This is a genomic window from Pseudomonas sp. Z1-12 (assembly GCF_051132015.1).
Classification (GTDB): Bacteria; Pseudomonadota; Gammaproteobacteria; order Pseudomonadales; family Pseudomonadaceae; genus Aquipseudomonas; species Aquipseudomonas zanjanensis.
The window spans coordinates 6,533,413-6,648,755 of the sequence record NZ_CP071647.1 but is presented as its reverse complement, the minus strand read 5'-3'; the positions used below and the strand labels follow the sequence as shown (position 1 = coordinate 6,648,755).

Sequence of the window (115,343 nt, the reverse complement as noted above, 5' to 3'; positions counted from 1 at the left end):
GCTGATGGATAGGGTTTTTGCGAATCGCAGAACCCCTGCGATTGTCCTCAACAATCTTTACCGCTTCGACTTTACCGCCAATCGTGCGGAACACAGCCTGTTGAGCTTCGCGGAATATGTGGATCGTTATATGGAAATACCGGATTGGGCTTGGCAGTATAAAAAGAAATAGCTGTAGTGAATGACGGCCGTCGCGATTGCGCTCGCGATAGCCGTCTTCATAGAGTCAACGGCACGCCGCCAAGCTTCGGACCTGCCCGCCTTCGCGCTGATTCTCTTCACTCAACCATCGTTCAAATGCCGCGCCAACCGCCGGCCATTCCGAATCGAGCATCGAATACCACGCCGTGTCGCGGTTCTGGCCCTTGACGACCATGTGCTGGCGGAACACGCCTTCAAACGTGAAGCCCAGTCGCTCGGCGGCATATTTGGAGCGGGCGTTGCCGTTGTTGCATTTCCATTCGAGGCGCCGGTAGCCGAGGGCAAACGACTCCTTGGCCAGCAGATAAACCGCCTCGGTACTTTTCGGCGAGCGCTGCATTGGCGCGCCGAAGGTGACGTGGCCGATCTCGATGCGGCCGTGGGCCGGAACGATGGACATCAGGCTCAGGATACCTTGTACCTCGCCGCTGGCACGGTCGATCACGCTGAAAAAATACGGGTCGATGTTGGAGGCGTGGTTGTTCAGCCAGGCATTGAAGGCACCCCGGTCCTTGAACGGGCCGTAGGGCAAATAATCCCAGAGTTTCGGATCGGCGCCGGGGCCTTCGAGGGCTTGCCAAAGACCCTCGGCATGACGCGCCGGGTCGAGTTTTTCCAGGCGAATGAATCGCCCTTCGAGCAAGCGCGTAAATGGCGCCGAGACACCTTTCCAACCGGTCAGCGAGGTCGACATGCTGTGCTCCTTACAGGGCTTTGCGAAATTGAATGAAACCTGGGCGTTCGGCAATGCGTTCGTAGAGTTGGATCGCCGTCGCGTTGGTCTCGTGGGTCAGCCAGTGGACTTTGCAGCAACCGTCGGCCTTGGCGGTGGCATAGACGAATTCGATCAATTGCCGACCGACACCGGTGCCCCGACTTTGCTCGGTCACCAGCAAATCTTGCAGGTAACAGGAATTCTCAATGCTCCAGTTCGAGCGGTGATAAATGAAATGCACCAGGCCCACCGCCGTGTCGCCGTGCCAGGCGAGGGCGCAGTGGGTCGGTTCGCGATCGTCGAGCAGGCGCTGCCAAGTGCTCTGGGTCACCGCCTCCGGCAGTTCGGTGTTGTAGAACCGCAGGTAGGCCTGCCATAGCGGCAGCCAGGCCGCGTGATCTTCGGCGGTGACGAGGCGGATCTCGGTGTGGCTCATGTTCACTCCTTGGCGGATGCGTCGGGTATCAGGCGTGCAAGCGCCTGGTCTTGCGAGTCGGTGCTGGCGGCCAGACCATTGCGCACCCCGGCGACATCTTCGGGGCTGCGGTTCTGGCTGAGCTTGCGTTTACCTTCCAGGCGTTGGATGGGCAGCGAAAAGCCAACGATGGCCTTGAGCATCGCATCGACGTACTCGGTCGGTGCGTCATCGAGTTTCCACGGCTGGGCGCGGCCGGTTTCGTGTCGATCGGTGAGGGCGCTGACCAGTTCGCGCAGGCGAGGGGCGTCGCTGAAAACGTCGGCGGTGCCATAGGCGTGTACGGCCAGGTAATTCCAGGTCGGCACCACTTTGCCGTGTTCGGCCTTGCTGGGGTACAGGCTCGGGCTGACATAGGCGTCGGCGCCGGCGAATATCACCAGGGCCTCGGCACCGGCCTCCAGGTCGCGCCATTGCGGATTGGCCCGGGCCATATGCCCGTGCAGGGTTCCGTGGGGGCCCTGTCGCGTATCCAACAGCAGCGGCAAGTGGCTCGCCTGCAAACCGTGTTCACCATGAGTGACCAGCACGGCCAAGCGGCACTCGTTCATCATTTGCTGTAGCTGGGGGAGATCTTGGACGGCAAAGGCTTTTGGGTTGTACATGGAGATTTTCCTTGGCGAATGCCAGCATCCTAGGCAGGCTATTGGTCTGTTGTAAGAGCCACTCCAGACCAATTCGATAGGTCCATTCGAGACTGCGATGAATACCAACGCGCTGCCCCTGTCGTTCAACCCCGCCGGAATCGAACTGGATCGCCGCCAAGGCCTCAGTCGGCAGCTGTACCAGGCATTGCGGGCTCGCGTCCTCGATGGGCGCCTGACAAGCGGCACACGCCTGCCGGCCAGCCGCGACCTGGCGGCGGCCTTGTCGATCTCGCGCAACAGCGTGGTGCGTGCGTATGACCAGCTCTACGCTGAGGGTTTCATCGAAGGGCGAGTTGGTGACGGGACTTATGTGGCGAATCTGTCCTCGACGGCATTGCCCTTGAAAAAATTATCCACAAAACCATCCACAGGTTTTTCAACAGGCTTACCCACAGGGTTATCCACAGAATGGCTCGATTTACCTGTCGGTCCATCCAGTAAAGTTATCCACAGTGACGCTTTGCACCGTGTCGAGAAACATCATTTGCCCCAGCCGCCAGCGGGACCTCCCCGGGCATTCCGGGTGGGCGTGCCGGCCTTTGACCTGTTCCCGTTCGAGGTTTGGGCCAAGCTGAATGGGGCTTTCTGGCGCAAGCCCGATTTGCAGCAACTGTGTTATGGCGATTCCCAAGGCGATGGGCGGCTGCGACGCCTGATCGCCGCTTACCTGCGCAGTTCGAGGGGGCTGCACTGCACGGCTGAGCAAATTGTGATCACCAGCGGCGCGCAGCAGGGCATTAGCCTTTGTGCACAGCTGCTGGTGGACCCAGGTGACGTGGTGGCGGTGGAAAACCCTGGCTATCGCGCTGCCGGGCATGCGTTCGCGGTGGCCGGAGGCGACGTCAAGGGCGTGCCAGTGGACAGCGATGGGTTGGATTGCGCAGCGCTCGCGACGTTGAGCCATTGTCGGCTGGTGTATGTCACGCCATCCCACCAATACCCGACCGGGGTGGTGATGAGCCTTGCGCGGCGCCTGGAGTTGCTGGCCTGGGCCGAACGCAACGACGGCTGGATCGTCGAGGATGATTACGACGGCGAATACCGCTACAGCGGCGCGCCGCTGGCGCCCTTGGCTGCGCTGGATCGCCAGGGGCGGGTACTTTACGTCGGCACCTTCGGCAAGGTGGCGTTCCCGGCCCTGCGCCTGGGTTACCTGGTGCTGCCGCCGGGCCTGGTGGACGCCTTCGCCCGACGGCGCGCCGTGGATGTGCGTCATTCCGAAGTCAGCACCCAGGCCGTGATGGCCGAGTTCATGGCCGCCGGGCATTTCCAGCGGCATATCCGGCGCATGCGTCGAGCGGCCCTGGCTCGGCGGGATGCGTTGCTGGCGGGTTGGCCGAAGGCTGTGGCGGGTGTCGGTGCGATGCCCACGGTCGTCGCTGGGCTGCATGTCACGGTCCCCGTGGACAGCGTCGAGCGTGAACGTGAACTGATTGCCCAGGCCACCGGCGTAGGCGTGGAGATCAACGGCCTGAGTGGCTATTGGTTGCCTACCACGCCTGCGCAAGTGCGCGCTGGGCTGGTGCTGGGGTTTGCGGCAGTCCCGCCGGCGGCGATCGGCACCGCGCTGGCGAGCCTGGCAAAGGCCTGGGATGTCTGACGGCCCGCGGCCGGGGCATCAATCGCAGGCCAGGTTCGGCTTCAGGGCCGTTTCTTTGGAAAGAACACCTGTATGGCCTGATCCACGGCAATTTCGCTGCGGTAATGATCAATCAACTGACGCTGGTTCAGTACATCCAAGGGAATGTCTGCCAGGCCTGACTGGACTTGTTCCGGGGTCCTCAGGTGTGCCGAAAGAAACTTGAGGTCGAACCCCCAAAAGGTGGTGTAGTGAAAGTCCGCGAACCATAGCGGCTTGCCGCTTTGCTTGTCCTGGATTTCATACCGGTCGAGATACCGCTTTCCCGCCGGGGTCTTGATGCGTTTTCGGTTGATTCGTTTAGTGACGCGAATGAGGTTTCGTTCGTTTAGCCAAGTGACGCCGCTCATGTTGGGCGGGCTTTGTTTGATGAGCCCCAGTACGGTCGCGTGTTCCTCGGCGCGTAGCGCCGTCGCTTCGCGCTTGAGCTGCAGTCGCAAGGATTCGGCCGAGCTCCGTTCTTCTTGCGCAAGTGTGACTGTTTCGTTCCTGGCCCGGTCGAGCGCCTTTCCGATTGCACTGGCGACTGTATCGAACCGGTTTGCATGGGCGCCCACGATTAATGAAATACCGGACGGTGTACGGTCGGGCTGCTGCAAGTCATTTTTAACTTGTGATCTGAAAGCAGAGAGTCCTTTGATCAGGGCTTTGCCTTTCTTGACACTGGTTTTCAGGGCGGGGACCGCCGGGGATTCGTTGGACTCGATATGGGGGACCCATTCACCGGTTTCCTTACGGTGGAATAAAGCGATCATTTCACCGGATAACGGATTCCTCACCTCGACCCAGCCCGTTTCTTCATACGAGCTGGACAGGCGAGCCACGCCGCTGACGACTCCCCAGAAGCGGCCTCGGATGAATTTCCTCCTGGAGCGGGGGCGTTCCTCGTACAGGGTCAGCGATTGTCGTTTATTGCTTCGCTCGTCGAGGGCCTTGGCCAAATGACGCAACGCGCGTTCTTTGGCAGCCGTTATTCGATCGCGCAGGCGCTTGAGTTGTTGAGTGTTGGCACTGTCCTGATATTCGCTCCCCATGTAGTCCAGGTGCTCCTGGATGGCCGTGAACTGTTCCGTCAGGCTGCCGAGTGCGTCGATTTGTTCGTCCAGCCGGATCTTGGTTGTTTCATCGAGCGCCTCGCGCAAGGTTTGGAAGGCCACCATCGCATTGTCGACCAGTCGGTCAATCTCCAGCCAACCTTCGGGCATTGTTTCAATGCTGTCGAGGGTCAGGCAGAGGTGGCGATACATTTCCAATTGAAGGAGTCGTAGATCGTCGCTTGTGTAGGACGGCATTTTTTTACGGTTTTCGCGCACAAATTCAAAGCCTCCGAGCCCGAGTTTCTTGAGCTTGGAAAAGCGTGTTTCCATATACTCCAGGCGCTCAATCATGTTGTCGCCGAGCTCAATCATGCTGTTGGCTGCATCGACGTGTCGTTGCTCACGCATTTGGAAGCGCGGGGTGACCATGTCCTTTGCCTGCTCCATGACAGGCAGAAATCGTTCCCGCAATATGTCCATGTCCGCGAATGTGAAATTTATTTGCGCGTTCAAGTAACCGAGGCTTACGCGGGAAGCATCCGGCCTCGCCTGGAAGACCGGCCATTGCATCAAGGCGTTCAACGCCTGTTCATAGTTTTGCTGCTGCGTTTGCAGGGACGCCCTATAAGCTTCGGCAAAAATTTCCCTGGTATCGGCCGATGCCCGCTCCATGTTTTGAGCACCGATATTCAGCGCCCACTCGTTATACGTTCTGCTTTCTTCAAATTTCTTGAGTTCGGCGAGCAATTCGAGGTTGCGGCGTTGTGCCGCGACGACGACTTCCTGCCTGACGCCTTTCGATCCGCTGCCCCTTAATCGCAAGCGGCTATCGACTTGCCACTGGCCACGCTCATCCCGCAGCAAAGGAGGGCCGGAGCGTGTGTCCTTGATGATGCTGACCGGCTCGTCCTTGACGCTGACTTCGAAGTATTGGCTAGCCAGCTTTGCGTACCACTTCCCATTTTTCGAATAGAGGCCTTTGTGCACGCCTTCGCTCTGGGGTTGTCCGAGGTTGTCGGGTGCATCGATGCTGAAGCTGGCGAGAAGCCCAGCGTGACTGCCGGATTTGCCCATCAAGGCGCCGCTGGTATGGATAACCTCGTAGTGCTCTTGTGACAGTTCTTTTTGAACGAGTGGCGACAGTGTCTCGATGCTGAGTTTGGGTAAGGGTGCCGGCACATGTTGTTTCGGGGCCACTTCAGGCGCTTCTGTTGGTCGTTCGCGGCTGCCGGCTTTGGAACGATCGATAGCAATATTGACCACGCCTAACGCTACGTTTAACAGTAAATCAACCACGATCTCCCACTTGGCCTGGTCCTTGCGCTCTCCATCGTCCTGCGCTATTCGGTCCACGTCCTCCAGGATTTGCCAGAGCCAGGTCGCGGTGTTCGCCGTGGTGCCGAGATAGGGCAACGCCAGATTGAAAATCAGCCAACCCGTCTGTTTGAACGACTCCCAACGGCTCTCGCTATTGGAAACCGACTGTTTATCGGCGAGTGTCACCAGGGCGTTGGCGTTGGCCTTAAACAGCAGCGGCAAGAAATCGGGTCCCAGGGATTCGTCGCTTAAAGTGATCGGCCCTGCGTTGGCTAACAATGTGATGGGGTTCGCCACGAACTCCACGACGGCCCAGGGCGAAGGCAGGGCGCCCGGAAACACCAGCCGGCTGTAAGTGTCCCGTACGCCATCGGGCAGCCACGCCAGCACCGATTGGCGCAACGTAGCCGACTGCCTGATGGCATAGAGCAGGTTGCTGAACGAGGGAAACTGGCACAACTGCGGTTCGAGCAAAGGGCGGTATAGCAGGCAGGGCCCGGCGCCGGGTGTCTGCGGGCCGATCACGAACATGTTGGCCACGATGTCCTCGGAAATACCGAGCTGCAACTCTGGCACGAACGCCAGTTTTCGCAGGACGATAGTTTGTCCGTCAACCTTGCGGTCGGCTTCAAGCGGCTCCATCAACGCCGCGACGTAACGACAGCCGCGATCATCGATATCGCCCAGCCCCTTCAATTTACTTTCCAGCGCAAGCAGGGGCAGTTGCAGGCGTAGCTGTGAACTGTACAGGCGCTCTCGACGGGACGATTCGGTTGGATCGTCGAGCAGTTTTCGTTTAATCAGCTCTGGATAGACGCGGCCGATATCGACCTGAGTGATAAGGCTCTCGAAGTAGTCCACCGTCGCCCATTCGGGAAGCTCCGTCCCGTCCAAGGACTTCACGGTTTTGTTGCCCTGTGGAAGCGCAATCAGGTTTTGCAAGGCGAGGTCGACCAGGTTGAACTCAGTTGTGTCGAACTTGAACGGAACGACAAAGGTCCCCCAGACCACCGGGCTTGTTATTTCGATGACAATTTTTTCCGGCTTCAGAGCCGAACCATCGCTGTGGTCGGATTGCATCTGGGTTTTCAAGGCATTAGACGCGTAGTCCTTGATCGAAGGGATGTCGTCCAGGTAGGTTTTGCCGGCGTGAGAACTGGCCAGCGCCGACAGGTTTTTCATGTATTGAGCGAACAACGTCTGGTCGGCGACTGGTGCGTTGCGTAACCAATCGGGTATCTGCTGCTTGAACCACGCCTCGCCAGGCCCGACCGTCATGCCACTGATGGGTATTTCGGGCTCAGTGGCGACAGCGTCCGATTCCGGGCGAGGGTTTCCGAGCACCTTGACCTGCACACCAATCAGTCCACACGCCTTGCTGTCAAAAATATTTGCGCACGGTTCATAGAGCCGCCAGCGTATCGCGGTGGTGGGGTGAGAGAGCGACAGATGATCGGCAATGGACTGGCCCAATGCGTCACGTGTCTCGAACTTCTCATAATCGCTGTACAACGAGTGCGTAAGGATGACCTCCTTGTCATCGATCTGGCCGATCAGGACGACCAGTGAGTTTTCGTTCAAGCGAGTGACCCGATTGTCAGCGACTGCATCGACGTCGACCAGGTACGCGTGGCTTTGGAATTTATCCTTGCGGTCTTGCGGGTCGGGGTACAGGTAAAGTTGCCTGGCCATGGCACATTCGTCCGCCGTCCAGCCCTTGATTTGCCGCACGTCCCAGAATTTTCGCAAGGTATTGGACAGTTCATGCCAGCGGGCACCGTAATGAGCGAATGGCATGTTCCAGTACGCCAGTTGTTGTTCCTGGTTGGCCTTCAACATTGCGGGCGCCAGCTCATTGATCAACCTTCCGATTTGCTCGATGCGCACCGGCAAGTGCACTTCGGGTTCGGTAATCGGCAGCCGGGTCAGGAAGTGCAAACCTTCAATCAATAAGCTCGGATGTTCCCGGTCTATCTGATCGGCCAATAAGTTGCTGAGTGATTCATAACGGGTTGGCAGCGCTACGATTTCGCCGTCGACGATGTCCCAGGCCGGTTCGGCGAGGACGGTTGTGTAGGGGTCCAGGTCCAAGGACGGGTAAAGGTCCTTGAGCGCACCTTGCAGGAGTCCGGCGGCCACTTCCGGGTAGGTGGGGCCTGCAAGCATTTGGTTGAGCAATGCGGCCTTGATGCTTGTCTCTGAGGTAGGGTCTGTGTCGGACGTGGGGTCTGTGTCGGTCGAGTCGAGTGTCATTTGCGTGTCCCTCCTTGAACATGAAAAAAAACCGAAGCCGAACGCTTCGGTTTTTTCATGCTACGGAGGCACGGACTGGGGCAGGTGGTAACTATGTATAGGTCGACGTATGACCTTGGCGCCGATACGGCGCGGTCACTGGCCGGATTTGATTCGTGTCCAGGCCCGCGTGCGTGCGCGTTCGGCGTCCCTCGGCAACGGTTGCAGCGTGTACAGCGAGGCCATGGCCGCTTCAGTCGGGTACAGATTGGGGTTGCCGCGGATCGCCGGGTCGACCAGGTCGGTCGCGTCCTTGTTCGGGTTCGGATAACCGACAAAATCACTCACCGGCGCGATCACCTGGGGTTGCAGCAAATAGTTGATGAAGGTGTAGGCGTCGCCCGGGTTCTTCGCCCCTTTGGGGATGGCGAGCATGTCGAACCAGATCGGCGCGCCTTCCTTGGGCAGGCGCATGTCCACGGTCACGCCATTCTTGGCTTCCTTGGCGCGGTTGGCGGCCTGGGAAAAACTTCCGGAATAACCGACGGCCACGCAGATGTCACCGTTGGCGATATCCGCCATGTACTTGGACGAATGGAAGTACGTGATGTAAGGCCGGATCTTCAGCAGCAGCGCTTCAGCCTTGGCGTAGTCCGCCGGCTTCTTGCTGTTGGGGTCCAGGCCCAGGTGCTGCAAGGCCAGGGGCAGTATTTCCGACGGCGAATCAAGCAAGGCCACGCCGCACTGCTTGAGCTTGCTGATGTTCTCTTCCTTGAAGATCAGGTCCCAACTGTCCACTGGCGCGTTGGCGCCCAGGGCGGCCTTGACCTTGTCCGGGTTGAAGCCGATCAGAATGGTGCCGTACATGTAGGGTACGGCGAACTTGTTGCCCGGGTCGTTGGCTTCGATCAGCTTCATCAGCTTGGGGTCGAGGTGGTTCCAGTTCGGCAGCTTGCTGCGGTCCAGGGGCTGGAACACCCCGGCTTCGATCTGCTTGGCCAGGAACACGTTGGACGGCACCACCACGTCATAGCCTGAGTTGCCCGTCAGCAGCTTGGCCTCCAGGGCCTCGTTGGTGTCGAAGATGTCGTAGACCAGCTTGACCTGGCTGTTCTGCGCCTTGAAATCCTCCAGGGCCTTGGGCGTGATGTAGTCGAACCAGTTGTAGACGCGCAAGGTGCGCTCCTCGGCCTGGGCAGCGCCGCAAAGCAGCGCGGCGCACACGGCTGGGGCCATTAAACGCTTGAGTCTGTTCATGCTGTTGTTCCTCATGGGGCGCTTTGGAAACCTTCAAGAACGTTCACGGCATTGATGCCGATTTCTGCCACCGCGTAACCGCCTTCCATCACGAACAGCGTCGGCTTGTCGAGCGCCGCGATGCGCTTGCCCATCGCCAGGTAGTCCGGGCTGTCGAGCTTGAATTGCGAAATGGGGTCGTCCTTGAACGTGTCCACGCCCAGGGACACGACGATGACATCGGCGTCGTAGCCGCGGATTTGCCCACAGGCCTGCTCCAGCGCCGCGCTCCAAGTGTCCCAGCCTGAACCGGCTGGCAAAGGGTAGTTGAAATTGAAACCCTCACCTTCGCCCTCGCCACGCTCGTCGGCATAACCCAGGAAAAACGGAAACTCCGCCTCCGGATGGCCGTGGATCGACGCGAACAACACGTCGCTGCGCTCATAAAAAATCGATTGGGTGCCGTTGCCGTGGTGGTAATCCACATCCAGGATCGCGACCTTCTTGTGGCCGTGGTCGAGAAAGGCCTGGGCGGCAATGGCGGCGTTGTTGAGGTAGCAATAACCCCCCATCAAGTCGCCAGCGGCGTGGTGCCCCGGTGGACGGCACAAGGCAAAGGCACTGCGCGCCCCACGCTGGATGTCTGCCTGGGCGGTAAGGGCCACTTGCGCGGCGCTGTAGGCCGCCTGCCAAGTGCCGGCGGTGATCGGCGCGCCGGCGTCGAAACTGTAATAACCCAATTGGCCGTGCAGGCTGGTGGGGATGACCGTGCGAAAGGTCCGCGCCGGCCAGGTGAAGGGCAACAAATCGCCGTCGCGGTTGTACTTGGCCCAGCGGTCCCAGGCGCCTTTGAAAAATTCCAGGTACGCCGCGCTGTGGATACGCTGGATCGGCCCCAAGCCAAAATCCTGCGGCGCTTCCACCGGCCCGAGCCCCTGCGTCTTGACCCGCTCCAACACATGATCGGCCCGGGACGGCATCTCGAAACAAGGCATCAATTGGCCGTCCATCAACTCGCAGCGGCCGTGGTGCAAGTGGTGATCGTCTGAGTAGATCGTCAGCATTTTGTTGTTCTCCGCAAGGCTGGTCGGTGTGAACACAGTCTTGCGGTGTGGGGCGTTTCAGAGAACGGCAGGAGAGGCCAAAAGGGGATCGAAATGGCCAAAAGGTTTGACCGTAAATCGCCCCTTGTTGGCGCGGGTGTGCGCGGGGTTGGGGCACAAGGTCCCCTGTGGGAGCGAGCCTGCTCGCGAAGGCGGCGGCACGTTACACGTGATCTGAAGGCATACACGGTCCGTGGCGAGGGAGCTTGCTCCCGCTCGGCGGCGCAGCCGTCGTAAACCGGCCGACGTGGTATTTGCGAAGAAATGCGTCAGCCAGTTTTGGGGCGGCTTCGCCACCCAGCGGGAGCAAGCTCCCTCGCCACGGGGTTGGTGGTGTAGCGGTTAGCGCGGGTCGACGTTATCCAGCGCTCGGTTCGCCAGCAATGAACTCATCTCGATCAGTTGCTGGATGCCGAGGGCGATGTGGCGGCGGGGGCCTTCGAGGTCGAAGGCCAGGTTGCTGATCATCGCGTCGGCGGATGCCAGGTTTTCGCTGAGATTGGCGAGCAGGCATTCGTTGTCGGCGTTTTTTGACACGGTGAAGAGCTGGTCCGGTTTGGATGCATCTTCGGATTTTTCCGGTTTCGGTAGCAGGTAGTGATCCAAGACGCGTTTGGTGGTTTCGTCGTGCTTTTTGTTTTTGCGATCGGAATGGGTAGACGTTGAGTCAGTTTCTGGAGGATTTGGAGTAATTTTGAACATCGTTGCGTTACCTCTAATGAGTAGGCCGCAACCATCTCGCTACTAAACGAAAGGAGGCAGCTGTGCGCAAGTTAGTAGACCGGTAGAGGTAACGGAACCCGGCGCGCCCGAAGGCGCCATGCGCACAGCCACCATCGAGTGCAGGCAATGCCTGACTGATGAGACTCATGCAACCGTTACTACTTCCGGGCTACTAAACCCGACCACTGATGGGCAGTGGCAGGGAAACGATAGAACCCATGGGCAAGGCGCACAAGCGGGCGGATTCTGGCGTAGTTGTAGGCAATGGCGCAAGGATTCGTAGCTGGGTGGAAGCGTTGCGGCGGGAGAATAAACAAGCCTTGGTAATGCCCAGGAATCGGCGCGAGGGAGCTTGCTCTTGCTCGGTGGCGCAGCGGTTTTTCTGTAGGAATGTGCCCGCCTTTTTGGGGCTGCTGCGCAGCCCAGCGGGAGCAAGCTCCTTCGCCACAGGTTCAGCGCCGTTGACCAACCCGAGGTGATCACAGAATGAGCGCCCACCGCCAATCCCCTGTGGGAGCGAGCTTGCTCGCGATGGCGCCAGCACATGCACACCCGATCTAAAGGCACGCACCGCCTGTGGCGAGGGAGCTTGCTCCCGCTCGGCGGCGCAGCCGTCGTATTGGCCGCCATGCCGGTCAGATAATGAAATCGAGATCCAGCGTACACGGTTCACCAATCGCATACCCATGAACACCACGGATCAGTTCCCTTTCGTCATCCAGAGCCGGCGCCATCGCCAGTGGCTCGGCCACCCTGTTCTCCGGATGCGCCTGCCAGCGAGCCAGGTTTTGTGCCAATTGCTCAGGTTGTTCCGACAAACTCCCATAGACATCTTTTTCACTGACCGACGCGGTGCGCAGCGTGGCCAGGCGCGCGCGCGTGTTGTGCATCTTTTCGACCTCACGGATGAGCGCAATGTTGACGGACCTTTCGCTTCGTCCATTGGGCGCGCCCCGTCCCGCCAGGTAGCGCTCTTCATCGCGCAACTGTTGGGTAATCCGTGTCAGTGCCTGATCGATCCACTCATATTCGCGTTTTGTCGCCAGCGTGCTTCCGCGGGTTTGCGCTTCCTGCCAGCGCCGCAGGGTCGCCCAGCAAGCGGGAATGTAGCTGGGGACCATGAAGTGATTACCGGTCTGGATGAGTTGGGCCAGCAATGCCGGACGGTTCGGCAAGCCATGTTTATGCTCGAGGGCCACCTCGCAGGCGGCGTGTTGGGTGATGGTGTCGCACTGGGGCATCCACAGGATTGAAGACCGCTCCTTGCGATCGAACTCCACCGGCAGGAAGTGCCGCAAGATGCCGTGGTGCTCGTAGGGCTCGCCCGTCAGGTTAGTGATGCCCGCCACGAACACGGAAAGGCCGACCGGTACGTTGGCGAACGTAAGGGCCAACCCCGTGCCATAAACACCGCTCTTGGTATTCATCCAACTGCCGGGCACGCTGGGTATCGGGTCGTTGTGATTGACCATTCGATAATGCACCAGGGGGGCGGCGTTTTTTGTGAAAGTGGCGTCGGCGGCGCGGGGTGCGCCGTAGGTGTAGAGCTGGAGGGTGTAACCTTCCGGTCTGCGCCGCAGCATTTCTGCCAGTAGTAACGCCACCGCACCTCCCAGGCTATGACCACAGATCAGCAGTTTTTGCCCTGCGTAGAACCTGTCCAGATAGCTCGTCACGAAGGCCGCAGTTTTTTTGGCGGCGCCATAGAACCCTCGATGCACCTGGCCGACACCTTCTTCAAACGGCACCTGGAGCGCATCGGCGTCGCGCAGGAAATCGGCGGTTTGCTGGGTGCCACGCACGGCTATCAGGATCAGTTCGTCGTTATGGGTGATGTAGGCCTGGGTGTCGGTGCTTTCTTGCTTGTCGGTGTCATCGAGAAAATGGACTTTGGCGGGATGTTCCTGATGTACACCCAATTCCGGATCGTTGGCCGCGTAGAGGGCCGGGTCGAACGGCACGATCTCCAGGCGTTTGGAGTAGGGCACGTCTTCATAAAGCGGGTAATAGGGTTCTGTCTGCTCCGGATAGAACTCCCCGAGTTCTTCGAACTTGGCCAACGCATCCGCGAACCAATTGCCCACGCTTGGTTGCTTGGTGAAGCTCAGCGGCGTTGTTATCGGAGCCTTGTCAGGTGTTTGCCCGAAGGGGCAGTAGGTCAAGGTCGACATGAGCGCCAATTGATACAAGTTGAGCGCGCAGAATTCAGGGGCGGTGGACAGCATGGGGCGCAAGGCACGCAACGGGCGAACTTCCAGCACAGTGTGTTTTTGCGGCATCAGCGCTACGCCGAGCCTACCATGTTCACCCATCAGGCGTGCCGGCCCCGAAGGGGCTGGGTAATGGCGGTACACCTCGGGGGGCAAATGCGCGACATGCTTGACCAGGTGCCGTACTTCCACTTGGAAGTAATCGTCTGCACAGGCTTGTGCGGGATTTTCCCGGGTGCGTGTGGCGTTTGGGTTCAGGTAGCGGGTTTGCTCGGCGCGGACTTGTAGTTCGGTGATTTGGAGGGGGTAGTGAGTTCTACGTTGAAGCTCGATATAAAACTTTTCCTGCCCTTGATACGGTTGTTCAAAGGCAAGGGCAAGCGGCCCTGCGTAGTGGTTGATGACCTTGCCGATGCCCATGGCATCCAGGTTGCCTGAGTATTGTTGTCCTTCCGAATCGGTCGCCATATAGGCCAGTCCCGCATAGGGCTCGCCAGAGCCCAATTCATCGACGAGCTGAAAACTGGTCCATCTACCCCCGACAGGACAGGCCAAATTGCGACTGCTTAGCCTCGACTCCAATTCCTTTTGAAACGACGTCATACGCGATCTCCTTATTCCGTACAACCGGGGTAAATAGTGCATTTGCGCCCATCGGGCATCTGAAAACCGCTGAAGTCTTTGTAATTACCGAAACAAAATGCGTATGGATCTTCGAAGTCCTCGCCCATGCAGCGTTTCCAGCCGTTGGGCACCTTCACCCAGGTATCACCCATGTAGGGCTTCTCTTCGCGGGCCAACTTGATCTTCATCCTCACGGTTTTACCCGGCAGTTGATCAAGGGTGTACGCCGAGAAAGGACGTCCACGCCCAAGCTCGCCTTGTAGGTTGGTTTTTTTGCAGTCAAGAATTTTTCTGAGAATGCGGGGCTTGCCTGAGGTGCGGAACAACCATTGGCATTGGCCGTAAAAAGTGCTTTCACCCGCTTCGCTGAACGTGCCTTTGTATTGCGCTTCCAGCTCATCGCGAATCACGACGTTGGCTGAATCTTGACTGATATCGCTCCAGTCCTTGCCATAGGCGGAGTTGATTTCGAGCTCAATGCGGCTGATCACCAGCGGGCAACCCATACGGGTTCGGCGAATAACGATTTCGGAATCGGGTTTGTATGCCTTACGCCACTCCCTGTTGAATACCGGCGCTTTGTTATACCGGGTCTCGACGGCGCAGGTTTCGCTTGGGGCGGGCACGTAGTACACCGCTGCTTGGTAGGCAAAGCCAGGCGGCAAATCCGCTGTAAAAATAAAGGTGTTCAGTTGTCTGTCGGCACAACCTGTCGTGAGCGCCAGGTAGCCGCTCAAACCCGCCATTCGCAGGGTATGTTTCATCGCGACGTATCTCCTTGCCAGGACGCCGTCATCAGGAGTATCCGTTGAAAATGCTCGTCGGGGCTCTCGGCTGGACGTACTTGCCAATACGGCGCCAGCGCCTGGGTGGGTGCTTGCAGGCGCTGGGTCAGTAAAAACTCCAACTGCTCGGGCGCCTGCCACTGCCAGGCCTCGGCCTGGTCGAGCGTGGCACGCAACCACGCCTCCGGGTTTTGTTGCTCGGCCAGTGTTGCGAAGGCCTGGACATGCTCGGCCAACAGGAAGCGACGGGCATTGAGGAGCCGAACCTGCATCGCTTGCTGCGGGGTAACGGGCACCTGCAGCCAAAGAGGCGAATCAGGCACCGGATAGGTTCCTGGCGTCGGGTTATGCGTGCTTGACCAATGATTGCCCTGCCAATAGCAGACACTGATCGCTGGTCCGAGGTAGGCGGGATAGTCTTCAACGGACAGGTGCTTGAGCGCCCGGGACAGTACACGGTTGTCATGGAAGCGGTACAACGCCTGATGGGGGCGCTCTCCGATGATCAGCCGTTCCCGCCAGTGCTCCACCAGTGTAGGCAGCTCCCCTTTGGGAAGGCTGGCAAACCATCCCCAGTGGCTGTCCGGTCGGTCGAGCAATTCATTGATGTGTTCGTCGCCGGGCCGATCGAAGGTGAAGACAAAGGGGCCGGCGTCAGCGAGGTCAGCAACCAGCGTTTGGCCGTACACGCTCAAGTATTGGTCGGGACGACTGTTCTTGAGCAATGTCTGGCGCGTGGGGTGCTCATGTTCTGAGTCCAGGACGAGGCACAGAGCGTGGCCGAGGCGTTGCTGTTCGATCAACCATTGATGGGGAGTGAGCGAGTCATGCGCCGGCGACTTCCATTAGGCAGAGACCCTCGCGGCAGGCCTCGCAGATTGGACAAAAGTCCAATCCCGCTGCTTTGCTGGCTGTTATCAGCGCGCGTTGAGTGGGAGCGAGTACTGGGGCTGGAGCCGCCAAGGGATCGGTCAAGCCGGGTCTGAATGATGAGGCAGTGGCGCCGGCCATGGGGGCGCCGCCGAGTTGGATTTCACTGCTGCTGTAGATACCACTGTGGTCGATCACGATGTGCTGGCTCCCGGCTTTCAAACTGAGGGTTGCGCCTGCTTCAAGGACCACATGAGCGCCTGCTTTGATATGAATTTGCTGCCCGGCCTCGATGGCCAGTGTCTGATCGACACGGGTGTGGCGGTTGGCGACGCGCAGGTAGTCATTGCCTTCGACCTGGACCGTGCGGTCGGCGGCCGTGGTCCGATGCTCTTCGCCGTGCAGGACAGTGATGCTGTTGCCCTTGATGGTTTCCCGTCGCTCGTTGCCAATCTCCAATCGGCTGTCGTTTTCGATTTTTTGTTCCATGTCACGCTGAGCTCGCAAATAGATCAGTTCCTGACCTGCGCGATCTTCCAGATGCAGCTCGTTGAAGCCCTTGCCGTCCGGTGAGCTGCGAGAGCGAAACACAGTACGGGTCTTGTGTGCAGGCAACGGGTAGGGCGAGGCATTGGCGCTATTGGTCAGGCATCCAATGATCAACGGCTTGTCGGGATCGCCCTCCATGAAGGCCACCAATACCTCCATGCCAACCCGCGGAATCGTGGCGCCCCCGTAGCTGTTACCCGCCCAGTTGGAGGCCACTCGCAACCAACAACTGCTGCCGTCGTCGACGTGTCCCGCACGATCCCAAAAGAACCTGACCTTGACCCGTCCATACCGGTCGCAGTGGATATCTTCGCCCTGGGGGCCGGTGACGATTGCGGTCTGACTGCCGGATATACGTGGCTTCTTATAGACCCGCTGCGAACGGAAGATCGCGTCCCAAGGCGTGGCAACGAAGCGATTGCGATAGCCCTGATTGAAGCGGTCTTCAGCCTCGCCAGCGTTACTGGGGGTGATTTCCTCCAGCACTTGCGGCTGTTTGCCTTCGTGATGCACTTCGGTCAGGAGCCATAGATCATTCCATTCCAGGCGAGGGTGCTCACTCAATGTCAGGAAGTGCCCCGTCCTCAATGCTGGCTGATCACTCTTTCCTTCGGCCTGGCGGTAGTCGGCGCGATGGCGTTCCAGGGCTCTCTGGCTCAATAATTTGCCGCGTTTTTGCTGGGTAAAGTCGCCCGGATAATCATAGGCCTCCAGGTCTGGCTGAACGTTTTCGACGCCGGGCTGACAGCTGCTCTCCAACAGGAATGTCGCCTTCTCGAAATCGTAATCACGGCGCGTGACGCGGCTCGTCCGGGTCTCCAGTCGCAGGCCAAATCGATGGATGACCGGCTCGTCGTCAACCATGCCGCTGCCGTGTTTATAAACAGTGCGCTGCTCAAGCCGAGGGAATACGGTCTGGTTATCACCGAATACCAGGTAATGGTCCGATTCACTGTACTGGAAGTGATAATGCAGGCCTTCTTCGTGACACAGGCGCTCGATGAAGTTCAAGTCGGATTCGTGATACTGCACACAGTATTCACGAGGCAAATAACTCGCACTTAACTGGAAGCGATGGGCATCGGTGAGAATGCCGTGCTCCTTGAGGATCGATGTAATGATCTGCGGAACACTGGCGTGTTGGAAAATTCGCTGATTGATGCGGTGCCCCAAGTAAGCCAGGCGTGGCGCTAATCTTATTGTGTAATGAGTCAGCCTTTTACCTGAATCGCCTTGCGCAGCACGATAAATTACCCCATGAACACCGCTTCCATGTTTATCAAATGCTAAAAAGGCCTGTTTGTTTAATAAATGTTCCAGGTTTATATCCCTTCGTTCGCTGACAAGTTCAATGTCGAATGAATAGGGGGCGCTGATGGCTTCTGAACCTTCGAAGGCCAGGACTTGGAAGTCGTGCGTGAGGTCACGGATCGTGAGGCGGAAGTTGGACAGATCAAAGGTGGGTAACATGGCGAACGTCCTTGGGTTGTGGCTTTAGCTCCTGATTCCATTGAAGCAGACTTGACGGACGATCGCGTAGGCACCGGTAAAAAAGGAAAGGGATGTAGGAATTTTCTTCATGGATAAAAGAGATTGCGACAGAAATAATTTGAAGCGTTTTGTCATTTTTTGAAAGGTAAATTCCATCATTTCCAATAATGGCTCGACGTGGGAAGTTTCCCATTTGGTTTTGTTTCTTTAAAAAAAGGAAAGCTCCTACTTTTTTATTCTGAAAACCTTGGCATTCTTCGCGGCGTTCGGCAGGTAAGAGAGCGGTGAGTGTTTGGGGCGAGGCGCCTGGATTGTATTTGGCGAAATCTCCTACAAACGAGGCTGAATATTTACCTTGAATAACCATGCCGTCCAAACAACCCACGCCACACACCGAACTTTCAGGGGGGTAAATGTCGTATTCCGAAAAACTGTCCGTCCATTATTTGATGCTCGCCAAGACTCCCGTTTCCAAGGACAGTTTTGCGGGTGCGGACGTGCGTTTTTCAAATGAATACGAAGCCTTGGAAGGCGAGGTGGGCAAAGCCCAGTCGATGCACGAAAGTGGTCAGGTCGACTGGTTGAAGGTCCTTGAGGGAAGCGAAGTGCTGTTGCGGACCCAGTCGAAGGATCTACGGGTAGTGGCTTGGCTGGTTTGGGCGCTGTATCAGCGAGAGTCGTTCCAAGGGCTGCTGGCGGGTCTCGGTCTTTTGCAGCACTTATGCAAGCACCATTGGCTGGACATCCACCCGCTCAAGAATCGAACCCGTGCCGCGAGCATCAATTGGTTGTTGCCTCGCCTGGAGCAAGCGTTCGGCGATGACATTGCGATCAAGGAGCAGTTGCCGATGTTCCGTCATCTCGCGGAACAAATGGAAAGTCTCGACGCTGCTTGCACCACCCAATTGGGTGACGACGCACCTCTGCTGCTGCCGCTGTGTCGGCGCCTCGACACCATGATCCAGCGAGCCACCGAAAACCGGCCGCAGCCTGGTGCCATTGGAGCGGTTGTGGCTCAGGTAAAACAGGTTGCCACCCAACTGCTCACGCCCGGCTCTCCGATCGAAAACGAAAAAGAAGCCCACAAGGCCCTGCGCGCCCAGCAGGAAGGTGCGCGTCCGTTATGCGCCTGGTGGCTCAAACAAAAAGCGACTGACGCTCGTGCCCTGCGCCTGAATCGCACCATGCTCTGGCTGGCCATCGATGTATTGCCCGAGCGCAATGCCGAGCAGGTCACCCAGCTGCGCGGCCTGCCGGCGGACAAACTCAAGGCTTATCAAGACCGCCTCCAGCAGGGTGATTACGCAGACCTGCTTGTGGAGATCGAGGCGAGCCTGGCGACGGCACCGTTCTGGTTCGATGGCCAGAGGCTTGCCTGGGAATGCCTGCAAGGGTTGAACGCTGAGTTGGCCATGCGTGAAGTGGAAGTCCATTTCGCGTTATTCATCCAGCGCCTGCCGGGCATTATCGAATTGCGCTGGCATGACGGTACGCCGTTCGCCGATCCGGCCACCCGGGGTTGGATCGCTGCCCAGGTCAAGCCTCACCTGCAGAGTCCCGGCGCGGCACCCACGGCCGATGTCGCCGACAACCTTGCGCCTTGGGAGCGGGCGCTGGAGGAGGCCGAGGCGATCCTGCGCAACGACGGTCTCAAACCCGCCGTTAAGTTGCTCAGGCAAGGCATGCAAAGCGCCAATGGGGCGCGTGAGCGATTCTTTTGGCAGCTCGCGTTGGCTCGTGTGTGCTTTTCGGCCAGGAAATACGAACTCGCCAAAGTCCAGTTGGAGGCCCTCGATCAGGCGCTACGAAACGCAGGCCTGAATACCTGGGAGCCGCTCTTGGAGCTGCAGGTGCTGCACCTGTTGCATAGCTGCTGCGACTTGTTGCCACAAAACCACTCTGTACGTGAGTGCAAGGAAGAGACCCATCGCAGGTTATGTCACCTCGATCTGGAACGGGTCATTGAATAGACCTCCGGGTCCCAAAATGAAAGAAGGAGAAAATCATGGCCAAAGAAGGCTCGGTCGCCCCTAAGGAACGTATCAACGTTACCTTCAAGCCTGCCACCGGCGGTGCTCAGGAAGACATTGAACTGCCGTTGAAACTGTTGGCGATCGGTGATTACACCCACCGCTTGGATGAACGCAAGGTCGAGGATCGCAAGCCGATCGGCATCGACAAAATGACCTTCGACGAAGTGTTGGCCAAGCAAGAGCTGAGCCTGACCCTGAGCGTACCGAATCGTCTCCAGGCAGAGAGCGGCGCTGAGGAGCTGCCTGTACAGCTGCGCTTGAACTCGATGAAAGACTTCAATCCGGCGAGCCTGGTCGAGCAAGTACCGGAACTCGGCAAGCTGATGGCGCTGCGCGAGGCGCTGGTGGCACTCAAAGGGCCGTTGGGCAACGCGCCGGCGTTTCGTAAAGCCATCGAAGGCGTACTCGCCAATGACGACTCCCGCCGCCGCGTATTGGATGAGCTGGGCCTGGACACCACAGCGAAGAACGCTTGATTTCTTTCAGCCAAGGAAGCCGAAACATGAGTACCCATGCAGTACAGCAGCAGAGCCAGGACAACGCGGACTACAGCATTCTTGAAAGCATCATCGCCCAGACCCGTCTGACTCCGGACGATGAAGCCTACGACATTGCCAGGCGCGGTGTGTCTGCGTTCATCGAAGAGCTGCTCAAGCCGCAAAACAGCGGCGAGCCGGTCAAGAAGGCCATGGTTGACCGAATGATCGCCGAGATCGACGCCAAGCTCAGTCGCCAGGTGGACGAAATCCTCCACCACCCGCAATTCCAGGCGTTGGAATCGGCGTGGCGTGGTTTGCAGTTGCTGGTGGACCGCACCAACTTTCGCGAAAACATCAAGATAGAAATGCTCAACGTGTCCAAGGGCGACTTGCTGGACGACTTCGAGGATTCGCCGGAGGTCATGCAGTCGGGCCTGTACAAGCACATCTACACCGCAGAGTACGGCCAGTTCGGTGGGCAACCGGTGGGCGCGGTCATCGCCAACTACTACATGTCCCCAAGCTCGCCGGACGTGAAATTGATGCAGTACGTGTCCAGTGTCGCCTGCATGTCCCATGCGCCATTCATTGCTGCGGCCGGTCCGAAATTCTTTGGCCTGGAGAGTTTCACGGGACTGCCGGACCTCAAGGATCTGAAAGATCATTTCGAAGGTCCGCAATTCGCCAAGTGGCAGAGCTTTCGTCAATCGGAAGACGCTCGCTATTTCGGCCTGACCGTCCCGCGTTTCCTGTTGCGCAACCCATACGATCCGCAAGAGAACCCGGTCAAGTCGTTCGTCTACAAGGAAACCGTTGCCAACAGCCACGAGCACTACCTGTGGGGCAACACGGCGTACGCATTCGGCACGAGGCTGACCGACAGCTTCGCTAAATTCCGCTGGTGCCCGAATATCGTCGGCCCACAAAGTGGTGGCGCGGTCGAAGACCTGCCATTGCACCACTTCGAAAGCATGGGCGAAATCGAAACCAAGATCCCGACTGAAGTACTGGTGTCCGATCGTCGCGAATACGAATTGGCCGAGGAGGGCTTCATCTCCCTGACCATGCGCAAAGGCAGTGACAATGCCGCGTTCTTCTCCGCCAGCTCCGTACAGAAATCAAAATTCTTCGGTAACAGTGCCGAGGACAAACACGCAGAGCTGAACTACAAGCTCGGCACCCAGTTGCCTTACATGATGATCGTCAATCGCCTGGCTCATTATTTGAAGGTTCTGCAGCGCGAGCAATTGGGGTCCTGGAAAGAACGCACGGACCTGGAGCGTGAGCTCAATAACTGGATCCGCCAGTACGTGGCCGACCAGGAGAACCCAAGTGCTGAAGTCCGTGGCCGTCGTCCGCTGCGTGCCGCGAAGATTGTGGTCAGTGACGTGGAAGGTGAACCGGGCTGGTACCGCGTCGGCCTCAACGTAAGGCCGCACTTTAAGTACATGGGCGCCGATTTCACGCTGTCACTGGTCGGCAAACTGGACAAGGCGTAAGCACCCATGACTTACGGCAGTCTTTTCGAACGACTGGCTGGTGATTCTGAAAAGCGCAGGGGTTTGAGCCGCGAGGTTTGCGTTGTCACATCCGTTGCTGCGCATCTGGCCAAGATGCTCAGTACGCGGGCAGGTAGCGTGCAGACACTCGTGGATTATGGGCTGCCGGACCTCAATGACATGCGCTTTAGCCTGCACGACGTGGGGAGCCAAGCCCGCAAGGCAATCGAGACCTTCATCAAGGCCTACGAACCACGTTTGCGCGATGTCTGTGTCGTTTTAATGCCGAGCAACGCCGATCAACTTCGCCTGTCCTTGCGCATCGACGCGTTACTGGATGTGGATGGGACCAGGCGACAGGTCAGTTTTTCCGCGCGCCTGGACGGCAGCGGTCAGGTCAAGGTCAGACAAGGATAGCCACTGATGTCGTTCAATCATTACTACCAGAGCGAACTGACGGCGCTCCGCCAGTTGGGTCGATGTTTCGCCGAGCGCAACCCGGCATTGGCACCCTTTCTCGGGCAGGCCGGACGGGATCCGGATGTAGAGCGGCTATTGGAGGGGTTTGCATTCCTGACCGGGCGGCTGCGCCAGAAGCTCGACGACCAGTTGCCGGAGCTGAGTCATTCGCTGATGCAACTGTTGTGGCCGAACTACATGCGGCCATTGCCAGCCTTCGGCATTTTGCAGTTCGATCCGCTGCAGCGATCTGGGCCCGCGTTTCGGGTCGAGCGCGATACGCCGGTCGAAAGCAAGCCGGTCCAGCAGGTGAGTTGTCGTTTCCTTACCTGTTACCCCACCGACGTCCTCGCGCTTGATCTGACCCAGCTGAGTTATTCGGTAAAAGGGGAGGGCTCGCTGTTGAGCTTGCATCTTCAGATGCGTTGCGACGGTCATTTGGGCGAGCTGCAACTGAGCCGCTTACGCCTGCATTTGACTGGCGAACGCTACATCAGCCAGATGCTCTATCTCAGCCTGCTGCGTAATCTTGAAGGTATCGAGCTGATCCCGTTGGACGGTACCGGCGAGGCCCTACGGACGGCAGATGGCAGCCCGACGACGTTCAGGCTTCCCGCTGACCGGGTACAGCCGGTCGGGTTTGCCGAGGAGGAAGCGCTGGTCCCGTACCCGCTGAATACCTTTCGTGGCTATCGCTACCTGCAAGAATATTTCGCTTTCCAGGACAAGTTCCTGTTCGTCGATATCAATGGCCTGGACGTGATCAACACCTTGCCGCATGGCAACATCGAGCAGATGCGAGGCCTGGAGCTGCGCTTCGATATTGGCAAAAGTGGTATCCAGCGAATGCGCCCGACGCTGGATAACATAAAGCTGTACTGCACGCCGATCGTCAATCTGTTCAAGCATGACGCCCAACCGATCCGCCTGGACAGCAAACAAGATGAGTACCTGCTGTTGCCAGCTGATTACGACCAGGAGCACTGCGGCGTGTTTTCGGTCGAAAGCGTCACCGGCTGGAGTCCCGGAGGCCTGGGTTATCAGGCCTATGTGCCGTTCGAATCCTTCGAGCACGATTCAAGCTTCGATGTGCCCCACAGCCGGCCCTATTACAGCGTTCGCCAGCGGCCTTCCTTGATGCACGACGGTCTGGACACCTGCCTGGGCTTTGGGGTCCGGCACGCTCACCCTCATGAAACCCTGTCGATCGAATTGATGTGCACCAACCGGAACCTGCCGCGCCAGCTCAAGCCCGGGGACATCGATCAACCCAGCGAAAAAAGCCCCGAGGCGCTGAGTTTCCGCAACATCGGTCCGGTCACGCCAAGTTTCGCGCCGCCACTCAACCGCGACTTCCTCTGGAAGTTGATCAGCAACATGTCACTCAACTATCTGTCGCTGGCCGACGTCAATGCGCTCAAGGTGATTCTCGAAACCTACGATTTTCCGCGTTACCACGACGAACAGGCAGAGAAAGTCAGCAAGCGTTTGCTCAATGGACTCAAGTCAATCCGGCACGAGGCTGTCGACCGCTTGCACCGGGGCTTGCCAGTGCGTGGCCTGCGCACTGAACTGACCATCGACCCGCTGGGTTACATCGGCGAGGGCGACCTGTTCGTCTTCGCTTCGGTCCTCAACGAGTTTTTCGCGTTGTATGCCAGCCTCAATTCGTACCACGAGTTGCGGGTGAACAGCACACAAGGAGAGGTGTACCAATGGACACCCCGCATGGGCCAACAGCCGCTTCTATAAACGTGCTGACGCAAGGGATACGCGAGTACTCGTTATTCCAGGCCGTGTTGCTGGTCATTGATCGGCTGCGCGAGGCTCATCCTGGTTTGGACGATGAAGCGCTGTATGACCGGTTGGAGTTCCAGGCCAACCCAAGCCTGGGTTTCCCGTCCAGCGACATTGATCGTGTGGAATTTTTTGAAGAACACGGCCAGGTGCGGGCGCGTCTTCGCTTGAACCTGATCAGCCTGGTGGGTGCGGGTTCGCCGTTGCCGGCGTTCTACGGTGAGCAGGCGGTAGGAGAGGAAAACGGCAATCCGACACGCGACTTTCTCGATGTCTTTCACCACCGTCTCCAACGGCTGATGCTGCCGATCTGGCGCAAGTATCGTTACTGCGCAAGTTTTCAGAGCGGTGCCCGAGACCCGTTTTCCGAACAGTTGTACGCACTGATCGGTTTGGGGGGCGAAGAGATTCGCAAGGCCAGCCAACTGAACTGGAAGCGTCTACTGCCGTACCTCGGCTTGCTGAGCCTGCGTGCCCATTCGGCGGCGTTGATCGAGGCCGTACTGCGTTACTACTTCAAGCACGTCGAACTGAACCTCGAACAGTGCATCGAGCGGCATGTGGACATTCTTGACGAACAGCGTAATCGCCTGGGGAGCGCCAACAGTCTGCTCGGCCAAGACCTGGTGATTGGCGAGCGGGTGCGCGACCGCAGCGGCAAGTTCCGGATCCATATCTACGAGCTGGACTGGCAGCGTTTCCACGAATTCCTGCCCGTCGGAAACGGTTACCGACCGTTGTGCGCGCTGGTGCAATTCACCCTGCGTGATCCCCTCGAATATGACATTCGCCTGGTCCTGCGCCAGCAGGCAATTCGTGCGTTGTGCATCGGAGAGCAGAACACCTGCCGCCTGGGGTGGACCAGTTGGCTGGGACACGAGCGCGCTGATGGCGTGGTGACCCTCGGTAGAAAAATTCATTAGGAATGGATGACATGATCAACGTAGACCTTCAGCAACTGATCCAGGCATTGGATGCCGAAACCAGGCGTGACCTGGAGCGCTCGGCCGAGCATTGCGTAGCCCATGGCGCTGACAAGGTCCTGGTGGAAGACTTGATGCTGAGTCTGCTGGAACGACCCCAGAGTCTGCTGGCGCGCGCCTTGCAGGATGCCCAGGTCAGTGCCAGCGAGTTGAGCACGGCCCTGCAACCGCGGATAGGGCACAGCGCTTCGCGCAACCCGGTATTCGCTCCGGAACTGGTGCAGTGGTTGCAGGATGCGCTGCTGGTGGCCAATCTCGAACTCGGCCGCAGCGACGTCGGACAAGCAGCGTTGCTCCTGGCGTTGCTGCGAAACCCGCTTCGCTACGCCGGGAGTGCTTATCTGGCGCTGCTTAACCGATTGAACATTGATCGGCTGAAAGCGTTCGCCCTGGCGCAACAGGCGCAACAGGCGCAACCGGTTGCCGGCCAGCCCATCACGTCGCACGGCTCCCTGCTGTCGCGCTTTACCCATGACCTGACCCGACAGGCCCGCGAAGGCCAACTCGACCCGGTGCTCTGTCGCGACGGCGAAATCAGGCAGATGATCGATATCCTCGTTCGTCGCCGCAAAAACAACCCAATCGTCGTCGGTGAAGCAGGGGTGGGCAAGACGGCCATCGTCGAAGGGCTGGCGTTGCGCATCGCCGCCGGGGAGGTTCCGTCGGTGCTTCAAGGCGTTGAATTGCTTTCACTGGATATGGGGCTGCTGCAGGCTGGCGCCAGCATCAAAGGAGAATTCGAGCGTCGTCTCAAGGGGGTGATCGACGAGGTCAAGGCTTCGCCAAACCCCATCATCCTGTTCATAGACGAGGCCCATACCTTGATCGGCGCGGGTAACCACGCCGGGGGCACCGATGCGGCCAACCTGCTCAAGCCGGCCCTGGCCCGAGGCGAGCTGCGTACCATCGCGGCGACCACCTGGGCCGAGTATAAAAAATACTTTGAAAAAGACCCGGCCCTGGCCCGTCGTTTCCAAGCGGTGCAATTGCACGAGCCGACCGTCAGCGAGGCAGTGACCATCCTGCGTGGCCTGGCCCGGGTCTACGAAAACAGTCATGGCGTCTACCTGCGCGATGACGCTGTGGTCACGGCAGCGCAATTGTCGGCCCGCTACCTGGCCGGTCGTCAGTTGCCGGACAAGGCCGTGGACGTGCTCGACACCGCCTGCGCTCGCGTGCGGATCAGCTTGGCCGCAGCCCCACAAAGCCTGGAGCGACTACGTGGTGAGTTGGCCGAAGGCGCGCGCCAACGCCAGGCGCTGCGTCGCGACGCAGAGGCTGGCCTGTCGGTTGATCTTCAGGCTCTGGAGGCGCTGGAGGTACGTCTGGCAGCCATCGAAGACGAGAGTCGCACGCTGGAAATCCAATGGACCGAGCAACGTATCCTCGCGGAACGTTTGCTGTCGCTGCGTCAGCAATTGGCCAGGGCACGGGAAAGCGCGGTGGATCAAGCCCACGATATCGAGGCGCTGGAAGCGGCCGTGCAGGAAACACACGACTCGCTGGTGGCCGCACAAACCCAGGAGCGCCTGGTCAGCTTTGAAGTTTGCCCGCGACTGGTCGCCGAAGTGATCCATGCCTGGACCGGTGTACCGCTGGCGCAACTGGCGCGCGAGCACAATCTGAAGGTGGCCAGTTTCGCCACAGACCTGCGTGCACGTATTCGTGGCCAGGAACCGGCCGTACAGGCGCTTGATCGCGCGATGCGTGCCGCCGCCGCAGGCTTGAACAAACCCGACGCCCCGGTAGGCGTATTTTTGTTGGTGGGCCCCAGTGGCGTCGGCAAGACTGAAACAGCACATGCCTTGGCCGACCTGCTCTATGGCGGTGAGCGTTTCCTCACAACGATCAACATGACCGAGTTCCAGGAGAAACATACCGTTTCCCGACTGATCGGAGCGCCGCCGGGCTACGTCGGTTTTGGCGAGGGCGGCATGCTCACCGAAGCTGTGCGGCAAAAACCCTACAGCGTGGTGTTGCTCGATGAGGTCGAAAAAGCCGACCCGGATGTATTGAACCTGTTCTACCAGATCTTCGACAAAGGCCTGGCCAATGATGGGGAAGGGCGGGAAATCGATTTTCGCAACACCCTGATTCTGATGACATCGAACCTGGGCAGTGAGTGTATCGACGAGCTGTGCGAAAACGGCTCACGACCAAGTGCCGAGCACCTTGAGGAATCCATTCGACCGATCCTCAGCAACCATTTCAAGCCAGCGCTGCTGGCCCGCATGCGCGTGGTGCCGTATTACCCGATCAGCGGGCCTGTGCTGCGTGAACTGGTGGAAATCAAACTCGACCGCCTGGGCGAGCGGTTGCGTCGACGTCAGTTGGGCTTCAGTTATTGCGAGCACCTCGTGAGCCACCTGGTCGAGCGCTGCAGTCGCAATGATCGTGGAGCGCGGCTGATTGATCAATTGCTCGACCAGCACCTGATGTCGCTGGTTGCCGACCGCTTGCTCGCGGCCATGGCCGGCGGCGAACCGATACGGCATGTACGCGCGGTGCTCAAGGGTGAAGCCAGTGTCGCGTGCGAGTTCTCCTGAAATGGGCGCTCTGTTCAAGAAACTCTCGCAGCCGCTGGACTATGCCGAAGCGCTCTTGGCGCAGTTCTCCAACCTCTCGCTTTTGACGGAAGGTGAGGCGTTGGTGGGGAATTTCATCCAGGGTGTGTCGCGGCTCAGCGGTTGTGAGCTGGTGCAGTTGTATGTGCTCGATGCCACCGGTACGCGCCTGGAAATAAACAGCGAATGCCTGGAAGGCCAGTTGCATTTTCGTGACCCGCAAAGCTTGCCTTCCGATTACCAGGCTGAACAATTGTTGCAATTCTCCCTGGGCCAGAACCGTGTTGTGTGCCTCGGGTCGTTGAGCGACAGCGTTCACGAAACCCGCTTCCTGCCATCCCGGGCCACACCTTGGCAGTCACTGCTTTGTGTTCCCCTGGTCGACCCGCAGAGTAGCGTCGGTGGCTTGTTGTTGTGTGCCAGTGCTCAGCATCTCGACTTGCATGGCGTCGCTGAATCCCTGGGGCATCTCGGGGCCTTCGCCCTTGGCCAGATGCATCTGCTGCAGCGTCTGCACCGTCCGGCCGAGGCACCTGTTACCTCAAGCCTGCCGAGCGGCATCAGCTACGGCCTGATCGGCAAGAGCGTGGCCATGCGCAAGACCTGCTCATTGATCAGTAAGGTCCTGCACAGTCCCTATACCGTCTTGCTGCGGGGCGAAACCGGTACCGGCAAGGAGGTGGTGGCCCGGGCCCTCCATGACCACGGTCCGCGTCGATCCAAGGCGTTTATCGTGCAGAACTGTGCGGCGGTCCCCGAGAATTTGCTGGAGAGTGAGCTTTTCGGCTATCGCAGAGGGGCGTTCACCGGTGCCGATCGAGACCGTGCCGGGCTGTTCGACGTGGCTAACGGCGGCACGCTGCTGTTGGACGAAATTGGCGATATGCCGTTGTCCCTGCAAGCCAAGTTGCTGCGAGTGTTGCAGGAGGGCGAAATTCGTCCGTTGGGGTCCAACGACACTCATCACGTCGACGTACGCATCGTTGCCGCGACTCATCGCGACCTTAAACAATTGATGGAGGAGGGCAAGTTCCGCGAAGACCTGTATTACCGTCTCGCACAGTTTCCGATTCAGTTACCGGCGTTGCGTCAGCGCGACGGCGACATCATCGAACTGGCGCGGCATTTTGCCGACAAGGCTTGCACGCTGCTGCAGCGTGATCCGGTGTGTTGGTCAGACGCGGCGCTCGATCACCTGTCGGCCTACGGCTTCCCGGGGAACGTCCGGGAACTCAAGAGCGTCGTGGAAAGGGCTGTGCTCCTGTGCGAGGGCGGCGAACTGCTCATCGAGCACTTTGCATTGCACATCGAGACCCCTTCCGAGCGCGGCCGCATCAACCTGCGTGAGCGGATGGAGCAGATCGAACGTGGTTTGCTGATCGATTGCTTGCGCGAGAACTCGGGCAACAAGACCCGCGCCGCCCGCGAGCTCGGCCTGCCGCTGCGCACCTTGATCTATCGCCTCGCGCGCCTGAACGTCCAGCGTGGTGATTTCAATGACTGACCCTTTCTTCGCGTTATTCGTAACCGTTTCAGTCCGGTCCTCTCATTCTGGAGACTTTTTGATGCCTGTCTTTTCCTGGCGAGCCGTCCTGTCGGCGATTCTCGTGTCATTGGCCCTGGGCGGTTGTAACGCCAATTACAAATTCAACGACAGTGATTATCGCCCTCTGGGTGATCCGCAGGCGGTCAATCGCGGCAAGTGATGCCAAGGAGCTTTTGATAGATGGAACTTGTTTTTAAAGTGCTCAATGCCAGCCAGTTCGTTCCCTCACAGCTGTGCCGGAAGACCTTCGGGCCGACCGGCGGCGTGATCGGGCGGGGCGAGGGCTGCCACTGGCTCATTCCTGACCGCGAGCGCCTGTTGTCCAAGCGTCACGCGCAGGTCAGCTTTCGTGACGGCGCATTTTTCCTGACCGACACCAGTGGCAATGGCACGACCCATCGCGAAAGCGGCGTGCGCCTGCCCAGGGGCGAGCCGATACCCATACTGGATGGGAATGCCTACATCATGGGCGATTTCGAGATCCTCGCACGGCTGGTCTCCGGGCCGGCGGACAAGCCTGCCGAAGCGAGCCGCCCGAGGCCGATCGACAGTCTCATTCCCGATGACGCCTTTCTGGAGCTCGATCCGCTGAAGGCGTTGGATCAGCAGGACCGGGCCTTGCTGGACATCGATGAGCTGATAAATCCTGCGACCGTCCCGCCGGATGCCCTTGGGCGGCCGGATTATGCGCGTATCGACATGGAAAGCCTGCTCTTGCCGGAGCTGGTCGGAGCGCCAGTCGAACCAGGGCCCGCCCCCATCCAGCCCACCGAAACTATTGGCCACCCCCACGACGGCTTTTGGCAGCGCTTCGGTACGGCCTTGGGCATGGATCTCGAAAGCCTGGACGGCAAGGCCCGCGAAGCCCTGGCGATCAACGCCGCGCTGCTGCTCAAGCAAAGCATTCAGGGCTTGCAACAGAGCCTGCGTATTCGCTCGGAGATGAAAGACGAACTGCGCCTGACCCAGACCTATGAAAAGCAGGTTCGCTTGATTGCCAGCCTGCAAATCGACCACCACGGATGATGTCCATGTTGCACTGCACGATGCACCTACCCAAGATTTTGATTGCGCTCGCCACGACTCTGCTGCTGGCCGGTTGCACCGCGCTGTCGCCCTTTTCAACGATGACCAAGCTCAACCTCACCCTGACGGCCAATGATCGACTCAACCCTGATCTCAATGGCCGGCCATCGCCGGTGGTGGTGCGGTTGTTCGAACTCAAGCATCCGGTGGCTTTTGAAAATGCCGACTTCTTCAGCCTCTATGAGCGTCCGAGGGAAACACTGGCCCCTGATCTGGTTGCCAGCGAGGAGTTGGAACTACGTCCGGGGGAAACCGTCGAGCTCAGGCTCGGTATCACCGGGAATGGCCGTTACGTCGGCCTGCTCGCGGCGTACCGTGACCTGCCGCACGCCCGCTGGCGCTATACGCTGCCAGTGGCTGCGGCGCAGTTGACCGAAGCAAGCGTGACCCTCGACGAGGAGGGGATCGCCAACACGTTTGAGCGACTGGCCAAGGTGGCTGACCGATGAATCACGACAAGGTCATCTGGCAGGAAGGCATGCTGTTGCGCCCCCAACATTTGCAACACAACGATCGCTACTTCGACCACCAGTTGAAGGTTCGCACCCGGTTGCTGGCCAGCTACGCCTGGGGCTTCCTGGCGCTTGAGATCGATCTGCAATTCCTCAACATGGGGCAACTGGTGGTCAGCCAGGCCAGCGGGGTCCTGCCTGATGGCAGCCTGTTCGAACTGGGTGGCAACGCCGAGCCGCTGGCCTTGGAAGTACCGTCCAATACCCGCAATACCCCGATTTACCTTGCGCTGCCATTGGTGACCGGCAATCACATCGAGTCCCGTCGTCCAGAGCAGTCTGACGTGTTGGCGCGCTATACCGTCTACGACGCACAGGTGAGCGACTCCAACGCCGGAGAGGCCGGAGGGAGCCAAATCAGTTGCGGTCGTCCGGACTTGCGCCTGCTGTTGGGCGAGCAGCAGAGTGATCATGCGTTCGTGAAGCTCAAGCTCTGTGAAGTGCTCGATACCACGGCCGATGGGGTGATCAGGCTCGATCCGAACTTTGTACCGACCTTCATCCAGGCTCGCGCTTCCCACTACTTGCTGTCGTGTCTCAAGGAAATCATCGGCATGCTTGCCCATCGAGGCGACACCCTGGCTGAGCGGATCCGCTCCAATGGCAAGGCCGGTGGTGCGCAAGTCGGCGATTTCATGATGTTGCAACTGATCAACCGCAATGAACTGTTGCTGCGTCATGACCTGGATCTGGAGCAGGTGCACCCCGAAACGCTGTACCGAACGCTACTGGCGCTGCTGGGTGACTTGGCAACATTCTCCAGTGACAGCAAGCGACCAACGCTCAACAACCGCTACCAGCACAGCGACCAAGGCGCATGTTTTCGAAGCCTGATGCAAGCGATTCGCCAGGTCCTGTCGATGGTGCTCGAGCAACACGCTATCGAACTGCCGCTGCAGCCGCGCCAATACGGAATCATCGTCTCGCCGGTGCAGGACCTGTCGCTGCTGGACACCGCTTCATTCGTGCTGGCGGCAAGTGCCTACTGTGACAGCGAAGAGCTGCGCCATCGATTGCCGGCGCACCTCAAGGTCGGTTCGGTGGAGCACATCCGCCAATTGGTCAACCTGCATCTGCCCGGCATCAAGATAAGGCCTTTGCCCGTGGCCCCGCGGCAGATCGCGTTCCATGCCAACAAAACCTATTTCATTCTCGAGCCCAACGCCGAAGACCTGGCGCAACTGAAGCGTTCCGCAGGTTTTGCATTCCATGTCAGCGGTGATTTCGCCGAGCTTGAATTGAATTTCTGGGCCATCAGGAACTGAACCAAATGGATAAGGAACATCTTCAGGATGAAACAACGGTCCTGCTCGACCAACATGGACAACGCCCTGCTTCAGTGCCTTTGACGGACGCTGCCCCGCCGCCGCGTTTCGAACAGTTGCAAGAGCGAATGATCTACGCCGCGCACCTGCCGCAGCCCCAGACGTTCACGGTCAGCCTCAATCCGCTGGTCGCGGCGGCGTCCGGATTGCTGTCGCACATGGTTCAGCTCAAGCACGGCCGCGAACGCGAGGACCTGCACGCCCTTAAAGGGGAATTGAAGCGGAGCCTGGAACAGTTCGAAGCCTGTGCCTTGCAGGGCGGTGTTGAAAGCAGTCAGTTGATCGCCGCGCGTTACGTGTTGTGCACCGCGATTGATGAGGCGATTGTCACCACGCCGTGGGGCCACGGGGGCGGTTGGTCACAGATAAGTTTGCTCAGCACCTTCCACAACGAAACCTTTGGTGGCGAGAAAGTCTTTCAATTGCTTGAGCGCTTATCGAAGAACCCCCTCAAGCACTTGCCCATGCTGGAGTTGTTGTACTTGTGCCTATCCCTGGGCTTCGAAGGCAAATACCGGATTCAGACCCGCGGAATGCTCGAACTCGAAAGCCTGCGTGACGCCCTGTATCGGTTGATTCGCCAGACCCGCGGCGACACCCCACGTGAACTGTCACCTCACTGGGAGGGCTTGGGCGGCGCGCGACGCCGTCCGATGCGCATTGTCCCGACTTGGATGGTCGCGGCTTTCACGCTGGCCTGCCTGGGGGTGATGTACGCGAGTTTCGCCTGGGTATTGGATGAGCAACGCAAAAGCGTATTGCAACCTTATCAACTGTCAGAACCGGTCGCCGCTCAGCCGCTGCCGTAAACAGGGACGTGTCATGAAATCGCTTTTCAGGAAAATCAGTGCCTGGGTACGCCAGACCTGGGTTTGGACGCTGCTGCTGGTGCTTAGTGTCGCGCTGTTTGTGTGGTTCGCCGGGCCATTTCTGGCCGTCAATGACTACAAGTTCTGGGCGAGCCCGACGGCGCGACTGCTGACTGTCGCCGTGCTTGCGCTGGGCTGGGGCCTTGGCATGGTTTTCGTCAACGGGCGCGCCGGTTCAAGGGCGAATTCCCAACAAAACGCCCCCGATCAGGCTCGAACCCTGCATCAGGCCAGGATTGATGATGAGCGGCGCGAAGTGCGCTCGCGCTTCAAGCAGGCCTTAACCACGTTAAGGTCCTCGAACCTTTATTCCGGCCGCAGCGATCTGCCCTGGTATCTGCTGATAGGCCCGCCTGGCAGCGGTAAAACCCATCTGCTGGAGTGCTCGGGTCTGGATTTTTCGTTCAATAGGCTAACGCGAAGCGCGGTCAACAACGGATCCGGTACTCGGCATTGTGATTGGTATTTTGCCGAGCCCGCCGTGCTGGTCGATACCGCCGGGCGCTACCTGACCCAACCGGACAGCGAACTTGACGGCAGCGGCTGGACTGTATTGCTCGAACTGTTGCGCAAGCATCGCCGCAGTCGCCCGTTGGGTGGTGTGCTGGTGACCGTGCCGTCCGAGGTCCTGTTACTGGGCAGCGAGGATGAAGTTACTACACTGGCCCGCCAGATTCGTGGTCGCCTGCAGGAACTGCAACGGCGACTGCGCATCGATGTCCCGATTTACCTGATCCTGAGCAAAGCGGACAGCGTGCCCGGTTTTAACGAGTTTTTTGATTCACTGACTCGCGAGGAAAACGACCAGGTACTGGGCGCGAGTTTCAGCCGGGACTCGCGCGACAGTGACATCACCGTGTTACGTGCTGAGTTCGAGGCACTGCTGCATCGGCTCAACAGCCAAATGATCATGCGCATGCATCAGGAGCGCGACACGTTGCGCCGTAGCCGCATGCTTGATTTTCCCCACCAACTTGGACAACTCGGCACCAGCCTGAGCCTACTGGCCGAACAGGCATTCAGCGGCAATGTCGGAACGTTGCGTGGTTTCTATCTGACCTGCGCATCGTCGCAGGACCGTTCGGCGGCCCCGACCTCCGAGCCCGTAAATTCGGGCTTGAGGGCCAGCCATAGCGCGCCTGGACGGCGCTCGCGATTCATTCATCACCTGCTCAGTCGGGTGATTTTTCCGGAAGCCGATCTGAGCGACCTCGTTCAGCGTGAACGCCGTCGTATTCATTGGGGACAGCGGGCGTTGTACCTGGGAGCGCTGACGGTCGTTGGCCTGTGCGGGCTGTTGTGGGCGAACGCTTTTTCGATCAATCACGATCGGTTGGACAGCTTGCGTACGCTGGCGCAGCGCTGGGATCGGCAACAATCGACCCCAGCGAGCACCGATGATTGGACTGCGACGCTCGAATCATTGGATATCCGCTTCGAGGCCACTCGGGTGTTCCCACCCTACAAAGCGGTGCCGTTGCATGAGCGTGTCGGTCTGTATCAGGGTGAAGCGACCAAGGCTGCGGTGACCGACGCATACGAGCGCGAATTGCAGGCGCAACTATTGCCAAGGATCGCGAAGAGGCTGGAGGAACATGTCCGCAAAAACCGGGATGATCGCGGGCAACTGCTCGATAGCCTGCGCGCGTACTTGATGCTGGGCTTGAAGGAGCGTCGCGATGTCGCCTGGCTCAAGGATCGGGTGGCCAAAGACGGATCGCTTCGTTACCCCGGCAACACGGCGCTGCAAGAGCGTTTGAATGCTCACTTTGCGCGCCTGTTGGAGCTGCCCTTCATTCAGGTGCTCAACGAGCCACTGGTGACCCAGGCCCGGGAGGCCCTTCGCCGTGAGTCCTTGGCTGCCGTCGTGTACAGGATGCTGCATGAACAGGCCAGTCATCTGCCGCCATATCGACTCAACCCACACCTGGGGTCACAAGGAGCGCTGCTGGTCGGCACTGACCGTGAGATTCCCGGTATCTATACCCGACAAGGTTATGAACGCTACTTTTCGGTTCGAGGTGCGACCCTCGTCACCGAACTGCTGCGGGACAACTGGGTGCTGGGAGAGAGTGAGAGTCTTAGTGCTATGGACATGCGGCGCCTGATGGTCGAGCTGGAGCAGCTGTATTTTCGTGATTATGCCGACCACTGGAGCGAGGCGGTCGGCCAGGTCGCCCTCCAGGCCATCAGCAATGCGGGCGAGGGCGCCGAGCAACTTGCGGGCCTGACCTCGGCTCATTCGCCGATTTTGCGGCTACTGGTACAGGTGCGCGAAAACACCCGCTTCCAGACTGTTGCCGAGGCATTCGACGACCTGACGCCAGCGGCGGGGAAGCAAGGAGCAGCCGATAAGAAACTTGCCGCCGTGGCGGGGAAAGCCGCTGCGTCCCTGACCGAACATCTGCCGGACACTGCGCAAAAATCCTTGCGACGGCGTTTCGAACCGCTGCATCGCCTATTGGATGAGGAGGGTGGGCCCACGGCTGATCTGGTCCAGGCCTTGCGTGCCCTCGATGAGGTGCAATTGCAATTGGCGAACCTGGCCCGGGCCAGTGCGCCGGAACAAGCAGCGTTCGAACTGGCCAGGCACCGCATGGATGGCCAGCGCGATGGGTTGAGCAAGCTGCGCAGTGCCTCTGCTCGCCTGCCGCGACCGGTCAATGGGTGGTTCAACGTACTGGCCGAGGACAGTTGGCGTTTGGTGCTCAACGACGCTTATCGTTACCTGAACCAGCGGTATCAGAGCGAGCTGTACAGCTTTTATGGCAAGGCGATCAGCAAGCGGTACCCGTTCAGCGCCCACAGTGCCAGCGACGTTGCGCTCAACGACTTCCGGGTATTTTTCAAGGACCAGGGCATCGTCGATCGATTCTTCAACCATTACATGCAGCCCTTCATCAGCGGCCCCGAAGGAAACTATCGCTTGCGCAGCATCGACGGCCAGAGCTTGCCGATGTCCCGGGTCTACCTGGATCAGATGGCGACCGCGCAGACCATCCGGCGGAGCTTTTTCGCCGATAACCCGAACGAACCGCAAGTGCAGTTCACGCTTGAACCGTACACGTTGGATCCGGCGGTGAGCCGTGCTGAATTCCGCTTTGGCGACCAGAGGTTTGAGTACCGCCACGGTCCGATCCTGCCGGTGGCGTTTACCTGGCCAAGTGACGCGCAGGATGGTCGAACCGCCCTGGTGCTGGACAAAATGGTCGGACGCGGCGTCGGCATAGAAAAAAATACCGGGCCGTGGTCACTGTTTCGTTTGTTCGACCTGATGCCGAGCGAATACCTGACCGGGCGCGATGTACGCGTGTTGAAGGCGGACTTGGGTGGCCTGCGTGCCAATTATTTGCTGACGAGCCAGCGCACACCGAACCCTTTCGACATGAGCGTGCTGCGCACATTCCGTCTGCCGGCGCAGCTTTGATGCCGCAATCAGGCCCCTGGCGCAGCGCCGCGCGTACGCATCCCGGCAAGACCCGGGCACGTAATGAGGATGCTTTTCTCGACAGCTCACAATGGGGAATGTGGGCTGTCGCTGACGGTATGGGCGGCCACTCGGGCGGTGACATCGCCAGCCAGTTGATCGTGGCCAACCTGACGGAACTGCCAGTCTGCCGGGACTTGGATCAACGTTCCAAGGCGGTGCGTCAATGCCTGCGCTGGACCAATCGGCGGCTGAGCCAGGAGCTTACCGTCACCGACGATCATCCCGGCATTACTGGCAGCACGGTGGTGGTGCTGTTGCTGGAAGGGAACCGCGGCGTGTGCATTTGGGCGGGCGATAGCCGTTGTTACTTGTGGCGCGGTCGACGGTTGTACCAATTGACCAAGGATCACTCATTGCAACAGCAACTGATGGACACGCAACACATCAGCCGCGATGAGGCCGGTGCTCACCCTGCGGCCAAAGCGTTGACCCGCGCAGTGGGCGCCGCGCCAGAACTGAAGTTGGAGGTGTTGGAACTGGATGTTCACCCGGGCGATACGTTCCTGCTGTGCAGCGACGGCCTGTATCAGGGCTTTGGCGCACTGGCCCTTGGCAATGCCTTGAGCCTGGCTTCGCCATGTAAGGTCCTGGAGCAGCTTTTCGATGTCGTCTTGCGTGGCCCGGCGCGGGATAACCTGACCGCCGTAGTGATCCGAGCGTGAATGAAGAGGGTGGCCATCCTACGTATTTCGCCTTTGCCAACCCGGTGCCCGCTGTGGCATCCGGTCAGCGTTGCCTCAGCGAAGCATCGGACCTGCTCGCAGGACGCTATCGCCTCGAACGCTTGCTGGGGGCGGGCGGCATGGGTGTTGTTTACCGCGCGCGGGATTTATTGCATGAACAATATGCCGACCCCGATCCGTACCTTGCGTTGAAGATGCTCAGTGGAGCATTCGACGAATCAGCCGATGCGAGCGCGCTGCTCTACAGCGAGTTCGCCCTGATGCGGCGATTGCACCATCCGAATATCTTGCGTCCCTACACCTTCGAAGTGGATGCCGCCCAACGGCGGGCTTTCATCACCATGGAGTTGATGCGCGGGCTGACCCTGGACCAATTGCTGTGCGAGCGCCCCCTGGGGCTGCCTTGGCCCGAACTGAAGGCGATCGCCGTGCCGTTGCTCGATGCCCTGGCGTATACCCATGGACGTGGCGTACTGCACGGCGATATGAAGCCCAGCAACATCATGTTGAGCGAAGAAGGGCTGCGCCTGTTCGATTTTGGCTTGGGCCTGGCCGAGGAAGGGCCTTCGCAGCACCTGCCGAACCTGAACCGTGAACGCCTCAACGCCTGGACTCCTGGTTACGCGGCGCCTGAATTGCTTGAAGGTGCGCCCCTATCAGCGAGTGCCGATGTCTATGGTGTGGCTTGCGTGTTGTATGAACTGGCGAGCGGCAAACACCCGTTCCGACGCCTGCCCGCCACCCAGGCTCGCGATGCCCGGTTGGAACGCACGCTCAAGGCCCCGCACAACCTGCCCAGGCATTGCTGGCCGGCGCTGCGAATGGCGTTGGCGTTTGATCCGGAGGAGCGGCGTATGGGGGCGGCTCGGTTACGCGATGCCTTGGGTGATGTTTCGTCCTGGTGGTGACATCCCCTGTGGAGCGAGCCTGCTCGCGAAGGCGGCAGCACACTACACCTGGCCTCAAGATGTACGCGATCCGTGGCAAGGGAGCTTGCTCCCGCTCGGCGGTGCAGCTGTCGTAGACCGGTTGACGCGGTCTGCCTGTGAGAAAGCGCCAGCCGTTTTGGGGCGGCTTCGCCACCCAGCGGGAGCAAGCTCCCTCGCCACAGGTTAGTGGTGTTGCCGCTAGCGTGGGTCGACGTTATCGAGCACTTGGTTCACCCGCGATGAAAACCCTTCGATCATTGTTGGATGCCTAGGGTGAGCGGTCCTAGCGAAACCCTCTTAACTTTTTGCTCTTGGTTTGGGATTTCTTAAGACGGCGAAGAAAATCTTCAGTTGAGGCGGTTTTTCTGATTTTTTCTTAACTCGCAGCGCCTCCTAAAAATAGTAAGGCAGAGCTACCGAACAGACGGCCACCACTGATCCTGTGGGAGCGAGCTTGCTCGCAATGGTGCCAGCACGTTACACACCCGTCTCAAAATATACTCGATCCCCGTGGCGAGGGAGCTTGCTCCCGCTCGGCGGCGTAGCCGTCGTAAACCGGCTGATGCAGTTTATCTGGAGAATGCGTCAGTCTGTTTTGGGGCGGCTTCGCCACCCAGCGGGAGCAAGCTCCCTCGCCACGGGGTTGGTGTTGCTGCGGTTAGCGTGGGTCGACGTTATCAAGCACACGGTTGGCCAGCATTGAACTCAGTTCGATCAGTTGCTGGATGCCGAGGGCAATGTGGCGGCGGGGGCCTTCCAGATCGAAGGCGAGGTTGCTGATCATCGCGTCGGCGGATGCCAGGTTTTCGCTGAGGTTAGCGAGCAGGCATTCGTTGTCGGCTTTTTTTGCCACGGTGAAGAGCAGGCCCGGTTTGGATGCATCTTCGGACTTTTCCGGTTTCGGTAGCAGGTAGTAATCCAAAGCGCGCTTTTCTGCTTCGTCTTGTTTCTTAGTCTTGGATTGAGTGGACGCAGAGGTGCGATCTGCTTCGGGGGGATTCGGTGTGATTTTGAACATGGTGCAGCTCCTTTCGTAAGAGGAACCATCACCGTCTGCCGCCAAGCAGATGGGGTGACGGGTTACGCAAGGTTGGCGGACCGGAACGAAAGGAACCCGGCATCCCCGAAGGGATCCTTGCGCAACCCGCCATAACATGGGAATGCCAATGCCAGAGGCATCGCAATCCTATTGGGGGCTGTTGCGCCTTTCGAGTACCGGGCCGCCAAGCCCGACCACTGATGGGCAGTGGCAGGGAAACGATAGAACCTGGGGACAAGGCGCACAAGCGGGCGGATTCTGGCGTAGTTGTAGGCAATGGCGCAAGGATTCGTAGCTTGGTGGAAGCGTTGGGGGGGGGGGAAGAATAAACAAGCCTTCGTAATGCCCTGAAATGCAGGGTGACGAAGCTCGCTCCCGCTCCGCGGCGCATCTTTCATAGAGCGGTTGATGCGGCGGGTCCGAAGGGTTGATCGAGCCGGTGGTCGAACACCCTCACTCCGCCTTTTAACTGGCCTGACAGCTTTACAAGGTAGGCCTGCCTTCGAACATGTCCGCTTAGCTCAAATCATGCAGGTCTCGCTCCAAGGGACGTGTCAAACACCACTCGGAAAACTTCACCTTCAGGCCTTGCCGCTGCGGTGTGCAGCAAATCGGGCCGACCAGATAACTTTCCGCCTCAGGAAAGGGTGCGAGCCTAAGCAACGGCCAGTTCAGGCCATCCGTTGAATATTGCAAGCGCAGCACGCCATTGGCGACGGTCATGCGAAGCCAAAAGTCGCCGGGGTTGCCGGAAAAATAGCTAGGCGCCCAGTCCGAACGGCCCTGGGTGAGGACGCTACTGATCATTGGGTTCCCATCGTTGAACTCTATCCCTGCCTTGACCCAGGTCTCCTCGTTGAGCCTGACCATGATGCCAGCTTGATCGTAAAGCTCGCGAAAGTCGGCGTTGACTCTGACTTGAGCGGTAAAGCCTCCGGCGGTTGGGAACCCCAGGAAATGTCCGCTTTCGCGTATGAAACCGTAGTGGGTTTCACGCCAAAAGTCGGTCTGGAGATCAGTGATCACCTCCAATGAACCGTCTGAGTAGACGAGAGAATGGCTCGGTTTATTTAACCACTTGGCAGCTCGCCATATAGAGCCTTCAAAATGCTGGTTGGCCACTGCCATCTGCTTTTTATCGACCAAGCTACCCTCCACAATTTATCGCTGAACATGGGTGATAAGAATCTGGCTTGCGCAGAACCAAGCGGGGTCGGCGGCGTAGCCGTCGTAAACTGGCTGACGCGGTTTGCCTGGAAGAATGCGCCAGCCCTGTTGTAGGGCGGCTTCGCCATCCAGCGAGAGCAAGCTCCCTCGCCACGGGATTTGCGTTTCGGAACAAATTCCGTGGCGTTCGCTCATCGGCTTTCGCTCGTTTGAAATGGGGCCTTGATCGATGCGATGCAGCGCTCGTTGAGTCGATGTCAAAGCTTGTCCAGGCTAGACACCGTTGTGGTGTAGAAGGCCACGCCCGACTTGTCGATGACTTTTATTCTGCCGCCTTCTTCCTTCAGGTCTTTGAGGTACGGACCGAACGCTATTTCGTCGGGCGCGGTTCGCAGGATTTCTTTGTCGAGTACCGGTGTGTCTTTCCTCAAGACCTTGAGGTTCATGAGGAAGCAGTCGATGGTTAACTGGCACTCCAAGGCGCAGACATAGTCCGACCCTTTTATTTTTTTCTGCTTGAAGGTCCACTCGTTTTTATAGTGGTTGCGGCGGAACTCATCTATTGCGTTTTTCAGCAGATCAAGCGGCAAGGCTATGTGCGGGCGGCATGTTTCCAGGCCTTCCAACAACCGTTGTATAAAGAACTCATTGAGCTCGTTGACCGATGTGCATTTTTTATACTGTTCGGTATCCAGGCTGACATTGACGATGAGCGCGCCGCTGGAGTTTACATAGGGCTCGTTGACGGTTTGGCGGGTGCCGACAAAGCAGATTTTCTTGAAGTTGGGCGTTTCGAATTTTTCTGCACTCAGGTGGCGCTCAAGAAAATTGCAGATCGATCGGCTTTGGTCGCGAAACGGATGAATAATGTCGTCGCTGAATTCGCCCAGGTCGGGGTACAGGTAGATTTCTTTTAAGATCATGGTCTTGAATGCCTCGCTGGGTCTAGTTCCTGCCTGCGTCGATTTGCGTTTCTTCGCTCCCAGTGCTCGATTTTCCAACGAGCACCTGGGCCGGCCGGCACCTTTTTGATGACTCTGGATTCGTAACGTCCCGTGTTACCCGGTTCGTTGTTCCATTTCCTCACCTGGGTCTCGGCGCGTACGGATTTTCCGTTTGTTTTTATCTTGCCGCCACTCACGCCGGTTTTGGCGACTTTACCCGTGCGCGTGTCCACGATCTCGTAACCATGTTGCGGTTTGCGACTGGTTTTTGAGTTGCCGTGGCATGACCAGCCCCAGGGGTCTATCCAGCCGAGCGGGTTAGGGGCGTATTGATAGAGATTGATTCCGCCCAGCAGTTCGATGGGGTCGGGTGTCGTAAACCGCCCTATATCCGGGTCGTAAAAGCGAAACGTGTTGTAGTGCAGGCCCGTCTCTCGGTCCAGGTACTGGCCTTGGAAGCGCAGGTTCTGTTCTTCGATGTAGTGAGGCTCACGCACTTCCTCAACGGTGTTGCCCCACACGCGGTAGCGCGCTTGCCAGACGATGTCGCCCTTGGCGTCCGAGAGCTGCTCGGGTAGCCCGTTCTGATCATTGTGGTAGTAGTGGATGTTCTGTTGAGCACCGATACCATCCACTCGGGCGATGGGTTCGTGGCTTTCCGTGTCGTAGAGGTAAACGCTGCACTGGCTGTTTTTGTGTTCTTGAAGCAGCCGCAAACCGTCCCAGATGAAGCGTGTTTCACCCAGTGGATAACCACGACTGTCATGTTCGGTTTTTGCCGTCCGACGACCCAGTGGGTCATAGGTCATTCGGACGACCGTATCTTGGGAACCGCTGCGGTTATGCACCTCGATCAAACGGTGTTCGGCATCGTAGAAAAAGCGTTGTACCCGATGGCCACCGCTGCGTTTTTCGATCATCCGGCCAAAGGCATCGTAACGATAACGCTTGTCCTGATAGGTCAGTAATTTGTTATGCACCACCAGCCCGGCGCCGGGTTGTGGGCCATCCAGCAAGTTGGCGGCAGCATCGTAGGCGAAGGTTTCGCTCGGGCCCTGGACGTTGTCTTGGCTGGCGAGAATGCGCCCCGTCGCATCGTAGTGCAGCAGCCGTTGTCGATCACCGCTGGGCGTCTGGTCGAAGCGACTGATCAGGTTGTCATTGGGGTCGTAGTTGAATTGTTTCTGCGCCACAGGTGGCAATAGTGTCGACTGGTCCGCATGACGTTGCAGGCGCGAGCGCACACGTCCGCCCCGGTCGTATTCGCTACGAGTGATGAGTCGTCCCTGAGTGCGAAGGACTTCACGATGCAATCGATCGCGCTCGAAATCACTGATCAGTTGCCCGTCGATGTTGAGTTGATGTAGATGGCCGCTGCCGTAATACAACCGATTGAGTCGACGACCGTCGGGCAGCTGCGTTTGTATCAGGCTGCCCAACTCATCGTAATGATGCCGCAGGCAGCCAGCCGAGCTTTGCTCTTCCAGCAGTTGGCCGATGGCGTCGTAGGCAAAGTTCAGGTTTTGTTGGTTGCCCTGATTGTCTGTAAAGGTAACGGCAATGAGTTGGTCCACTGCATCGTAGGTGTACGCGGTTCGGCCGTCTGCCGTCACTTTGCCAATCAGCCGCCCGGCCGCATCTCGCTCAAGGTGATGAACGATGGGCTCTATGGGACTGTTGGATACCAGCGCCATACCCTGGCCAAAAGGGGCAGGGCAGTGTGTTTCGCGAATGGCGTTATTCAGCTTATCGTAGGCATAACGTCGGGCGCTGCCATCCAGGTCCTGTTGCTCGATCATCCTGTCGCCGGCGTCCCAGGCAAATCGATAGCTTTCCCCGTTTTCGTTGGTTAGCGCCTGGAGGCGTCCATAAGCGTCGTAGCTGAATTGAACCGACCTTCCATGGGCGTCGATGCGTTGGCGAACGTGTCCGCGACCATCGTGCTGATAGACGGTGGTGTGACCGGCCGCATCGATGTAACGGGTGAGTTGACCGCTTGCGTCGCGCAAGTATTGTTCGACGCGGCCATCGGGCAGCTGATAACGCAGCAGGCGGCCGCGTGAGTCATGTTCATAGACAGTGCGCTCGCCGAGCGCATCCGTGATGACCTGCAGATAACCGCGATGGTCATAGCTGAATTTTGTCGAATAGCCGGAGCAATCAATATGTTCAGCCAGCCGCCCCATAGCGTTCCAACGCAAGGTGTTGCTTTTGCCGGTGGGGTCGACAATTTCTGTGATCTGTCCGTGAGCGTTGTAGCGATATCGGGTGACGAGGCCCAGAGGGTCCGTTTCGCGAATGCAATTGCCGCGGCGATTGTATTCGTATCGCCAGTTGTTGCCGGCGGCGTCGGTTTCTACTAACGGTAGCGACCAATGATCGAGCCATAAGACGGACTCAATGCGTCCGAGCGGATCGCTGGATTGGCTGAGGTTGCCGGCCTCGTCATAGCTATAGGTGTAGCGCCCGCCCTGCGGATCGGTAGCACCGAGCATCTGGCGCTCATCGTTCCACTCGAACAACCACGTCTGGCCGAGTTTGTCGCTGAACCGGGTGATCTGGTGCTGGCTGTTCCAGTGCCGGATGCTCACGCGTTGCAGGCTGTCGCTGATGCGAGTGATGCCGGCAGCAAGGTCATAGTCGAACTGGTAGGCGTCGCCTTCGTCGGTCCAGTGTCGGACCACGCGCCATTCCTGGTCGTCGATCAGGGCCCATTCGTAGAAGCAGTGCAGGCCGGTGGGCAACTGGTGCTCGACCATCCGTTGCCCGGCGTCGTAGCGGAAGCGCCGTTGCACCTGGCCGGTGGCGTCGCGCACTTCGGCGAGGGTGTTCGCCGCGTCGTAGGCGTAGCTGACCAGCACTTCGCGGGATTGGTCGGGGTAGAGGCGCTCGATGTGGGTGACGCGTTCGCCTGCGCGGATCAGCTCGACTTGCACCAGGTCGAAGGTGTCGCGCAGCCGCACCAGGTGTCCGGCCTCGTCGTAGTCGAGGTGGATGCGGTTGTCGTTGCGGTCACCCAGTTGGCTCAGGCGCAGGTGCGAAGGGTTGGCGGGCGAAGGTTCGAACAGGCGGTACAGGCCGTCTTCGCTTTCGATCAGCAATCGCCCATCCACATGGCGGCGCACGGCCAGGCCTTCGCCGGCGCTGAACACCGCGCCGCCCAAGGGGATGGAACCCATGTCGATGGGCCGGCCTTGTTCGTCGGTGTAGACCAGGGTTTCGCCGCCGTCGGGGTGGGGCAGGATCTCTACTTGGACTTCGTAGGCCACGCTCCAGCCGGCGCCGAACAAGGTATCCCGGCGTTCATCGCGGCTGTTGTACACGCGCTGCCAGTCGATGGGCAGGATGCCGGGCAAGACGAAATCCAGCTCCTCGTCGCCGCCCAGCACTTTGGCCCCGGTGGCGGCATGCACCGGGTTCGACGAGCCCATGGCCGCATTGGCCGCTGCGTTCGCCGCGCTGCTGGCGGCCATGGACACCGCGCCGCCCACCAGCATGCACGGCAGTTTGCTGAAGAACTTGCCCTTGCCGCCCTTGAGCATCAGCAACGCCGTGACTGCCAGGCCGACGCCCGGGGTCTTGCCGCTGCGAATCTCGCGCACCACCACCGAACCGCCGCCGATGGTCACGTCGGGCGAGATCAGCCCGGCCGACACCACCGTCGCATCGCAGGTGCTGCGGTCGCCACTGCGCACGGCGGGCTGGCCGTTGATGGTGACCTTTTCCGAGCCTTCGGCCATGAACTGCGGTGGCATCGGTGGGTGCTTGGTGCAGATCACCAGGTCTTCGGGCCGGGTCTCCGTACCGGGGGCCGGCGAGGCGACCGTGGGGCGCCACATTTGCGAAAAGAATTCCCCGGCCATGTCCAGGTAACTGGCTTCGGCTTCTTCTTCCGGCTCGGGCATGTCCAGTTCGGTGCCGGCCGGCGCGACGTGGGACACAACAGCGCCGGCGGCGCGGGCCGAGGGGATGTTGTTGGTAAAGGTGTCTTTGGAGCCGGTGAGGATGTTGGCCTGCACCGTGGGCGGAAAGAGGGCGTTGCCGATGCCCTCGCATATATTGCTCAAGCCTTTGTCGGCCCCGGTCTTGCTCATGGCCAGGCCGACGATGGTGCCCACCACCAGGCCCAGGACGAAGCAGCCCAGGCCGCCGGTGACCACGGTGATGCCCGTGGCCGCGACCACGGCGGCGGTCGCCAGGGCGGTGATCGCGATGTTCGCCGCCACTTCCAGGACGCCGCCGAGGATGTCGGCCATCATCGAGGTGTGGTTGAGTGCATCGCCCAGGCGGGCGGCCCAGAGGGCGTCAGACATGCGGGATACTCAGGCAAACGGCTGTGTGCTTACGTGATGCGATGCCTTCCATTGGCTATTTTCCTGGTCGGTTACGGCATGCTCATCAAGGCCATTCTCAGGCGCTTGATCAACTTCGGGGTGTCGAGGCAATCGGCCGGGCGTTTGTTGCCCAGGGCGGGCACGGTCTGTTCCAGCCACCACAGGCCTTCCTTGAGCCCCCTTTTGCCGTAGAGCACCACAGCCATGTCGAGGTGGTCGTTCATGGCCTTGGCCAGCGCGCGGGCGTTGTCGTCGAGGTAGTCCTCTTCGTACAACTGCACGAACGTCTGCCAATCGGCATCGCCGACGTATTCGTCTTCCAGTCCCATGTCAAAAACCTTCAAAGGAAATCAAGTTGCTGCCGGTCGGGTTTCGCGCCGACGGCGCCAGGATCCCATCATAGCCATTAGCCTTGGCCCAGGCGCCGATTTGATGGGTCTGGGTGTATTTGTCGCCGGTGATGCTCTTGAGGGAAACCCCCAATTGCTTGCGCACATCGGCCCGGGTCAGGTCCAGGACGTTGTTGAGCTGCACTTTCTTGCTCACCAGCACCCGTGTGGAGAGGTCCACCCCCCAGTGATTGACTTCGCCCATGGCGGTCTTGCGTGAGTTGGCGCCATAGACACCACCCAGCCCCGGGGCGGTGTAGCGGTGCCGGGAGGCGACGTTCCACTTGTGTGCCGTCCACGTGGTGCTGATGCGCCCTGGCTCTTCAAAGCGATAGACCGTCCGGTTGACCTTGCGACCTTTGGGCGGCGTCGAGCACTTCATCAGTCCTGATGGGTCGATCCAACTCACCGGGTTTGGCGCGTACTGATAGAGGTTCAGGCCTCCCGCCAGGCCGATGGGGTCCGGTGTGGTGAAGCGACCGATGTCCGGGTCGTAGAAACGCAGGGTGTTGTAGTGCAGCCCGGTTTCGCGGTCCAGGTATTGGCCTTGGAAGCGCAGGTTCTGTTCTTCGATGTAATACGGTTCGCGCAACTCTTCGGCGGTGTTGCCCCACACTTGGTAACGGGCTCGCCAGAGTGTGTGGCCGTCGGCTTCCGAGAGCTGTTCGGGCAGGCCGTTGAAGTCGTTGTGGTAATAACGGACCTTCTGTTGCTCGCCCAGGCCGTCGACCCTCGCCAGGGGTTCGTGGCTGTCGTCGGCGTAGATGTAGAGGCTGGTCTGGCTGTCGCGGTGTTCCTGCAAAAGTTGCAGCGCATCCCAGGTGAAACGGGTGCGGCTGAGCAGCGTAGCGTTGCGGTCGTACTCGGCTTTTTCGATGCGTCGACCTAGCGGGTCGTAGGTCATTTTCACGACCGTGCCGTTATCGTTCTGAACCTCTACCAGGCGCTGTTCGGCGTCGTAGCGAAAACGTTGGACGCCCCGCCGGGCACTGCGTTTTTCCACCATGCGGCCGAAACCGTCGTAGCGGTAGCGCTTGTCCTGGTAGGTCAGCAGGCGGTTGTGCGCGATCCGCCCGGCGCCGGCCGAGAGTTCGTCGAGCAGATTGGCGGCCGGGTCATAGGCAAAGCCTTCACGCTGGCCCTGGAGGTTGTCCTGGCTGGCGAGGATGCGGCCGGTGGCGTCGTAGTGCAGCAGTTGGCGATGGGCGGCATTGGCCTGGCTGTCGAAGCGTTCCACCAACTGATCACTGGCATCATAGCCAAACAGCGATTGCGCCGCGGGGGGCAGCAACGTGGATTGGTCTTGCTGTCGACGCTGGCGGGCGCGCAGGCGGCCGCTGCGGTCGTATTCGCTGCGGGTGCTCAGGCGCCCTTGGGTGCGCAGCACTTCGCGGTGCAGGCGGTCGCGCTCGAAATCGCTGATGACATGGCCGTCGAGGTTGATCTGGTGCAGGTGGCCGCTGCCGTAGTGCAGGCGGTTCAGCCAACGACCGTCGGGAAGCAGCGTCTGGGTCAGGTTGCCCAGTTCGTCGTAGCGATGTTCGAGGCACCCGGCCCAACCCTGTTCGGTAATCAGTTGCCCCAAGGGGTCGTAAGCGAACGCCACGGTTTGCGTTTCGCCGTTCTGGCCGGTGAAGGTGATGGCGTTGACTTGATCGAGCGCGTCATAGCGGTATTCGGTACGTCCGTCTTCGGTGACTTTTGCCACCAGCCGTCCCACCGCATCGCGTTGCAGCTCATGAATGATCGGTGCTTGCGGTGCGAGCGCCAGGTCGGTGCTGCCGGGCACCGCGAGGGCCTCTACGCGGGTGACGTTGTCCAGCGGGTCGTAGGCGTAGCGCTTGAGGCTGCCGTCCAGGCTGTGCTGGGCGGTCAAGCGGTCGGCGGCGTCCCAGGCAAATCGGTAGCGCTCACCGTTTTCGTTGGCCAGGGCCAGCAGGCGCCCGTAGTTGTCGTAGCTCAGTTCCACCCGGCGGCCATGGGCGTCGGTGCGCAGCTGCAGTTGACCGCTTGGGGTGTGCTGGAAATGCGTCGTGTGCCCGGCAGGGTCGCTATAGCCGATCAACTGTCCGCTGGCATCGCGCTGGTAGTGCTCGGTGCGCCCGTCCGGCAGTTGCTTGCCAAGCAACCGGCCCTGATCGTCGTAGCTGAACAGCGTCCGCTCACCCAGCGCATCGGTGCTGCTGAGCAGCAGCCCGCGCTCGCAGTAGCTCAAGCGTGTGGTGTAGCCCGAGCAGTCGGTGTGTTCGCTGAGTTGGCCCAGCGGCGTCCAGCGCAATGTCTTGCGTTTGCCGGTGGCATCAATGACTTCCACGACTTGGCCGTGGGCGTCGTGGCGGTAGCGCGTGACGTGGCCCAGCGGGTCGGTCTCGCGAATGCGATTGCCCCGTGAGTCATAGCGGTACTGCCAGGTATGGCCCGCGGCATCGGTTTCAGCCAGGGGCAGGGCCCAGTGCTCGAGCCACAGGGTTGACTCGCTGCGCCCCAGCGGGTCGCGGGTTTCGCAGAGGTTGCCGGCTTCGTCATAGCTGAACTGATGCTGCCCGCCGTTGGGGTCGGTCGCACTCAGTAACTGGCTTTCGTCGTTCCACTGGAAAGTCCAGGTGCGGCCCAGCGCGTCGGTGGCTTCGGTGATCTGATAGCGGGCATCCCAGCGCCGGGTGCTGATGCGATTCAAGCCGTCGATGATGCGCGTGGTGCCGGCCACCAGGTCGTAGTCGAAGGTGTAGGTGTCGCCGGCATCGGTCCAGTGACGAACGACCCGCCATTCCAGGTCTTCAACCAACGCCCATTCATAGAAACAACGAAGCCCGGTCGGCAGTTGGTGTTCCACCATGCGCCGCCCGGCGTCGTAGGCATAGCGACGTTTCACCTGGCCGTTGGACTGACGGACCTGCGCCAGATTGCCCTGGTCGTCGTAGCCATAGTGCATCAGCACTTCCCGGCGTTGATCGGTGTAGAGGCGGTCGATACGGTTGAGCCGTTGCGGCCAGCGCTCGTCATACGCCAGCGCGATGCGGCTCAGGTCGAAGGTGTCGCGCAGTTGCGCCAGGCGTCCATTGTCGTCGTAGTCCAGGTAAATGCGATTGTCGTTGCGATCACCCAGTTGGTTCAGGCGCAGCCGCGATGTATGGGCCGGCGTGGGTTCGAACAGCCGGTACAAGCCGTCGGCGCTTTCGATCAGCAGTTCGCCGTTGGCATGGCGTCGCACACTGAGGCCTTCACCGGCACTGAACACCGCGCCGCCCAGGGGAATCGAGCCCATGTCGATGCGCCGGCCCTGTTCATCGGTGTAGACCAGCGTTTCGCCGCCCTCGGGGTGAGGCAGGATTTCGACGCGCACCTCATAGGGCACGCTCCAACCGGCCCCGAACAACCCGTCATGGCGTTCGTCGCGGCTGTTATAGAAGCGCTGCCAGTCGATCGGCAAGATGCCGGGCAGGACGAAGTCCATTTCCTCGACATCGCCCAGTACCTTGGCCCCGGTGGCGGCATGCACGGGGTTCGACGAGCCCATCGCAGCGTTGGCCGCGGCGCCCATCGCGCTACTGACCGCCATTGATGCCGCGCCGCCCACCAGCATGCACGGCAGGTTGCTGAGGAATTTGCCTTTGCCGCCCTTGAGCATCAGCAAGGCCGTGACGGCCAACCCTACGCCTGGGGTCTTGCCGCTGCGGATCTCGCGCACTACCACCGACCCACCGCCAATGGTCACGTCGGGGGAAATCAGCCCGGAGGACACCACGGTCGCATCGCAGGTGCTGCGGTCGCCGCTGCGCACGGCGGGCTGGCCGTTGATGGTGACTTTGTCCGAGCCTTCGGCCAGGAACTGCGGTGGCATCGGTGGATGCTTCATGCACACGATCATATCCAGCGGCTTGGGCACGGCACCGGGCGCGGGCGTGGCGACGGTGGGACGCCACATCTGCGAGAAGAAGTTCTCGGCCATGTCCAGGTAACTGGGTTCGGCTTCTGGCTCGGGTGCCTCAAGCTCGGTGCCGGCCGGGGCGACATGGGATTGAATCGCCCCGGCGGCTCGGGCGGCAGGGATGTTGTTGGTCAGGGTGTTGGTGGAGCCGGTGAGGATGTTGGCCTGCACCGTGGGTGGGAAAAGGGCGTTGCCGATGCCCTCGCAGATATCGCTTAGCCCCTTGTCGGCCCCGGTCTTGCTCATGGCAAGGCCGACGACGGCGCCCACCACGGCCCCGAGCAGGAAGCAACCCAACCCGCCCGTGGCAACGGTGATGCCTGTCGCGGCCACCACGGCAGCCGTCGCCACGGCGGTGATCGCAATGTTCGCGGCCACTTCCAGGACGCCGCCGAGAATATCGGCCATCATCGAGGTGTGGTTCAGTGCGTCGCCCAGTCGGGCGGCCCAGAGTGCGTCAGACATGCAAGGTGCTCATCAAGCCGGAACGTCGAACAACAGCGAGCCCTTGATCGTTGCCCAATGCGCCGCTTCGGCGTCGCCGAGTTTTTCCGCTTTCACGTAGCTCAGCGCAAGCATCTTGCGCGTGCCCGGCAGCACCAGCGCCAACTGGTACTGGAAGACCTTTTCGGTGCCCTTGTTGAACTGGCTGCGCAGCTCGATGGCTTCGACTTCCTGGTTGGCGCCCACGCGCAGGGTGGCGCCCGGCTGGCAGCGCAAGTCCTGGACCTGTTTTTCCAGGCGCTTGAGCTGGTCGTCGAGGTTGCTTTGCAGGGTCTCGCCTTCGGCGAGCAGGCTGCGGCTGACGATCAAGGACGTGCCCAGTTCCGGGAATTTGAGGATGTTGATCGTCGCGTCCAGCAACTCGCTTGGCGGCAGCTGGAACTGGAATTCATTGAGGCGGTAAGTCATGGCGCTTAAATCTCGAAGTTAGCCCTTGGGTGCAGGAAACGCGGCTTGGATGTTGGCATCGATGCTGCCCTTGACGCCCTGGCCGTCCGGCGTGGCTCCGGGGCCGCCACCGTTGTTCAGGTGCAGCACGCCGCCGGTGTTGAACTCGGCATCGCCGCTGGCGTAGAAGCTGATCTGCACGCCGGTCAGGTTGATCTGGCCGCTGGCGTTGAGCTCCAGGATGCTTTCACCGCACACCAGGCGCAGGTTTTCGCCCACTTCAATCACGTAGCTCTGGCTGATGCTGTCGGTCTTGCGCTGGCCGACGGAGAGGATGTCCTCCTGCTTGACGATGCGCAGGCGGTTGTTGCCGATGGTCACCGTCTCGTTGTGGCCGATGCTCTTGTTGCGGTCGTGGCCCACCGAATGGCTCTCGTCCACCTCTACCACGATGTCCTGGTTGCGCTCGGCATGGATGTACAACTGCTCGGCGCCTTTTTTGTCTTCCATGCGGATTTCGTTGAAATTCGCCGGCGTGCCGCCCTTGCTCGAACGGCTTTTCATGCCGCTCTGGGTCGCGTTTTCCGGCAGGTCGTAAGGCACGGTCTGTTCGGCGTTGTAGACGCGGCCGGTGATGATCGGCCTATCGGGATCACCTTCAAGGAAGCTGACGATCACTTCCTGGCCGATGCGCGGGATCTGCATCGAGCCCCAATTTTTGCCGGCCCAGGATTGCGACACACGAATCCAGCACGAGCTGTTTTCATTGGACTGGTCGTGACGGTCCCAATAGAAATGCACCTTCACCCGACCGAACTGATCGGTCCAGATTTCCTCGCCTTTAGGGCCGACCACCAACGCGGTCTGCGGGCCCTTGACGATGGGCCGGTGGGTGATCGCCAACGGGCGATAACTCTGCTGGGCGTCGATGCAGGTCAGGCTGCTTTCGAACTGCGCGGTTGGCGCGCCACCGCCGGTTTCACCGCTTTCCTGGGACAGGTAGTAGCGGGCACCAACGATCAGGTATTCGCGGTTCTGGTCCTGGCGGCTGAAGCCGGTGAGGCTGAACAGATGCCCCGAGCCCAGGCCCCGGGCATTGCCCGCCAGTTCGACTTGCTCGTGCAGGGTCTGCAAGGCCTCGATGCGGGTGCGGGCGTAGTGTTCGCCGTCGGCGCTTTGCACGTAGGTGCCGGGGTAGTCGTAGAGCGGATAGTCGCCGGCGGTGTGCGGACGGGGCATGGCCGAACGCACGTCGATGCGCGCGCTGGGGCGTTGGAAGTCGTAGTCGTTGAGTTCCAGCGAGCCCGGCTGGACTTCCTGGGCGAGGTGCCAATCATGGATATGATCGCGCTCGCGCTGTTGCTCGTTTTTCGGGTAGTAGGGCACCGAACCATAGCCGGGTGCCGTGGTGTGGGCGCCATAGGCATCGGCCAGCACCAACACGTGACGGCCCTGCTCGTGGCGGAAGAAATAGTAAATGCCTTCCTGTTCCATCAGGCGACTGACGAAGTCGAAACTGGTCTCGCGATACTGCACGCAGTATTCCCACTCCCGATAGGGGTGGCTCAAGGCGTCTTCGAAATCGGAAAAGCCCAGATCGCGGAACACCTGCTTGATGATCTGCGGGATGGTCAGGTTCTGGAAAATCCGGCAATCGGAGGTGCGGGTCAGCAACCACAGCCACGGGCGCAGCGTGGCCTGGTAACTGGCGAACTGGCCCTGGTCGACGTTCTGGCTGCAACGGGCGACGATGCCATGGAAATAACGCTCGCCACCGCCATCGAGTTGCAGGCTCACGCACATTGGCTTGCCGAGCAACTGGTTGAGGTCGATGGCGTTGTCCAGCGAATGCAACTGCAACTCATAGTTGAACAGCCGCCCCAGCTCTTCACCGCCGCCCATGTCCTTGAGCAACAACACCTCGGGTCCCAGGGGGCTGGTGATCTTGGCCAGGCGTGTGGCTTGGTTGAATAGCATCGAATGTCCCGTGCAAATGGTAGTAACTAAAGGAACCGAATACCCACTGTGGGAGCGAGCTTGCTCGCGAATGCGGTGTGTCAGTCATCATCAATGGCTCTGACAGATTGCATTCGCGAGCAAGCTCGCTCCCACAGGGTTAGGCGGTGTTCCTTCGGGTCAGGCTGCGTCGCTGAAATCGTACTTCAGTTCGTTGTCCACGGCACTGATCCGTACGCCGGCCAACGCTTTGCCTTCGAGCATGCGGGTGAGGAACTCGCGGCTCATGTCCGGCAGCAGGCTGTTGGTCAGGATGGTGTCGATCATGCGCCCGCCGCTTTCGGTTTCGGTGCAGCGCGAGACGATCAAATCGATCACCGCGTCGTCATAGTCGAAGGCGACTTTGTGGGTGCTCTCCACGCGCTTCTTGATGCGGTTGAGTTGCAGGCGGGTGATGGCCTTGAGCATCTCATCGCTGAGCGGGTAGTACGGGATCGTCACCAGGCGGCCGAGCAAGGCCGGCGGGAAAATCTCCAGCAGTGGCTGGCGCAGGGCCTTGGCGATTTCTTCCGGCTCGGGCACGTTCTGCGGGTCCTTGCAGACCTGGGCGATCAGCTCGGTGCCGGCGTTGGTGGTCAGCAGGATCAAGGTGTTCTTGAAGTCGATCACCCGGCCTTCGCCGTCCTCCATCACGCCTTTGTCGAACACCTGGAAGAAAATCTCATGCACGTCCGGGTGGGCTTTTTCCACCTCGTCCAGCAGCACCACGCTGTACGGTTTGCGCCGCACGGCTTCGGTCAGCACACCGCCCTCGCCGTAGCCGATGTAGCCCGGTGGCGCGCCCTTGAGGGTGGACACGGTGTGGGCTTCCTGGAACTCGCTCATGTTGATGGTGATGACGTTCTGCTCACCGCCATACATGGCTTCGGCCAGGGCCAGGGCGGTTTCGGTCTTGCCCACGCCGGAGGTGCCGGCAAGCATGAACACGCCAATCGGCTTGCTCGGGTTGTCGAGGCCGGCGCGGGAGGTCTGGATGCGCTTGGCGATCATCTGCAAGGCATGGTCCTGGCCGATGATGCGTTTTTTCAGGTGCTGGTCGAGGTTGAGCACGGTTTCCAGTTCGTTGCGGGCCATGCGGCCCACCGGGATACCGGTCCAGTCGGCGACCACCGAGGCCACGGCCTGATAATCCACGGTCGGCAGGATCAACGGGGTTTCGCCTTGCAGGGCGGTCAGGCGCTGTTGCAGGTCCACCAGTTTTTCGCGCAGTTCGTGGCTTTCGTTGTCAGAAGCTTCGCTGTTGTCTTCGCTGTCCACCACGCCGACGCGTTCGCGCAGGGTGGCGCGAGTTTCCAGCAGTTCGTCCACCAGGGTCTTCTCTTCGGCCCAGCGGCTTTCCAGCTCGGCCAGGCGCTCGCGCTCGGCGCTCAGCAGGCTTTCGCTGTGGGTCTGGCGGGTGCCGATGACCACGCCAATCGCGTGCTCACGGGCGATGATTTGCAGCTCGGTTTCCAGGGCTTCGATGCGCCGACGGCTGTCGTCCACTTCGGCCGGCACGGCGTGCAGGCTGATGGCGACGCGGGCGCAGGCGGTGTCCAGCAGGCTCACGGATTTGTCCGGCAACTGGCGCGCGGGAATGTAGCGGTGGGACAGCTTGACCGAGGCTTCCAGGGCTTCGTCGAGGATCTGCACCTGGTGGTGTTTTTCCATGGTCGAGGCCACGCCGCGCATCATCAGCAAGGCCTTGTCTTCCGACGGCTCGGCCACTTGCACCACTTGGAAGCGACGGGTCAGGGCCGGGTCTTTTTCGATGTGCTTCTTGTACTCGGCCCAGGTCGTGGCGGCCACGGTGCGCAAGGTGCCGCGGGCCAACGCCGGTTTGAGCAGGTTGGCCGCATCGCCCGTGCCGGCGGCGCCACCGGCACCCACCAGGGTGTGGGCTTCGTCGATGAACAGGATGATCGGCTTGGGCGAGGCCTGGACGTCTTCGATGACCTGGCGCAGGCGCTGTTCGAATTCGCCTTTCATGCTCGCGCCGGCCTGCAACAGGCCCACGTCGAGGCTGCGCAATTCCACGTCCTTGAGGGCCGGCGGCACGTCGCCGGCGACGATGCGCAGGGCGAAGCCTTCGACCACGGCGGTCTTGCCCACGCCGGCTTCACCGGTGAGGATCGGGTTGTTCTGCCGGCGGCGCATGAGGATGTCCACCAGTTGGCGGATCTCTTCGTCACGGCCGACGATGGGGTCGAGCTTGCCGCTGCGGGCCTGCTCGGTGAGGTCGACGGTAAAGCGCTTGAGGGCTTCCTGCTTGCCCATGGCGGCCGGGGCCATGGCGCCGCTGGCTTCCCCCGGCACGGCGCCGGCGTTGAAACCGTCGCTGGCGGTCAGGGCGTTTTCCGGCGAGTCGCCGACGTATTCGTCAAAGCGCTCGCTCAGGGCTTCGACCTTGACCTTGTCGAACTCCGACGACAGGCCCAGCAGCGCATGGCGCAGGCTTGGCGTCTTGAGGATGCCCAGCACCAGGTAACCGGTGCGCACCTGGCTTTCGCCGAACATCAGGCTGCCATAGACCCAGCCGCGTTCCACGGCTTCTTCCACGTGGGAGGACAGGTCGGTGATCGACGTCGAACCCCGTGGCAAACGATCCAATGCCTCGGTCAGGTCACGGGCCAGGCGCGCCGGCTCGATGTTGAACTGGCGGATGATGCGGTGCAGGTCCGAGTCCTGCAGTTGCAGCAACTGGTGAAACCAGTGGGCCAGTTCCACATAAGGGTTACCGCGCAACTTGCAGAACACGGTGGCGGCTTCGATGGCTTTGTAGGCCACGCTGTTGAGTTTGCCGAACAACGCGGCGCGACTGATTTCACCCATGCTCATGGCTCCTTGAGGTCTGTGAGGTGTTGGCCTGTTCGGCGTAATGCCGGCCCAGTATTAAATCGTTGGCATCTTTTTCAGGACGTCCCAGCCAGGTGTTGAAGCCCAGGCGGAAACGGCCATTGAGTTGTAGTGCGGGCACTTCGGGCTGTTCCAGGACCAGGTTCAGGTCCCAGTCCAATTCATGGCCCAGGTATTCGGCGACCCAGGCCACCAGCTCGTTGAACGGTTGGCTGCCGGGCAGCATGTCCATGTAGTCGACGAGCTTGAGTGGCCCCAGGCGAATGCGGAATTTGTGCTGGCGGTCCCACACGAAGCGACCCAGGCAGAAATCCACACCCAACTGGTGAGCGCTGACCCCGACGCGGCTGCGCTCGGGCAGTTCCAGCCATTGGCCGACGTATTCTTCGATTTCCACCGGCAGGCCGAAGTACTCGCTGAGGATCGCCTTCAAACCGTCCGGGTAGCGGGTCTGCGCTGAGAGGTGGCCGCTGTAGTGCAGCTTCGCCGTGTCGGGGATCAGCCCTTGGTTGAGCAGGCTCGGCATGCCCCGACCGCTGAGGGCCGCCAGGCGTGCCGACCAATAGTCATCGTTGGGGCGGTCGTGGCTGACCGTCGGCCGCGCTTCGGCCCAGGCCCGGTAGAACAGGCTGAGCAGGCGATGGTGGAACACATCGAGGAAGCGCTTGCTGGTGCTGTCGCCATTGTTGCGCTGGCGCTCGCGCACGTATTCGGTGATGTGCAACGGCATCGGGCCGTTGGGGCCGCCGAGGCCGAAGAAGAATTGCTCCAGGCGCGCCGGCGTACCGTCGCCGCCCGGTTGCACCGAGGCGAGGGTGGCCGGGGCGAAGGTGCAGTCGGCCTGTTGCCCGAGGCGCAACGGGTCATCGGCCAGGCGCAGGGAGTGGCCCAGGCGCGGCAGCTCGGGGGATTCGCACTCGATGCGCCGCAACGCCTGGAAGAAGTCGTATTCCCAGGGTTCCTGGTGCATCGCCTCCAGGGTACTCACAGGGTCGGACGACGTCCGGGCTTGGCTTTCCATCGCATGATCTCGCCGCGTTCGGTGGTACGGATCACCGTCTCGGTAAAACTGTTGATCGACACGTAGCGTGCCAGGAAGCGCTCGAACACCGCACCGAGCAGGAACACCCCGGTGCCGCGAAACGCGTTTTCATCAAATTCCAGGGTGATCTCCAGGCCTCGACCGAACACGATCGGGCCGGGCATCGGCAAGCGCCGGGTGCAGGCCTTGCTGCTGACTTCCCGCAGGCCTTCGATCTGCAATTGCAGGGCCGCGTCGTTGCTGTCGCCGTACAGGCGCAGCAGTTCACGCAGGGCCGCGGCGCCTTGGCCTTGCTCGCTCAACGACAAGTAGTTCAGCGACAACTGGCTGATCAGCCGCCAGGCCTTGGCATCGTGGGCATGGCTGGCCCGGGGTCGACTGGGGCCGGCCACGCAGCGCACGGCGCCCACCGGGGCACTGTCGGCCAGGGTGAAATCGGTCTTGCCGTTGCCCACGCTCATGAACAGCGGCAGGTCGCGGTTGGTGCACAGCGCCGTCACGCCGAGTTGGCGCAGATCGTGGCGGTAGGGTGCTTGCTGGCTGTCCACCAGGCTGACGAAGGTTTCGCTGCCGATGTAGGTCGAGCGCGGGCCGTTGCGTCGTTGGTCGCTGGACAGCACGCGCGGTTCGCGGCGTACGGTGTAGTAGGCCTGGTCGCGGCCATAACGGGACGGATCGCGCACGGCGTAGAACGGCAGGAACGGTTGCTCCGGCCCGGTGCCATGCCCAGTGAGGCCACTCAGGGAATGCACTTCGAAATCCATCGGCCGGGTGCGGTCGGCGATCACGTGGTGTTCGTTGACCCGTTCCGACAAGTGAATGCGATCCAGGCGTTTGGGAAACAGGTTGATGGCCGGGGTGCAGAACGGTAGGAACTGCGAAGCACCCACGCTGCCTTCCAGGCTCGGATCGTGCCGGTCGAACAGCACGATCAGCTCCAGCTCCTGGCCGTCGCAGCGCTTGACCGCACGGCCCAACTGGGTGAAGTCGACAAACAGGAAGCGGTGGGGCAGGGCGAAGTATTCCTGCAACAGGCGATAGCCCTGGAAGGCCCGCGACACCACCGGCAACGCGGCATCGGCATCGTCGAAACCACGCGAGCGCAATGCATCCTGGGGCAGCCGCTCCACCCAGTCGCCGCCGGGCTTGCGGGCGAACACCGCGCAGGCATTGCCCAGCAGTTGTTCATAGAGGCGGAAAGGCTGCTCATCGGCGCCGCTCAAGTACAGCGGCAGGTTGTCCAGGGCCAGGCTGTTGAACGGCAGTTCGGCGCCGGTGCGCAGGGTCAGGCGCAGGCCGGCCTTGGCTTTCGGCTCACTGGCGGCCAGGCGCCCGAGCACGGCGGACGGGTTGCCGAAGTATTCAGCCTGGCTGACCTGCAACGGCCACAACGTCACCGCGTGGGCGGTGCGGTACTCGCAGCAGGTCTGGGTTTCGCGACCCAGGGCGGCGCGCAGGACGGTATCGCGAGGCAGCGGGAAACCACTGCTCAGCGAGCCTTCGTCCGGGGCGGCCTGCATTTGCACCACGGTCATCGACGGCGTCGGCGCCAGGTAATGCGGGTAGGCGATTTCCAGCAGGTTGTGGGTGAAGGTCGGGTACTCGGCATCGAGTTTGAGTTGAACCCGGGCCGTCAGGTAGGCGAAGCCTTCGAGCAGGCGCTCGACATACGGGTCGGCGCAGTCCATGCCGGCCAAGGTCAGCCGACTGGCGATCTTGGGGTATTCCTTGGCGAACTCCGCCGCGCTTTCGCGCACATGGTGCAGTTCCTGGTTGTACAGCTCCAGCAGGCGCGGGTTCATGGGCGTCTCCGCTGGTCGGCGTTGACCACGCGCACATGGCCGGTTTCCAGGTCCAGATCGGTTTGCAGCATCAGCCGCAGCGGCACCGGCTGGGCCCAGAGGTCGCCTTCGATCTCGAAACTCAGCGCGTTGTGGTTCATCTCGGCCGTCGCCCGGGCCCGCACCCGCAGGGTGTGGCGCAGGATGCGCGGTTCGAAGGTGGCAATGGCCTGGTGGATCAAGGTTTCCAGGGCCGAGACATCGACGTTCGACGCGCTGTTGCCGGCCAGCGCCGGCAACCCGAAATTCACCACCGAAGTGCCCGCCGGGGTGTGCAGCGTGGCATCGGCGTCGAGCAATGACGTGGTGTTGAGCAGCCACGCCAGGTCACGCAACACCGAGGCTTTCAATTGGGTCAGGGAGAGCACGCGCTTGTCGGCGCTTTCCTTGGGGTTGGTCGGATCGTCGTCGGTCAACCGGTCCAGCAGGGACGGTTGCAGGCGATCGCGAGTGGCGATTTCGGTTACCACGTGAAAGGCCCTACATACATTTTCTGGTCCCCGCCCGACCCGCAGGAGGCATAGTTGCTCACGGCGCCGGCTTCGAAGGCTCCGTTGATTTGGCGGACAGCCTGCATCTTGCTGAGGCAGTCTCGACTGGGCGCTGGCATGTGCTCGCTGCGCCAGATGGCAAATATCGGGATGCCGTTGAAAGTTTCTACGCGCAGCCTCTGCGGTTTATCCAGGCTGAAGCTGCAAGGCCATTCCATGCCCAGTTTCATACGAACCTGGTCCGGTTTGACGAGTGTGCATTGGCCCTGGTCGTCGACCAGTCGCAGTTGTTGGCCGGCGAAGACGGCCTGGGTGGCGGTTGGCTCGGCATGTTCGGCCCATGCGTCCAGGCTGATCGAGTTTATTGCCAAAAAGCAGGTAAGCAAACGCACGCCCGGCAACCACGGTTGCTGGCGATTACGCTGGGTGATTTTGGTTACCACCGGAACAACGCCGTGAACATTTTCTGGTCTTGCTGGCCGAGCCCGCACATGGCACTGGGGTTGACCGACGAGGCCTCCAAAACGCCGTTGATCTTGCGCACGGCTTGGGATTTTGTATCGCAATCGCGACTGGGCGCCGGCTCGGGCACGCTTCGCTCTACCAGAAAAATCGGAGTGCCGTTGAAGGTTTCTACCCGCAGCTCACCCTTCGGGTTTAGGTTGAAATAGCAAGGCCATTCCATGCCCAGTACCAAGTGACTCTGGTCAGGTTTCTGGACTGCGCATTGACCGTTCAGGTCAACCAGCTTGAGCGCTTCTCCGGCGAATGTACCTTGAGTGCGGGCCGGCGCATCGAGTTGATCCGAGACGGATTCGGCGCACGCATTCAAGCTGATCAACGCGCCGCACAAAAGCGTTGCTCGTAGCGCGGCCCCGATCATGTCAACTCCCAGAACCAAAGCTGCTTGGACATATAGGCACCATCAGCGAAGCCCTTGGTCCGGCCACGATTCCAGAGGTCGATATGGTCGCCTGTGCGCCCACTTTCGGCCTCACCGGCACGGGCAAAGCAATCTTTGAAAAAAACGATTCCGGTCTTCTGGCTGATAGTCAGCCGATCGGCTGCACTACCACTCAAAATGGTTGGACGCCCGAGGTGATGACGCCAGAGCCAGTTCGCCAAGGATTCGGCGCCACGGGCGTGGTCGTGCTTGCACTTGGGATCGGTATAGGTCGACTTGTTGACCTTGATGGTCAACTCGCCGTTCAGCGCGACGCTCATGCGGATAGCGCACTGGTTGCCCCAGGGCTGGTCGCATGGGTCTTTGACCGTTGGATAGCTGTTCCACAAATTGACAAACGAAGGCTTGGCCATGACTCAGATACCACGTGGGAAAGGGTTGGATACGAGCAAGCACCAAACACCCCCGGCGCGTGGCACCGGGGGCGTGTTCGATTACACCTTGATGTTCTGACGGATGTTCCAGCCGAACTTGACCGGGCCGCCTTCCTTGGTGCCGTCGGCTTTCTGTGGCTGGTAGTCCACCAGCACCTTGGCGAAGTTCAGGGTGACGTTTTCGGTCAGGCGATCATCGCTGCCCGAGCCGCCGGTGCTCAGGGACGTGACCAGCACTTCTTCCAGGTTGATGATCATGTACTCGACCTGGCTTTCACCGCCGGCCTTGCGCACGGTCAGCTTGACCTTGTCGATGTGCTTGCCGCTGGCGCAGTGCATCATCAGGTTCGGCGACGCCTTGTCGACGTACTTGGTCAGGGACAGGTCCTGGACGTTGACCTTGCCCGCACCACCGCCGCTGCCCACGTGCATGTTGCCGGACTGGGACATGCCCCAGCTCCAGTTCAGGACGTCGATCTCGTCCTTGTGGGCCTTGTCCATGGACTCGCCCTTGATGTCGCCAATCTTGATGAAAATATCAACAGCCATGTTTTCTCCCTGTGTGGTCTTTACCACATTGTTTGGTTGACGCTGACCTTGCGAAATTACTGCTGTCGAACGTTACGCAGGCGATCTCCAATCCACTGAAGACCCCTTGTGGGAGCGAGCTTGCTCGCGATAGCGGAGTGTCAGGCATGCTCATGACAACTGATCCACCGCCATCGCGAGCAAGCTCGCTCCCACATTGGCCCTTGTACCGCTCAGTAAAGCTTTACGCGCCCTTGGCCGAAGGCAGTTTCGATACCAGGCGCAGCGACACGGTCAGCCCTTCGAGCTGGTAGTGCGGGCGCAGGTAGAACTTGGAGTTGTAGTACCCCGGGTTGCCTTCGACTTCTTCGACGATCACTTCAGCGGCAGCCAATGGATGCTGGGCCTTGGTGGTCTCGGTGGAGTGCGCCGGGTCACCGTCGACGTAGTTGAGGATCCAGTCCTGCAACCAGCGCTGCATCTCGTCCTTCTCTTTGAAGGAACCGATCTTGTCGCGCACGATGCACTTGAGGTAATGGGCGAAGCGGCAGGTGGCGAACAGGTACGGCAGGCGCGCGGCCAGGTTGGCGTTGGCGGTGGCGTCCGGGTCGTCGTATTCGGCCGGTTTCTGCAGCGACTGGGCGCCGATGAAGGCCGCGAAGTCGGTGTTTTTCTTGTGCAGCAGCGGCATGAAACCGTTCTTCGCCAGTTCCGCTTCACGGCGGTCCGAAATGGCGATTTCGGTCGGGCACTTCATGTCCACGCCACCGTCGTCGGTCGGGAAGGTGTGGGCTGGCAGGTTTTCCACTTCGCCGCCGGACTCCACGCCACGGATGCGCGAGCACCAGCCGAAGTGTTTGAACGAACGGTTGATGTTCACGGCCATCGCGTAGGCGGCGTTGGCCCAGGTGTACTTGGAGCTGTCGGCGCCGTCGGTGTTTTCTTCGAAGGCGAAGGCTTCCACCGGGTCGGTCTTGGCGCCGTACGGCAGGCGCGCCAGGAAGCGCGGCATGGTCAGGCCGATGTAGCGCGAGTCTTCCGATTCACGCAGCGAGCGCCAGCCGGCGTATTCCGGAGTGGTGAAGATCTTGGTCAGGTCGCGCGGGTTCGACAGTTCCTGCCACGAGCCCATGCCCATCACGGTCGGCGAGGCCGCGGCGATGAACGGCGAGTGCATGGCCGCGCAGACTTTCGACAGTTCGCCCAGCAGTTCCACGTCCGGTGGCGACTGGTCGAAGTAATAGTCGCCCACCAGGCAGCCGTAAGGTTCGCCGCCGAACTGGCCGTACTCTTCTTCGTACATCTTCTTGAAGAGCGGGCTCTGGTCCCACGCGGTGCCCTTGAATTTCTTCAGGGTCTTGTGCAGGTCTGGCTTGGAGATGTTGAGCACGCGGATCTTGAGCTGCTCATCGGTCTCGGTGTTGTTGACCAGGTAGTGCAGGCCACGCCAGGCGCTTTCCAGTTGCTGGAAGTCCGGGTGATGGATGACCTGGTTGACCTGGGCGGTGAGCTTGGCGTCGATGGCGGCGATGATCGATTCGATCGACTTGATGGCGTCGTTGGACACCAGGTCGGTCTGCGCCAGGGCCTGCTCGGCCAGGGTGCGCACGGCCGTTTCAACGGCTTCGCGGGCACGCTCGGTCTTGGGCTTGAATTCTTGCAGCAGCAGGGACGCAAACTCGCTGGTTTCTTGGGTGGCGCCCAGGTTCTGCACGCCTTCGCGGGCGGTATTGTCAGTCATGATCATTGGTCCTGTGCTGGCTTCGGCGCGCTCGCCAGGGCCTGCAACAGCGCTGGGTCCTTGATCGCCTTCATGATGATTTCTTCGGCACCGGTCTTGCCGTCCATGTAGGTCAGCAGGTTGGCCAATTGGGTGCGCGCTTCGAGCAGCTTGTTCAGCGAGTCGACCTTGCGGGCGACGGCCGCCGGGCTGAAGTCGTCCATGCTTTCGAACGTCAGGTCCAGGCTCAGGTTGCCTTCGCCGGTCAGTTCGTTAGGCACATGGAACGCCACGCGCGGCTGCATGGCCTTGAGGCGCGAGTCGAAGTTGTCGACGTCGATCTCGAGGAACTTGCGGTCGGCCACCGGTGCCAGAGGCTCGGCGGGCTTGCCGGCGAGGTCGGCCATGACGCCCATGACGAAGGGCAACTGGACCTTTTTCTCGGCGCCGTAGAGCTCGACGTCGTACTCGATCTGCACTCGAGGCGCGCGGTTGCGCGCGATGAATTTCTGAGAACTTTGCTTCGCCACGTTGCTGCTCCTGGTCGCTTGAGCGACGGTGTTGGCGTCATCGGGGGTGCCGGTGACGTGACTGCGTGATCCGCTCGCTTTTTATTCGCTGTCTGGGCCGCGCAGGTTTTCAAATTGGCTCATGCCGTCGGGAATCAGGTTGCGCACGATGGCCGCGAAGTCGGCGTGCACCAGATTCTTGGCCCGGTTCAACAGCACCGGCAGCGGGCTGGAGGGCTCATGACGGGTGTAGTAAGCGAGAATCCGGTCCAGGCTGCGCAGCACGTCGTCGCGGTTGTTGATGTCGCCGCTGACGGTGTTGGTATTACGCTGTGCGCTTGTGACACTTGCATGTTCGGTGGGCGCTGCGCTGTCGTCGCTGACGGGCTCGGCCTGGGCGTTGTCGCCACTCTGCGGGGCGAACTGACCGAGAATCTGCAGGGCCATTTTCAACGGTTGCTTCAACGGGCCCAGGTCCACGCCTTGGGCGGAACCGACCTGGTCGCTGACCTGCTGCTCGATGGCTTCGGCGGCGCTGCGCGCTTCCAGCAGGGCGGCACGGGTGATCTCCAACTGCTCGGGATCGCTGTCGAGCAGGGCCCCGGCGAGCTGTTCGGCGCCGAGATTTTCATCCGGGAAACTTTGCAGGCCGCTGGCATTGGCGGCGGCGCGCAGGCTGACGGCCCCGAAGGTGCGCGAACGGGTCAGGATGCTCTCGCGCAGCAGGCGGATGGTGACATCGGACGTCAGGCCGGCGAGGGCATTGATGCGCACGGTGGGGTCGTTGTCATCATCGGCGTCCAGGCGCGGATGCAGTTCGGCCCAGTATTGCTTGAGCAACTCGCTGATCAGCGTCAGCACACGGGCCATGCCCGGCAGGCCTTCGAGGGCCAGGGAGCTTTGCATCAGGTAATGGGTGATGCGCAGGTCTTTGCTGCGCGCAAGCAAGTCCAGGCTCTGTTGCTGGATGCTGCGCCATTCAGGGGGTTCGGCAGGCAGGATCGAGTCGCCCATGCTGCGCTCGGGTTGGCCTCGGGAGTCGCGCTCCAGGCGCAGGAAATCCGCGTCATATTCCAGGTCTTCACCGCACGGCGAAGTCGCGGAAACGGCGGCGAGCAGCAAAGGCACATCCACTTGGATCGATCTCCCTATCACCCGCTTGAAGAAGTCGGGCAGTTCACACGCAAGTTTCGGATGAAACTCCACATGTTCCTTGACGGTAATGGCCCTTTAGATCTGCGATGATTTTAAAGTGCCATCATGTATATTCAAGAAGTTGTGCATTTTTGGTGTAGTACTTATCGCTTGTCAAGGTAAGCTATTTCGCCTGTGTATGCCCTATGTAACAGTTGTGATGCGCTTAACAGCCTGCCCGACCCACCGGTCGAAGCGGCAACTGACGTGGGGTTTTTGTCACGCAAGCCGGTTATGATCAGCAATCATGCTGGCAAAAAGCCGTTCCCACGGTTGTTGGCAAGGTTGCCGGCGGGTCGTCAGGGCTTCAAACCCTTACTCCCGCCCGCGCGCGAAGTATTCAGCAAGGAGGCAAGATGCCGCTGTGTTTGACTATCACTAGTTATCACAAAATTACCCCAGGCCAGTGTTCTGAAAAGTCCATGGACCAGGGGGTGATGGCAATTGGCCGCAATTCCGATAATGACTGGGTATTACCGGACCCCGAGCGTCTGGTTTCCGGTAAACATTGCGTTATCCAATACAAAGACGGGCGTTATTACTTGACCGATAACAGCACCAATGGTGTGGAATTGGTCAAGGCCGGCGTGCGCCTGCGCAAGGGCAACAGCGAACCCCTGCAAGACGGCGAAGTGATCCGCATTGGTGATTATGAAATCCAGGCTCGCGTGGATTTCAGCCTGCCGGTCACCGACAGCAACCCGTTCGCCGAGTCCCCCAGCAGTTTCGAGGCCTTGATGGGGCAACAGAGCGCGCCGGTGTATGCGCCGTCGCCGGTTCCCGGACCATCGCCGGTCCAAGTACCTGCGCATTTCCAGGGTGTGTCGGCCATGGACACGCTGCCGGACCTGTTCGATTTCTTGGCGCCGAGCAGCGTCCCGCCGGCCACCCAGCCTGACCATGTCCCGGCCGAGCAACACAATTTCCGCCCGCCGACGCCGATTACCCAGCCGAGCCCGCCGCCGGTGATCGAGCCAGTGATAGCGCCGTCCGCCTCGATGATTCCGGACGACTGGGACCCGTTCAGCGACAAGCCTGCGCCGGTGGCGGTTGCGCCGCTGCCCGTGGCCCCGCCGCCGGTGCCGTTACCGCCGGTGGTCGAGCCAGTCGCGACGCCTGTTGCGCAGCCGCCGCTCGCCGACATCTTTGCTGACATCATTGCACCGCCGCCGGCCCCCGTGCCTGAAGCATCGGTCACCCGCGTCGAGCCCTCGGTCGCACCGCCAGTTGCGCCAGTTGCTCCGGTTACCCCGATGGCTCCAGTAAGTCCGACTGCTCCGGCCGAGTCTGCCCAGCCCGACTTGCTGCAAGCCTTCCTGCGCGGTGCCGGGCTGGACCAGTTGCGCCTGGACAAGGCCAACGCCGAAGCGCAGATGGAAAACATCGGGCGCAGTTATCGGTTGATGGTCGAAGGCCTGATCGATGTCCTGCGCGCCCGCAGCAGCCTCAAGGGTGAATTCCGTATCCAGCAGACGATGATCCAGCCGGTGGAAAACAACCCGCTGAAGTTCGCCCCCAATGTCGATGAAGCCCTGTTGTTGCTGTTGCGCCACGGCAACCAGGCGTTCATGGCCCCGGACGCGGCGGTGCGCGACAGTTTCGATGACTTGCGGGCGCACCAGTTGGCGGTGATGGCCGGTGTTGAGGCGGCCATCAAGCATTTGCTGGGGCGCTTCGAGCCGTCGCAACTGGAAGAGCGCATGGCCAAGCCCGGCGGACTGTCGGGTATTTTCAGCGGCTCGCGACAGGCCCAGTACTGGCAGCAATTCACCGAGCTCTACAGCAACATTTCCCGGGAAGCCCAGGAGGATTTCCAGGACCTGTTCGGTCGCGAGTTCAGTCGCGCCTACGAAGAACACAGCACGCGACAGCGACGCCGTTGAGCGGCGTCGCCTTATAACAATACTGATAAGCCCACAACGGATAGCTCAAACGTCATTGAGGACGCAGGATGATTCCCAGGTTTTTACTCGCAGTTGCCACCGCGCTTCTGCTGACGGCGTGCGCCAAGGATGCGGCCAACCCCCAGCCCGAAGAAGCTGAGGCCGACACCGCCGCCATCGAGCTGCATTTCCATGCCATTGCCGGCCTCAACCCCGGCGCCACCGGCCAACCGGCCCCGGTCCGGGTGCGCATTTTCGAACTGAAAAATGCCGCGACCTTCGGCCGCTCCGATTATTTCGCCTTGGCCGAACGGGCCCAGGCCACGCTGGGCGCCGACCTGATCGACCAGGACGAGGTGCTGATCCAGCCCGGTCAGCAACTGAGCCTGCAACGCGACCTCGACCCGGCCACGCGGCACATTGGAATACTGGTGGGCTATCGCGAGCTGGACCAGTCGCTGTGGCGCACGGTGATGAATGTCCCGGCGCGCGAATACACCGAATACCAGATCAGCCTCGATGTGCGCGCCGTGCGCAGCGCCGTCGTCGTTCCCCCATCCAGCCCTGCCCAATAAGCAATCGGAGCCCCCATGTCCTGGAACAATCGCGTGGTCTGGTCGGAAGGCATGTTCATTGGAACGCAGCACTTCCAACAGCATGACCGTTACCTGGAAAACCTCATCGACGCCCGCAGCCGCCCGTTGTCGGCCGGCGCCTGGGGTTTTTCCGAATTGCTGATCGACCAGGGCCTGCTGGCCCAGGGCAAGCTGGCGATCATCTCGGCGCGGGGCCTGTTGCCGGACGGTACGCCGTTCAATATTCCCCAGGATGACCTGGCGCCAACCCCGCTGAACGTCGATGACAACCTGCGCGATGGCCTGGTGTACCTGGCCTTGCCACTCAAGCGTGCCGGTGCCCGCGACACCGTGGATGAAGGCGAAGAGCTCGGCGCTGCGCGGTATGTGAGCCAGGTCTGCGAAGTGCGCGACGACAACGCACCGTTCGAAAACCGCGCGCCGGTGGCCCTCGGCTCCCGGGCGCTGCGGTTGTTGACCGAACAGGATGGCATCGGCGACTACGCCGCGATCGGGGTGGTGCGCATCAAGGAAAAACGCGCCGACCGTGCGCTGGTGCTCGACGACGCCTACATTCCGCCGCTGCTGGATGTCATCGCCTCCAAACCGTTGGCGGCGTTTCGCAGCGAATTGCTGGGCCTGTTGCACCAGCGTGGCGAAGCCCTGGCCGGGCGGGTGGTGGCGTCGGGTGCCGGTGGCGCCTCGGAAATTGCCGACTTCATGCTGTTGCAACTGGTCAACCGCGCCCAGCCGCTGATCCAGCACCTGAGCCAGTTGAGCCCGCTGCACCCCGAGCGTTTCTACAGCGAACTGGTGAGCCTGGCCGGGGAGTTCTCCACGTTCACCGCCTCCGGGCGACGACCGCAACAGTACCCGCCTTACCAGCACGATGACCTGGCGCTCAGCTACGCGCCAGTGATGCAGGCCCTGCGCGAAGCCCTGTCGATGTTGATCGACAGCAAGGCGACGCCGATTCCGATTGTCGAAAAAGCCTACGGCATCCACGTGGCGATGCTGGCCGACAAGACCCTGCTCGACAGCGCCAGTTTCATCCTGGTGGTGCGCGCCGACGTGCCGGCCGAAACCCTGCGCAGCCGCTTCGGCCAGCAGAGCAAGGTCGGTTCGGTGGAACACATCCGCGACCTGGTCAATCTGCAATTGCCGGGCATCGGCCTGTTGCCGTTGCCGGTGGCGCCACGGCAGTTGCCGTACCACGCCGGTTCCACCTACTACGAACTCGATCGGGGCAGCGACCACTGGCAGCAGTTGAGCAACTCCGGCGGTTTTGCGTTCCACATCGCCGGCCAGTTCCCTGGACTGAACCTGGCGTTCTGGGCGATCCGAGGATAAACCGCGATGAGCAACGACGATCGTACCCAGTTCATGCCGACGCCCGGTGGCCGTGGCGCCGATCCCTTTCGCCCGGACCCTGGCCGGCCCCAGCCTGCGCCGGCGTCCGCGCCGCTGTCGATGCCGGCCGCGCCGGTCCTGACCGGCAAGGCCCAGGGCCTCAACCCGCTGGAAAGCGCCGCCGGTCCGTTGCTGGCCTTGCTGACGCGCCTGCGCAACACCATCGCCCACCCGGCGCCGGCCAGTTTGCGTGCGCAACTGCTGGCCTACCTGCGCCAATTCGAAGAGCGCGCCGAGGCCGCCGGCGTGGTGCGCAACGATGTGTTGCTGGCCCGCTACGCCTTGTGCACCGCCCTGGACGAAGCGGTGTTGAGCACCCCATGGGGCGGCACCAGCGACTGGGGCAAGCAAAGCCTGCTGATCACCGTGCACAACGAAGCCTGGGGCGGCGAGAAGGTGTTCCAGTTGCTGGAGCATTGCCTGCAAAGCCCCCGCGAGCGCCTGTATCTGCTGGAGTTGCTGTACCTGTGCATGTGCCTCGGTTTCGAAGGGCGCTACCGGGTAATGAACGACGGTCGCAGCCAACTGGAAGCGTTGCGTGAGCGCACCAGCGCGGTGATCCGCAGCGCCCGGGGCGACTACGAGCGCGAGCTGTCGCCGCACTGGCGCGGGGTCACCGTGGCCCGCGATCGCCTGGCGCAATTCATGCCGCCGTGGATCGCCGTGGCCATCGGTGTGGCCCTGCTGCTGGCGTTACTGTTCGGCCTGCGCATGAAACTGGCCTCCGATGCCGAGCCGGTGTTCAAGAACATTCATTTCCTCGGTGAGATCCCGGTGCAGACCATCGACCGTCCCGTGGTGCAGCCGAAAGTGATCGAGCGCCCACGCCTGGCCGGCTTCCTTGCCGACGAAATCCGCGCCAACCGCATTGCGGTGGAAGATGCCGTCGACCGCTCGGTGGTGACCATCCGTGGCGATGAGCTGTTCGCCTCGGGCAGCGCCAGCATCAAGGACGATTTCCAGCCGTTGATGCTGCGTATCGCCGATGCGGTGCGCAAGGTCAAGGGTCAGGTCCTGGTCACCGGCCACAGCGACAATCGGCCGATCGCCACCCTCCGGTTCCCGTCCAACTGGGCGTTGTCCGAAGCGCGGGCGCAATCGGTGCTGCAAATTCTCTCGGCCAAGACCGGCCAGCCCGAGCGCTTCAGCGCCGAAGGCCGCAGCGACACCGAGCCGCTGGCGTCCAACGCCACCACAGAGGGGCGTGCGCGCAATCGTCGGGTTGAAATCACAGTATTGGCGGAGGGGGTCGAGTGAAGGCGTTTTTCAGTTTTATGACCCGCTGGGTCATCCCATTGCTGGGGCTGATCGCCCTGAGCCTGATCATCTGGTTCGTCGGCCCGCTGCTCGATTGGCTGGTGCCCGAAGGCCGGCGCTGGGCCTTGATCATCTTGGTGTTCGCGGTGTGGATCGCCTACCGGGTGTTCCGCATTATCCAGGCCCGCCGTCAGGCCGCCGAAGTGATGCGCAGCCTGGCCGCGCAAACCCCGCCGGACCCGACCAGCATCGCCACCGCCGAAGAACTCGAAACCCTGCGCCAGCGCATGGACGAAGCCTTGGCCTTGCTCAAGAAAGCCAAGCTGGGCGGCGACGAGCGCCGTAACCTCTACGAGCTGCCGTGGTACGTGATCATCGGCCCGCCGGGTTCGGGCAAGACCACCGCCCTGGTCAACTCCGGGCTGCATTTCCCGCTGGCCGCGCAATTGGGCGCCGGTGCCGTGCGCGGTGTCGGCGGTACGCGCAATTGCGATTGGTGGTTCACCGACCAGGCGGTCCTGCTCGACACCGCCGGCCGCTACACCACCCAGGACAGCGACGCGACCATCGACAAGGCCGCGTGGCTGGGCTTCCTCGGCCTGCTGAAAAAACAACGGGCCCGACGTCCGATTGACGGGGCGTTCATCGCCATCAGCCTGTCCGACCTGCTGCTGGGCAGCGACGCCGAGCGCGCCGCCCATGCCGCGGCGATTCGCTTGCGGATTCAGGAGTTGTACACCCAACTGGGCGTGCGCTTCCCGATCTACCTGATGCTCACCAAGCTCGACCTCGTGCCCGGGTTCATGGAGTATTTCGACACCCTGAGCAAGGAAGAGCGCGCCCAGGTCTGGGGCATGACCTTCGCCCTGGACGACGGCAAGAGCAACGACAGCCCGCTGGCGCACCTGCAAAGCGAATTCACCGGCCTTGAGCAGCGCCTCAACGACCGCCTGGTGGAGCGCCTGCAACAAGAGCGTGACCCGGCGCGGCGTGATCTGATCTATGGCTTCCCGCAGCAGTTCGGCGCCTTGAAGGATTGCCTGCAAAGCTTCCTCGAAGGCGTGTTCAAACCCAACGCCTTCGAAGAGCGGGTGTTGCTGCGCGGTGTGTATTTCACCAGCGGCACCCAGGAAGGCAGCCCGATCGACCGCCTGATCGGCTCCATGGCCCAAAGCATGAACCTGGACCGCCAGCACTTGGCGCGCCAGACCGGCACCGGGCGCAGCTACTTCATCGAAAAACTCTTTACCGCTGTGGCTTTCGCCGAGCGTGGGCTGGTGGGCGTCGACCCGAAAGTCGAGCGTCGGCGTAAATGGATCGCCCGCGGTGTGCTGGCCTCCACCGTGGTGTTGGTGCTGGTGGTCAGCACGTTGTGGTGGGTCAGCTACCGCGCCAACCAGGCCTACATCGCCCAGGTCGATCAGAAGGTCGCGCCATTGGGCCAGACCGTGCAGAACCTCAGCCCGGCACAACGGGATGTGCTCGCCGTGTTGCCGCTGCTCAACGCCGTGAAGCACCTGGCCGACGACGCCCCGAGCTGGGCCGAAGGCCTGGGCCTGTACCAAGGGGACATGCTTGAAGCCGAGTCCGGCAGCGTCTATCGCAAGCTGCTGATCGCGGTGTTCGCGCCACGCCTGCTGACGCGCATCGAAGAGCAACTGCACAGCGGCGGCAATTCGGATTTTCTCTATGAAGGCTTGAAGGCCTACCTGATGCTCGCCGACACCGAGCATTACGACGCCGACTTCATCAAGGCCTGGATCGCCCTGGATTGGGACCGCAGCCTGCCGCGGGACTTGCCGGCCGAGCAGCGCCAGGCCCTGACCGGGCATTTGCAGGCGCTGTTCGAACGGCGTCCGCCCCTCGCGCGCCTCGACCCACGCCTGGTCGAAGACCTGCGCCGCCAGTTGCAGCAATTGCCGGTGGCCCAGCGGGTCTATGACCGAATCAAGCGCCAGAAACTGCCCGAAGGCATCCCGGACTTCCGCATCAACGAAGCCGCCGGGCGTGACGCCGCGCTGGTGTTCAGCCGCAAGAGCGGCAAGCCATTGGGCGAACCCTTGAGCGGGTTCTTCACCGTCAAGGGCTACCGCCAGGGTTTCTTGCTCAGCAGCCTGAGCCAGACCGGCACCCTGGCCGAAGAGCAATGGGTGCTGGGCCACGAAGAGGCCGACCAGCAGAACGTCGCCAGCCTGGCCGCCGACGTGCGTCGCCTGTACTTCCAGGACTATCTGCGCCAATGGGACGCCTTGCTGGCCGACATCGACTTCGTGCCGATCACCAGCGTGGCCCAGGCCGCCGATGTGCTGCGGGTGATTTCCGGCCCGACCTCGCCGTTGAAAAAGCTGCTGGTGGCGGTGGCGAAGGAAACCGACCTGCAACAGGATGAGCGCCTGCTGGCCGCCCAAGGTGCGCCGGTAGAAGGCGGTGTGGATAAGCTCAAGGAACGCCTGGGCAGCTTGCTCGGGCAGGAACAGGCGACGTCAAGCGCGCCGACGGCCAGCGATGACCCGATCACCGCGCACTTCGCCGAACTCAACAGCATCGTCAGCAAAAGCGAAGGCGAGCCGGCAGCCATCGACGGCTTGCTGGCGGACATGAACGCCTTGTACGTGCAGGTCAGCGCCATGGTCGGTGCCAGCGGCGACGCCTTGCTCGGCGAAGCCAAGAACCAGGCCTCGGCCGCCGCCACCCGCGTCAGCCTCAACGCCGAACGCCAGCCGCCGCTGGTGCAGGGCCTGGTCAAGTCGGTGGTCAACTCCACCACCAACAGCATGATGGGCGGGGTGCGCAATCAACTGAACGCCGCCTGGACCAGCGAAGTGGTGAACATCTATCGCCAGTCCCTGGCCGGGCGCTATCCGATGTCGCCAGGCAGCGCGCGGGACGCGACCCTGGATGACTTCGGCCAGTTCTTCGGCGTCGGCGGGGTGATGGACAACTACTTCCGCAAGTACCTGCAACCCTATGTCGACACCTCGACCCCGACCTGGCGCTGGCAGCCGGGCGCGGCGCAGAAGCTCGGCATCGCCCCCGGCGTGCTGCAGACCTTCCAGCGCGCGGCGACCATTCGCGATGCGTTCTTCCGTTCCGGCGGCACCCAGCCAATGGTGCGTTTCGAACTCAAGCCGGTGGCGATGGACTCGACCATCACCCAGTTCCTGCTCGACCTCGACGGCCAGCAATTGAGCTACGACCACGGCCCGAGCCGCCCGACCGCCATGCAGTGGCCGAACCCGGGCAGCATCGGCGTGGTGCGGATCTCGATCATGCCGCCGTCGTCCAACGGTCGCTCCGGCATCACCCTGGATGGGCCGTGGGCCTGGTTCCGCCTGCTGGAGCAATCGGACCTGACCGCCGGCAACTCGCCGGATCGCTTCAACCTGCGGCTGCGGGTCGATGGCGCCAGCGCCTCTTATGAGCTGCGGGCCAACAGCGCCTTCAACCCGTTCAAGAGCCGGGTGCTCAGCGGCTTCAGCCTGCCGGAGCGGCTATGAGTACACCGGGCTTCTATGGAAAGTTGGCCAGCCGCGGCGATTTCGTCAGCCGAGGCTTGCCCCAGGGCTTTATCGGCCCGTGGGATTCGTGGCTGGCGGCGGGTTTGCTCGCCAGCCAGACCAGCCTCGGCGAGCGCTGGCTGGACGCCTATCTCGTCAGCCCGTTGTGGCGCTTCATGGTCGCGCCAGGAGTGTGTGGCCCGGACGCCGCTGTTGGGGTGGTGATGCCGAGCATCGATCGGGTCGGTCGTTATTTCCCGCTGACCATTGCCGTGCTGCTGGAGCCCGACGCGGACCCGGCCTCGGTGGTGGGCGGCGCGGACGAGTGGTTCGAGCGGGTCGAGAACCTGTTGTTGAGTACGTTGAGCGTCGAGGCCAGTTTCGAGGCGTTCAACGAACAACTGGAAACCCTCGGCAGCCCGATGTACCTGCCGCGCACGCCGAGCAGCCGTTTCGCCAGCCTGCATCGCTTCGATGCCAGCGACCCGCAGCGGCGCATGAGCGCCCTGGCCGAGGCGGCCTGTGAAGGCGTGAGCCTGTGGTGGGGCCAGGGATCGGAGCGCATTGCCCCGGGTTTGATGCGCTGCCAGGGATTGCCGGCGGCGGCTGATTTTGCGCAATTTTTGCTCGGCCAAGAAGGTGTTGTGTAGATGCGTCCAAGTGCCGGAAAAGCAATCAAGTCTGCAAGCAAGAGCCATGTCGGGATGGTCCGCCAGGTCAATGAAGACGCCTGCCTGGACCTGCCGGAAAACGGCCTCTGGGTCGTGGCCGACGGCATGGGCGGGCACGCGGCGGGCGACTACGTCAGCAGCCTGATCGTCGACAGCCTGCGCGGCATTGCCGTGGGGCGTTCGCTGGACGAATACGTCGCGGCGCTGCAAAGCGACCTGCTGCGGGTCAACGCCGCCGTGCGGGAAGAAACCGCCAACCGTGGCGTGACGATGATGGGCAGCACCGTGGTGGTGCTGGCCGTCCGCGACCTGCGTGGCATGTGCCTGTGGGCCGGTGACAGCCGTTTGTATCGCCTGCGCGACGGCGTGCTCGAAGGCATCTCCCGGGACCACAGCTATGTCCAGGACTTGCAGGACAGCGGCCTGCTCAGCGAAGCCGAGGCGCGCGTGCATCCACGGGCCAACATCGTCACCCGGGCCATCGGCGTCGAGGCGCAACTGAACGTGGCGCTGACCGAACTGCTGCTGGTGCCTGGCGACAGCTACTTGTTGTGCAGCGACGGGCTGACCAAGACCGTCGAGGACGATGAAATCCGCGAAGTGTTGAGCCACGACGAGCCCGGCGAAATCGCCAGCAGCCTGGTGTCCCTGGGCCTGATGCGCGGCGCGCCGGACAACATCACCGTGGTGGTCGTGAAGGTGCCGTCATGAGCTTGACCTTGAACATTGTCATCCCCGGCTACGACATCGAAGGGCCGATCGGCGAAGGTGCGATGGCCAGCGTGTACCTGGCGACCCAGCGTTCGCTGGAGCGCAAGGTGGCGTTGAAAGTCATGGCCGCCGCCCTGGCCGCCGACCCGACTTTCTGCGAGCGTTTCCTGCGCGAAGGCAAGACCCTGGCGCGCTTGTCGCATCCGCACACCGTCACCATCCATGACATCGGCAACGTCGGTGAGCTGTATTACATGGCGATGGAATACCTGCCCAACGGCACGCTCAAGGAACGCATCGCCGCGGGCCTGACGCCGGAGCAGGGCCTGACCTACATTCGCCAGATCGCTTCGGCACTGGGTTATGCCCACGGTTTGGGCCTGGTCCACCGTGATGTCAAGCCGGCCAACATCCTGTTCCGCGCCGATGGCACGGCGGTGCTCTCGGACTTCGGCATCGCCAAGTCCCTCGATGACCGTACTCAGTTCACCCAGGCTGGTTTTGCTGTGGGTACGCCGAGCTACATGAGCCCGGAACAGGCCCGTGGGCAAGACATCGACGGCCGTGCCGACCTGTACGCCCTGGGCGTGGTGCTCTACGAAATCCTCGTCGGCAAACTGCCGTACACCGGCAATGACGCACTTTCCACGGCCCTGGCGCACCTGACCGAGCCGTTGCCGGAGTTGCCGGTGCATCACGGCCGTTACCAGGACGTGTTGCGCAAGTTGCTGGCGAAGGACCCGGCGGAGCGTTTCCCGGATGCGGCGGCGTTGCTGCGGGCGTTGGATAACCTGCCTGAGGCATCGGCGGAAGCGACGCTGATCCGGCCGTTGTCGTTTGAATTGCCGGCCACGCCGCCTGCGGTGGATGACTTGGCGGGCTTGACGCCCATGTCCATCGACATTCCCAGCGGCCCGGCTTATTCCCCTCCGCCGTCACTACCGCAGTCCAAACCCGTTCCGCCGCCGATAAAACCGACGGTTCAGTCCTCGGTGTCGGAACAGCGCAAGGGGCCGGTGTTCGCCCTGGCCGCCGTCGCGGTTGCCGTGGCGTTGGCGTTGGGTGGCGCGGGTTATTGGTGGTTGGACGGTGACGATGGCAAGGACGTGAAGACGCCCGTGGCCACGAACACCTCGGTCAAGCCACCGGAAGTGAAGCCGCCGAAGGCCCCGGAAGTGCCAGCGGTCAAACCGCCCGTCGTCCCTGCGGCTCAGCCCCCCGTGGCGACCGAGGCCGATGGCGGCCAGCGTCCGCTCTTGATGGCCGGCAAGAAAACCCTGTTCCAGCGCGTGCTCAGCAAGCCGGGGGCGAAACTCGCCGAGGCGCCGGGCGCCGCACCGGGCAAGGCCCTGCCAGCGTTTTCGGTGTTGTACGTGTACCAGCGCAAGGACGTGGACGGCAGCGCCTGGGTGCGCGTCGGCGCGGCCACTGACGGGCGCAGCGACGGCTGGTTGCCCGCCGCCCAGGTCAGCGACTGGAAGCAGAGCCTGGTGCTCAAGTTCACTGAACGTTCCGGCCGTGCGCCGGTGATGTTCCTGCGTCAGCCCGGCGAGGTGGAAAAGCTCCTGGCTAACCCTTCGGCGGCCAAGAACGTGCTGCTCAAGGCCCAGCAGAGCCCCCAGGAAGACCAACAAGTGCTGGCCCTGGAACCGGCCGCCAGCGCCGTGCCGCAGAGCCAGTTCTACCTGTTGCCGATCTTCGATTCCCGCGAGAGCCTCGATGAGAACGGCCAGCCGGTGCAGTTGCTGAATGTCGCCTCCATCGACCCAGGCAACACGCCGAGGGCTTCGAACAACAACACGCCGATCACCACTGCCAACGCCGATGCATTCCGCACCGCCGTAGTGCTGGTGGTGGACACCACCGTGTCGATGCAGCCCTACATCGACCAGGTGCGCGATGTGGTCCATCAACTGCAAACCCGCATCGCCGAGCGCGGCGAGTTGGACAGTGTCAGTTTCGGCATGGTGGGTTTCCGCAGCAGCATCCAGAAAACCCCAGGCCTGGAATACGTCGCCAAGACCTTGATCACCCTCGAACAGGGCCGCGACCCGCGACGCTTCATGGCGCTGGCGCGGCAGGTCAAGGCCTCCACGGTGTCGAGCCATTCGTTCAACGAAGATGCGTTCGCCGGGGTCATGGAAGCCGTCGAAGGCATGGACTGGTCCGGTTACGGCGGGCGCTTGATCCTGTTGGTCACCGACGCCGGCGCACTGCGCAAGAACGATCCGTTTGCCGCCACACAAATGAACGAGGCCGAAGTGCGCCAGGCGGCACTGGGCAAGCAAATCAAGATCTACGCCTTGCACCTGCTCAGCGACGCGGGCAAGAAAACCCATGCCGGCGCCCAGAGCCAATACCGGATCCTGACCGCCGACGCCAACCCGCAGATCGGCGACCTGTACATTCCGGTGCCGGGCGCGGATGTGCGCAAATTCGGCGAGCGGGTCGACGAGATCGGCTCGGTGTTCGCCGACCTGGTGCACCAGGTGCGCAGCAACAAGCCGCAAAGTGTGCCGCTGCTCAGCGCCGCGCCGAGCCTGGCCGACAAATCGGCCGCGGTCGGCTACGCGATGCACATGGACTTTTTGGGCCGTAAATCCGCCAGCCAGGCGCCGCAACTGGTCAGCGCCTGGACCGCCGACCGCGACCTGACCAACCCGGCGCTGCCGGCGTTCCAGGTCTGCGTGATGCTGACCAAGCTGCAACTCAACGACCTGCAGCAGTCGCTGAAACTGATCGTCGACGCGGCCCGCAAGACCCAGAGCTCGCCCAAGGATTTCTTCCAGGAAATCGCCAGCGCCAGTGCCTACATGAGCCGCGACCCGTCGGCCCTGCGCAAGGGCGGCAACCTCGCCGACGGCGGGATTCTTGGCGAGTACCTGGAAGGGCTGCCGTACCGCAGCAAGTCGCTGAACATGACCCAGGACCTGTGGCTGTCCTTGAGCGTGGCCGAGCAGGAAGATTTCATCGACGAGCTGGATTCGAAAATCCGCCTCTACGAAACCTTCCACAACGACCTCGCCAACTGGGTGCGCTTCGGCGACGCCGAGCCGGGCGACGCCTTGTACCGCGTTCCGTTGTCGACGCTGCCGTGATGCTGACCCTGAACGCCGTGCACAAAAGCCGGGGCGCCGGCAGCCAGCGCTACAGCCTGGTGATTCCACGGCTGCATTTGCGCGGCGGTGAACAACTGGCGGTGGTCGGCCCCAGCGGTTGCGGCAAGAGCACCTTGCTGGACTTGCTGGCGCTGGTATTGGCGCCGGATCAGGCCGGGCAGTTCGATTTCACGCCCGCCGACACGCCGCTGGACATCGCCAAATTGTGGCGTGCGTCGCAACAGGGCACCTTGGCCGAGCTGCGCAGCCGTTACCTGGGTTATGTTCTGCAAACCGGCGGCCTGCTGGGTTTTTTGGATGTGCGTGGCAACATCGCGTTGTCGCGCAAATTGCTGGGCTTGAAGGATGACGCTAGCGTGACGCGCCTGGCTGGGCAGTTGGACATTGCCGATCAACTGGACAAGAAACCGGCGGACTTATCCGTCGGCCAACGCCAGCGGGTCAGTTGTGCCCGGGCGTTGGCCCACGGCCCACGCCTGTTGCTGGCCGATGAGCCGACCGCCGCCCTCGACCCGCTGAACGCCGAGCGCGTCATGCAGTTGCTGGTGGCCCAGGCCCGCGAACACGGCGTCTGCTGCGTAGTTGCCACCCACGACGAAGCGCTGGCCCGGGCCAGCGGTTTGCAGGTACGGCGCATCAGTTGCCGTCGCGATGCCGACGGCGGTGTCACCGCCACCCTCGGGGAGGCTTGCTGATGCGCGGCGCGCTGATGGCTTCCCTGGCCTGGCAGGATTACCGCAACGATGCCTGGCTGTCGGCCTGCTCGGTGCTGGCTTTGGTGGCCGTGGTGGCGCCGTTGCTGGTGTTGTTCGGCCTGAAGTTCGGCCTGGTCAGCAGCCTGACCGAGCGCTTGCAGAACGACCCGGCCACCCGGGAAATCATCCCCTTGGGCGGCGGTCGCTTTGGTGCCGAATTCATCGACCAATTGAGCCAGCGCGGTGATGTGGCCTTTGCCTTGCCGCGCACCCGGCAGATCGCCGCCACGGCGGATTTGAGCAGCGAGGCGTCGGCTGTCACGGTCGAGATGATCCCCACCGCGGCCAACGATCCGTTGTTCGATCACTTGCCGGTGCCCCAAGGCTTGGATCAAGTGGTGCTCAGCCAGACCGCCGCTGAAAAACTCGGGGCCAAGGCGGGTGATTGGCTGCAGGCCAGTTTCGGCCGGCAGATGGCCGGTCGCAGCGAGGCCCAGCGCACCCGCGTGCAGGTGCTGCAGGTGCTGCCACTGGAAGCCTTCGCCCGGGACGGCCTGTTTGCGCCGTTGGCGTTGCTGGAGGCGGCGGAGGATTACCGCGACGGCCGTGCCGTGCCTGCGTTCGGCTGGCCGGGCGATGCGGTGGGCGAGGCCGGGCAGCGCGTGTATCCGGCGTTTCGCTTGTATGCTCGCAGCCTCGGCGATGTCGAGCCGCTGCGGCAGTATTTCGCCGGGCAGAACCTGTTGGTATCGACCCAGGCCCAGACCATCGCACAAGTGCAATCGTTGAGCCGCAACCTGTCGATCGTGTTCTGGATCATCGCCGGGTTGGCCTTGGCCGGCGCGTTCGCGGCGATCTTTGCTGGCGCCTTGGCGGCGGTCGAGCGTAAGCGGCGGGAATTGTCGGTGTTGCGCCTGTTGGGGGTTTCCACCGCGGCGCTGTTGCTGTTCGTGGTGTTGCAGGCGCTCTACAGCGCCACGTTTGCGGCCCTGCTGAGTGCCGGCCTGTATGGCCTGGCGCAGTCGGGCCTGAATTATTTATTTGCACAGATGCCTGGCGAATACGCCAGTCATCTGTTGGTGCGTCACTACACCTTGGCCCTGGTGGCCGTGCTCGGCGTCAGCGCCGTCGCGGCGGCTTGCGGCGGCTGGCGAGTGGCGCGCATCCAGGCGTGTGAAGGAATTCGCGATGTATAAGTTATTAGGCGCCGCCGTGGCGCTGAGCCTCGCCAGCCTGACATGGGCTGATGAAGCCACGGACAAGCTGGACAACCCCAAGCCATTGCCCGACGACGTCAGCCTGCCGCTGCCGTGCGAAGGCCAGATGGTGTTCCGCTACGTCTACATCCTCGCCCAGGGCACCCTGGACGACCGCGAGATCAGCCTCGGCTACCCGTTCAGCGAAGGCGAGGCGGGCTATCAGCAGTCGTTCATTTCCGGCTACCGGCGCGACTTCATCAACGGCCAGTTCACCCTCAAGGACCTGCCCAAGGATTGGAATACGACCATCACGCCGTTGATGCCCAAGACCGACGCCAAGACGCCGCTCAAGCCGATGCTGTACTTCATTGGCAAGTACGAGGTCACGGCCCGGCAATACGCCCAGGTCATGGCACAGGCCCAATCGCTTGCCAGCGGTGAGCCGGCGCCAGCCTGCGAAACCTTGCAAGCCGAGTTGCCCCAAGGCGTGGCCGGGCGTTTGCCCAAGGTGAAACTGTCGAAATTCGAGGCCGAGCGCTTCTCGGCGGTGTACAGCGCCTGGCTGATGAAATACCACAAGGACCTGCTGCCGGTCAGCGGTCGCGGCACCTCCGCCGAAGACGGCGGGCTGGGTTTCGTGCGCTTGCCAACGGAAGTCGAGTGGGAATTCGCTGCCCGTGGCGGCCAAGCTGTGAGCCGTCAGGACCTGGAAGGGCGCCTGTTTCCTCGACGCCTGGAAGGCAGTGAAAGCGACGGCCCCCTGGCCGATTGGGCGGTGTTCAACCAGGTCGCCGGCGGCACTGGCCAGGCGGCGCGGCTGATGCCCATCGGCACCAAGCTGCCGAACCCCATCGGCTTGTTCGATGTGGTGGGCAACGCGGCCGAGATGGTCCAGGAATCCTTCCAGTTGGTGCATGCCGGTCGCCGCCAGGGCGCCTATGGCGGCTTCGTGGTCAAGGGCGGCAACTATCTGGAAGGCGAGGGCACGCTGTTCACCGGCATGCGCCGCGAGTACCCGTTGTTCACGGCCGATGGCACCGAGCAAAGCAACGAGACCACCGGTTTTCGCGTGGCCGTCGGCGCGTTGTCGGCGCCGCGTTCGCGCTACAAGGAATTGTTCGCCCAATGGCAGAAAGAGGGGCGGCTCGCGTCGCTGACCGACGCCATCGACGATGCCGACGACCCGACCAAGCGCCTGGACAGCATCATCGCCGCCAGCGTCGATCCGCGCCTGCAAGCCGAACTGGGCCTGGTCAACGAAGAGCTCAAGCGCAACGTCTCGCTCATCGCCCAGCAGCGCGAGGAAGCGGCGGGCAACCTGATCCAGTCCTCGGCCCTGGTGGCCGAGACCGTCAACAACTACAACATTCGCCTGACCAATCTGCAGAACAGTCGGCAAGCCGCCTTGGACGCCAAGGACGAGGCCAGCGCCACGCTGTTCGCCACGGCCATCGACAACGGCCGCAGCGCGCTGGATGGCGCGGTGGCGATCTACATCGACAACCTGGCCACCGGCACGCGCTACACCGATGCCGTGATCCAGGCGCAGTTTCAGCGCATCAAGGAAGAATTGGAGCGCAAACCGGTGCTGGGCAAGAGCCTGGTGGCGCGTGCAACGTTATTCGTTCGTCATGTCGGGGATTATCGTCAGCAAAAACGAGCCGACCCGGCGGCGATATTGAAGGAATTGCTCGCATCGAACGCTCAGCGGTCTTGAGTGTTCGTTGTCAGCGAGCTTGGAAGGGACTCAGGCGGCGATAGCGCCGTGCTGAGCTGGTCAACACTTAAAAGAGAACACAACTATGCTTTTCTCCCGTAAACCTTTGGCTTCGGTTTCCAAGCGTCACTTGCTGATGGTCGCTGTCGGCTTCAGCACCGTACTGACCGGCTGCGCCACGTCGCCGACGTCCAAGGTCGCGTCGAGCACCAAGGTCGAGTACTACCCGAACTGCTACGAGCCGGTGCAGCACTTGCGCGCCACCGAAGGCAACATGACCAAGTCGGTTGTCACCGGTGCGGCCGTTGGCGCGGTCGGCGGGGCGCTGCTGGGCGCCCTGACCGCTGACAAGGAAGATCGCGGTCGCAACGCCGCCATCGGTGCCGCGGGCGGCGCCTTGGCCGGTGGTGCCGCCGGTTATTACACCGAGCGCCAGAAGCAGATCGCCGATGACAACATGCGCATCGCTTCCTACGCGGCTGATGTCAGCAAAAGCGCTTCGGACATCGACCGCAGCACCGCCTACGCCAGGACCTCGCAGCAGTGCTACCAGAACGCGTTCAGCAAACTGGTTGCCGACCGCAAGGCCAAGACCATCAACGACACCGAAGGCCGTAAGCGCCTGGCGGAAATCGTCGCGGGCCTGAAAGAGTCGAACGACCTGATCGTCGCGGTCAACGGCAAAGCGTCCGAAGACCTGAACAACTACACCCAGGCCTACGAGAAAGACCTGCAGCAAGTGGGTGTGCAGCGTACTGACGTGGTGACCGTGGCCACTGCCGATACCACGCAGGTTGTGGCGGCTCAGACCAGCACCAAGACCAAGAAGAAAGTGACGCCGGCGAAGAAGAAAGAGCTGCCAGTCGTGCCGAAAGAAGCGGTCGCCACTGAGAAGACCTTGCAGGACGCCAAGGCCAAGCAAGATCAAAGCAAGCAGGTTGCCAGCGCGGGTACTACTCAGGTGAACAGCATGTGCAAAAACCCGGATCTGGGCGACTGGGCACCGGTTCCTTGCCCGAATGTTTGATTGAGTGAGGGTGGCTGATCACTTCCCTGGAGTGGTCACTGCTTTAAAACCTGTGGGAGCGAGCTTGCTCGCGATAGCGCCGGTTCAGTTGGCATCTTTGTCGACTGATCCACCGCCATCGCGAGCAAGCTCGCTCCCACAGTTGTTTTGTGTTGGCTGAAATATCTGCGACAACCCCTCGATCCGTCTGTGGGAGCAAAGCTTGCTCGCGATGGCTGCCTGGCAGATGGCAAGGATTTTGTTGATAGGGTACATATCCGTTGCTGCGGTAACGGCTGCTTAGGGTTCCGCCCTTACGGCGACTCACTTTTTTTCAGACGCCAAAAAAAGTAAGCAAAAAAGGCTTGCCCCACCACTAGGTGCCTCGCTTAGGCTCGGCATGCCCTCACTCCGGCATTGCTCCGTGGGCCGCCGCGAAGGGCCATCCATGGCCCAGCGCGGCTATCCCGGCATCCATGCCGGGATGCCCACTCCACAATGCCTGCGTTCGGCCATCGTGGTTAACGGGGCCTCCAGATCAAAAGCAAAAGCGAGGCGGCCTGACAGCCGACCTGGCTCTCCGACCGTGCCCCAATCCAACTGTGGGAGCGAGCTTGCTCGCGATAGCGTCAGGTCAGACACGTAATCTGTCGCTGACCCACCGCCATCGCGAGCAAGCTCGCTCCCACAGTTGTTTTGTGCTGGCTGAAATATTCGCAACAACCCAATCCCCTGTGGGAGCGAGCCTGCTCGCGAAGGCGTCTGTTCAGCTTGCATCAAAACAAGGCGCTACCCCTTGGCCCCAGGCGCCGCCATCTCCTTGGTTTCCAGATGATCCAATGCCCGTTCAACCAACAATTGAACCCCATCGGCCATGCGGCTGATCGCCAGGGCGACGCAGCGGCGGGAGTCATCCACGTCGTCAGCCAGGTCGGCGGCGATGGTGCTGATGGAGAGCAGGTCTTCGGAGGCGTTGGCGAGCAGGGTTTCGGTGTCGATGTGGGGGGACACGATGAAGAGTTGGTTTTTGTCGGGTTCGGGCGGTGAGGCGGGCTTGGGGTTGAGGTAGTAGTCGAGGGCGCGGGTGGCGGCGTCTTCGAGCTTTTTTTCTTCCTGCGCTTGGGCGCGGGATTTATGGCCGCTTTGTGGCGGATTGGGAGTGACCTTGAACATAAATGTATTCCCGATATGTATTGAATGAAGGCTGGCACCTTTCGTTGCACCGAAAGGGGTGGCAGCTGTGCGCGGGTGTGCAAGACCGGGCATATCGGACCCCGGCAGACCTCGAGAGTCTCCCGCGCGCAGCCGCCATAAACACACCAATACGAGCGTGAGCCGTTTGGCGTAGCAGTTGCGCGCCGATATGTACCGGACTTGCACGTCCGTGTCACCGTTTTTTGCGATGACGAACAGAGGTTAGCGGCGCTCCAAAGCGCTGCCTAGTTCATGAACAGCCCTGCGTCTTGAAGGAAATGTCCGAGGGTTTGGCAGGGCAAAAAGATCAAATGATCGCAGCCTTCGGCAGCTCCTACGGAAATCGATGTAGGAGCTTCCGAAGGCTGCGATCGTTTGATTTTTAATTCGTGACTTAGCAGTCATCTTTCGCGAAAACCAGCTGATCTTCCGCTAAAGCGATCCGATGATGGCGTTGCGCTGAAGAATCGCTAAACTGCCAGCCATTGATCTTTTCTCACGAGGCTGTGCCCATGAAATTTCGTTTTCTGTTGTGGATGCTGGGGTTGTTGATGGGCAAGGCCAGCCGGACCAACCCGGCATTCCAACAGCAGTTGGGCGACAAGGAATTGGTGTTCCAGCTACAAACCCTGGACGGCAAGGTCGCCCGGCATTTCATCGTGAAGAACCAGCGCATCACCAGCCAGTCCGGGGTTTACCCGACCCCGGCCTTCGCCATTGCCTTCAAGGACGCCGCCTATGGCTTCGCGACGATGCAGGCCAAGAACAAGCAGTTGGCATTCATGACGGGGATTCAGGACAAGTCGATCCAGATCAAGGGCAACCCGGCGCTGGTGATTTGGTTCCAAGGGCTGACCAAGTACCTGAAGCCGAGGAAACCTAAAGCCAAGTGACTCCCCTGTGGCGAGGGAGCTTGCTCCCGCTGGGCCGCGAAGCGGCCCCAAACGGATTGACGCGGTCTTCCAGGCAGATCGCGTCGGCAGGGTTTTGCGACTGCTGCGCAGCCGAGCGGGAGCAAGCTCCCTCGCCACAAAAGCTCTTCAGTCAGCAGCCAATGAGTCATTAGTCAGCCAGCAACCTATGGGCTCAGCTGTCAGCCTGCAGTCAATGAGCTCACCAGGCAGTTAGCCATCAATGAGCTATGAATCAGCCGGGCATCAGTGACCGAACTGCGAAGCCAGCTCCCGCAGCAGCACTTCGGCCTCAAGCACCTTGCTGACCACATCGTTGGCCTTTTCCCGGGTCAGGCCCACACGTTCGAGCAACGCATCCGGGATGTCTTCATCCGGGCCGGAGCCGATGCTGCGCGAGCGCAGCAAGCGCACGGCCAGGCATACCAGGTTCGGGTAGGCGGCGTATTCGCCGTCGTAGTGCGGGTCGTGCTGGAAGCGCAGGGCGGTGGCCAGTTCGTCGGGCATGTCCCAGTAGCGCATCAGCCAGGCGCCGATTTGCTCGCGGCTGATGCCCAGCAGGTGCTGTTCCACGTAGCTGTGGCACAGGTGCGGGTTGACCTCCAGGTGTCGGCAGATCAGCGAGAAGTGTGGTGGGAACACATGGGCCAGCAGCAGATAACCGAAGTTATGCAGCAGGCCCGACAGGTAGGTTAGGCCGCCTTCGGGGCGCTGGGCCCGCGGCATGGCGCGGGTCAGACCCTCGATGACGGCGGCGGTGTAGATCGACTGGTGCCAGTACGGCGTGGTGTGTTGCGGGTGGTCCTTGGGCAGGCTCAGGGTCTTGCCCAGGGCTAGGCCCAGTGCGAGGTTGATCACCAGGTCGAAGCCCAGCACCCGGACAATGGCGTCCTCCACCGAGCGAATCTTGCCGGGCGAGGCGTAGTAGGGCGAGGCGGCCCAGCTCACCACTTGCGCGGCCAGGGCCGGATCGGTTTCCACCACGCCGGTGATGTCGTCGATGGTGGCGTCGGGGTCGACTCGCAGCTTGATGATCTTTTGCGCGGTTTCAGCCAGCGGCGGGATTTCGATGGTTTCTTCCAGCCGTTGCTGGATACGCCGGGCGGTAAACGCTTGCACAGCCTGGGTGATTTCCGCGCGGTCGTCGTGCGGGCGGTCCAGGTTGGGGGTGATGTTGCTCACGGCTTCGCCAAATGTCGCGGCGCTGGCCTTGGTGAGCATGGTCTTGAACGCTTCGCTGGTCACTTCCAGCAGCAGCCCCGGCTCGCCGGAGTTGATCAGCAATTTGGGTTCGCGCAGCAGGCTTTCTTCGTACAGGCACGGTGAGCTGGTCAGCGCCGGCAGGCCGGGCAGCAGGCTCAGGCTGTGTTTGCCGAGCATGCGCTCCAGGCGTTCGGTCGGCACCGCCGTGAGCTTGCGACCGGTGAGTTCGGCCAGGCGATTGAGGTCCAGCAGCTGGCTTTGCGGAAACAGCACCATGAGCGCGCCAACGGCATCGTGCAGCAACACCGCCTGCACCTTGCGGGCTGGGTTCAGGCCGGGTCGTTCGAGTACTTCGTCATAGCCGATGCCCAATTTCTCGAGCAACAGCCGAATAACAGACGGAGCGTGCGGGGCTTCGGGGACGAGGGCAGCTTCTGTCATGGTCTGTATCCGTTTTCCTACAAGTTGGTCAGTATAACCAGCTTGTCCGGCACGCGGGTCTTGAAAACTGAGCGCGTGCTCACACTTGGCCGTATTGCTGCCCATGACGCAGCCAGCGATCCAGCAGCGGGCTGACGTGGTCGGGCCAGCGTTCCAACAGGGCCTGGGCGGCGTCGCGCACGGCAGGGAGCAGATCGGCGTCGCGCATCAGGTCGGCTACCTTGAATTGAAGCAGACCGGTCTGGCGCGTGCCGAGCATTTCACCGGGGCCGCGCAATTCGAGGTCTTTTTCGGCGATGACGAAACCGTCGTTGGTTTCGCGCATGATCCCCAGCCGCTGGCGCCCGATCTGCGACAGTGGCGGGTGATAGAGCAAGACGCAATGGCTGGCGGCGCTGCCCCGGCCCACCCGGCCGCGCAGCTGGTGCAACTGCGCCAGGCCCAGGCGCTCGGGGTTTTCGATGATCATCAGGCTGGCGTTTGGCACGTCGACGCCGACCTCGATCACCGTGGTGGCGACCAGCAGTTGCAGGGCGCCGGCCTTGAATTCAGCCATGACCGCGGCTTTTTCGACGGGTTTCATGCGGCCGTGGATCAACCCGACCTTCAACTCGCCGAGGGCGGCGGTGAGGTCCTCGAAGGTGGTTTCGGCCGCCTGGCAGGTCAGCTCTTCCGACTCTTCGATCAATGTGCACACCCAATAGGCCTGCCGCCCTTCGGCACAGGCGCTGCGCACGCGCTCGATCACTTCCACTCGTCGGGTATCGGTGACCAGCACGGTGTTGACCGGTGTACGGCCGGGCGGCAGTTCGTCGAGGATCGAGGTGTCGAGGTCGGCGTAGGCGCTCATCGCCAGGGTCCGTGGGATCGGCGTGGCGGTCATGATCAGTTGATGAGGACACATGCGCCCGCCCACGCCTTTCTGCCGCAAAGCCAGGCGTTGTTGCACGCCGAAGCGGTGCTGTTCGTCGATGATCACCAGCGCCAGGTTCTTGAACTGCACTTCATCCTGGAACAGCGCATGGGTGCCGACCACCATCGGCGCGCCCTCGGCGATCTGCGCCAGGGCGGCGGCGCGGTTCTTGCCCTTGAGCTTGCCGGCCAGCCAGGCGACTTCAATGCCCAGTGGTTCGAGCCAGCGCTGGAAGGTGATGAAATGTTGCTCGGCGAGGATCTCGGTGGGCGCCATCAACGCCACTTGATAGCCGGCCTCCAAGGCCTGCAGCGCGGCGAGGGCGGCAACCACGGTCTTGCCGGCGCCGACATCGCCCTGGATCAGCCGCAGCATCGGCTCGGGCTGGCTCAGGTCGTAGGCGATTTCGTTGCCCACCCGTTGCTGGGCGCCCGTTGGGGTGAAGCCGAGGTTGGCCAGGTAGCGGGCCGGCAGGTCCTTGGCCTTGGGCATGGCCGGGGCGCGCAGGGAACGCAGGCTTTCGCGCAGGCGTTGCTGGGACAGTTGATGGGTCAGCAGTTCTTCGAACGCGAGGCGATGCTGGGCCCAGTGATGGCCGAGGGCGAGTTCGTCGACGTCGGCATCGGCGGGCGGATGGTGCAGGTAGCGGATCGCATCGGCCAGCGGCGCCAACTGATAATCCCGCGCCAGTTCCGTGGGCAGCCAGTCGGGCAGGCTGCTGGGGCCCAGTAGCGTCAGGGTTTGCTGGCAGAGCTGGCGCAAACGTTGTTGGGTCAGGCCTTCGGTGAGCGGATAGACCGGGGTCAGGGTTTCATCCACGGGCGGCGGCTCGTCACCGGTAATGCTGCGGTATTCCGGGTGATAGATCTCCAGCCCGGACGCCCCGGGCCGTGCTTCGCCGTAGCAACGCACGCGGGTGCCGCGCTTGAGACCTTCCTTTTGCGCATTGCTGAAGTGATAAAAGCGCAGGCTGAGCCCACCGGTGCCATCCTGCAGGCGCACCACCAGGCTGCGACGACGGCCCATGACCACATCGGCGCCGCTGACGGTGCCTTCAATCACCGCGTCCTGCCCCGGGCGCAGATGGCCGATGGGCACCACGCGGGTGCGGTCCTGATAGCGCAACGGCAGGTGAAACAGCAGGTCCTGGAGGTTTTCCAGGCCGACCTTGGCCAGTTTCTCGGCCATGGCTTCACCGACACCCTTGAGTGTCGTGACCGGCACTTTCGACAGCTCAGTCATGGCAGCGGCTTACTTGGCAGCGGGCGGCTTGGCCACGGAGCACAGGCGGATCGAGTCGGCGAGGATTTCGATGGCCTTGGGCCGCGGGAAGCTGGCGCGCCAGGCGATGGCAACGGTGCGGAACGGCACGGGTGGCGTCAGCGGGCGGACTTCGATCACGCCAGGGGAGTAATGATGGCTGTCCACCGCCGACAGCGGCAGGATCGAGATACCCAGGCCGGAAGCGACCATGTGGCGAATGGTTTCCAGGGAGCTGGATTCCACCGTGGTGTGCTTGGCGCCTTCGCTGCCCTTGGTCAGGGTCGGGCAGGCTTCGAGCACCTGGTCGCGGAAGCAGTGGCCCTCGCCGAGCAGCAGCAGGCTCTTGTCGTTGAGCAGGGCGGCGTCGATGGTTTTTTTCTGGGTCCAGGGGTGCTCTGCCGGCATCAGGACGTAGAACGGTTCGTCATAGAGCGGCAGGGTCAGGACGTCGGCTTCGTTGAACGGCAGGGCGATGATGATCGCGTCCAGCTCGCCGTTGCGCAGCTTGTCGCGCAGCACGTGGGTGAAGTTTTCTTCGATGTACAACGGCATCTGCGGGGCGACCCGGTGCAGTTGCGGAATCAGGTGCGGGAACAGGTACGGGCCGACGGTGTAGATCGCGCCGACTTTCAGCGGGGCGGTCAGTTGGTTCTTGCCGGCCTGGGCCAGTTCGCGAATGCCTTGGGCCTGTTCAAGGACCTTCTGTGCCTGGGCGACGATGCCTTCGCCCACCGGGGTCAGGCGCACGGCGCTTTTGCTGCGCTCGAAAATCAGCACACCGAGTTCGTCTTCAAGTTTTTTCACACCCACCGACAGCGTCGGCTGGCTGACGTGGCAACGCTCGGCCGCATGGCCGAAATGCTGCTCTTGGGCGAGGGTCACGATGTAGCGTAATTCTGTGAGGGTCATGGCGAGCGTCCGTGAAGTTGCGAGCCAAGCATACCGGCTGCAATCGATAGACGCACGTTATCAGACTGGGGGTGCGGTGGGACACTGGCGAATGTCTGTGGGGCGTTGCTGGATATGAAAAAGGCATCTTTCGATGCCTTTATGTCGGTTGTGCTCATTGTGGCGAGGGAGCTTGCTCCCGCTGGCCTGCGCAGCAGGCCTCTGGTGCGGCGAACGCGGTCTGCCTGATGCAGCACATTCGCTGGTTTTGGGGCCGCTTCGCGGCCCAGCGGGAGCAAGCTCCCTCGCCACAGGATTCAACCTGCCATCGGGTTGCCAGATTGAGTCAACGCCGGCGCTTGTCGATGGAGTACACGAACGGTGCCGTCAGTTCGATGGTGCCGTTGGTCAGCAACTCCGCCGGTGGCTTGGGCAGCGGTTGGGCGCGGCGGATCATTTCCAGGGTGGCCCGGTCCAGCAACTCGGTGCCGGAACTGCCCACCAGTTCGAATGACAACACGTTGCCGTCGGCATCCACCACGAAACGCAGGCGGTTGGTGCCTTCCTTGTTCATCTGCTGGGCCCTGGGCGGGTACTTCTTGTACTTGCCCAGGTGCGCCAGCAGCGTGCCCTGCCAATTGGCCTTGGCAGCCGATTGCGCGGGCGACGGGCCAGGCGCCGGTTGCGCGGACTTCTCGGCGACTGACTGGGTGGGCGGCGTGTCGCTGGGTTTCTGCTCCGACGGCTGTTCCTTCGGCGGCTCGGGTTTTTTCTCCACCGGTTTGGGCTTGGGCGGTTGAGGCTTGGGCTTGGGCTTGACCGGCTTGGGCACGGCGATTTCAGGCTTCGGTGCTTCGGCGAGTTTAGGCAGCGGCAGCTCTTCCACCGGCTCGGGCGGTTGCGGCGGTGTGACGACTTTTGGCGGTGCCGGTGGCGGCGGGGCTGGGACCGGCGCCAGCTCGACCATCATCGCCTGGGGCGGCAACTCGATGGGCGCTCGCGTGGTCCAGTTCAGCGCCAGGGCGATGGCGAGCGCATGCACGCCCAGCACCACTGCCAGGCTACCGCTGTAACGCGTCAGCTTTTGGCGCGTCGTGATCATTTTTTAGGCGCCGTCTCGAGTCCGACCAGGCCGACTTTCAAGTAGCCGGCGCTTCGCAGCGCGTCCATCACACTCATCAGGTCGCCGTAGTCCACGCCTTTATCGGCCTGGAAGAAGATCGTCGTGTCCTTCTTGCCCTGGGTCTTGGCGTCGAGGGTCGCGCCGAGGGTGTCGGCCTTGACCTCTTCCTCACCGAGGAACAGGCGCTGATCGGCCTTGACGCTGAGGAACACCGGTTTCTCCGGCCGCGGCGAAGGCTTGGCCGTCGACGCCGGCAGGTCGACCTTGATGTCCACGGTGGCCAGCGGGGCTGCCACCATGAAGATGATCAACAGCACCAGCATCACGTCGATGAACGGCGTGACGTTGATTTCGTGGTTCTCGGCCAGATCGTCGTCTGCGCCTTCTTTCAAATGCAGGCCCATGGCCGATTACCCCACTTTCACCATGTGCGGTTGCGAGCCACGCTCGGGCGGCAAGTGGTCGAGGTCACGGCTGACCAGCAGCAGGACTTCAGCCGAAGCGTCGGAAACCTGGGCCTTGTAGCCGGCAATGGAGCGGGCGAAGACGTTGTAGATCACCACCGCCGGGATTGCCGCGACCAGGCCCAGTGCCGTTGCCAGCAGGGCTTCGGCAATACCCGGAGCGACGACGGCGAGGTTGGTGGTCTGGGTCTTGGCGATGCCGATGAAGCTGTTCATGATGCCCCACACGGTGCCGAACAGGCCGACGAACGGCGCGGTGGAACCAATGGTGGCGAGCACACCGGTGCCGCTGCTCATGTTGCGACCGCAGGCAGCGACCAGGCGCTCGAGGCGGAAGCTCACGCGCTCCTTGATGCCTTCCTTCTCGCGGCTGTTGGCCGACAGGCGCATCTCTTCGAGGGCGTCATGCACCAGCAGGTTGGCGAGGGTGCCTTCCTTCGCGGCGGTGGCGCTGGCTTCCTTGAGGGTGGCGGCTTTTTTCAGGGCGGCGATTTCACCGCGCAAGCGACGCTTGGCACCCAGCAGCTCGAAGCCTTTGGCGATCCAGATGGTCCAGGTGATGATCGAGGCGATGGCCAGGCCGATCATCACGATCTTCACGATGATGTCGGCGTTCTGGTACATGCCCCATGGCGACAGGTCGTGGGCCATGCCCAGGGTATTGTCGGCTTCGAGCACTTCAGGTGCATCGGCCTCGACGGCTTGGGCCGGGTCGGTGGCGACCGGCGTCGCAACGGGAGCGGCTGGATCGGCAGGCGCCTGGGCAGCAGCAGGTGCGGCGGCCGGAGTCGTCGCTGGCGCCTGTGCATCGGCGAAGGCCGCGGCAGGTGCCAGCAACAGGCTGAACAACAAGGCGGCTATCGTGCTCCAGGCACGAGGTCGATTGGTTGGCGAAGCGGGGGATAGAGAGCGTTTCATGCTGGCCGGACCTGAGAAAAAAAGAAGATTGATGTTCTTCCAGGCCTCGTGGGCCGAGAACAAAAGTGGCGAGCATTATTGCAAGTAATTCTTGTTAACAAAAGTAATACAGTAACTTTTTTTCTCACATGGCTAGCCGCTCATCCCCCACGGAGGCTAGTCTGCGGCTTTGCCAGAGGAGTTCTTGATGTCCGCGCCTTCTGTTTTGATCGCCGGCTGCGGTGATATCGGCGGCCGCCTGGCCAGCCAGTTAGTGGCCGAACGTTGGCAGGTCCATGGCCTGCGGCGCACGGTTTCGAACCTGCCGGCGGGCGTCATCGGGGTGGCAGGGGATTTGTTCAGCGAGCAATGCCCCGCCGACTGGCCCACCGGGTCGCTGGATTACCTGGTGTATAGCGCCGCGGCCACCGACCATGACGAGGCGGGCTATCGCACCGCTTACGTCGAAGGGTTGCAGCATGTGCTGGGCTGGCTGAAGCAGCATGGCCAACGGCCCAAGCGCCTGTTGTTTGTGTCCAGCAGCAGTGTGTATGGGCAGCAGCAGGGCGAATGGGTGGATGAAACTTCACCCACCGTGGCCGGCGGATATTCCGGTCGACTGATGCTTGAAGCCGAGCAAGTCGCCCTGGACAGCGGCATTCCGGCCAGTCGCGTGCGCCTGACCGGCATTTATGGTCCAGGTCGGGAGTGGTTGCTGAGCCAGGTGCGCCAAGGTTATCGCGTGGTGATCGACCCGCCGCTGTACGCCAATCGTATCCACGCCGACGACGCGGCCGGCTTGCTGGCGTTTCTGCTGGAGGCTGATCGCCAAGGCAAGGCGCTGGACGACTGCTACATCGGCGTCGACGACGCCCCTGCGCCGTTGGCCGAAGTCGTGGGCTGGCTGCGGGAATTCATGGGTGTTACCGAGTGGGCCGAAGATGCCAGCGTGCGGCGCGCCGGCAGCAAGCGCTGCAGCAATGCCCGGGCGAAGGCCTTGGGCTGGACGCCGCGTTATCCGAGTTTTCGCGAGGGGTATGCGGCGATTCTGGAAGGGCGCTGCTGATTCTCCTGGCAGCCCAAAAACAAACTGTGGGAGCAAGCTTGCTCGCGATGAGGCCCTGACAGTCAATATCAAAGTTGACTGTTACACCGCTATCGCGAGCAAGCTCGCTCCCACAGGGAGTTTTGTTGTCACCTGAATCGCGTTACTGCTTTTCAAGTACCCAGCGCCGATCACCCGGCGTGAACGACGGCATTTCATCCGCCAATGCCGCATTAACGGTCTGGAAAATCTCCAGCTTCTTGCCGTCGCGGGCAAAGATCCAAGTGTTGCCCTGGCCGTTCTGCTGCAGCCAGATGTTGTCGTTGCCGCCGCTCATGGAGGCGCAATCGCCGGCCAGGCACAAGGCGTAGCGATCGGCCCCCGGCAGGCCGCTGACCTGGCCGTCGGGCTGGAATTGCACGGTGGCGCCCTGGCCGGGGCCGCTGGTGATGTTCCAAGTGCCACCGAGGTAAGCGGCATACAGCGCGCGCTCGAAACTGGCACCGATGGGTGCGCCTTCCGGTACCTGCACTTGCGCGCGGTCGAAAACCTGCTGCGGTTCGTTCTCGGTGGCGGCCTGGCTCAACTGGTCGCCGTCGCGCTTGAGTTCGCTGGCGGAGCTGCCGTAGAAGTCGACTTTCCAGGCGCCGTCTTCTTCGCCCAGCAACTTGCCTTCGACGTTTTCAAAACCGTTGGTGTAGCGCGCCTGGCCGGCCCGGGTGTTGACGTCCCATTCCAGGTTCGGGCCATAGCCTTGCAGCGCTTCGCGCAGCGGGCCGCCCTTGGCGGCAGCGTCGATGGCCGCCTGGTTGATCCAGGTGCCGCTGATGTCACGGTCGGCAGGGTCGCTGGCGCAGCCGCCCAGAAGCAGGGCTGCCAGCGAGAGAGCAAGCGCTTTGCGCATGGTGGAATCCTTTCAAGACGAAAACGGCGCAGCGGGGGAAGCTGCGCCGACCTTATTACTCGAGGACCAGGATGGCATCCATCTCGACCTGCGAGCCCTTCGGCAGGGCCGCTACGCCGATGGCGGCGCGGGCAGGGTAGGGCTGGTCGAAGTATTTGCCCATGATCTCGTTGACCTTGGCAAAGTGGCTCAGGTCGGTGAGGAAGATATTCAGCTTGACGATGTCCTTGAACGAACCACCGGCAGCGTCGGCCACGGCCTTGAGGTTTTCGAACACCTGCACGGTCTGGGCTTCGAAGCCTTCCACCAGTTCCATGGTTTTCGGGTCCAGTGGGATCTGGCCCGACATGTACACCGTGTTGCCGGCCTTGATCGCCTGGGAATAGGTGCCGATGGCGGCTGGGGCCTTGTCGCTGGTGATTACGGTCTTGGTCATCGATGACTCCTTGTAAGGAATAGGCTATTGAGGCGTTATGCGCGCATCCGGGTGATGCGGATAACGCCGGTCAGGGCGCGCAGCTTCTTGATTACGCGGGCCAGGTGCACACGGTCGTGCACGCTGACCACCAATTGGACGACGCTGATGCGACCATCGCGCTCGTCCATGCTGATTTTTTCGATATTGCCGTCGGCGGCGTTGACGCTGCTGGCCAGCAGGGCGATCAAGCCGCGCTGGTGTTCCAGCTCGACCCGCAGCTCGACATTGAATTCGCCGGTGACATCCTTGGCCCAGGAGAGCTGGATGCATTTTTCCGGGTTGTGGCGGATTTCGCTGATGTTGCGGCAGTTGTCCAGGTGCACCACCATTCCCTTGCCGGCGGACAGGTGGCCGACAATCGGATCGCCCGGGATCGGCGTGCAACACTTGGCATAGCTGAGCACCAGGCCTTCGGTGCCGCGAATCGCCAGCGGGCCTTCGGGGCTTGGCAGCTGTTCGCCTTCGCCGAGCAGGCGACGGGCGACGACATAGGCCATGCGATTGCCCAGGCCGATGTCTTCGAGCAGGTCTTCGATCAATTCGAGACGGTATTCGTGGAGCATCACCTGCACCCGCTCACCCGGAATCTTGTCCAGGGAGCTGTCGAAGCCGTTCAGGACCTTGTTCAGCAGGCGTTCGCCGAGGCTGATGGATTCGGAGCGACGTTGCAGCTTCAGCGCGTGGCGGATGTGCGTGCGGGCCTTGCCGGTGACCACGAAATTGAGCCACGCCGGGTTGGGGCGCGCGCCGGGGGCGCTCACGATCTCCACCGTGGAGCCACTTTGCAGCGGTTCGGACAACGGTGCCAGGCGGCGGTTGATGCGACAGGCAATGCAGCTGTTGCCGACGTCGGTGTGCACCGCATAGGCAAAGTCCACGGCCGTGGAGCCCTTGGGCAACTCCATGATCCGGCCCTTGGGCGTGAAGACGTAGACCTCGTCCGGGAACAGGTCGATCTTCACGCTCTCGATGAATTCCAGGGAGTTGCCGGCGCGCTGCTGCATTTCCAGCACGCCCTTGACCCACTGTCGAGCACGGGCGTGGGTGCTCTTGGGCTGTTCGTCACCGCTGGATTTGTAGAGCCAGTGGGCGGCGATGCCGTTGTTGGCCATCTCTTCCATTTCACGGGTGCGGATCTGAATTTCGATCGGCACGCCGTGCATGCCGAAGAGCGTGGTGTGCAGCGACTGGTAGCCGTTGGCCTTGGGGATCGCGATGTAGTCCTTGAAGCGCCCCGGCAACGGTTTGTACAAATTATGCACAGCCCCCAGCACGCGGTAGCAGGTGTCGACCTTGTCGACGATGATCCGGAACGCATAGACGTCCATGATCTCGTTGAAGGCCCGGCGCTTGCCGCGCATTTTCTTGTAGATGCCGTAGAGGTGTTTCTGCCGCCCGCTGACTTCGCCTTCGATGCCGTCGATGGCCAGGCAGTGGCTCAGGGACTCTTCGATCTTGTTGACGATTTCCTTGCGGTTGCCCCGGGCGCGCTTGACGGCCTGGTTGATCCGCGCCGAACGCATCGGGTGCATCGCCTTGAAACCCAGGTCTTCGAACTCGATGCGGATCGCATGCATGCCCAGGCGATTGGCGATGGGGGCGTAGATTTCCAGAGTTTCCTTGGCGATGCGCCGGCGTTTCTCGCCGGACAGCACTTCCAGGGTGCGCATGTTGTGCAGGCGGTCGGCGAGCTTGACCAGGATCACGCGGATGTCGCGCGCCATGGCCATGGCCATTTTCTGGAAGTTTTCGGCCTGGGCCTCAGCCTTGGTCTCGAAGTTCATCTGGGTCAGCTTGCTGACCCCGTCGACCAGTTCGGCCACGGTTTCGCCAAACTGCGCTTGCAGCGCTTCCTTGGCAATGCCGGTGTCTTCGATCACGTCATGCAGCATCGCCGCCATCAGGCTCTGATGGTCCATGTGCATGTCGGCAAGAATGTTCGCCACGGCAAGCGGGTGCGTGACGTACGCCTCGCCGCTGCGTCGGCGTTGGCCGTCGTGGGCTTGTTCGGCGTAGAAATAGGCTCGGCGGACCAGGTTGACCTGGTCCGTGCCGAGGTAGGCCGATAAGCGATCGGCGAGGGCGTCTATGCTCGGCATGATGGTGACTCCTGCCGTTTGCTGTGACCCCGCGCCGTGCTACGTCGACCAGGCATAGGCTTAGACCGCCTCGTTGGACTCGTCCTCGAACGCTGCGAACAGCGGTTCGTCTTCGACGATCTCAGCGTTGGCGATGAACTCGTAGCTCATCAGGCCTTCGGCGATTTCACGCAGCGCTACCACGGTAGGCTTGTCGTTTTCCCACTGGACCAATGGCTCTTTGCCGCCGGTGGCCAGTTGACGGGCACGCTTGGTAGAGAGCATGACCAGCTCAAAGCGGTTTTCCACGTGTTCTAGGCAGTCTTCAACGGTTACGCGGGCCATGGTATTCCTCGGAGCGAATGCAATATGCGCGCTGCCCGGTTGGGCGAGCGGACTCGACAGTTTAAAAAAACACCAGCGTTTAGGGAAGCGCTGATTTTTTAACCAAACCCCTCGGCGCGCTGCGAGTACCAATGTAAAGCCGTCGCAGCGGTTTTGGGAAGGGCTGTTCAGCCCAGTAGTTCGGCCAATAATTTACCGAAACGTTGCTGCTGGCGTTTCTGTTGCAGCTGGCTGGCGCGAAAAATCGCCTTCAGGTCGTCCAGCGCGTGGGCGAAATCGTCGTTGATGATCAGGTAATCGTAGTCGACGTAGTGGCTCATTTCGCTGACCGCTTCACGCATCCGGCCTTCGATGATCTCGTCGCTGTCCTGGCCGCGGTTGGTCAGGCGCTGGCGCAAGGCCTGCTGGCTCGGGGGAAGGATGAAGATCGAGCGGGCCTGGGGCATCAGCTTGCGCACCTGCTCGGCGCCTTGCCAGTCGATTTCCAGGATTAGGTCGTGGCCTTCGTCGAGGGTCTGCTGCAGATAGCTTTGCGACGTGCCATAGAGGTTGCCGAAGACTTCGGCGCGCTCCAGGAAGTCGCCGTGCTCGGCCATCTTCACGAACTCTTCGCGGTCGACGAAGTGATAGTTCACGCCGTTGACTTCGCCCGGGCGCATGGCACGGGTAGTGTGCGAGACCGAGACGCGGATCTGCGGCTCGGCGTCGATCAGCGCCTTGACCAGGCTGGTCTTGCCGGCGCCCGAGGGCGCGGAAATGATATAGAGAGTGCCGGTGCTGTGGGTCATGTCGGGTTAGCCTTACTCAATGTTCTGCACTTGTTCGCGCATTTGCTCGATCAACACTTTGAGGTTGACCGCTGCCTGGGTGCTGCGCGGGTCGAAGGCTTTGGAGCCCAGTGTATTGGCTTCGCGGTTGAGCTCTTGCATCAGGAAGTCGAGGCGGCGACCGGCCGCGCCGCCGGACTTGAGCACCCGGCGGACTTCGATGATGTGGGTGCTCAGGCGATCCAGTTCTTCGGCCACGTCGCTCTTTTGCGCGAGCATGACCATTTCCTGTTCCAGGCGTTGCGGGTCCAGCTCGGCCTTCATGTCGGCGAAACGATCGAGGACCTTCTGGCGCTGGGTGGCGAGCATCTGCGGGACCAGCTCGCGCAGGGTGCTGACGTCTTCTTCGATGGAGGTCAGGCGCTCGTTGATCAGCCGGGCCAGCTCCGCGCCTTCACGCTCGCGACCGGCCTTGAGCTCCTTCAGGCCTTGGTTGAACAATGCCAGCGCTTCGGCGTTCAGCGCCTGGGGGTCGCTCGCGTCACCCACCAGCACGCCGGGCCAGGCCAGGACTTCCAGCGGATTCAGGGCCGCGGGGTTTTTGATCAGGCTGGCGACGGTTTCGGCGGCAGCGACCAACTGCGCGGCGCGCTCGCGGTCTACTTGCAGGGGTTTGCCGGTGCTTTCTTCGGTGAAGCGCAGGGTGCATTCCAGCTTGCCTCGGGACAGGCCCTGGCGCAGCGCTTCGCGCACGTTGCCTTCCAGGTCGCGGAAGGACTCGGGCAGGCGCAGGTGCGGCTCCAGGTAACGGCTGTTGACCGAGCGCAGCTCCCAGCTCAGCGTGCCTTGGGCCCCGGCTTTCTCGACGCGGGCGAAGGCGGTCATGCTGTGCACCATGGGGGTTCCTCGCAATGCAGGCCGGCCACAATCAATGGTCGCGGGGCCTGGGATCTGTGGATAAATGCTGAAGGACAGCAAAGGCGCGGGATTGTAGCGCAGTGGGACCCAAGCGCCCAAACAGCTCCGGCAACAAACCGCTGCAGCCCGTCGGCCGGGGCTTTGGGCGCGTTCACCGGTCGCGTCAGCTTTTTTAAACTGCCCTCTGGCGGCCCACGGCTCTATAATGTCCGGCAGTTTTCCGTCCTCTGTACAGGTGTTCCCTATGAAACGTCCAAGTGGTCGCGCTGCCGATCAGCTTCGCTCGATCCGCATTACCCGCAACTACACCAAACACGCCGAGGGATCTGTACTGGTCGAATTCGGTGATACCAAGGTCATCTGCACCGTCAGCGTCGAAAACGGCGTACCACGGTTTCTCAAGGGTCAAGGCCAGGGCTGGTTGACCGCCGAATACGGCATGCTGCCGCGCGCCACCGGCGAGCGGAACCAGCGTGAGGCCAGTCGTGGCAAGCAGGGCGGCCGTACCCTGGAAATCCAGCGTCTGATCGGTCGTTCGCTGCGCGCTGCGCTGGACATGTCCAAGCTGGGCGACGTGACGCTGTATGTCGATTGCGACGTGATCCAGGCCGACGGCGGCACGCGTACGGCTTCCATTACCGGGGCCATGGTTGCGCTGGTCGATGCCTTGAAAGTGATCAAGAAGCGCGGCGGCCTCAAGGGCGGTGACCCGCTCAAGCAAATGATCGCCGCCGTGTCCGTGGGCATGTACCAGGGCGAGCCGGTGCTGGACCTGGATTACCTGGAAGATTCCGCCGCCGAGACCGACCTGAACGTGGTCATGACCAGCGCCGGTGGTTTCATCGAAGTCCAGGGCACCGCCGAGGGCGCGCCGTTCCAGCCGGAAGAATTGAACGCTATGCTGGAGTTGGCGAAGAAAGGCATGAACGAGATCTTCGAACTGCAAAAGGCCGCCTTGGCCGACTGATCGTTGTGCGCTTCAGACAAGGAGAATGTCATGAGTGATGAGCAAGTCCTGTTGCCCCAGCCGAGCAAAGAAGTGCGGCAATGGGCGATGTTTTGTCACCTTTCTGCACTAGTGGGAATTTTCATTCCGTTCGGTTCGCTGATCGGGCCGCTGGTCATCTGGCAAATCAAGCGTGAATCCGACCCGTTCATCGATGCCCAGGGCAAGGAAGCGCTGAACTTCCAGATCACTGTGGCGATCGCCGCGGCGATTAGCCTGCTGCTGATGATCGTGGTAATCGGCTTCTTCCTGTTCGGGCTCGTGGCCATCGGTGCGCTGGTGTTGACGATCATTGGTGGTGTGAAGGCCAATGAAGGGCAGCCGTATCGGTATCCGTTTACCTGGCGGTTGGTTAAATAACGCCCGGGTGAGTATTCGGCGGCAGCTTCCTCGTGGAGTGCCGCCGATTGCTTTGTTACTGCCTATGTTCGCGAATTGCGACCCTGGGCCCCTCTGAAGTTCGACGATCTATAAGTAAAGCGGCGCAGTACGGTGTCGGCATGAAGGTCATGTCGTCGCGGCTGGCGTGCGCGTGGTTACATCCTGTCCCATAAGTGGGTGGGCTTGGCCGTTATTTTTGATCCAGTATGGTTTTTCCATCGGGGTGACTGGATGCACCTCGTGATGTTCTAACCACAATAGGATTTGTCATGAAACTTCTAACATTTACCCTGGCTGTAGCGAGTACCTTTGCCGCCTTGTCTGTTCACGCGCAAGTACCGCCCCTTGAGCCTCTGTCGACCCAGGCCGTGAGCACGCAAGCCGTTATTTCACAAAAAAACCTTTCCTACGTGCACGCCATGCAGCTGGCGCAGACCGCCGTTGCCGTCTGTGCCCAAAACAACCAATCGGTCGCCGCCACGGTGGTGGATCGCTCGGGAATAGTACTGGCGAGCCTGCGCTCCAATGGCGCCGGCCCGACTTCCTATGCTGGCAGTGAGCGCAAGGCTTATACCGCCGTATCCTTCAAGACCCCAACAGGCACGCTCATGGAGCGCTCGGTGAATGTCCCGAACCTGTCCAATATTCCCGGAACCCTGGCGTTGACTGGGGGCGTACCTATTAAGGTGGGTAACGATGTCATCGGCGCTATCGGCGTAGGTGGTGCACCCAACGGAAGAATCGATGAGCAATGCGCTGACTATGCGATCAATGAAATCAGGCCGTTACTCGGATCCTGAATGATCGAGCGTGTTGAAGAGCTCGATGGTTCGAAGGCTGACCCAGCTTGAATCGTTGTCCTCAAGAAGCCGATAGTAATGTCGGCTTCTTGGTTTGTGTTTCTGATAATGACGCCACTCATTGTCCGGTGTTGAGTGTGCTTGGATACATAAATTTTTCTCCCTTGTATGGGGTCCGGCGACGTACGGAATTATCCTACGCTGCATTACGTCTTTTACATTTTTAGTCACAACTGCAAGATTTCAGCACGACTTATCTCCTTGGCAGTCGGGCTATTCGGTTGATAAAGTTGTCCCAAGTTATATTCCTTCAGAAATATTTCGATATATTCAGACCATTGACGGTCGTTGAATTAAAAGCCAGCCAGTGTTGAGTCAATCAACCTGTTCAAGAGGCGTGTCCAGGTAAAAAGTTCGCCCCTGAATATATATCCAAAGAATAAACATTCATGCTTCAGCTCGATTTCTATGGAACCCTTGTCGCCGCTTCGTTAGTGCTTTTGTTGGGGCGCGGACTTGTTAAGCGTGTCGGTTTTCTGCGTGCCTACAATATCCCTGAACCTGTTGCGGGCGGGTTGGTAGTCGCCCTGGTTCTTTTGGCTCTGCGTGGGCTTGAAGTTGAAGTTCGATTTGATACTTCATTGCAAACGCCGTTGATGCTGGCGTTTTTTGCCACGATCGGCCTGAGTGCGGATTTCGCCAGCCTGAAAAGGGGTGGGCGCGTGGTGGGAATTTTCCTGCTTGCGGTGGTCGGTCTGCTGATGGTTCAGAATGCCATGGGTGTCGGGCTCGCAAAAGCGCTGGGGCTCGATCCGTTGATGGGGTTGCTGACAGGCTCGATCAGCTTGGCGGGCGGTCACGGTACAGGTGCGGCTTGGGGGGCGGTGTTCAGTGAAAAATACGGTCTGGCTTCCGCCTCCGAGCTAGCAATGGCTTCTGCGACGTTTGGCTTGGTGTTGGGTGGCTTGATCGGTGGGCCGGTTGCGCGGTTGCTCATCAAGCGTGTCCAATCACCCGGCGGCCTTGAGCCAGAAAAAACCCGGATGCCCAAGGGCTTCGAGCAGCCAAACAAAGAGCGCTCGATAACGGCGTTTTCGTTTATCGAAACGCTCGCTCTGATCGCGGTCAGCCTGTTGGCCGGCACGCTCTTGAATGGGCAGCTCCACGGCACTGCGTTCGAATTGCCGACGTTCGTTTGCGTCTTGTTCGTGGGAGTGGTCCTGCGCAACGGGCTTTCGGCACTTGGCTTGTATCAAGTATTCGAGCGAGAAGTATCCGTGCTTGGCAACGTCAGCTTGTCGTTGTTCCTGGCGATCGCCTTGATGTCACTCAAATTGTGGGACCTGGCCTCATTGGCCTTGCCGATCTTCATCATCCTGGCGGCGCAGACATTGGTCATGGCACTGTTTGCGATTTTCGTGACGTTCAGGATCATGGGCAGTCACTACGATGCCGCGGTATTGGCGGCGGGACATTGCGGTTTTGGGCTGGGCGCCACGCCGACGGCCATCGCCAACATGCAAGCTGTGACGCAGCGCTACGGACCTTCGCAAATAGCGTTTCTGGTGGTGCCGATGGTGGGGGCGTTCTTCATCGATATCATCAACGTCATCGTCATCAAGTTGTACCTGGCCCTGCCGTTTTTCGCCGTGACTTGATGTTCTGGGCGGTAGCGTGCTCCATGAAAAATGCCCGTATCTTGCGATACGGGCATTTTTTGTTCGGTCTACCGGAGGGCTATGGCCGATACGCTTAGATGGTCAGCGTCCAATCGTAATCCACGATCAGCGGCGCATGCTGCGAGAACCGTGGCTGGCGCGGCAGGCGGGCGCTGCGTACGAAGCGGCGCAACCCGGGCGTCAGCAGCTGGTAGTCGAAACGCCAGCCGAGGTTGAGCATCTCGGCCTGCTCGTTGTCTGGCCACCAGCTGTATTGGTCGCCTTCGCGGCTGACTTCACGCAGGGCGTCGACATAACCCATGTTGCCAATGATCTCGTCCATCCAGGCCCGTTCCGGCGCCAGGAAACCAGGAGATTGCTGGCTGTCGCGCCAGTTCTTGATATCCAGCTTCTGTTGCGCCACGTACAGCGAGCCACAATAAATGTACTCGCGACGTTTGCGCCGCTGTTTATCAAGGTAACGGGCGAAGTCGTCCATCAACTTGAATTTCTGATTCAAATCTTCATCGCCGTTCTGCCCCGAAGGGAGCAGCAAGGTCGCGATGCTGACCTTGTCGAAATCGGCTTGCAGGTAGCGCCCGTAGCGGTCCGCCGTCTCGAAACCGAGACCGTTGATGACAGCCTTCGGTTGCAGCCGCGAGTACAAAGCCACGCCACCCTGGGCGGGGACTTCGGCATCGCAGGCATAAAGGAAGTAACCATCCAGTTGGAAGGCTGCATCGTCCAGTTCAAAGGCGGAGGCGCGGGTGTCCTGCAGGCAGATGACGTCGGCATTCTGTGCTTGCAGCCAACTGAGCAAACCACGCTCGACTGCAGCCTGAATACCATTGACGTTCACACTGATGATCCGCATAAATGGCCCCAAAAATCACGTGCGTGTATGATACACGCCGTGTACCTATTTAGCTAAATCCGCGGTATTTGAGGCTTTTTTTCATGCAGGCGTATCAGCGCGATTTCATTCGCTTTGCCATCGATCGCGGCGTTTTGCGCTTCGGTGAATTCACCCTCAAGTCCGGGCGCACCAGCCCGTACTTCTTCAATGCGGGCCTGTTCAACAGCGGAACCGCCCTGGCACAGTTGGGCCGGTTCTATGCCGCAGCCATCGTCGAGAGCGGCATCCCGTTCGACGTATTGTTTGGCCCGGCCTACAAAGGCATCCCGCTGGCTGCCACCACCGCTGTGGCCTTGGCCGAACACCACGACCGCGACCTGCCCTGGTGCTTCAACCGCAAGGAAGCCAAGGCCCACGGCGAAGGCGGCAGCCTGGTCGGCGCGCCGCTGACCGGCGAGGTATTGATCATCGACGACGTGATCACCGCAGGCACCGCCATTCGCGAAGTGATGCAGATCATCGGTTCCCAGGAAGGCGCCAAGGCCGCTGGTGTGCTGATCGCCCTGAACCGCCAGGAGCGCGGCAACGGCGAGCTGTCGGCGATCCAGGAAGTGGAGCGCGATTTCGGCATTCCGGTGATCAGCATTGTGTCGCTGAACCAGGTGCTGGAATTTTTGGCCGATGATCCGCAGCTCAAGCAGCATTTGCCAGCAGTTGAGGCTTATCGGGCGCAGTTCGGCGTCTAAGAGACCTGCGCAATCCCCCTGTGGGAGCGAGCTTGCTCGCGATAGCGGTGTGTCAGCGGGCGTTGATGCTGAATGATGGATTGCCATCGCGAGCAAGCTCGCTCCCACAGGGAGCAAAGCAAAAAAAGACCCCGCTCAACCAGGTTGAGCGGGGTCTTTTTTTGCAGGTATCGCTTAAGGACGCTTGCGATTGCTGATCAACGTACCCACGCCGGTATCGGTGAAGATCTCCAGCAGGATCGCATTGGGCACCCGGCCGTCGATGATCAGCGAGCTGCCGACGCCGCCCTGTACCGCTTCCAGCGCGCAACGAATCTTCGGCAGCATGCCGCCGTAGATGGTGCCGTCGGCGATGAGGTCATCGACCTGCTGGGTCGACAGTCCGGTCAGGACCTTGCCCGACTTGTCCATCAGGCCGGCGATGTTGGTCAGCAGCATCAGCTTTTCAGCTTTCAGTGCCTCGGCAACCTTGCCTGCCACCAAATCGGCGTTGATGTTGTACGACTCACCGTTGGCGCCCACGCCGATGGGCGCGATGACCGGGATGAAGTCGCCCTTGACCAGCAGGTTCAGCAGGTCGGTGTTGATGCCGACTACTTCGCCCACGTGACCGATGTCGATGATTTCCGGCTGGGTCATCTCCGGGGTCTGGCGGGTGACGGTGAGTTTCTTCGCCCGGATCAGTTCGGCGTCCTTGCCCGTCAGACCGATGGCGCTGCCGCCATGGCGGTTGATCAGGTTGACGATGTCCTTGTTGACCTGGCCGCCAAGGACCATCTCCACCACATCCATGGTCTGTGCATCGGTCACGCGCATGCCGTCGATGAAGTGACTCTCGATCGACAGGCGCTTGAGCAGGTCACCGATCTGCGGGCCACCACCGTGGACCACCACCGGGTTGATGCCCACGGCCTTCATCAGCACGATGTCGCGGGCGAAGCCGGTCTTGAGCTCCTCGCTTTCCATCGCGTTGCCGCCGTATTTGATCACCAGGGTCTTGCCGACGTAGCGTCGGATATAAGGCAACGCTTCGGACAGGACCTTGGCGGTGTTGGCGGCGGCTTCGCGTTCGAGGGTCATTCAGGGCTCCGGTAGTGCTTCAAAAAATCAAAACGGTAGTTGGAGATCAGGTGCAACACGTTTGAGTTGGGCGTGGAACACGTCCTTGATGCGCTGCAGTTCCGCCTCGTTGTCGGCTTCGAAACGCAGCACCAGCACCGGCGTGGTGTTGGAGGCGCGGACCAGGCCCCAGCCTTGTGGGTAGTCGACCCGCACACCGTCGATGGTGGTCAGTTCGGCGCCTTCGCCCCACTGGGCGTCGTGCAGTGCATCAATGATGCTGAATTTGCTCTCTTCGGTCACATGGATATTGATTTCTGGCGTAGAAATATCGTTCGGGAAGGTCGCGAACAGTTCTTCGGCCGTGGATTTTTCCTTGCTGAGGATCTCCAGCAGGCGCGCGGCGCTGTAGATGCCGTCGTCGAAACCGAACCAGCGTTCCTTGAAGAAGATGTGGCCGCTCATTTCGCCGGCCAGCAGGGCGCCGCTCTGTTTCATTTTCTTCTTGATCAACGAGTGACCGGTTTTCCACATGAGCGGGCGACCGCCATATTCCTTGATCAGCGGCACCAGGCGACGTGTGCATTTCACGTCGAAAATGATCTCGGCATCGGGGTTGCGCGCCACCACGTCCTTGGCAAACAGCATCAGCAGGCGGTCCGGGAACACCACGCTGCCGGTATTGGTCACTACGCCCACGCGGTCGCCGTCGCCGTCGAAGGCCAGACCCAGGTCGGCATTGGTTTCCTTGACCTTGGCGATCAGGTCTTGCAGGTTTTCCAGCTTGCCCGGGTCCGGGTGGTGATTAGGGAAATTGCCGTCGACTTCGCAGAACAGCGGGATAACTTCGCAGTTCAGGGCTTCGATCAGTTGCGGGGCGATCACGCCGGCCGCGCCGTTGCCGCAATCGACCACTACTTTCAGGCGGCGGGCGAGCTTCACGTCCTTGACGATCTCGTCGTTGTAGCGCGGGAGAATGTCGACCTTGGTCACGCTGCCCTGGCCGCTGCTCAGGTCATTGGTCTTGAGACGGGTGTGCAGGGCCTGGATCTGCTCGTTGGCGAGGGTGTCGCCGGCGATGACGATCTTGAAGCCGTTGTAGTTCGACGGGTTGTGGCTACCGGTGAGCATCACCCCGGATTTACCGGCCAGCACGTTGGCGGCGTAATACAGCGCGGGCGTCGGCACCAGGCCTACGTCGCTGACGTGGCAGCCGCTGTCGGCAACGCCTTTGATCAATTGCTCAACCAGCTCGGGGCCCGACAAGCGGCCGTCACGGCCGACGCACACGTTCGGTTCGCCCTGGGCCAGGCTCTGGGAGCCAATGGCGCGGCCGATCCAGTAGGCGGTTTCGGCGGTGAGGGTTTCCGGTACCACGCCACGGATGTCGTAGGCGCGGAAAATGCTTTCAGGGAAGATCGGGGCGATTGCGGCTGGGGTGTTCATGGGCGGGGCGCTCTATCAGGAAAGTGACTGGACAGGCCGACACTGGGTGTCGGCAGGCTCAAGCTGAAGGGTATGACGGCGTTTTTGACAGAGAGTTCGTGGTGGGAAAGTGCCATGAGACAGCGGTACCCCGGCCTCGCTCGCCTAATACATTGATTCCGGATGGGAAACCTAGCAGAAAGCCATTGCGCATTTTTTGTCCTGAAACAGAAGCTTCATGAACGGGCCGGGCAGGACGCCGGGCCCGCAATCGAGCGGTCAATGGCTGCCGGAATGTCCGAAACCACCGGCGCCGCGCTGGCTCTCGTCGAATTCGTCGACCAGTTCGAAGTGGGCCTGGACCACCGGCACCAGCACCAACTGTGCGATGCGCTCGCCCACGGCAATATTGAAGGCCGTTTGGCCGCGGTTCCAGCACGACACCATCAGTTCGCCCTGGTAGTCGGAATCGATCAGGCCCACCAGGTTGCCCAGCACGATGCCGTGTTTGTGGCCCAGGCCCGAGCGCGGCAGGATCAGCGCGGCCAGGCCCGGGTCGCCGATGTACACCGACAGGCCGGTAGGAATCAGCAGGGTCTGGCCTGGCTCCAGGATCGTGTCCTGCTTGAGCATCGCCCGCAGGTCGAGGCCGGCGGAGCCGGGTGTGGCGTATTGCGGCAGCGGGAATTCGCTGCCGATGCGTGGGTCGAGGATCTTGGCTTGTAGAGCGTGCATGACATTAAACCTGGTTCAGACGTTCGGCGATGAAAGTGATCAGCTGGCGGGCAATCTTGCTCTTGCTGGTCTGGGCGAAAAGTGTGGCGTGCAACTGGCGGTCGATCACGCTGCAGGCGTTTTCTTCGCTGTTGAAGCCGATGCTCGGGTTGGCCACATCGTTGGCGACGATCAAGTCGAGGTTCTTGTCCTTGAGCTTGCGGGCGGCGTAATCGAGCAGGTGCTCGGTCTCGGCGGCGAAGCCGACACTGAAGGGTCGGTCGGGGCGGGTGGCGATGCTGGCCAGGATGTCTGGGTTGCGCACCATTTGCAGGAGCAGGCCGTCGCCGCTTGTAGGGTCTTTCTTCAATTTTTGCGGGGCAACGACTTCGGGACGGTAGTCCGCTACCGCAGCCGAGGCGATGAACAGGTCGCAGGGGATGGCCGCTTCGCAGGCCGCGAGCATGTCCCGGGCGCTGACCACGTCGATGCGCGTGACTCGGTCCGGGGTCGGCAGGTGCACCGGACCTGTGATCAGCGTCACCCGGGCGCCGGCTTCGACGGCGGCTTCGGCCAGGGCGAAGCCCATTTTTCCGGAGCTGTGGTTGGTGATGTAGCGCACCGGGTCGATGTTTTCCTGGGTCGGCCCGGCGGTGATCAGCACATGCTTGCCGGTCAGGGCCTGGCGCTGGAAGCAATCGGCGGCGCACTGGGCCAGGTCGGTAGCCTCGAGCATGCGCCCCATGCCGACGTCGCCGCAGGCTTGGCTGCCGGAGGCTGGGCCGAAGACTTTCAGGGCGCGGCTTTCCAGCAGTTGCAGGTTGGCCTGGGTGGCCGGGTCGCGCCACATGGCCTGGTTCATGGCGGGTGCGACGGCGACCACGGCGTCGGTGGCGAGCACCAGGGTGGTCAGCAGGTCGTCGGCGATGCCTTGGGCCAAGCGGGCGATCAGGTCGGCCGTGGCCGGGGCGATCAGCACCAGGTCGGCCCACTTGGCCAGTTCGATATGGCCCATGGCGGCTTCGGCCGCCGGGTCGAGCAAATCCAGGTGGACCGGGTGGCCGGACAGGGCTTGCATGGTCAGCGGGGTGATGAACTCGCTGCCGCCACGGGTCATGACGACCCGCACTTCCGCGCCCTGGTCGATGAGTCGGCGAACCAGCTCGGCGCTCTTGTAGGCGGCAATGCCGCCGCCGACGCCCAGAACGATGCGTTTCCGATACAGCCGCTGCATAGGCCTGCCTTTCGATTTCAGTGGTCAGTGCAAGGCGAACCCCTTGGCAGCAGCCTGCCAGGGTGCAAATCGCCTGCAAAAAAGATGGGCTACGATATCACAGCGACCGCTACGGAACAGCGGCGCCCACAATCAGGGAGATGCCATGAGTATTCGTGACTGGCCCGCGGCCGAGCGACCGCGGGAGAGGTTATTGGCGCTGGGGGCGGGGAGTCTTTCGGACGCCGAGCTGCTGGCGATTTTTTTACGCACCGGCGTGTCCGGCAAAAGCGCGGTGGATCTGGCGCGACAACTGTTGATTCAATTTGGCAGCCTGCGCGCGCTGCTTGAAGCCGATCAGATTACATTCAGCAATCATATGGGGCTCGGGCCGGCGAAGTTTGCCCAGTTGCAGGCGGCCCAGGAAATGAGTCGGCGGCATTTGGCTGAGCGGGCACGGGAAAAGACATCACTGGAAAGCCCATTCGCGGTGCGTGAATACCTCAAGTCCATGCTGCGCCACGAGCCCCACGAGGTGTTCGGTTGCCTGTTTCTCAATTCCAAGCACCAGGTGCTGACCTTCGAGGCGCTGTTTCGCGGTTCTATCGACAGCGCCAGCGTCCATCCCCGGCAGGTGGTCAAGCGCGCCCTGGCCCATAACGCCGCTGCGTTGATCCTGTGCCACAACCACCCCTCCGGCAACGCCGAGCCCAGCCAGGCCGACCGTGTGCTCACTGAGCGTCTCCAGGAGGCCCTGGAGTTGATCGATGTGCGGGTGCTCGACCATTTCATCGTTGGCGATGGCGAGCCGTTGTCGATGGCGGAGTGGGGGTGGATGTAGGCCGGGTCTGACGAAGCGAGGCCCTTTGTGGGAGCGAGCTTGCTCGCGATAGCGGTCGGTCAGCCAGCATTGATGTGTCTGATGCGCCGCTATCGCGAGCAAGCTCGCTCCCACAGGGACCATTGCAACTTCAAATGTCCGTGAGCTGGGGTTACTTGAGGCTGACCTTGGAGTAGTCCTGCCGCCCAAACGGGCTCACCCCATAACCCTGCACATCCTTGCGGGTAAGCGCGAAGGCAGTGGGATGGGCCAGGGGCAGCCACAGGGCCTGCTGCTGGATCTGGGCCTGGGCCTGTTCGTAGAGCTTGGCGCGCACGCCTTGTTCGCCGGTGGTCTTGCCGGCGCTGATCAGTTTGTCCAGATCCGGGTTGCAGTAGCGGGCGAAGTTGGTCCCGGACTTCACCGCCGCGCAGGAAAACTGCGGCGTGAGGAAGTTGTCCGGGTCGCCGTTGTCGCCGGCCCAGCCCATGAACAGCAGGTCATGCTCGCCGGCCTTGGCGCGGCGGATCAGTTCGCCCCATTCGATCACGCGGATTTCCGCCTGGATGCCGATTTCCGCCAGGTCCGATTGCAGCAACTGTGCGCCAAGGCTCGGGTTGGGATTGAGCAGGCTGCCGGAAGGGCGGGTCCAGATGGTGGTCTTGAAGCCTTCCTTCAAGCCGGCCTTGGCCAGCAAGTCGCGGGCCTTGGCCGGGTCGTGGGCGTAGCCCGGCAAGTGCTTGGCATAGCTCCAGGTGTTCGGTGGGTAAGGGCCGTTGGCGGCTTCGGCGGTGCCTTCGAAGACAGTCTTGAGGTAGCTGGCCTTGTCGAAGGCCAGGTTGATGGCTTGTCGCACCTCAGGCTTGTCCAGGGGCGGATGCTGGCTGTTGATCGCCAGGAACGCGGTCATGAAGGCCTCGGTCTGGGCCACGCTCAGGGTCGATTCCTGCCGGGCGGCCTGCACATCCAGCGGCTTGGGCGACAGGGCGATCTGGCATTCGTTGCGGCGCAGTTTCTGCAGGCGCACGTTGGCGTCCGGCGTGATGGCGAAGATCAACGGATCCACCTGGGGCTTGCCGCCAAAATAGGCGTCGTTGGCCTTATAGCGAATCGAGGCGTCCTTCTGGAACCGGCTGAAAATGAACGGGCCGGTGCCGACCGGCTGGTTGTTGAGTTTTTCCGGCGTGCCGGCCTGCATCAACTGGTCGGCGTATTCGGCCGAATAGATGGAGGCAAAACCCATGCTCAACGTCGCCAGGAAGGTCGAGTCGGCGTGATCGAGGGTAAAGCGCACGGTCAGCGGATCCAGGGCGTCGATTTTCTTGATCAGCGCCGGCAACTGCATGGACTGGGCGTGGGGGAAGCCGCTTTGCGCGACCTTGTGCCACGGGTTCGCCGGATCGAGCATGCGTTCGAAGCTGAACTTCACGTCCTCGGCGGTCAGGTCGCGGCGCGGCGTGAAGTAATCGGTGCGGTGGAACTTGACCTGCGGCCGCAGCTTGAACACGTAGGTCAGGCCATCGGTGGAGACTTCCCAGCGCTCGGCCAGGCTGGGGACTACTTTGCCGCTGGCGGTGTCGAAATCCACCAGGCGGTTCATCAGCACGTCGGCGGAGGCATTGGTGGTGGTCAGAGAGTTGTACTGGACGACATCGAACCCTTCCGGGCTGGCTTCGGTGCAGACGCTCAGGGCGGCGGCGAAGGCCTGCGGGGTGATCAGCAGAGGGGCGAGCAACAACGGTAGGGCAGCGAGGCGCATGGTCGGTTTCCTGTGCAAGTCGAAGGCCCATCTGCGAGTGCAGTCTGGAAAAGGCCTACCCTAGTGGGCTCGCTGCCAAATGACTATCCCCTTTTTGCATTTTCCGGCACCCTGCGGCGACGTTTGAGTGGCCCGAACCTGTCGCAAGTGAAAAAAACCTGCGCGCAGCGACGAGCGGTAAGGGGCCGTGCCAGCCTCTGTCCCCGCCGTCCGGGGCGGTTGGCCGATGATTCTCCAAGAAGACAAATCACATCGGCTGTTGTTGCACTGTGGTCTTTCTGGTATAAAGCAGCGCTCTTTTCTAGGGGCCCGGTTCCTTCACTGTAGGTGTAGCCGGTAAGACCCTTAAAGAAACGCGGCGCCTGGCGCCAAATGACTGAGAGATTAAGCGGCCAACCCATGCCGGGTTGGGCATGTGGTTTTAGAGGGCTGAGGCATGTCGAGAGTCTGTCAAGTTACCGGTAAGGGTCCGGTGACTGGGAATAACATTTCCCACGCAAACAACAAAACCCGTCGTCGTTTCCTGCCGAACCTGCAGCATCACCGCTTCTGGGTTGAAGAAGAGAAACGTTTTGTGCGTCTGCGCGTATCTGCCAAGGGCATGCGCATCATCGACAAGCGTGGCATCAGTGTCGTGCTGGCCGAACTTCGTCGCGATGGCAAGGTTTAAGGGAGCTAATCATGCGTGAATTGATTCGTTTGATCTCGAGCGCCGGTACTGGTCACTTCTACACTACCGACAAGAACAAGCGTACTACCCCGGACAAAATCGAGATCAAGAAATATGATCCGGTTGTTCGCAAGCACGTGATCTACAAGGAAGGCAAAATCAAGTAATTGATTTTTCCCTCTTACGAAAAAGGCCCGTATCGCGAGATACGGGCCTTTTTTGTTGCCTGTCGGGACCTCATCGCGAGCAAGCTCGCTCCCACACTGGACCTTATGACGCCCCAGATCCCTGTGGAAGCGAGCTTGCTCGCGATGAGGCCAGATCCAGCGACACAAATCTTCAAGCCTTCTGTTCAAACACCACATAGATCTTGCGGCACGGCTCCAGCACTTCCCAAGTGCCCTTGAACCCGGCCGGAATCACGAAGCGGTCGCCGGCCCGCAGGGTCTTGGCGTTGCCGTCGTTGTCCCGCAGCACGGAAACGCCCTGGACGATCTCGCAGTATTCATGCTCGGTGTAGTTGACCGTCCACTGGCCAACGGCGCCTTCCCACACGCCAGCGTTCATTTGCCCACAGGGGCTGCTGTAGTGGTTGAACACGGCTTGTTCGGGATCGCCCTTGAACACCTTGGCCGGGTCCGGGCGATAACGTTCGGCGGTGGTATTGGCCTGGCTGAAGTCGACGATGTCCTGAATGCTCATGCGGGTGATCCCCAGTGATCGCTTGGAAAGGCCTCGAGTCTATGTTTATTAAAACGAACATCGCAAGGCCGTTTGCCACCGTTGTGTCAAATATATTGAAACATGACCAGCCGCTGGTTTAGGGTGGCGGGTGCCCCGTACCAATTGCAGCGCCGAACAGCGCCGAAAGCAGGCTGGCCGGGCGGAATTCTTTTGAGCGCTGCGCATTGCGCGGCGTTCGTACTCAATAAGAGGAGGACACACGCATGACCACCCTGACTCGTGCCGATTGGGAACAACGCGCCCGCGACCTGAAAATCGAAGGCCGCGCCTTCATCAACGGTGAGTACACCGATGCGGTGTCCGGCGAAACCTTCGATTGCCTCAGCCCGGTCGATGGCCGCCTGCTGGGCAAGATCGCCAGTTGCGACGTGGCCGACGCCCAGCGTGCCGTCGAAAATGCCCGCGCCACCTTCAACTCCGGCGTCTGGTCGCGCCTGGCACCAAGCAAGCGCAAAACCACCATGATTCGTTTCGCCGGCCTGCTCAAGCAGCATGCCGAAGAACTGGCCCTGCTTGAAACCCTCGACATGGGCAAGCCGATCAGCGACTCGCTGAACATCGACGTGCCCGGCGCGGCCCAAGCGTTGAGCTGGAGCGGTGAAGCCATCGACAAGCTCTACGACGAAGTGGCCGCCACGCCGCACGATCAACTGGGCCTGGTGACCCGTGAGCCGGTGGGTGTCGTGGGCGCGATCGTGCCGTGGAACTTCCCGCTGATGATGGCCTGCTGGAAGCTCGGCCCGGCGTTGTCCACCGGTAACTCAGTGGTGCTCAAGCCGTCGGAAAAGTCCCCGCTGACCGCCATCCGCATCGCCGCGCTGGCGATCGAGGCCGGCATCCCGAAAGGCGTGCTGAACGTCCTGCCAGGCTACGGCCACACCGTTGGCAAGGCGCTGGCCCTGCATATGGACGTCGATACGCTGGTGTTCACCGGCTCGACCAAGATCGCCAAGCAACTGATGATCTATTCCGGTGAATCCAACATGAAGCGCATCTGGCTGGAAGCCGGCGGCAAGAGCCCTAACATTGTCTTCGCCGATGCTCCGGACCTGCAGGCCGCGGCCGAGTCCGCTGCCAGCGCCATCGCCTTCAACCAGGGCGAAGTCTGCACCGCCGGCTCGCGGCTGTTGGTGGAGCGTTCCATCAAGGACACGTTCCTGCCGCTGGTGATCGAAGCCCTCAAGGGCTGGAAACCGGGCAACCCCCTGGACCCGGCGACCAACGTCGGCGCCCTGGTGGATACCCAGCAGATGAACACGGTGCTGTCCTACATCGAGGCCGGTCACAGCGACGGCGCCAAACTGGTCGCCGGTGGCAAGCGCATCCTTGAAGAAACCGGCGGCACTTATGTCGAGCCGACGATTTTTGACGGCGTGAGCAATGCCATGAAGATCGCTCAGGAAGAGATTTTCGGCCCGGTGTTGTCGGTCATCGCCTTCGACACCGCCGAGCAGGCCATTGAAATCGCCAACGACACACCGTATGGCCTGGCTGCAGCGGTATGGACCAAGGACATCTCCAAGGCTCACCTGACCGCCAAGGCCCTGCGCGCCGGCAGCGTATGGGTCAACCAGTACGACGGCGGCGACATGACTGCACCGTTCGGTGGCTTCAAGCAGTCGGGCAACGGTCGCGACAAGTCGCTGCATGCGTTCGACAAATACACCGAGCTGAAGTCGACCTGGATCAAGCTCTGACACGGGCGGCCCCGGATCCTGTCCGGGGCTCCATGCAGCGCTGATTCCTTTGTGGGAGCGGGCTTGCTCGTGAAAGCGGTTTAAACATTCAACGGCTAAGTTGACTGATTCTCCGCCTTCGCGAGCAAGCTCGCTCCCACGCTGACTCTGCATCGGACACAAGATGTGGTGCTCACATCAGATCCCCTGTGGGAGCGAGCTTGCTCGCGATAGCGGCCCGACAGTCGACGACTTTGTTGAATGTTAAACCGCTTTCGCGAGCAAGCTCGCTCCCACAGTGTTTTGAGTGATGGCTGAATTCGACAATCCTCCACAGGAGCGTGGAAATGCGTTGGGCAACCTATTTCGCCGTGTTGGCGTCTGTCCTGAGCGTCGGCCTGGCCCTGGGCGTGAGCATGCCGCTGGTATCGCTGCGCCTGGAGGGTTGGGGTTATGGCTCGTTCGCCATTGGTGTGATGGCTGCGATGCCGGCCGTGGGGGTGTTGCTCGGGGCCAAGGTGTCGAGCCGTCTGGCGGCGCGGTTCGGCACGGCGGCGTTGATGCGCCTGTGCCTATGGGGCGGGGCAGTGTCCATCGGGCTCCTGGCGCTGCTGCCCAGTTATACAGTCTGGTTGCTGTTGCGCCTGATGATCGGCGTGGTCCTGACCTTGGTGTTCATCCTGGGTGAAAGCTGGATCAACCAATTGGTCATTGAAAAATGGCGTGGGCGGCTGGTGGCGCTGTACGGCAGCAGCTACGCCCTGAGCCAGTTGTCCGGCCCGCTGCTGTTGGGCGCGCTGGGGACCGATCATGACTACGGGTTCTGGGTGGGCGTCGGTCTGCTGGTGGTCGCACCTTTGTTGTTGCTGGGCCGCAGCGGTGCGCCCAGCAGTGAGGCCGGCAACGTCACGTTCAGTGATTTATGGACGTTCTGCCGCGGCTTGCCAGCGATTGCCTGGGCGGTCTCGTTGTTCGCTGCGTTCGAGGCGATGATTCTCACGTTGCTGCCGGTGTATTGCCTGCGCCAGGGTTTTACGGCTGACATCGCGCTGGCGATGGTCAGCACCGTGGTGGTCGGTGACGCCTTGCTGCAATTGCCCATCGGCGCCTTGGCCGACCGCGTGTCTCGCCGGGCTCTGTTGACGGGGTGTGCGGTGGCATTGATGTTATCGAGCCTGGCGGTTCCGCTGCTGATCGATACCCTGCTGATCTGGCCGTTGTGGGTGCTGTTCGGCGCCAGCGCGGGCGGTTTGTTCACGTTGTCGCTGATCCTGATCGGCGAGCGTTACCGCGACGATGCGCTGGTGCGGGCCAACGCCCATGTCGCGCAACTGTGGGGGCTCGGTTGCCTGGTCGGCCCGCTGGTGGCGGGGGCGGGCAGCCAATGGATCAGCGGCCATGCGCTGCCTTTGTTCATGGCGGCGGGGGCGTTCGGGCTGGTGATCCTGCTGTTTCGCCAAGGGGCGTTTGGGAGCACGCAGGCTGCCTGAACATCCCGAAACCCTGTAGCAAGGGGGCTTTTGTGGCGAGGGAGCTTGCTCCCGCTCGGTTGCGCAGCAACCGCAAAGCCGGGACTGCTTCGCAGTCCAGCGGGAGCAAGCTCCCTCGCCACAAAAGCGGTCTGCCACAAGGCAGGCTGTCCACAAAAGGTCTGCCACAAAAGCGACCTGTCCGCCTCTAAAGCATCCGCTCCAGTCCGATCGTCGTGCTGAACCAGGCATTGAACCGGCGCCACCAACTGCCCGGTTCGCGGGCCAGGTCGTGGGTCTGGCCGTTGTCTTCGGTGGTCCACACAAGCGTTCCATCTTCCAGCCTCGCCTGGTAGCTCAAGGCCGGCGCCATGCCTTGCAAGGCCAGCTCACGGACTTGTCCGGCGAGTTCAGGGCTGTCCACCAGCACGCCGACTTCGGTGTTCCACAGCACCGAACGC

Annotated in this window: 93 protein-coding genes and 2 pseudogenes (2 of these 95 only partly in view); 42 read left to right on the top strand and 53 right to left on the bottom strand. The window is 61.3% G+C overall.

All coding sequences use genetic code 11. The features are described 5' to 3' along the window. A protein-coding gene (locus J3P85_RS29160; RefSeq protein ID WP_434704354.1) for a dermonecrotic toxin domain-containing protein crosses the window boundary here: on the top strand, positions 1–172 show its 3' end. It extends 5,138 nt beyond the left edge of the window; the window shows 172 of its 5,310 coding nt (coding positions 5,139–5,310); its start codon lies off the left edge, out of view; it ends in the stop codon at positions 170–172. Positions 173–226: 54 nt separating this feature from the next. Here J3P85_RS29160 and J3P85_RS29155 read toward each other — a convergent pair whose 3' ends face one another. The 3 genes from J3P85_RS29155 to J3P85_RS29145 are packed head-to-tail and all read right to left on the bottom strand — an operon-like array spanning position 227 to position 1,996. Beyond that, complete coding sequence (locus J3P85_RS29155; RefSeq protein WP_434704353.1) at positions 227–895, bottom strand: GNAT family N-acetyltransferase; 669 nt, start codon at positions 893–895, stop codon at positions 227–229. A 10-nt stretch (positions 896–905) separates the two neighbouring features. Further along, positions 906–1,352, bottom strand: coding sequence for a GNAT family N-acetyltransferase (locus J3P85_RS29150; protein WP_434704352.1), 447 nt, complete (start codon positions 1,350–1,352; stop codon positions 906–908). Positions 1,353–1,354: 2 nt separating this feature from the next. Continuing rightward, a complete protein-coding gene (locus J3P85_RS29145; RefSeq protein ID WP_434704351.1) occupies positions 1,355–1,996 on the bottom strand; it encodes an FMN-binding negative transcriptional regulator in 642 nt (213 codons plus the stop codon). Positions 1,997–2,093: 97 nt separating this feature from the next. On the opposite strand from J3P85_RS29145, the gene J3P85_RS29140 reads away from it, so the two are divergent. Further along, entirely contained in the window at positions 2,094–3,638 is a 1,545-nt protein-coding gene (locus tag J3P85_RS29140; RefSeq protein WP_434704350.1) for a PLP-dependent aminotransferase family protein, read from the top strand. Between the two features lie 41 nt (positions 3,639–3,679). On the opposite strand, the gene J3P85_RS29135 is transcribed toward J3P85_RS29140, so the two are convergent. The 9 genes from J3P85_RS29135 to J3P85_RS29095 all read right to left on the bottom strand — a co-directional run bounded on the left by J3P85_RS29135 (position 3,680) and on the right by J3P85_RS29095 (position 18,230). Next, a complete protein-coding gene (locus tag J3P85_RS29135) occupies positions 3,680–8,284 on the bottom strand; it encodes a dermonecrotic toxin domain-containing protein (RefSeq protein WP_434704349.1) in 4,605 nt (1,534 codons plus the stop codon). Positions 8,285–8,419: 135 nt separating this feature from the next. After that, positions 8,420–9,520, bottom strand: a complete 1,101-nt coding sequence (locus J3P85_RS29130) for a polyamine ABC transporter substrate-binding protein (protein WP_434704348.1) — start codon at positions 9,518–9,520, stop codon at positions 8,420–8,422. 11 nt (positions 9,521–9,531) lie between these two features. After that, positions 9,532–10,563 (bottom strand): histone deacetylase family protein, encoded by a 1,032-nt coding sequence (locus J3P85_RS29125; protein ID WP_434704347.1) that lies wholly within the window; start codon positions 10,561–10,563, stop codon positions 9,532–9,534. A gap of 381 nt (positions 10,564–10,944) precedes the next feature. Then, positions 10,945–11,304, bottom strand: coding sequence for a DUF6124 family protein (locus tag J3P85_RS29120; RefSeq protein WP_434704346.1), 360 nt, complete (start codon positions 11,302–11,304; stop codon positions 10,945–10,947). Positions 11,305–11,960: 656 nt separating this feature from the next. Further along, a complete protein-coding gene (locus J3P85_RS29115; RefSeq protein ID WP_434704345.1) occupies positions 11,961–14,138 on the bottom strand; it encodes a lipase family protein in 2,178 nt (725 codons plus the stop codon). 11 nt (positions 14,139–14,149) lie between these two features. Continuing rightward, a complete protein-coding gene (locus J3P85_RS29110) occupies positions 14,150–14,923 on the bottom strand; it encodes a hypothetical protein (protein WP_434704344.1) in 774 nt (257 codons plus the stop codon). Further along, a complete protein-coding gene (locus tag J3P85_RS29105) occupies positions 14,920–15,669 on the bottom strand; it encodes a DUF4123 domain-containing protein (RefSeq protein ID WP_434704343.1) in 750 nt (249 codons plus the stop codon). The genes J3P85_RS29110 and J3P85_RS29105 overlap by 4 nt, the downstream gene beginning before the upstream one ends. A gap of 100 nt (positions 15,670–15,769) precedes the next feature. After that, on the bottom strand, positions 15,770–17,833 hold the full coding sequence (locus J3P85_RS29100; protein ID WP_434704342.1) for a type VI secretion system tip protein VgrG: 2,064 nt from the start codon (positions 17,831–17,833) through the stop codon (positions 15,770–15,772). Beyond that, the gene (locus J3P85_RS29095) at positions 17,817–18,230 is read right to left on the bottom strand and encodes a hypothetical protein (RefSeq protein WP_434704341.1); all 414 of its coding nucleotides are present in this window, start codon (positions 18,228–18,230) and stop codon (positions 17,817–17,819) included. The genes J3P85_RS29100 and J3P85_RS29095 overlap by 17 nt, the downstream gene beginning before the upstream one ends. A 37-nt stretch (positions 18,231–18,267) precedes the next feature. Here J3P85_RS29095 and tssA (J3P85_RS29090) point away from each other — a divergent pair, with 37 nt between their 5' ends. From tssA (J3P85_RS29090) to J3P85_RS29015, 16 genes and pseudogenes are all read left to right on the top strand, one after another. Further along, complete coding sequence (gene tssA / locus J3P85_RS29090) at positions 18,268–19,824, top strand: type VI secretion system protein TssA (RefSeq protein WP_434704340.1); 1,557 nt, start codon at positions 18,268–18,270, stop codon at positions 19,822–19,824. Positions 19,825–19,859: 35 nt separating this feature from the next. Then, positions 19,860–20,363 (top strand): type VI secretion system contractile sheath small subunit, encoded by a 504-nt coding sequence (gene tssB / locus J3P85_RS29085; protein ID WP_434704339.1) that lies wholly within the window; start codon positions 19,860–19,862, stop codon positions 20,361–20,363. Positions 20,364–20,389: 26 nt separating this feature from the next. Then, the gene (gene tssC / locus J3P85_RS29080) at positions 20,390–21,865 is read left to right on the top strand and encodes a type VI secretion system contractile sheath large subunit (protein ID WP_434704338.1); all 1,476 of its coding nucleotides are present in this window, start codon (positions 20,390–20,392) and stop codon (positions 21,863–21,865) included. Between the two features lie 6 nt (positions 21,866–21,871). Then, entirely contained in the window at positions 21,872–22,282 is a 411-nt protein-coding gene (gene tssE / locus J3P85_RS29075) for a type VI secretion system baseplate subunit TssE (RefSeq protein WP_434704337.1), read from the top strand. A 6-nt stretch (positions 22,283–22,288) separates the two neighbouring features. Next, a complete protein-coding gene (gene tssF / locus J3P85_RS29070) occupies positions 22,289–24,076 on the top strand; it encodes a type VI secretion system baseplate subunit TssF (protein WP_434704336.1) in 1,788 nt (595 codons plus the stop codon). Beyond that, positions 24,040–25,044, top strand: coding sequence for a type VI secretion system baseplate subunit TssG (gene tssG / locus J3P85_RS29065; protein WP_434704335.1), 1,005 nt, complete (start codon positions 24,040–24,042; stop codon positions 25,042–25,044). The genes tssF (J3P85_RS29070) and tssG (J3P85_RS29065) overlap by 37 nt, the downstream gene beginning before the upstream one ends. A gap of 11 nt (positions 25,045–25,055) precedes the next feature. Continuing rightward, positions 25,056–27,650: a type VI secretion system ATPase TssH gene (tssH, locus tag J3P85_RS29060; protein ID WP_434704334.1), complete on the top strand. Its 2,595-nt coding sequence runs from the start codon at positions 25,056–25,058 to the stop codon at positions 27,648–27,650. 1 nt (position 27,651) lies between these two features. Next, a complete protein-coding gene (locus tag J3P85_RS29055) occupies positions 27,652–29,172 on the top strand; it encodes a sigma 54-interacting transcriptional regulator (protein WP_434704333.1) in 1,521 nt (506 codons plus the stop codon). A gap of 61 nt (positions 29,173–29,233) precedes the next feature. Beyond that, complete coding sequence (locus J3P85_RS29050; RefSeq protein ID WP_434704332.1) at positions 29,234–29,374, top strand: type VI secretion protein; 141 nt, start codon at positions 29,234–29,236, stop codon at positions 29,372–29,374. A 20-nt stretch (positions 29,375–29,394) separates the two neighbouring features. Further along, positions 29,395–30,186 (top strand): annotated as a pseudogene (gene tagH / locus J3P85_RS29045) (type VI secretion system-associated FHA domain protein TagH); the annotation flags it as partial. 59 nt (positions 30,187–30,245) lie between these two features. Further along, on the top strand, positions 30,246–30,749 hold the full coding sequence (gene tssJ / locus J3P85_RS29040) for a type VI secretion system lipoprotein TssJ (protein ID WP_434704331.1): 504 nt from the start codon (positions 30,246–30,248) through the stop codon (positions 30,747–30,749). Further along, positions 30,746–32,077 carry a type VI secretion system baseplate subunit TssK gene (gene tssK / locus J3P85_RS29035; protein ID WP_434704330.1) on the top strand — a complete coding sequence of 444 codons (1,332 nt, stop codon included), beginning with the start codon at positions 30,746–30,748 and terminating at the stop codon, positions 32,075–32,077. The genes tssJ (J3P85_RS29040) and tssK (J3P85_RS29035) overlap by 4 nt, the downstream gene beginning before the upstream one ends. A 5-nt stretch (positions 32,078–32,082) precedes the next feature. Further along, the gene (gene icmH, locus J3P85_RS29030) at positions 32,083–32,946 is read left to right on the top strand and encodes a type IVB secretion system protein IcmH/DotU (RefSeq protein ID WP_434704329.1); all 864 of its coding nucleotides are present in this window, start codon (positions 32,083–32,085) and stop codon (positions 32,944–32,946) included. 13 nt (positions 32,947–32,959) lie between these two features. Beyond that, positions 32,960–36,433 carry a type VI secretion system membrane subunit TssM gene (gene tssM / locus J3P85_RS29025; protein WP_434704328.1) on the top strand — a complete coding sequence of 1,158 codons (3,474 nt, stop codon included), beginning with the start codon at positions 32,960–32,962 and terminating at the stop codon, positions 36,431–36,433. Further along, positions 36,433–37,158, top strand: a complete 726-nt coding sequence (locus J3P85_RS29020) for a PP2C family protein-serine/threonine phosphatase (RefSeq protein WP_434704327.1) — start codon at positions 36,433–36,435, stop codon at positions 37,156–37,158. The genes tssM (J3P85_RS29025) and J3P85_RS29020 overlap by 1 nt, the downstream gene beginning before the upstream one ends. A 44-nt stretch (positions 37,159–37,202) precedes the next feature. Further along, the gene (locus J3P85_RS29015) at positions 37,203–38,087 is read left to right on the top strand and encodes a serine/threonine-protein kinase (RefSeq protein WP_434706440.1); all 885 of its coding nucleotides are present in this window, start codon (positions 37,203–37,205) and stop codon (positions 38,085–38,087) included. Positions 38,088–38,766: 679 nt separating this feature from the next. On the opposite strand, the gene J3P85_RS29010 is transcribed toward J3P85_RS29015, so the two are convergent. The 20 genes from J3P85_RS29010 to tssA (J3P85_RS28915) form a co-directional block, all read right to left on the bottom strand. Continuing rightward, positions 38,767–39,126, bottom strand: coding sequence for a DUF6124 family protein (locus tag J3P85_RS29010; protein WP_434704326.1), 360 nt, complete (start codon positions 39,124–39,126; stop codon positions 38,767–38,769). A 537-nt stretch (positions 39,127–39,663) separates the two neighbouring features. Next, positions 39,664–40,275 carry a DUF1349 domain-containing protein gene (locus tag J3P85_RS29005; RefSeq protein WP_434706439.1) on the bottom strand — a complete coding sequence of 204 codons (612 nt, stop codon included), beginning with the start codon at positions 40,273–40,275 and terminating at the stop codon, positions 39,664–39,666. Between the two features lie 33 nt (positions 40,276–40,308). Further along, positions 40,309–40,509, bottom strand: a complete 201-nt coding sequence (locus J3P85_RS29000; RefSeq protein ID WP_434704325.1) for a hypothetical protein — start codon at positions 40,507–40,509, stop codon at positions 40,309–40,311. A 62-nt stretch (positions 40,510–40,571) separates the two neighbouring features. Beyond that, positions 40,572–41,237 carry a hypothetical protein gene (locus tag J3P85_RS28995; protein WP_434704324.1) on the bottom strand — a complete coding sequence of 222 codons (666 nt, stop codon included), beginning with the start codon at positions 41,235–41,237 and terminating at the stop codon, positions 40,572–40,574. Then, positions 41,234–45,571 carry an RHS repeat-associated core domain-containing protein gene (locus J3P85_RS28990; RefSeq protein ID WP_434704323.1) on the bottom strand — a complete coding sequence of 1,446 codons (4,338 nt, stop codon included), beginning with the start codon at positions 45,569–45,571 and terminating at the stop codon, positions 41,234–41,236. Before J3P85_RS28990 ends, J3P85_RS28995 begins: the two co-directional genes overlap by 4 nt. Positions 45,572–45,642: 71 nt before the next feature. Further along, complete coding sequence (locus J3P85_RS28985; RefSeq protein ID WP_434704322.1) at positions 45,643–45,921, bottom strand: hypothetical protein; 279 nt, start codon at positions 45,919–45,921, stop codon at positions 45,643–45,645. A gap of 1 nt (position 45,922) precedes the next feature. Then, positions 45,923–50,374, bottom strand: coding sequence for an RHS repeat-associated core domain-containing protein (locus J3P85_RS28980; protein ID WP_434704321.1), 4,452 nt, complete (start codon positions 50,372–50,374; stop codon positions 45,923–45,925). Between the two features lie 12 nt (positions 50,375–50,386). Further along, positions 50,387–50,821 (bottom strand): DcrB-related protein, encoded by a 435-nt coding sequence (locus tag J3P85_RS28975; RefSeq protein WP_434704320.1) that lies wholly within the window; start codon positions 50,819–50,821, stop codon positions 50,387–50,389. Positions 50,822–50,839: 18 nt separating this feature from the next. Further along, complete coding sequence (gene tssI, locus J3P85_RS28970) at positions 50,840–52,777, bottom strand: type VI secretion system tip protein TssI/VgrG (RefSeq protein ID WP_434704319.1); 1,938 nt, start codon at positions 52,775–52,777, stop codon at positions 50,840–50,842. Positions 52,778–52,936: 159 nt separating this feature from the next. Then, positions 52,937–55,627, bottom strand: coding sequence for a type VI secretion system ATPase TssH (gene tssH / locus J3P85_RS28965; RefSeq protein ID WP_434704318.1), 2,691 nt, complete (start codon positions 55,625–55,627; stop codon positions 52,937–52,939). Beyond that, a complete protein-coding gene (tssG, locus tag J3P85_RS28960) occupies positions 55,620–56,672 on the bottom strand; it encodes a type VI secretion system baseplate subunit TssG (RefSeq protein ID WP_434704317.1) in 1,053 nt (350 codons plus the stop codon). Before tssG (J3P85_RS28960) ends, tssH (J3P85_RS28965) begins: the two co-directional genes overlap by 8 nt. Then, positions 56,636–58,495 carry a type VI secretion system baseplate subunit TssF gene (gene tssF / locus J3P85_RS28955; protein WP_434704316.1) on the bottom strand — a complete coding sequence of 620 codons (1,860 nt, stop codon included), beginning with the start codon at positions 58,493–58,495 and terminating at the stop codon, positions 56,636–56,638. Before tssF (J3P85_RS28955) ends, tssG (J3P85_RS28960) begins: the two co-directional genes overlap by 37 nt. Beyond that, complete coding sequence (tssE, locus tag J3P85_RS28950) at positions 58,492–59,004, bottom strand: type VI secretion system baseplate subunit TssE (RefSeq protein WP_039593609.1); 513 nt, start codon at positions 59,002–59,004, stop codon at positions 58,492–58,494. The genes tssF (J3P85_RS28955) and tssE (J3P85_RS28950) overlap by 4 nt, the downstream gene beginning before the upstream one ends. Then, a complete protein-coding gene (locus J3P85_RS28945; RefSeq protein ID WP_434704315.1) occupies positions 58,998–59,468 on the bottom strand; it encodes a hypothetical protein in 471 nt (156 codons plus the stop codon). Before J3P85_RS28945 ends, tssE (J3P85_RS28950) begins: the two co-directional genes overlap by 7 nt. Further along, a complete protein-coding gene (locus J3P85_RS28940) occupies positions 59,462–59,908 on the bottom strand; it encodes a hypothetical protein (RefSeq protein WP_434704314.1) in 447 nt (148 codons plus the stop codon). Before J3P85_RS28940 ends, J3P85_RS28945 begins: the two co-directional genes overlap by 7 nt. Further along, a complete protein-coding gene (locus J3P85_RS28935) occupies positions 59,905–60,342 on the bottom strand; it encodes a type VI secretion system amidase effector protein Tae4 (RefSeq protein WP_434704313.1) in 438 nt (145 codons plus the stop codon). The genes J3P85_RS28940 and J3P85_RS28935 overlap by 4 nt, the downstream gene beginning before the upstream one ends. Before the next feature lie 81 nt (positions 60,343–60,423). Further along, positions 60,424–60,912 carry an Hcp family type VI secretion system effector gene (locus J3P85_RS28930; RefSeq protein WP_003177228.1) on the bottom strand — a complete coding sequence of 163 codons (489 nt, stop codon included), beginning with the start codon at positions 60,910–60,912 and terminating at the stop codon, positions 60,424–60,426. A 223-nt stretch (positions 60,913–61,135) separates the two neighbouring features. After that, complete coding sequence (tssC, locus tag J3P85_RS28925; protein WP_186710263.1) at positions 61,136–62,632, bottom strand: type VI secretion system contractile sheath large subunit; 1,497 nt, start codon at positions 62,630–62,632, stop codon at positions 61,136–61,138. A 2-nt stretch (positions 62,633–62,634) separates the two neighbouring features. Continuing rightward, the gene (tssB, locus tag J3P85_RS28920; RefSeq protein ID WP_003177230.1) at positions 62,635–63,141 is read right to left on the bottom strand and encodes a type VI secretion system contractile sheath small subunit; all 507 of its coding nucleotides are present in this window, start codon (positions 63,139–63,141) and stop codon (positions 62,635–62,637) included. Between the two features lie 81 nt (positions 63,142–63,222). Then, positions 63,223–64,254 carry a type VI secretion system protein TssA gene (gene tssA / locus J3P85_RS28915; RefSeq protein ID WP_434704312.1) on the bottom strand — a complete coding sequence of 344 codons (1,032 nt, stop codon included), beginning with the start codon at positions 64,252–64,254 and terminating at the stop codon, positions 63,223–63,225. 416 nt (positions 64,255–64,670) lie between these two features. Here tssA (J3P85_RS28915) and tagH (J3P85_RS28910) point away from each other — a divergent pair, with 416 nt between their 5' ends. The 12 genes from tagH (J3P85_RS28910) to tagQ all read left to right on the top strand — a co-directional run bounded on the left by tagH (J3P85_RS28910) (position 64,671) and on the right by tagQ (position 82,075). Beyond that, positions 64,671–66,197, top strand: coding sequence for a type VI secretion system-associated FHA domain protein TagH (gene tagH, locus J3P85_RS28910; protein ID WP_434704311.1), 1,527 nt, complete (start codon positions 64,671–64,673; stop codon positions 66,195–66,197). A 68-nt stretch (positions 66,198–66,265) separates the two neighbouring features. After that, positions 66,266–66,772 (top strand): type VI secretion system lipoprotein TssJ, encoded by a 507-nt coding sequence (gene tssJ / locus J3P85_RS28905; protein ID WP_060740022.1) that lies wholly within the window; start codon positions 66,266–66,268, stop codon positions 66,770–66,772. A 15-nt stretch (positions 66,773–66,787) separates the two neighbouring features. Beyond that, positions 66,788–68,122 (top strand): type VI secretion system baseplate subunit TssK, encoded by a 1,335-nt coding sequence (gene tssK, locus J3P85_RS28900; protein ID WP_434704310.1) that lies wholly within the window; start codon positions 66,788–66,790, stop codon positions 68,120–68,122. Between the two features lie 6 nt (positions 68,123–68,128). After that, positions 68,129–69,439, top strand: coding sequence for a DotU family type VI secretion system protein (locus tag J3P85_RS28895; protein WP_411385965.1), 1,311 nt, complete (start codon positions 68,129–68,131; stop codon positions 69,437–69,439). Next, on the top strand, positions 69,436–72,936 hold the full coding sequence (gene tssM, locus J3P85_RS28890) for a type VI secretion system membrane subunit TssM (protein WP_434704309.1): 3,501 nt from the start codon (positions 69,436–69,438) through the stop codon (positions 72,934–72,936). The genes J3P85_RS28895 and tssM (J3P85_RS28890) overlap by 4 nt, the downstream gene beginning before the upstream one ends. Then, positions 72,933–73,586 carry a type VI secretion system-associated protein TagF gene (tagF, locus tag J3P85_RS28885; RefSeq protein WP_411385963.1) on the top strand — a complete coding sequence of 218 codons (654 nt, stop codon included), beginning with the start codon at positions 72,933–72,935 and terminating at the stop codon, positions 73,584–73,586. The genes tssM (J3P85_RS28890) and tagF overlap by 4 nt, the downstream gene beginning before the upstream one ends. Beyond that, positions 73,587–74,318 (top strand): PP2C family protein-serine/threonine phosphatase, encoded by a 732-nt coding sequence (locus J3P85_RS28880; protein ID WP_186710243.1) that lies wholly within the window; start codon positions 73,587–73,589, stop codon positions 74,316–74,318. Continuing rightward, on the top strand, positions 74,315–77,416 hold the full coding sequence (locus J3P85_RS28875) for a serine/threonine-protein kinase (protein WP_434704308.1): 3,102 nt from the start codon (positions 74,315–74,317) through the stop codon (positions 77,414–77,416). The genes J3P85_RS28880 and J3P85_RS28875 overlap by 4 nt, the downstream gene beginning before the upstream one ends. Beyond that, positions 77,416–78,132, top strand: a complete 717-nt coding sequence (locus J3P85_RS28870; RefSeq protein WP_434706438.1) for an ABC transporter ATP-binding protein — start codon at positions 77,416–77,418, stop codon at positions 78,130–78,132. The genes J3P85_RS28875 and J3P85_RS28870 overlap by 1 nt, the downstream gene beginning before the upstream one ends. Then, positions 78,132–79,328 (top strand): ABC transporter permease, encoded by a 1,197-nt coding sequence (locus tag J3P85_RS28865; RefSeq protein ID WP_434704307.1) that lies wholly within the window; start codon positions 78,132–78,134, stop codon positions 79,326–79,328. The genes J3P85_RS28870 and J3P85_RS28865 overlap by 1 nt, the downstream gene beginning before the upstream one ends. Beyond that, positions 79,321–81,048 carry a formylglycine-generating enzyme family protein gene (locus tag J3P85_RS28860; RefSeq protein ID WP_434704306.1) on the top strand — a complete coding sequence of 576 codons (1,728 nt, stop codon included), beginning with the start codon at positions 79,321–79,323 and terminating at the stop codon, positions 81,046–81,048. Before J3P85_RS28865 ends, J3P85_RS28860 begins: the two co-directional genes overlap by 8 nt. An 85-nt stretch (positions 81,049–81,133) precedes the next feature. Continuing rightward, positions 81,134–82,075: a type VI secretion system-associated lipoprotein TagQ gene (tagQ, locus tag J3P85_RS28855; protein ID WP_434704305.1), complete on the top strand. Its 942-nt coding sequence runs from the start codon at positions 81,134–81,136 to the stop codon at positions 82,073–82,075. A 768-nt stretch (positions 82,076–82,843) separates the two neighbouring features. Here tagQ and J3P85_RS28850 read toward each other — a convergent pair. Next, positions 82,844–83,227 (bottom strand): DUF6124 family protein, encoded by a 384-nt coding sequence (locus J3P85_RS28850; protein WP_434704304.1) that lies wholly within the window; start codon positions 83,225–83,227, stop codon positions 82,844–82,846. A 533-nt stretch (positions 83,228–83,760) separates the two neighbouring features. On the opposite strand from J3P85_RS28850, the gene J3P85_RS28845 reads away from it, so the two are divergent. Beyond that, entirely contained in the window at positions 83,761–84,141 is a 381-nt protein-coding gene (locus J3P85_RS28845) for a helicase (protein WP_434704303.1), read from the top strand. A 264-nt stretch (positions 84,142–84,405) separates the two neighbouring features. Here the strand turns inward: J3P85_RS28845 and J3P85_RS28840 are convergent, their stop codons facing one another. The 6 genes from J3P85_RS28840 to exbB form a co-directional block, all read right to left on the bottom strand. Continuing rightward, complete coding sequence (locus tag J3P85_RS28840) at positions 84,406–85,803, bottom strand: aminoacyl-tRNA deacylase and HDOD domain-containing protein (RefSeq protein ID WP_186706905.1); 1,398 nt, start codon at positions 85,801–85,803, stop codon at positions 84,406–84,408. A gap of 79 nt (positions 85,804–85,882) precedes the next feature. Beyond that, entirely contained in the window at positions 85,883–87,958 is a 2,076-nt protein-coding gene (gene recG / locus J3P85_RS28835; protein WP_411385958.1) for an ATP-dependent DNA helicase RecG, read from the bottom strand. 9 nt (positions 87,959–87,967) lie between these two features. Beyond that, positions 87,968–88,888, bottom strand: a complete 921-nt coding sequence (locus J3P85_RS28830; RefSeq protein WP_186706903.1) for a hydrogen peroxide-inducible genes activator — start codon at positions 88,886–88,888, stop codon at positions 87,968–87,970. A 325-nt stretch (positions 88,889–89,213) separates the two neighbouring features. Continuing rightward, complete coding sequence (locus J3P85_RS28825) at positions 89,214–89,969, bottom strand: energy transducer TonB (protein ID WP_186730335.1); 756 nt, start codon at positions 89,967–89,969, stop codon at positions 89,214–89,216. Then, positions 89,966–90,394, bottom strand: a complete 429-nt coding sequence (exbD, locus tag J3P85_RS28820; RefSeq protein ID WP_053126573.1) for a TonB system transport protein ExbD — start codon at positions 90,392–90,394, stop codon at positions 89,966–89,968. Before exbD ends, J3P85_RS28825 begins: the two co-directional genes overlap by 4 nt. 6 nt (positions 90,395–90,400) lie before the next feature. Beyond that, positions 90,401–91,372, bottom strand: coding sequence for a tonB-system energizer ExbB (gene exbB, locus J3P85_RS28815; RefSeq protein ID WP_434704302.1), 972 nt, complete (start codon positions 91,370–91,372; stop codon positions 90,401–90,403). Between the two features lie 187 nt (positions 91,373–91,559). Between exbB and J3P85_RS28810 the strand changes: the two genes are divergently transcribed. Further along, positions 91,560–92,417 carry an SDR family oxidoreductase gene (locus tag J3P85_RS28810; protein WP_434704301.1) on the top strand — a complete coding sequence of 286 codons (858 nt, stop codon included), beginning with the start codon at positions 91,560–91,562 and terminating at the stop codon, positions 92,415–92,417. A 142-nt stretch (positions 92,418–92,559) separates the two neighbouring features. Here J3P85_RS28810 and J3P85_RS28805 read toward each other — a convergent pair whose 3' ends face one another. The 6 genes from J3P85_RS28805 to J3P85_RS28780 form a co-directional block, all read right to left on the bottom strand. After that, positions 92,560–93,300: a hypothetical protein gene (locus tag J3P85_RS28805; protein ID WP_434704300.1), complete on the bottom strand. Its 741-nt coding sequence runs from the start codon at positions 93,298–93,300 to the stop codon at positions 92,560–92,562. Between the two features lie 55 nt (positions 93,301–93,355). Then, positions 93,356–93,736, bottom strand: a complete 381-nt coding sequence (locus J3P85_RS28800) for a RidA family protein (protein WP_434704299.1) — start codon at positions 93,734–93,736, stop codon at positions 93,356–93,358. Positions 93,737–93,771: 35 nt separating this feature from the next. After that, the gene (spoT, locus tag J3P85_RS28795) at positions 93,772–95,877 is read right to left on the bottom strand and encodes a bifunctional GTP diphosphokinase/guanosine-3',5'-bis pyrophosphate 3'-pyrophosphohydrolase (RefSeq protein WP_053126562.1); all 2,106 of its coding nucleotides are present in this window, start codon (positions 95,875–95,877) and stop codon (positions 93,772–93,774) included. A 60-nt stretch (positions 95,878–95,937) separates the two neighbouring features. Beyond that, on the bottom strand, positions 95,938–96,201 hold the full coding sequence (rpoZ, locus tag J3P85_RS28790; RefSeq protein WP_003177259.1) for a DNA-directed RNA polymerase subunit omega: 264 nt from the start codon (positions 96,199–96,201) through the stop codon (positions 95,938–95,940). A 167-nt stretch (positions 96,202–96,368) separates the two neighbouring features. Further along, a complete protein-coding gene (gene gmk / locus J3P85_RS28785) occupies positions 96,369–96,989 on the bottom strand; it encodes a guanylate kinase (protein ID WP_053126561.1) in 621 nt (206 codons plus the stop codon). Positions 96,990–97,001: 12 nt separating this feature from the next. Further along, a complete protein-coding gene (locus J3P85_RS28780; protein WP_434704298.1) occupies positions 97,002–97,865 on the bottom strand; it encodes a YicC/YloC family endoribonuclease in 864 nt (287 codons plus the stop codon). Between the two features lie 265 nt (positions 97,866–98,130). Here J3P85_RS28780 and rph point away from each other — a divergent pair, with 265 nt between their 5' ends. From rph to gltS, 4 genes are all read left to right on the top strand, one after another. Continuing rightward, positions 98,131–98,853 (top strand): ribonuclease PH, encoded by a 723-nt coding sequence (gene rph / locus J3P85_RS28775; RefSeq protein WP_003177262.1) that lies wholly within the window; start codon positions 98,131–98,133, stop codon positions 98,851–98,853. A 30-nt stretch (positions 98,854–98,883) separates the two neighbouring features. After that, positions 98,884–99,252, top strand: coding sequence for a DUF4870 domain-containing protein (locus J3P85_RS28770; protein ID WP_186706896.1), 369 nt, complete (start codon positions 98,884–98,886; stop codon positions 99,250–99,252). Positions 99,253–99,542: 290 nt separating this feature from the next. After that, complete coding sequence (locus J3P85_RS28765) at positions 99,543–100,073, top strand: GlcG/HbpS family heme-binding protein (protein ID WP_434704297.1); 531 nt, start codon at positions 99,543–99,545, stop codon at positions 100,071–100,073. A gap of 449 nt (positions 100,074–100,522) precedes the next feature. After that, positions 100,523–101,731, top strand: a complete 1,209-nt coding sequence (gltS, locus tag J3P85_RS28760; protein WP_434704296.1) for a sodium/glutamate symporter — start codon at positions 100,523–100,525, stop codon at positions 101,729–101,731. Positions 101,732–101,825: 94 nt separating this feature from the next. Here gltS and J3P85_RS28755 read toward each other — a convergent pair whose 3' ends face one another. After that, positions 101,826–102,605 (bottom strand): exodeoxyribonuclease III, encoded by a 780-nt coding sequence (locus J3P85_RS28755; RefSeq protein ID WP_013694557.1) that lies wholly within the window; start codon positions 102,603–102,605, stop codon positions 101,826–101,828. Between the two features lie 83 nt (positions 102,606–102,688). Between J3P85_RS28755 and pyrE the strand changes: the two genes are divergently transcribed. Next, positions 102,689–103,333 (top strand): orotate phosphoribosyltransferase, encoded by a 645-nt coding sequence (pyrE, locus tag J3P85_RS28750; protein WP_434704295.1) that lies wholly within the window; start codon positions 102,689–102,691, stop codon positions 103,331–103,333. Between the two features lie 174 nt (positions 103,334–103,507). Here pyrE and argB read toward each other — a convergent pair whose 3' ends face one another. The 4 genes and pseudogenes from argB to coaBC form a co-directional block, all read right to left on the bottom strand. Then, positions 103,508–104,413 carry an acetylglutamate kinase gene (argB, locus tag J3P85_RS28745; RefSeq protein ID WP_003206871.1) on the bottom strand — a complete coding sequence of 302 codons (906 nt, stop codon included), beginning with the start codon at positions 104,411–104,413 and terminating at the stop codon, positions 103,508–103,510. Positions 104,414–104,440: 27 nt separating this feature from the next. Then, positions 104,441–105,844 (bottom strand): annotated as a pseudogene (locus tag J3P85_RS28740) (phosphomannomutase/phosphoglucomutase); the annotation flags it as partial. A gap of 252 nt (positions 105,845–106,096) precedes the next feature. Then, positions 106,097–106,552, bottom strand: a complete 456-nt coding sequence (gene dut, locus J3P85_RS28735; RefSeq protein ID WP_186706889.1) for a dUTP diphosphatase — start codon at positions 106,550–106,552, stop codon at positions 106,097–106,099. A 4-nt stretch (positions 106,553–106,556) separates the two neighbouring features. After that, positions 106,557–107,765 carry a bifunctional phosphopantothenoylcysteine decarboxylase/phosphopantothenate--cysteine ligase CoaBC gene (coaBC, locus tag J3P85_RS28730; protein ID WP_003206865.1) on the bottom strand — a complete coding sequence of 403 codons (1,209 nt, stop codon included), beginning with the start codon at positions 107,763–107,765 and terminating at the stop codon, positions 106,557–106,559. Between the two features lie 145 nt (positions 107,766–107,910). On the opposite strand from coaBC, the gene radC reads away from it, so the two are divergent. Next, positions 107,911–108,585: a RadC family protein gene (gene radC / locus J3P85_RS28725; protein ID WP_250964558.1), complete on the top strand. Its 675-nt coding sequence runs from the start codon at positions 107,911–107,913 to the stop codon at positions 108,583–108,585. A gap of 151 nt (positions 108,586–108,736) precedes the next feature. Here the strand turns inward: radC and J3P85_RS28720 are convergent, their stop codons facing one another. Beyond that, positions 108,737–110,323 (bottom strand): ABC transporter substrate-binding protein, encoded by a 1,587-nt coding sequence (locus J3P85_RS28720; RefSeq protein WP_434704294.1) that lies wholly within the window; start codon positions 110,321–110,323, stop codon positions 108,737–108,739. A gap of 436 nt (positions 110,324–110,759) precedes the next feature. On the opposite strand from J3P85_RS28720, the gene rpmB reads away from it, so the two are divergent. Continuing rightward, complete coding sequence (gene rpmB, locus J3P85_RS28715; protein ID WP_003177273.1) at positions 110,760–110,993, top strand: 50S ribosomal protein L28; 234 nt, start codon at positions 110,760–110,762, stop codon at positions 110,991–110,993. A gap of 11 nt (positions 110,994–111,004) precedes the next feature. After that, entirely contained in the window at positions 111,005–111,160 is a 156-nt protein-coding gene (gene rpmG, locus J3P85_RS28710) for a 50S ribosomal protein L33 (RefSeq protein ID WP_003177274.1), read from the top strand. Between the two features lie 172 nt (positions 111,161–111,332). Here rpmG and J3P85_RS28705 read toward each other — a convergent pair whose 3' ends face one another. Then, positions 111,333–111,695 carry a cupin domain-containing protein gene (locus J3P85_RS28705; RefSeq protein WP_434704293.1) on the bottom strand — a complete coding sequence of 121 codons (363 nt, stop codon included), beginning with the start codon at positions 111,693–111,695 and terminating at the stop codon, positions 111,333–111,335. Positions 111,696–111,940: 245 nt separating this feature from the next. Between J3P85_RS28705 and J3P85_RS28700 the strand changes: the two genes are divergently transcribed. Together J3P85_RS28700 and J3P85_RS28695 are read left to right on the top strand one after the other, a co-directional pair. Further along, positions 111,941–113,434: an aldehyde dehydrogenase gene (locus tag J3P85_RS28700; protein WP_003206859.1), complete on the top strand. Its 1,494-nt coding sequence runs from the start codon at positions 111,941–111,943 to the stop codon at positions 113,432–113,434. A 326-nt stretch (positions 113,435–113,760) separates the two neighbouring features. Then, on the top strand, positions 113,761–114,903 hold the full coding sequence (locus tag J3P85_RS28695) for an MFS transporter (RefSeq protein ID WP_434704292.1): 1,143 nt from the start codon (positions 113,761–113,763) through the stop codon (positions 114,901–114,903). A gap of 187 nt (positions 114,904–115,090) precedes the next feature. Here the strand turns inward: J3P85_RS28695 and J3P85_RS28690 are convergent, their stop codons facing one another. Beyond that, a protein-coding gene (locus J3P85_RS28690; protein WP_434704291.1) for a phospholipase D family protein crosses the window boundary here: on the bottom strand, positions 115,091–115,343 show its end. Its footprint extends 1,313 nt past the window's final position; only the last 253 of its 1,566 coding nucleotides appear in the window; its start codon lies beyond the right edge, outside the window; its stop codon occupies positions 115,091–115,093.

What these genes read in the sequence shown, in the direction of transcription:
- J3P85_RS28765 (WP_434704297.1), top strand. Translation starts at nt 99,543, where the DNA reads ATGAAACTTCTAACATTTACCCTGGCTGTAGCGAGTACCTTTGCCGCC.
- J3P85_RS28935 (WP_434704313.1), bottom strand. Translation starts at nt 60,342, where the DNA reads ATGGCCAAGCCTTCGTTTGTCAATTTGTGGAACAGCTATCCAACGGTC.
- tssE (WP_434704337.1), top strand. Translation starts at nt 21,872, where the DNA reads ATGACTTACGGCAGTCTTTTCGAACGACTGGCTGGTGATTCTGAAAAG.
- J3P85_RS28840 (WP_186706905.1), bottom strand. Translation starts at nt 85,803, where the DNA reads ATGACAGAAGCTGCCCTCGTCCCCGAAGCCCCGCACGCTCCGTCTGTT.
- J3P85_RS28850 (WP_434704304.1), bottom strand. Translation starts at nt 83,227, where the DNA reads ATGTTCAAGGTCACTCCCAATCCGCCACAAAGCGGCCATAAATCCCGC.
- J3P85_RS28695 (WP_434704292.1), top strand. Translation starts at nt 113,761, where the DNA reads ATGCGTTGGGCAACCTATTTCGCCGTGTTGGCGTCTGTCCTGAGCGTC.
- tssC (WP_434704338.1), top strand. Translation starts at nt 20,390, where the DNA reads ATGAGTACCCATGCAGTACAGCAGCAGAGCCAGGACAACGCGGACTAC.
- J3P85_RS29140 (WP_434704350.1), top strand. Translation starts at nt 2,094, where the DNA reads ATGAATACCAACGCGCTGCCCCTGTCGTTCAACCCCGCCGGAATCGAA.
- dut (WP_186706889.1), bottom strand. Translation starts at nt 106,552, where the DNA reads ATGCACGCTCTACAAGCCAAGATCCTCGACCCACGCATCGGCAGCGAA.
- J3P85_RS29050 (WP_434704332.1), top strand. Translation starts at nt 29,234, where the DNA reads ATGCCTGTCTTTTCCTGGCGAGCCGTCCTGTCGGCGATTCTCGTGTCA.
- tssJ (WP_434704331.1), top strand. Translation starts at nt 30,246, where the DNA reads ATGTTGCACTGCACGATGCACCTACCCAAGATTTTGATTGCGCTCGCC.
- J3P85_RS28810 (WP_434704301.1), top strand. Translation starts at nt 91,560, where the DNA reads ATGTCCGCGCCTTCTGTTTTGATCGCCGGCTGCGGTGATATCGGCGGC.
- J3P85_RS28780 (WP_434704298.1), bottom strand. Translation starts at nt 97,865, where the DNA reads ATGGTGCACAGCATGACCGCCTTCGCCCGCGTCGAGAAAGCCGGGGCC.
- gmk (WP_053126561.1), bottom strand. Translation starts at nt 96,989, where the DNA reads ATGACCCACAGCACCGGCACTCTCTATATCATTTCCGCGCCCTCGGGC.
- J3P85_RS29000 (WP_434704325.1), bottom strand. Translation starts at nt 40,509, where the DNA reads ATGAGCGAACGCCACGGAATTTGTTCCGAAACGCAAATCCCGTGGCGA.
- tagQ (WP_434704305.1), top strand. Translation starts at nt 81,134, where the DNA reads ATGCTTTTCTCCCGTAAACCTTTGGCTTCGGTTTCCAAGCGTCACTTG.
- tssM (WP_434704328.1), top strand. Translation starts at nt 32,960, where the DNA reads ATGAAATCGCTTTTCAGGAAAATCAGTGCCTGGGTACGCCAGACCTGG.
- pyrE (WP_434704295.1), top strand. Translation starts at nt 102,689, where the DNA reads ATGCAGGCGTATCAGCGCGATTTCATTCGCTTTGCCATCGATCGCGGC.
- tssH (WP_434704318.1), bottom strand. Translation starts at nt 55,627, where the DNA reads ATGGGTGAAATCAGTCGCGCCGCGTTGTTCGGCAAACTCAACAGCGTG.
- J3P85_RS29110 (WP_434704344.1), bottom strand. Translation starts at nt 14,923, where the DNA reads ATGAAACATACCCTGCGAATGGCGGGTTTGAGCGGCTACCTGGCGCTC.
- J3P85_RS29055 (WP_434704333.1), top strand. Translation starts at nt 27,652, where the DNA reads ATGGGCGCTCTGTTCAAGAAACTCTCGCAGCCGCTGGACTATGCCGAA.
- tagF (WP_411385963.1), top strand. Translation starts at nt 72,933, where the DNA reads ATGAGTACACCGGGCTTCTATGGAAAGTTGGCCAGCCGCGGCGATTTC.
- J3P85_RS28940 (WP_434704314.1), bottom strand. Translation starts at nt 59,908, where the DNA reads ATGATCGGGGCCGCGCTACGAGCAACGCTTTTGTGCGGCGCGTTGATC.
- exbD (WP_053126573.1), bottom strand. Translation starts at nt 90,394, where the DNA reads ATGGGCCTGCATTTGAAAGAAGGCGCAGACGACGATCTGGCCGAGAAC.
- coaBC (WP_003206865.1), bottom strand. Translation starts at nt 107,765, where the DNA reads ATGCAGCGGCTGTATCGGAAACGCATCGTTCTGGGCGTCGGCGGCGGC.
- tssH (WP_434704334.1), top strand. Translation starts at nt 25,056, where the DNA reads ATGATCAACGTAGACCTTCAGCAACTGATCCAGGCATTGGATGCCGAA.
- J3P85_RS29125 (WP_434704347.1), bottom strand. Translation starts at nt 10,563, where the DNA reads ATGCTGACGATCTACTCAGACGATCACCACTTGCACCACGGCCGCTGC.
- J3P85_RS28865 (WP_434704307.1), top strand. Translation starts at nt 78,132, where the DNA reads ATGCGCGGCGCGCTGATGGCTTCCCTGGCCTGGCAGGATTACCGCAAC.
- J3P85_RS29145 (WP_434704351.1), bottom strand. Translation starts at nt 1,996, where the DNA reads ATGTACAACCCAAAAGCCTTTGCCGTCCAAGATCTCCCCCAGCTACAG.
- J3P85_RS28895 (WP_411385965.1), top strand. Translation starts at nt 68,129, where the DNA reads ATGAGCAACGACGATCGTACCCAGTTCATGCCGACGCCCGGTGGCCGT.
- J3P85_RS29135 (WP_434704349.1), bottom strand. Translation starts at nt 8,284, where the DNA reads ATGACACTCGACTCGACCGACACAGACCCCACGTCCGACACAGACCCT.
- tssF (WP_434704336.1), top strand. Translation starts at nt 22,289, where the DNA reads ATGTCGTTCAATCATTACTACCAGAGCGAACTGACGGCGCTCCGCCAG.
- J3P85_RS29150 (WP_434704352.1), bottom strand. Translation starts at nt 1,352, where the DNA reads ATGAGCCACACCGAGATCCGCCTCGTCACCGCCGAAGATCACGCGGCC.
- J3P85_RS28990 (WP_434704323.1), bottom strand. Translation starts at nt 45,571, where the DNA reads ATGTCTGACGCCCTCTGGGCCGCCCGCCTGGGCGATGCACTCAACCAC.
- rpoZ (WP_003177259.1), bottom strand. Translation starts at nt 96,201, where the DNA reads ATGGCCCGCGTAACCGTTGAAGACTGCCTAGAACACGTGGAAAACCGC.
- tssC (WP_186710263.1), bottom strand. Translation starts at nt 62,632, where the DNA reads ATGACTGACAATACCGCCCGCGAAGGCGTGCAGAACCTGGGCGCCACC.
- J3P85_RS29020 (WP_434704327.1), top strand. Translation starts at nt 36,433, where the DNA reads ATGCCGCAATCAGGCCCCTGGCGCAGCGCCGCGCGTACGCATCCCGGC.
- J3P85_RS28805 (WP_434704300.1), bottom strand. Translation starts at nt 93,300, where the DNA reads ATGCGCAAAGCGCTTGCTCTCTCGCTGGCAGCCCTGCTTCTGGGCGGC.
- rpmB (WP_003177273.1), top strand. Translation starts at nt 110,760, where the DNA reads ATGTCGAGAGTCTGTCAAGTTACCGGTAAGGGTCCGGTGACTGGGAAT.
- J3P85_RS28700 (WP_003206859.1), top strand. Translation starts at nt 111,941, where the DNA reads ATGACCACCCTGACTCGTGCCGATTGGGAACAACGCGCCCGCGACCTG.
- J3P85_RS28770 (WP_186706896.1), top strand. Translation starts at nt 98,884, where the DNA reads ATGAGTGATGAGCAAGTCCTGTTGCCCCAGCCGAGCAAAGAAGTGCGG.
- tssJ (WP_060740022.1), top strand. Translation starts at nt 66,266, where the DNA reads ATGATTCCCAGGTTTTTACTCGCAGTTGCCACCGCGCTTCTGCTGACG.
- J3P85_RS29010 (WP_434704326.1), bottom strand. Translation starts at nt 39,126, where the DNA reads ATGTTCAAAATCACACCGAATCCCCCCGAAGCAGATCGCACCTCTGCG.
- spoT (WP_053126562.1), bottom strand. Translation starts at nt 95,877, where the DNA reads ATGCCGAGCATAGACGCCCTCGCCGATCGCTTATCGGCCTACCTCGGC.
- recG (WP_411385958.1), bottom strand. Translation starts at nt 87,958, where the DNA reads ATGACTGAGCTGTCGAAAGTGCCGGTCACGACACTCAAGGGTGTCGGT.
- J3P85_RS28800 (WP_434704299.1), bottom strand. Translation starts at nt 93,736, where the DNA reads ATGACCAAGACCGTAATCACCAGCGACAAGGCCCCAGCCGCCATCGGC.
- J3P85_RS29115 (WP_434704345.1), bottom strand. Translation starts at nt 14,138, where the DNA reads ATGACGTCGTTTCAAAAGGAATTGGAGTCGAGGCTAAGCAGTCGCAAT.
- J3P85_RS28720 (WP_434704294.1), bottom strand. Translation starts at nt 110,323, where the DNA reads ATGCGCCTCGCTGCCCTACCGTTGTTGCTCGCCCCTCTGCTGATCACC.
- J3P85_RS28980 (WP_434704321.1), bottom strand. Translation starts at nt 50,374, where the DNA reads ATGTCTGACGCACTCTGGGCCGCCCGACTGGGCGACGCACTGAACCAC.
- tssA (WP_434704340.1), top strand. Translation starts at nt 18,268, where the DNA reads ATGTCGTATTCCGAAAAACTGTCCGTCCATTATTTGATGCTCGCCAAG.
- tssG (WP_434704335.1), top strand. Translation starts at nt 24,040, where the DNA reads ATGGACACCCCGCATGGGCCAACAGCCGCTTCTATAAACGTGCTGACG.
- J3P85_RS28830 (WP_186706903.1), bottom strand. Translation starts at nt 88,888, where the DNA reads ATGACCCTCACAGAATTACGCTACATCGTGACCCTCGCCCAAGAGCAG.
- J3P85_RS28825 (WP_186730335.1), bottom strand. Translation starts at nt 89,969, where the DNA reads ATGATCACGACGCGCCAAAAGCTGACGCGTTACAGCGGTAGCCTGGCA.
- rpmG (WP_003177274.1), top strand. Translation starts at nt 111,005, where the DNA reads ATGCGTGAATTGATTCGTTTGATCTCGAGCGCCGGTACTGGTCACTTC.
- J3P85_RS29155 (WP_434704353.1), bottom strand. Translation starts at nt 895, where the DNA reads ATGTCGACCTCGCTGACCGGTTGGAAAGGTGTCTCGGCGCCATTTACG.
- J3P85_RS28995 (WP_434704324.1), bottom strand. Translation starts at nt 41,237, where the DNA reads ATGATCTTAAAAGAAATCTACCTGTACCCCGACCTGGGCGAATTCAGC.
- J3P85_RS29005 (WP_434706439.1), bottom strand. Translation starts at nt 40,275, where the DNA reads ATGGCAGTGGCCAACCAGCATTTTGAAGGCTCTATATGGCGAGCTGCC.
- exbB (WP_434704302.1), bottom strand. Translation starts at nt 91,372, where the DNA reads ATGAAACGCTCTCTATCCCCCGCTTCGCCAACCAATCGACCTCGTGCC.
- J3P85_RS28985 (WP_434704322.1), bottom strand. Translation starts at nt 45,921, where the DNA reads ATGGGACTGGAAGACGAATACGTCGGCGATGCCGATTGGCAGACGTTC.
- J3P85_RS28860 (WP_434704306.1), top strand. Translation starts at nt 79,321, where the DNA reads ATGTATAAGTTATTAGGCGCCGCCGTGGCGCTGAGCCTCGCCAGCCTG.
- tssK (WP_434704330.1), top strand. Translation starts at nt 30,746, where the DNA reads ATGAATCACGACAAGGTCATCTGGCAGGAAGGCATGCTGTTGCGCCCC.
- tssG (WP_434704317.1), bottom strand. Translation starts at nt 56,672, where the DNA reads ATGGAAAGCCAAGCCCGGACGTCGTCCGACCCTGTGAGTACCCTGGAG.
- J3P85_RS28880 (WP_186710243.1), top strand. Translation starts at nt 73,587, where the DNA reads ATGCGTCCAAGTGCCGGAAAAGCAATCAAGTCTGCAAGCAAGAGCCAT.
- J3P85_RS28975 (WP_434704320.1), bottom strand. Translation starts at nt 50,821, where the DNA reads ATGACTTACCGCCTCAATGAATTCCAGTTCCAGCTGCCGCCAAGCGAG.
- J3P85_RS28930 (WP_003177228.1), bottom strand. Translation starts at nt 60,912, where the DNA reads ATGGCTGTTGATATTTTCATCAAGATTGGCGACATCAAGGGCGAGTCC.
- J3P85_RS28705 (WP_434704293.1), bottom strand. Translation starts at nt 111,695, where the DNA reads ATGAGCATTCAGGACATCGTCGACTTCAGCCAGGCCAATACCACCGCC.
- tssB (WP_434704339.1), top strand. Translation starts at nt 19,860, where the DNA reads ATGGCCAAAGAAGGCTCGGTCGCCCCTAAGGAACGTATCAACGTTACC.
- J3P85_RS28875 (WP_434704308.1), top strand. Translation starts at nt 74,315, where the DNA reads ATGAGCTTGACCTTGAACATTGTCATCCCCGGCTACGACATCGAAGGG.
- tssI (WP_434704319.1), bottom strand. Translation starts at nt 52,777, where the DNA reads ATGCTATTCAACCAAGCCACACGCCTGGCCAAGATCACCAGCCCCCTG.
- argB (WP_003206871.1), bottom strand. Translation starts at nt 104,413, where the DNA reads ATGACCCTCGAACGCGAAGCCGCCGCCAACACCGCCAAGGTCCTGTCC.
- J3P85_RS29100 (WP_434704342.1), bottom strand. Translation starts at nt 17,833, where the DNA reads ATGTTACCCACCTTTGATCTGTCCAACTTCCGCCTCACGATCCGTGAC.
- J3P85_RS29120 (WP_434704346.1), bottom strand. Translation starts at nt 11,304, where the DNA reads ATGTTCAAAATTACTCCAAATCCTCCAGAAACTGACTCAACGTCTACC.
- J3P85_RS29130 (WP_434704348.1), bottom strand. Translation starts at nt 9,520, where the DNA reads ATGAACAGACTCAAGCGTTTAATGGCCCCAGCCGTGTGCGCCGCGCTG.
- gltS (WP_434704296.1), top strand. Translation starts at nt 100,523, where the DNA reads ATGCTTCAGCTCGATTTCTATGGAACCCTTGTCGCCGCTTCGTTAGTG.
- radC (WP_250964558.1), top strand. Translation starts at nt 107,911, where the DNA reads ATGAGTATTCGTGACTGGCCCGCGGCCGAGCGACCGCGGGAGAGGTTA.
- J3P85_RS28755 (WP_013694557.1), bottom strand. Translation starts at nt 102,605, where the DNA reads ATGCGGATCATCAGTGTGAACGTCAATGGTATTCAGGCTGCAGTCGAG.
- icmH (WP_434704329.1), top strand. Translation starts at nt 32,083, where the DNA reads ATGGATAAGGAACATCTTCAGGATGAAACAACGGTCCTGCTCGACCAA.
- tssK (WP_434704310.1), top strand. Translation starts at nt 66,788, where the DNA reads ATGTCCTGGAACAATCGCGTGGTCTGGTCGGAAGGCATGTTCATTGGA.
- tssF (WP_434704316.1), bottom strand. Translation starts at nt 58,495, where the DNA reads ATGAACCCGCGCCTGCTGGAGCTGTACAACCAGGAACTGCACCATGTG.
- tagH (WP_434704311.1), top strand. Translation starts at nt 64,671, where the DNA reads ATGCCGCTGTGTTTGACTATCACTAGTTATCACAAAATTACCCCAGGC.
- J3P85_RS28870 (WP_434706438.1), top strand. Translation starts at nt 77,416, where the DNA reads ATGCTGACCCTGAACGCCGTGCACAAAAGCCGGGGCGCCGGCAGCCAG.
- rph (WP_003177262.1), top strand. Translation starts at nt 98,131, where the DNA reads ATGAAACGTCCAAGTGGTCGCGCTGCCGATCAGCTTCGCTCGATCCGC.
- J3P85_RS28845 (WP_434704303.1), top strand. Translation starts at nt 83,761, where the DNA reads ATGAAATTTCGTTTTCTGTTGTGGATGCTGGGGTTGTTGATGGGCAAG.